Origin of the sequence: Microbacterium sp. Ru50, from assembly GCF_002920555.1 — a bacterium.
Taxonomy (GTDB): domain Bacteria; phylum Actinomycetota; class Actinomycetes; order Actinomycetales; family Microbacteriaceae; genus Microbacterium; species Microbacterium arborescens.
The window spans coordinates 113868-226770 of sequence record NZ_PQSV01000003.1 but is presented as its reverse complement, the minus strand read 5'-3'; the positions used below and the strand labels follow the sequence as shown (position 1 = coordinate 226770).

Below are 112903 nucleotides of genomic sequence, written 5' to 3'. Positions count from 1 at the left end.
GCGAGGGCGGCGGGGTGCGCCCCGACGACGATCAGCAGATCGCCCTCCCTCGCCCGGGCCGGACCACCGCTCAGCGGGGCGTCGACGAGACCGATGCCCCGTTGCGCGAGCGAGACCGCGACATCCGCGACGCCCTCGGTTCCGACGGTGCTCGTGAGGACGACGACCGCCCCCTCCGCGAGAGAGTCGGCGATGCCGGCATCCCCGAACAGGACATCCGCGAGCTGCGCGGAGTCACGCACCGCCACCAGGACGACCTGCGCGCCCGTGGCGGCCTCGGCGGCGGAACCAGCAGGGGCGATCCCGGACTCGGCGGCCAGCCCGAGCCGGGCGGGGGCGATGTCGAAGCCGCGGACGGTGAAGGTCTCTGCGAGACGCTCGGCCATCGGCAGGCCCATCGCCCCCAGTCCCAGGACGGCGACGCTCGGGTTCTCGTTCATTCCTGCGGTTCTCCTCGGTCTCGAGCGGGATGTGCCGGGGTCAGGGAGAGCCGTTCGACCGCGGCGGTCAGCGAACCGTCGTCGCCGACGTTCCCGGCGAAGACGATGTAGGGGATTCCGGATGCCGGGCCGTCGGCGGCCTCCCAGACCGACACGATCCCGGGGAAGAGCGAGCCGCGCACGCGGGCTCGGCGGATCTCGAGCCCCCGCGTGGCCACGTCGGACGAGGTGATGCCGCCCTTCGCGATGACGAAGCGGGGCGTGACCCCCGCGACGACCCCGCGGACGACCTCGACGACGGCTTCCGAGACGCGGCGCGAGATGTCGAGGCTCTCGTCGGGGTCGTCGGTTCGCACGAGGGTCCGGCTCGTATGGAGCACGACGTCGCCGCGCAGCAGAGCCGTCGCGATGGTCGCCCCGGCTCGATCGAGCTCGGCGGCGCGCTGCGCGGGATCGAGCAGCCGCGGCACGTCGAGCTCGACGACGGCTTCGAGGGGACGGTGACGAACGAGGTCCGCGAGCTGACGGCTCGTCAGGCCGACGTGCGACCCCACGACGACCAGCCCGCCGCGCGCCGCGCGATCGACGCCGAGCTCGGCGACATCGACGGGCGGCCGCCGTCGCTGACCGATGCGCGCGCGTACGAACGGCGGCCCCACCCGGTAGACGAACGAGCGGCCCTCCGCCTCGACCGCTTCGAGCCCGAGGGCCAGCTCCACGAGGTCCTCCTCCACGACGGCGTCGACGACGATCGGCGCACCAGCCGGTGCGGCGCGCAGCACGGCGGCGACCGCGGCGACTCCCGCGCGGAGGTGGTCGACGGTCACCTCGACGACATCGGCGGCGGCGATCGCGCCGTCGGTCTTCTCCGCCACCCAGTCCGCAAGCCGCGACGAGCGGAAGCCGAACGTGGAGTCGCGGGCGAACTCCGTCTCGCCGATCGGGGTGAAGCCCTCGTCCGACAGGATGCCGTGCACACCGCGCACCGTGACGCGTCCGGCATCCGGGAAGGCGGGCACCACGACGACGTTCGTCGGCGCAGGCGAGCCCGACCGGGCGATCTCGTGGGCGATCGTGTCCGGTTCGAGAGGGAAATGCCCGCGGAGCGTCGAGTCGCTGCGGCTGACGAAATCGACGCGGACGCCGGCGGTCTCGGCCGCCGCGAGAGCCGCGCGCACGACCTCGCGGTTGATGCGCTCGGCGTCGGCCGGCGCGAGGCTGCGCGAATTGGTCAGCACGTATACCGCGGGCGCCCCCGATGACAGCGCCCAGGCGAGGTCGGCGACATCCCACGCCCCGAGGACGGGCAGATCGGCGACGGACTGCGTCCCGGTCGGGTCGTCGTCGAGGACGACGAAGACGCGCCCGCTCTTGGCCACTCGGGCCGCGAGGAGGCCCAGGTCGGGTCGTGACGCCTCCGGCAGGTCGGGCAGAGGGGCGGTGGGCGCCATGGGATCTCCTCGTCGTCGAGCGAGTCGGGCAGCTGTCAGATGTATGACAGCATGCAGCACCGGCATCCTCGCCGTCAACCGGCACTCGCCGCGTCGCGGGGGTTGCATCCGCGCCCGCCGGAACCGCACGCTGGCATGAGATGGTTGCCCGACCGCAGGAACGAGAGGAGACAGGCATGTCTGAGATCGAGCGCGAGCACGGCCCTGAGGTTCCCGTATCGGATGCCGAGGAGCAGAAGCAGCCGACGACCGACGCCGGCGCGGCGCCGGAGATCCCCGCACCGTCGACCGAGGCCGACGAGGCCGACGTCTGGGAGCAGAGCCACGAGGTACCCCTCGACGACGACGAGCCGGATTCGGCGTGAGCCCGGCTCAGCCGGCCACGTAGCGGCGGAAGTCGTCGAGCGTCTGCTGCAGGTGGTGATCCATCGCCGCCCGTGCGGCATCCGGATCGCGCGTGCGCAACGCGTCGACGATGCCCCGGTGCTCCGCGATCGCGTGCTCCTGGATCTCGGGCACCCGCGACGTCTGCGCGCGTCGCTCGGCGAGCACCTCGGTGAGGGGTGCGAGGAGAACGCCGAGGAACAGGTTGCCCGAGGCGCCGAGGATCCCGGCGTGGAAGCGCAGGTCGGCGTCGACGAAGCGATCGACGTCTCCCGCGGCCGCGGCCGCGACCATCTCGTCGACGCACGCCGCGCACTCCCCCAAGGCGGCGTCGTCGATGAGGGGCGCGGCCAGGGCCGCCGCCTCGCATTCGATGACCCGACGCGTCGAGATGAGCTGCTCCGCCACCAGGGTGTCGTCGCCGTGCGCCGCCCGGAACCGGAGCGCGTCGGAAACGGACCGCCACTCCTCGACCGGCGCGACCCGTGACCCCACACCCGAGACCACGCGGACGATGCCGCGAGCCGACAGAGTGCGCAGCGCCTCGCGCACCGTCACCCGGCTGACGTCGAACTCCGCACCGATCTCGGCCTCGGTCGGCAGGGCGCCGCCCGGCTCGAACCGACCGGCGATGATGCCGTCGAGCAGATCGTCGGCCACGGTGTTGACGAGCGACTTGCGGCGACTCATCGCCCCGCTCCACGATGCTCGACACGATGCTCGACGGCCGCCCAGCCGTTCTCGAGCACGGCGAACCCGGCGTCGAGCGTCGCCTCGGGATCGTCGCTCTCGTTGACCATCGTCTGGATCTGGAGCACGAACCTCGCGAACGCCCGGACGTGGGGGTCGGGCCGCTCCTCACCGAGCTCGGCCGCCACCGCCTCGGCGAGCGCATCCTCGTGCCGCAGCCACATACGCGCGGCATAGTCCCGCAGCGCGGGCGTGGCATTGAGGAACTCCATGAAACGGCGGGCCACGTCGTCGCCGTGCTCTGCCGCGCCCGAGCGGATCTCCCGCTCGTAGTAGGCGCGGATGGCGCCGGCGATCGAGGTCCCGGCGGGACGCTCACGCACCGCCGCGACGAGACGCTCGCGCTGCTCGTCGTCCTCGTCGAAGACCAGTGCCTCCTTCTGACTGAAGTGCGCGAAGACGGTCGTCGGCGAGACGTCGGCGGCGTCGGCGATCTCGCGGATGCTGACGTCGTCGAACCCCCGCTCGAGGAACATCACCGTCGCGACATCCGAGATCCGTTTGCGCGTGGCCGCCTTCTTGCGCTCGCGGCGCCCCAGCGGCGCGGTCTCGGTCATGACGTCGATCTTAGGGCGCGTGCGACAAAACCTGTATTGACACCGAACCTGGTATCGGTACAGTTTCGGTATGACTCCAGGTTTTTCGCACTCACGTCTCGCCGGCGCCGACCGCCGCTGGGTGATGCTGATCGTGCTCACTACTCTCACGACGGCGGGCATGACCGTCGTCCTGCCCGTTCTCCCGTTCGTGGTGCTGCGATACGTCTCGGGCGAGGGCGAGCTCGCGCTGTGGGTCGGCGCGCTCGAGGCCGTCAACGGGCTGTGCGCCTTCATCGCGGCGCCCTTCCTCGGGCGCCTCTCCGATCGCTTCGGGCGCCGCCCGGTGATCATCGTCGCGTCGTTCGGGGCCGCTCTGAGCATGGTCCTGTTCGGCGTCGGAGGCGCCCTGTGGGTGCTGCTGCTCGCCCGCGTCATCCAGGGCGCCACGGCCGGCGACCTTCCCGCACTGTTCGCCTACCTCGCCGACATCACCCCGCCCGAGAAGCGCGCCCAGCGATTCGGGCTGCTCGGCGCGCTGTCGGGGATCGGCACGATGGTCGGCCCCGCGCTCGGCGGCCTGCTCGCCGCGATCGACCTCGCCCTTCCGGTCTTCGTCACCGCCGGGATCTCGTTCCTCATCGCGACACTCAGCGTCTTCCTCCTGCCCGAGAGTCTCGACCGCAAGAACCGCATCACCGCGATCGCCGTGTCGGATCTCAACCCGTTCGCCGTGTTCCGCCGCGCCTTCGTCCGCCCGGAGCTGCGCGCGCTGCTCATCGCCTTCGCGCTCCTCGCCCTGCCGTTCGGCTTCTTCGTCAACAACTTCAGCGTTCTCGCGCTCGACTCCATCGGCTGGGGGCCGACGGCGATCGGACTGCTGATCGCCGTCGTCGGGGTGATCGACATCCTCGTCCAGGGCATCCTGCTCGGCTACCTGCTGCCGCGGATGGGTGAACGCGGCGTCATCGTGGCCGGCATCGCCGCTCAGACAGCCGGCCTCATCGCCCTGGCCGTCGTCGCAGCACTCGTCGCCCAGCCGTGGCTGTTCGTCCTGGGCGCGCTCGCGCTCGCTGCCGGACAGGGTGCGGCGCAGGCGACTCTCGACGGCGTCATGTCCAACGCAGTCGGCGCCGACGAGCAGGGCTGGCTCGGCGGGTTCACCCAGTCGCTCACCGCGGCGATGGGCACGATCGCCCCGATCCTCGCGGGCGTCCTCTACGCGGGCGTCGCGCACGCGGCCCCGTACGCTCTCGGCGCCGCGCTCATGGTCATCGCCGCGGTGACCGTACGGCGCGCGCGGATCGTCGACGCCGCGGCGCACCGCGCCTCACCCGACGGCGACCCGGCCGGCGTCGGGCTCGCAGCCGCGCCCGCGTCTGCGCCTCGCGCTTGAGCGTCGAGACGCGGCCGTCCTCGCCCGCTGACACGCGGCGATCGTCCGCCACTGTTGCCGCGATTCACCACGCCGATATCGCTCGCGTCGCTGCAATTGTGCGGGCCCGCGTCGAGACCGAGCATTACGCCTCTCCCCCGCGCGCGTCCAGCCCTTTTGCTCGGAGATTCGGAACCGACAGTGTGGGACCGTGCGATTGACAGACGAGCTCGGCGCCTGGGCGGCGCGACAGCGGTGGTATGCCGGCAAGAGCCACCGACCGCGATTCCGCATCCTCGACGCGCAGCCCGCATCCGGCGGGGCGACGCGCTACCTCCTGATGGACGACGCCGGCGCGCTGCCGACGCTCTACAACGTGCCGCTCGCCCGGATCTCGGCGCCGGCCGACGGCGACGACGTGGTCGCCTGCGACGGAGACGACTACCTCGTCGACGCGACGCGGGACACCGGGTTCACCGTCGGCACCCTGGCCGAGATGGGCGTCGACGTGACGCGCGTCACCGGATCTCGTGTGCTCACCGGCGAGCAGTCGAACACCTCGATCGTCTACGACGTCGACGGCGAGCCGACGATCATCCTGAAGCTCTTCCGCACGCTCCACCACGGCGAGAACCCCGACGTGACCGTGCAGCGCGTGCTGAGCGACTCCGGCTCACCGTTCGTGCCGCGGTTCTTCGGCAGCCTCGACGCCGAATGGCCCGACATCGGACGCGACTCGGGGGCGGCCCGCGGCACCCTCGGCTTCGCCCAGGAGTTCCTCCGGGGCGTCCGCGACGGGTGGGCCGTGGCCCTCGAGGCGGCTCGTGAGAACCGCGACTTCACCGACGCTGCCCGTGATCTCGGCATCGCCGTCGCCGGTGTGCACGGTGCGCTCGGCGCCGCCCTCGACACGACGGAGGCAGCGGCCGAGCAGGTCGAGGCGACGGGGGCGGCGTGGCGCCGCCGGCTGTCGATCGCGGCGAACGAGGTGCCTGCCGTGGCCGACCGCGTCGAGGCCATCGGGGCGCTGTACGACGCGGCGCTCGCGCGCCCATGGCCGCACCTCCAGCGCATCCACGGCGACCTGCACCTCGGTCAGGTGCTGGCTGTGCCCGCCGGAGGATGGCGCATCGTCGACTTCGAGGGCGAGCCGCTGCGGCCGATGGCCGAGCGCGCCATCCCCGACCTGCCTCCGCGCGACGTCGCCGGGATGCTGCGTTCGTTCGACTACGCCGGCGCGGTGGGCGACGGCCCTGACCCGATGGGATGGGCGTCGGCCTGCCGCGACGCCTTCGTCGAGTCGTACGCCGTCGCCCCCGGCGCGATCGATCTCGACCCGGTGCTGCTGCGGGCCCTCGTGCTCGACAAGGCCGTGTACGAGTCCATCTACGAAGCACGCAATCGCCCGGACTGGCTGCCCGTGCCTCTCGCCGGCATCGACGCCGCCCTGGCCTGAACCCGAGCTCCGGCCCGGCGCCCGGCGCCCCGAGCCCGCGCCGAGTGCTCGTTGCCGATACATTCGTCGGACGGGCGATGCCGGTGTCCACCGGACGCGCCGCCAAGACGACACCAGCACCGCCGGTCCGACAGATGTATCGCGGCCTCAGTCCTCGAGAGGCTCGGGCGCGCGCAGCACCAGGAACGTCGCCCCGTAGCCCGGCAGCGAGACGCTGAAGCTCTGCAGGTCGTCGACGCGCCCGATCGTCTCCCCCGACGCGGCGTCGTAGACCTCGCTGCGGGGGACGAGCTGCTCAGAGCGCACGGTGCCCTCCGTCGGCTCGGGCGAGAAGTTCAGCACCGTCACCTGCATGGCGGCGTCCGCGTGGGGGTCACCCTCGTCGAGCCGGTGCACGAGCACGAGCATCCCGGCATGGGCGACCTCGGGGATGTCGACCTGCGAGGCCGTCGCGATGCCGTACTCGCGGCGCAGATCGAGGATGCCCGACAGCCGCGAGGCGAACGACTCCGGGTCGTCGAGCTGCGCGGGCAGCGCGCCGTACAGAGCCCGGCCACGCGGCATCCCCGAGGCCGAGCGCGTCGCGGTGGGGTCGGCATCGAGCAGATCGTGCGCGCCCCGTTCGATCCAGCGGGTGTCCCCCGCGCCCAGCAGGTCGGCGACCTCGTCGGCGGGAACCGTCAGCATGCCGACGAGATCCCAGCCCGACAGAGCGAAGACCCCGGGCTGCCAGGCGTTGTAGGCGCACAGCAGCAGGTGGGCGTCACGGATGCCGGGAACGTCGGCGTCGGTGATGTCGTCGAGGCGCGCGATGCCGCGGGATGCCGCGATGAGCGAGGTCGTCGTGCACGCGATGCCGTTCTGCGTGAAGACGCGGTTGTAGTCGGCCGTCCCCGTGAGGTGCTCGGTGAGATCGGCTCGGATCTCCTCCGCGAGCTCGCTGCCCGTGATGTCGCGCCCGCGGAAGCGGTACTCGTCGTCGCCGTGCCGCGTCGCCCAGTGCACGAGCTCGTAGGTGAGCTCGTCGTGGTTCTGCATCCCGTGCACGAGCTGCACCGGCGCGACGCCGAGCTCGAGCGACGAGGTCAGCGCGAGACGGAGGAATTCGGTCTGCCCGGTCGCCAGGGCGTGGTGGTAGCCCGGGCGTCCGATGAAGTCGTAGGAGAGGTCGGCGCCGACCGCCCCCGTGTCGCGGATGTCCTCGATCGTCAGGTTCAGCTCCTGGAAGGTGAAGCCGCCGACCTTGCGGACCATGCCCGCGATGATGTGGTTCGCGGCGTGCGAGAGGGGATGCCCCTCCGACCAGGCGGGGAGACCCTCCGCGCTCTTCTCGACCCCGAGGAAGCCGTTGGCGTCGAGGCGCAGCGCGCTGGTGCCGAGCTCGCCGAGCGAGTGCAGCGCGTCGCCGATCACCAGGCGCATCCCCGCGAACGTCGGGTCGAGCCAGTTGATCGACGGCTGGCCCTGCTTGAAGTAGTGCAGGTAGACCCAGCGCCGCGTCGCACCGTCGGGACCGATGACGGGCGCCGTGGCGCTCCAGTTCGTCTCCTTCACCCCGGGGGTGTAGAAGATGACGCGCTGCATGGCCCCGATGATGTAGCCGCGCTCGGCGAGCTCGTGCTCGTTCGCGGGATCGAGGTTGACGCTGTCGTATCCCTCGGGGACATCGGGCAGCAGGTGCCAGTCCTCCGGCGGGATCTCGACCATGTGGTAGATCCCCGGGTAGTCCTTGAAGCCCATCTCGGCCAGGCGGAAGTCCGCCCCCTTGCCCGTGTGGCCGGGAACGATGTCGTCGATCACGCTGCCGCCGTGCGCGTCGGCGACGTCGCACAGCGTCCGGAACTCCTCCTCGGTGCCGAAGGCCGGGTCGATCGACGTGCTGATGCGGTCGAAGTGACCGTCGACGCTGGGCGTCTCGCGCCAGTCGGTGATGCCGCCGGCGCGCTTGACCGGCCCGGTGTGGATCGCGGTGATGCCGATGCGTTCGAACACCGACCACAGGGCGTCGTCGCCAAGGGCGGCGAGGAACGACTGCCCGGGGCGCGTGATGAGCGAGATCGGGTACGCCGTGAACCAGACGTCCGTCGTCGAGATCGCGCGGCGCGCGTCGGGGCGGGCGTACGGATTGCGCCACATCGCTGGCTGTCCCGACAGCTGGCGCGCGAGCACGTCGGCGTCCTTGAGCATCGACTGCCGCACGAGCCACTCGACGTACGAGGGATTGCTGCCGTTCGCCGTCCGCGGGTCGGTCATGTTGCGGCGGACGCTGCCGCCGCGGAACTGGTCGCGCGGACGCAGCCGCCGCGGGCGGGCCGGGTAGCGCTGCTCGTCGTAACTGATCTCGGGCACCTCGAGATCTGTCTCGTCGCCGTCGGTGCCCGCCGCCCCCGGAAGGGTGATCGGGGCGGTGTACAGGTCCTCCGGCTGTTCGTCGTCGCGCGCCATGCCTCAACGCTAGGGGCGGCGCGGATCCGGCGGAAAGGGCTGGTGCCCGGGCAGGGGAACCATTATGGGGACGGTGCAGCTTCTGGTAAACCGTCGTGGGTTCTCTCCGCGACGGCATCCGTGCGCCGGCAACACACCGAAGCGAGAAGCAGACCCCGATCATGACGACGAGCACGCCGACCTCGCCGCCTGGGCGCGCATCTCACACGGACGCCGCAAGATCGCGGACTGGAAACCCCTCGACCGGGTCGTCCTTCACGCCTCTCCGGGGCTGCACGCGGGTGGGACGACCACCGCGTCCGCGGGCACGACGCGTGAGGATCAACCGGCGCATCCCCGCTCCTCAAGCCAAGCGCGCGCTTCATCGTGGGCAATGGATGCCGCCACCGGCTGATCCGGATCGATGCTCTGCTCGTCGTAGTTGCGTCCCGTCCGGTCGACGTACGCACTCTCGGTGAGCACGAGCGTGGCGCCGTCGTAGAGCGTGGCACTCACGTTCGCGGAGCTGTATCCCGCGCTCGGCACTCCGAACGTGCGGACGCCGTCGAGCCCGCGGAACGATGCGAGCACGGCTTCGCCGCTGGATGCCGTTCTTTCGTCCTGCAGAACAGCGAGCGGCGCGCCCGTCAGCTTCGCACGGTCGCCGACGTCCACGAAGACGCTCTCGCCGAGCGCGGCCCCGTTCGGTCGCACCGAGACGACGGCGTCACCGCCATGACGGTCGCGGAACGATAGTGCCGGCCCATCGGGAATCAGCGAGGCCACCCCCGAGAGCATCGGATACATGTTGCCGCCGACATTGCCGCGCAGATCGACGATCCACCCGCACGTGTCCGCTGCCGCATGATCGATCCCGTCGGCGACGGTCGTCGCGTATGCGTCCTGGTCGCTCGCATCCGGGGAGATCATCTCGGGGAGCACAACCGTGGTGATGCCGCCCTGCGAGCTCACCGTCGGCACAGGTGCGGACGCGACCTCGTCGGCTGACGACGCGTCGCCCGGGGGGATGAAGCGCGAGTGCGGCCCGCCGGCGACCGCGACTGCTTCCCCGAGAGCGGGATAGAGGTCGGCGTAGGTCGAGGCATGGGCTCCGGCCTCGAGGAGGGCGGCACGGGCCGCTGGCCACTCGGCACTATCGGTGTGATAACCGCGATCGAGCCGCTCGACGGCGATCTCCGCGTATTTCTGCACCGAGGGCGGAACCAGGTAGACGCCGAATCGGGGGCCGTAGACATCGATCGCGACGACACCGACGGCTGTCACAGCCGCAATCGCCCCCACCGCGACGGTCGCCCCGATCACGCGCCGCCTCCGACGACGAGTCTTCTCATGGGGGCTTGCTGCTGTCGTGGTTCGCGATCGTGGCACCCTTCGATCTTCTCGAGGCGCACCCGGCACGCACATCACTACGGCGATGTAGTTGCCCGGGCGAGGGTCATCCTCGAGAGGGACATGTCAGTCGGTGACGGCCAGCACCACCTCGGCGACGGCATACGCAAGGCCGACGGCGCTCGCCCATACAGCGAGCGCGAGCGCGCTCACGATCAGCAGCCCACGCACGATGTCCACGACGTCTCGGGGATGCTCATCGCGGGTGTCGGCTGGGTGCTGCGGGGAGAAGGAGTCGAGCTGCGTCATGGGTGCGCCTGTTCGTCGGTGAGTGATCGTCACCCACGAGACGCTGCGTCACGCGTTTCATGACGTGATCCCGCCGGTCGGATCGGGCAGGTCGGCTCCTCGGTTCGACCGTCAGCCGAGGCGAAGGGATGACCGGCAGGTCCTGGCTGCGCTCGCCGCCGACCGGTAGAACGGATGCCGCACCCTGCGACCCCGGAAGGCGGACGCCACATGATCGATCGAGACACACTCGCCGCGTTCCTGAGGATGCGGCGCGAGGCGCTGCAGCCCGCGGACGTCGGACTGCTGCGCGGCCAGCGTCGCCGGACTCCGGGGCTGCGACGCGAGGAGGTCGCCGCGCTCTGCAACATGTCGACGGACTACTACGCCCGACTCGAGCGCGGTACCGGCCCCCGCCCGTCGGAACAGATGCTCGCCGCGATCGCGCAGGGGCTGCACCTGACACTCGGCGAGCGCGACCACCTCTTCCGCCTCGCCGGGCACGCGCCGCCCGCTCGCGGTCCCGCCAGCGATCACGTCAGCCCCGGGCTGCTGCGCATCCTCGACCGGTTGCACGACACCCCCGCCGAGATCGTCACGGAACTCGGCGAGACCCTGAGGCAGACGCCGCTGAGCGTGGCACTCGTCGGTGACGCGACCCGCTACACCGGAGATGCCCGCAGCCTCGGCTACCGCTGGTTCACCGACCCGTCCGCACGCGCGACGTACGACGAGGCCGAGCACGCGGTCCTGTCTCGGGTGTACGCGGCCGGTCTTCGCGAGATCGTGGCGCTGCGCGGCCCGTCGTCACGCGCGGCCGCGCTGGCGGCGTCGCTCAGAGAACGCAGCGCGGAGTTCCGCGCTCTGTGGGACGCGCAGCAGGTCGGTATCGCTCCGCCCGAGGTCAAGCGGTTCCACCATCCGGAAGTCGGCGCGCTCGAGCTGCAGTGCCAGACCCTCCTCGACCCCGACCAGTCGCACCGCCTGCTCGTCTACACGGCGGTGCCGGGGAGCGAAAGCCACGACAAGCTTCAACTGCTGTCCGTCATCGGCGCCGAAGCCGGCCGAGGGGTGACCTGACGATCAGTGGATGAGTCGGCTCTGGCTGCCGCCGGGCACCGCGATCAGCATGGGACGAGCGGGCCACCCCGGTTCGCGTGAACGATGGAGGAACCATGACCCGCGGCACCGCTCCCCTCTCCGACCTGCGTGAACGCCTCGCCGTCGTCACCGGCGCGACCGACGGCATCGGCCGGGTGATCGCGACGCGACTGGCGGCCGCGGGGGCGACGGTCGTCCTGCCGGCACGGTCGCCCGCGAAAGCCGAGGCCGCCCTCGACGGCATCCGCCGCGCCGTGCCCGGCGCCCACGTCACGACGCGGCCGCTCGATCTCGCCTCGCTCGACTCGGTCGCCGCGTTCACCCGGGACCTCGTCGCCGAGGACCGCCCCGTGAACCTGCTCATCAACAACGCCGGCGTCATGAACCCGGGCTCACGCCAACCGACGACCGAGGGCTTCGAACTGCAATGGGGCGTCAACCACCTCGGGCACATGGCGCTCACCCTGGGGCTGCTGCCGTTGCTGCGCGCCGGCGAAGGACGCGTGACGCACCAGACGAGCGTCGCGGCCCGCTCGGGCGGACTGAACTGGGACGACCTCGACTGGCGGCACGGGTACGACGACATGGCCGCGTACCGGCAGTCGAAGATCGCCGTCGCCCTCTTCGCCCGCGAGCTCGACGCGCGCAGTCGAGCCGCCGGATTGGGCGTGTCGAGCAACATCGCCCACCCCGGCGTCAGCCCGACCAACCTGCTCGCGGCGCAGCCCGGGATGGGCCGGGCGAAGGCGTCTCCGGGCCGGGCGCTGATCGTCGCGCTCTCGCGCGTCGGGCTCGCCGGAACCGTGCCGACCGCCGCCGAGCCCGCCCTTCTCGCGGCCGCCGGCCCCGACTCCCGCGGCGACGAGTTCTACGGCCCGCGTCGCGTCATCGCGGGTGCCCCGCGTCGCCAGGAGTTCTGGGCGCCGTTCCGCGACCTCACGGACGGACCGCGCCTCTGGGACGCCTCCCTCGAGATGATCGGCGACCGCTTCACGGTGTGAGCGGACGGGCACAGCACGCACGCGGACCCGGCGCAGTACTCAAAGCGCCACCGGCGATGCGCAGGTCGGACGCCCGGGCCGGGATGAGCGGGGAGTGCTCTGAGGATCATGTCTACGGGCGCCGCCCGGGTGCCCGTAGAGATCCGTGCGAGGAGAGGGCGAGCGACGCGATGCGTAGGAGGAACATCCGGCAGCTGACCCCCGCGCGTCACCGGTGGTCTCTCGCCGTGACACGGGTCGCCGTCGTCGCGATCGGCACACTCGGGGTCGGGCTCGCCACACCGGCGCAGGCCGCCGCTGATACCGCACCTCTTCCCGGCTCGACCCTCTCGCATCTCGCCTCCACGACTCTCGCCTCCACGACGCCCGATGAAGCGGTTTCGGATCTGACCGCGCCGAGCGCCCCCTCATCGTTCTGGGTCGTTCCGTCGTTGCTCTCGGCCGTCGTGATCATCGTCGGCTTGATCTTCCGGCAGCGCGAACGCGCTCGCGACCGCACCCGCGACGGCTGACCCCTGACACCGGCCCGGGCGGAGTCAGGGCAGCCGGTCGACGAGCCGGACGGTCGGCACGACGCTGACTGAAGCCGGCAGAGACGGCCGCACCGTCAGGGTCGCAGGCTCGGATGCTGTCGAGCCGTAGGCGTTCGCGAACACGATCCGGTACTCGGTCCGGTCCATGCCCAGCGTGGTGGGCCCGGTCGAGTACTCGGGCTGCGTCGCACCCGGGATATCGACCCACTCCCCGTCCGCGACCCGCTGCTGCCACTGCTGCGTGCGGTTCGGTGAGACCGCGGGGGTGCTCGCCCGGAACACCGCATCGTGGCCGACGAGCGTCCGCACGTCGGCGGGATGGGAATCGATGACCGGCGCCGCGGCAACGGTGAGCAGAGCCGGGTCGCTGACAGCGCGGCCCAGGTGGTTCTCGGCCACGGCTCGAAACCGGAGACCGTCCATGTCCGCGGTGACGCCCAACAGCACGAAAAAGAGACCACCGGACCCCATGGTGTTGCTTGGCTCGTATGATTCCCAGCTCAACCCGTCGCGGGACACCTCCCACGACACGCGCAGGCCCGAAGCAAGGGTCGTGTTCACACCCGGACCCTGCTGCGCGTCCGAGACGACATTGACAGCGCCTCCCGGCTGCGCGGGGGAGGAGATGATCCGTGGCGCGCCACCGAGAAAGTACGGGGCCGTTCGGACGTGGAGCCACGCGGCGTGGGTCGCGACGGATCCCGCGGCGTTCGTGTGCACCGCACGGAACCTCTGGTTGGACATCTCCGGCGTCGTCGTCTCGAACCGCAGCGTCGCGCTGGTCGCGCCATCGATGTCAGACCAGGTCGGCACACTGCCCGGAACGGTGCTGCGTTCAGTGGATACCTGCCACTGGGTCTGCACCCCCTCACCGGATGCAGCCGTCGTGAACTCCACTGCGCTCCCGACGTCGACGATAACGCCGCGGGGGTGCTGATCCACGATCGGCGGCTCGACAATCGGCGGGTCGAGCACGGTCACCGTGAAGGTGCTGGCGGCGAGCGGTTCCCCGTTCGGCGACAGCATCCGCATCGCCCCGCCCTGCAGGACGCCTCCGGGCGGCGCGTCCCCCGACAGGCGCATCTGCATGAAGACACCACCCGGCATCGACACTGCCGACGAGGTGGAACGCGCCGTGCGACCACCGTCATGAAGGGTGTATTCGAGCTGCCCCTGAGACTGATCCTGCATGCCCACGATCTCGACATGGTCGGGGACGGTGAATTCGAAGCGCCCGGTGATGGTCGGCAAGCCCCAGCGATGGGCGAGGATGTGGAATCGCTCCCCCGGCGCCACGCCCGCATGCTCTGAGGTCAGAATTTCCTCCACAGCGCGCGGGCTCGCCGCTTCAGAGCGCACCGATCCCGCGGCGGTCGGCGCAGCGTGCGCGGGTACGGTGACGCCGATCAGCGCGACTGTGGACACCGCGGCCACCGCCGTCAGGTATCGAGCCCTGAGCCATCTCATGGTGCTTCCCCTTTTTTCTCGCCCAGGCACGAGATTAGGAGTGGCCCACCGCACCTAGCAGGCTCGCTGTCGGGATGTGAGTGCCCGATTGCCGGGAGTGAGTGCCGGGTCGCGAGGCGGTAGTGGGCCCGGGCGGATCGCCGGCGGAGGGCCACAGGAGGCGAGATCGCGTAGCGAGCGATCAGCCGATCCCGGCTACTCCGCCGACAGCTCCCCGTCACCGCAGGCAGAGATGCCCAGCAGGGAGGCGGCCGTACAGCCATCCAGATCGATCACCTGAACGTCGGGGAGAATGCCGCTGGAGTGCCGGAATGCGATGGCGGGCACTGATACCTCGATCATCTCGAACTGCATCGAACGAAGCCGGAGGGTGGAAGCGGGCGGCGACTCAGCTCCAGTCGCTAGGGGCCTCGTAGGTCGCCCCCATCGCTTCACGCCCCCGACCCTTCAACCCCTCACCGCTGCTCGAGAACCAGCTTCCGCGCCCCCAAACCGTGACCAGCTGCCGGTCATACGCCGCCCACGAGACGCCCAGCGGTGTCCGCTGCGTGACCGGACGGTGGGCACAGGTGGGGCAGCGACCAGCGCCAGCTGGTGCGACTCGCTGCCCGGGAGAGCGAATCGAGGCGGTGGGCACCCCGTGACCCGACGCTGGACCAGGCACGCCCACCTGCCGGTCACCACATGCTCGCACCACGCCTGCGGGACGCGGGTGGGCCGGTCGCTGGCCCCGCGGCGGACACGGCTGGCGCAACCGAGGGTCACAGCCGAAACTAGCCCGGGACCAGAAGCAGCGTCATCCCAGGCGCTCGCCTGTCATGGCGCAATGAAGCAGTGACGGCGCTTCACTCGTTCGGCGGATCGCCATCGCCGCATGGAGCGAGACCGAGAAGGTCCACGACGATGTCTCCTTCGGTCCCGAGTACCTTGACGTCGAGGACAGCCCCGCTGGCGTGATTGAAGGCCACGGCTGGGGACTTGATGTCCACCGTCTCGGCGATCACGTAATCAGAACCAAGGCGGCCGGGGAGCGCGTCGACGAATGCTTCGCCGTCGAAACCCGGCTGTGGCGTGACTGCCCAACGGTTGATGGAGTAGTACCCGCCGCCGTCGCAAGCCAGGTAAGCCGAGTCGGGAGTTCGTACCTCGACGACACCTCCGGGGATCTCGTCCGCGATTCGTTGCATCGCTGCCTCAGTATCCGTCCGCGCCTGTTCGAGCGTCGGCTTTCCTGCCATCGCACACCCCACCATCGTCATGCCTGCCAGCGTCAGAACTGCAGTGACCGACACTGCACGAGACCGCTTCATTGATTCGCCAGTTCCATAAAGATGCGCTCCAGGTGGAGATGCGTCTGGAGGTTCACGGACGGATCCGCAGATCGGGCTCCACCGCCGCCACCTGCCGCTGGAAAGCATCGTGAGCTTCGCCCGACCACGACGAACCGGATGCAGCCTCCGCTGCGGAACGAACGCTCGTTTGCGAGGAGCGGATACTCTCCGCCCGCTCGCCCCAGTCGTCGGCCATGGCAGCCATCGCGGAAGGGTCGCCGGCGCCAGGGTCATTCCGGTCGACCATCAGTACGCCATGACTCCGTCGAGATGAGTGAACTCGTTCGCCGACGCCTCCGGGCGCCGACCAACGGTCACCAACGTCTCGCTCGCGACCTCTGCGCGGATGCTGTGCTCGGTCGCGACATCCTGCAGAACAGACGCGACCTCGTTCGACCCGATCATGCTCTCGCTGACGTATCCGAGCTCGCCGGAGTTCCTCACAGCGCGGCCCGCCGCACCGATCGTGGTTGCCGACGAGCGAAGCGTGTCGAAATCCACGGAACGTCGGTCATGCCACCCCCAAAAGCATCACCAGCCTATGAGCGCAGTCGAAGAAGCGAATCACCCAAACGGATGAGAATTCCTCGGCCAAGGCTCGCCAGCGCGAAAGCAGAAGCCCCGGTCGCAGCTGGTGCTGCGCGCGTACCTGACCCTAGCCAGATCGGTTCAGCCTCCCGCAGGCGGCTCGTCGCGAGTTTGGCGTCGGTGCAGGGAGAAAAAGATCACGAAGAGAACCACCCCTCCCCCGACGCCGCCGATCAGCCCTGACCAGACCTCCTGCCCCAGAGCAATCGCCCAGATCATACGAACAAGTCCGAGCACCACGACCAGCAGGGATGCCGCTATCAGAAGCTGGAAACGCCAGCCCGGCTTTGACGCGCGTGCCCGCGAATCAGCTGCGTCAGGCGAGTTCAAGCCTCGCAGTCGTCGCGCCTCGTCCTCTAGCTCCAGGGTTCCCAGCGTGTTGAGCGCGTCCACAGTGGGATGCTGCAGCAACAGGCCCTCTCGAGCGCGCCGCCGGAGCTCGTCGTCGATCTCGCCAAGCCGCTCGGCCACCTGCTCAGGTGAATCCGAGTTGTCGGCTGCGCCACCCTCGGGGGTCGTCACGTCGCCATCCTAGAAGCACTACTCCGGGACGTCAGCGACCCGAAGGCAGCAAACGCCCCCTAGACGAGCATTCCGACGGTCAGCGCCGCGCCGGCCGCCAAGCCTATTCCCACGGTTGCGGCCCTACCCCGATGATGGGTTCGGAGGCGCATCGCACTATGGAAACACCTCAGCCGCCGACGGATCCTGCGGCTCGTCGGCGAAACCACCAGCTCATGGTCGCGGGCGTTCTCTGCTACCCCGTGGCGGGACTGCTGTTGCTGCATGCGCTGGACGAGCCCGGCGCCCCGTTGCGCTGGGTACTCCTGGGACTGTGGGTAGCTCTCGCAGGTGCTGCGAACGTGTTCGCCTGGAAGCGTTACTACAAGCGATACCCGCCGCAGCCATGGCCGGGCTCGCCGCAGAGACGGCCAGACGCTACCGGGCACAGCGTCCCACCTTCTGCGCCAGATCGCACCATCCCTCATCGGCCACAGAGCCGCGGTTGACAGCACGACCCAGATCCGCACTAGGAACGCACCATATATGCAGAAAACCCCCGGATAACCGGCGGTTTTCATTGGCGGTGACGGTGGGATTTGAACCCTTATCGGGGGTTTGACACCATGGTCGCCGAGGTCTGGAACCGCGCGATCTCGCGGAAGTTGGACACATCTCGGAGCAGCTGAGAACAGGTGCTCACAGGTGTTGTGTTACCAGGATGTTCCCGCGGCGAGGCGAGGTTATCGACGCTCAGCGCTCGTCGCACGCAGCCTGTGCCCGGCCTCGATGCCAATGCGTCCACGGGTCGATTGCCGCTGGACCTGACTCGCCTTGGCTACGGAGCCAACCTCGGCGCTATTCAGATCAACGACAGATCCGCTCAGCGACTTCCTCGATCCGCGCCAGCTCGTCGTTATCCTCAGAACATCATGAGCCAGCCGAAATTGAAGCCGATCGAAGCGGGCGAGGTCCAGCTCGGCAAACTCTTCACTGCAGAGTTCGACTTCGCCATCCCCGACTACCAACGCCCCTACTCATGGGGCAGCGATGAGACCCTCCAACTGCTGGACGACCTGCAGGGCTCGCTTGACAGAGATACAGACGAGCCGTACTTCCTTGGCTCGATCGTCCTGGTCAAGGAGAAGGGCCAGCCCGCCGCGGAGGTGATTGACGGGCAGCAGCGCTTGACCACGCTCACGATCGTTCTCGCTGTGCTCCGGGACCTGGCGACCGACGTCAACCTCCGCAACGACATCCACCGGTTCATAGAGGAACCGGAAGTGCTCTGGGACAATCGTCCAGCCAAGGCCCGCCTTCGGTTGCGCGAGCGCGATGCCAAGTTCTTCCGCGAACACATCCAGACCAGCGGACGAATCGAGAAACTCGTCGCGCTGAGCGACAACCAGACAACGACCGACGCACAGCGGGCCATCCGCGACAATGCCGCCGCCGTGCACAGTCGACTCTCGACACTGAGCGAGGCTGAGCGAACGAAGCTGTTCGTCATGATGGCGTCCCGTACTTTCATCGTCGTCGTCAGCACGCCTGACCTCAACAGCGCATATCGGATCTTCAGCGTGATGAACGCGCGCGGACTGCCGCTGACGCCTCCAGATATCTTTAAGTCGCAGATCATCGGTGCGATCGCCGAAACCGACCGCGCCGCCTACGCCGACCTCTGGGAAGACCTTGAAGAAGAGCTTGGCCGAGATGAGTTCGGCGACCTGTTCCTCTACATCCGCACGATCGTCTCCAAGGCGCGAGCCGTGCGCGGCCTGCTCACGGAGTTTCCAGAGCAGGTCCTCAATACGTACCTTCCGACAAACGGCAAGGGATTTGTGGACAACGTCCTGGAGCCATACGCGCTCGCCGATCAACGGCTTGTGAACCATGACTTTGACGCCGGGGGCGTCTGGGACAACGTGAACGACTGGCTCAAACGACTCAGCCAGCTCGACAACGACGACTGGCGCCCCGTCGCGCTCTGGGCACTCAAGAACCACAGAGACGATGGACCGTTCCTCGATGAATTCTTGCGCCGGCTCGAACGATTGGCCGCGAGCTTTCTTCTCCGGCGCGTGTACACGACACCACGTGTGCAGCGCTATCTCGATCTACTGAAGCAGCTCGACGATGGCGAGGGACTGGCATCCCCCGCGTTCGAGCTCTCCGAGGAAGAAAAGGAAGAGACGAAGGCGCGACTGGGTGGCGAGATCTACCTCGTCAACCCCGTCCGCAAGTACGTTCTGCTGAGGCTCGACTCCCTGATTGCGGCGAACCCGGGCGCAACGTACTCGCACAAGGTGATCACCGTTGAACACGTGCTGCCGCAGAACCCCAAGGCCGACAGCCAATGGGTGCGTGACTTCACTGAGGAACAGCGACTCGACTGGACACACCGGCTCGGCAACCTCGTCCTTCTCAACCGGACGAAGAACAGCGAGGCGCAGAACTACGACTTCGGAGTCAAGAAGGCCAAGTACTTCACGAGCACCAAGGGCGCCGCACTGTTCGCCCTCACGACGCAGGTTCTCGGCTACGAGGCATGGACGCCCGAAGTCGTGGAGACTCGACATGCAGAGCTCTTGCAAAGATTGATCGAAGAATGGGACCTGGACTGACCGCGGTCCGCGCGGCGAGGCACATCGCGGTTGAGGTGGTAGGTAGCGAACAGGAAGTGGTTGGAGAAACCGTCCGTGCCCGCCGAGGACATCGCCTCCTGGATGGCGCGAATGCGCCCGTGGGCGGCGAGCCCGTTCTCCTCGTCCAGCACAGACTGGAGCTGTCGCTCCGCCTGGCCGACCGTGATGGGGCCGATGGGCGGGGCGTCCGCGGACGGGTAGTGAATCCAGACCCCGTCGGGTGAGACCGCGGCGACGATGAATCCCAGTGGAGCCCGTGTGCCCCGCGTCCGCCACAGTTCGTCGAGCAGGCCCTTCGTCGGCCGCGACGGGATGCTGGCAACGCCAACCTGAACCGCGCCCACGCCGGCATCGTCTTGCCCAAGGAGGACATACGCGTTGCCCGCCCCCTCGGGGACGTCACCCCACGCAACGGTGCTGGATCCTCGCAACTGCAATGCTGACATTCGCTCTACCTTCGTCACGTTCGGGCCACAACGACAGAGGTGAGTCCGTCTTCGGCCAGTCGATCAGACTATTGCGAACCGCGGACATTCGGCCATCACATTCCAACCATTCGGCGCGGCAGTGCACTCCCGCCGCTCACGCAAGGCCACATCACTCCGTCCCGCAGCTGCAGCCGAACCGAGAGGCGACGCGGGTAAGGGGAGCGATGGGGGAACCCCTGGGCCCGGTCCCCAAGGTGTTCCCACGGTGTTACCACGACCCTCCTGCGAACACGACGAAACCCCCGCGATCCCAGTGTTTCCAAGGGTTCTGCGGGGGTTTCGGGTGGCGGTGACGGTGGGATTTGAACCCACGGTAGGGGGTTACCCTACACAACTTTTCGAGAGTTGCACCTTCGGCCGCTCGGACACGTCACCGCCGACCAGCTTACGACATCTCGAGCCATCCCGCGAACCACGGTGTCCGAGTCGGGCGTAGCGTGTGTTCGTGACGCGATCATCGGCCCCGCAGACAGCTCTCATCGTCGCGATCGCGTCGCTCGCGTCATCCGTGGCTTTCCTCGACAGCACGATCGTGAACGTCGCACTCCCGGCGATCGAGCGCGAGCTCGGCGGCGGACTCGCGACGCAGCAATGGGCGGTCGACGCGTATCTGCTGACGCTGTCGTCCCTCATCCTGCTCGCGGGCTCGGTGAGCGACGCCTACGGGCGCCTCCTCGTGCTCCGCATCGGACTGATCGGCTTCGGTGTCGCCTCGGTGGCGGTAGGTCTCGCGCAAGACCCGGTCTTCCTCATCGCCGCGCGCGCCGTCCAAGGCGCGGCAGGCGCGTTCCTCGTGCCGAGTTCACTCGCCCTCATCACCTCGCTCCTCCAGGGCCACGAGCGCTCTCGCGCCATCGGCCTGTGGACGGCCTTCACGACGGGCGCCTCGCTCGTCGGGCCGCTGCTCGGCGGCCTCTTCGTCGACCTGCTCTCCTGGCGCTACGCATTCCTCATCAACGTGCTGCCGGTGGCCGTCACGCTGTGGCTCGTCGCGCGGCTCCCCGTCCACGACGAGCGCCGGGCCGACGCCGGCATCGACTGGCTCGGCGCCGCCCTGTGCACGGCCGGCCTCGGCGGCATGGTCTTCGCCCTCATCGAGCAGCCGAACCTCGGCTGGAGCTCCCCCGCGATCTGGATGCCGCTGGCCGGCGGCGCCGTGATGTTCGCGGCCTTCCTGCTGCGGCAGCGAACGTCGCGGCATCCGATCCTGCCCCTCGGACTGTTCCGCGCGCGCAACTACTGGACCGGCAACCTCGCGACCCTGTTCGTGTACGCGGCCCTCTCGCTGAACGGCTTCGTCGTCGGCGTCTACCTGCAGGAGGGCGCCGGCCTCAGCGCGACGCTGGCGGGCCTGGCGAGCCTGCCGACCACGGTACTGCTGATCGCGCTGAGCCCGTGGGCCGGCTCGCTCGCGGAACGCCTCGGCGGGCGCCTGTTCATGACCGTCGGCCCCCTCGTCATGGCCGGCGGCGCACTGATGCTGCTGCTCGTCGGCGAGCGCTTCGACTACTGGTGGCAGGTGCTCCCCGGCCTCATCGTGTTCGGACTCGGGCTCGGCGCGACGGTCTCGCCGCTGACCTCCACGATCCTCGGCGCGATCGACTCCGAGCGCTCGGGCATCGCCTCGGCGGTCAACAACGCCGTCGCGCGGGTCGCGGGTCTCGTGGTCATCGCCTTCTTGGCGCCCATCGTGGGCGGCACGCTCGACCTCGCCGGCTTCCACCGGGCGGCGATCGTCACTGCCGCACTCATGGCCGCAGGCGGGCTCATCGCCTTCGCCGGCATCCGGAACAGCGCGCCCTCAGCCACCGCCCCGGCAGCGGCGGGCTAGCGCGCGCCCGGCGAGCGCTCCGCCGCGAGCGGGCCGAGCACCGACAGCATCCGCAGCTTCTCCGCCGCCTCCGACCCGGGCTCGGGGGTGAGGGTGAGGAGCGCCTGCGAACGGTCCTCCGTGAAGAGCACCTGGCAGTCGACCCCGATCTCGCCGACGGCGGGATGCACGACCACCTTGTGATCTGCGAACCGCTCGGCGACCTCCTCGAGATCCCAGAGCCGGGCGAACTCGGCGCTCCGCTCGCGCAGGTCGTCGACGAGACGCGCGGCCCGCGACCCTGCACCACCCCGGCCCGCGACGGCGCGGAGATTCGCCACGATGGCCCGGCTCTGCCGGTCATGATCGGATGCCGGATACACCGCCCGCTCGCTGACAGGATGCACGAACCAGCACCAGGCGCCGCTGCGTTCGCGACCGGTGCGTCGTTCGCGCGCACCGAAGAGAGCCCGCGCGAGGTCGTTCTGGGCGAGAGTCTCGTCGAGCTCGGTGATCACGAGCGCCGGGATGTCGTCGAGCCGATTGAGCACCCGCTGAAGCGCCGGAGCGACGTGGTCGGCGGCGCCGGAGCGCTCGGGCGGCGTATGCCCCCCGAGGCGATGCAGGTGGTCGCGCTCCGAGCGCGAGAGGCGCAGGGCCCGCGTGAGCGACGCGAGCATCTGCAGGCTCGGCTGCGGCCCGCGCTCCTGCTCGAGACGCGTGTAGTAGTCGGCGCTCATGAGAGCGAGTTGCGCGACCTCTTCGCGACGGAGTCCCGGCACCCGGCGGCGCTCCCCCGACGGCAGTCCGACGTCCTCCGGACGCAGCCGCTCGCGACGTGCGCGGAGGAATCGGGCGAGTGCGGCGCGGTCCACGCATCCATTGTGACCGCGGAGACCCGCTCGAGCCAGGGACCGCCGCTCCCCCGTTCGCGTGTGCCTGGATGCGTGGGGATGCCGCGACGAGAGTCGTCGCATGGACATCACCGGACGCACCATCTTCATCCCCGGCGCGACGAGCGGCATCGGCCGCGCCCTCGCCATCGCCCTCGCCCTCGCCGAGCGCGGCAACACGGTCATCGTCGGTGGCCGCCGGCGCGAGCTCATCGACGACCTCCGCTCGTCGCACCCGGGCATCGACGGCGTCGAGATCGACACGTCGGATGCCGCATCCATCGAACGCGCCGCCGCCGAGGTTCTGGAACGGCATCCCGGCCTCGACGTGCTCGTGACGATGGCGGGCATCATGAATGCGGAGGACTGGACCTCTCCCGCGGGATTCGTCGACAGCGCGGAACGCACCGTCACGACGAACCTGATGGGGCCCATCCGGCTGATCGGCGCATTCATCGAGCACCTGCTGACCCGCCCCGCCGCGACGATCATGACGGTCTCGTCGGGGCTGGCCTTCGCCCCGCTCGCTGCGACGCCCAGCTACAACGCCACGAAGGCGGCGGTCCACATGCTGAGCGAATCGCTGCGCCTGCAGTACGCCGGCTCCCCCGTCGAGATCGTGGAGCTCGTGCCGCCGGCGGTGCAGACCGACCTCATGCCCGGTCACGCCGACAACCCGCAAGCGCAGCCGCTCGACGAGTTCGTCGACGAGGTGATGGCGATCCTCGAGCGGGATGCCGATGTGCGTGAAGTGCTCGTCGAGCGCGTGAAGTTCCTGCGCCATGGTGAAGCGCGCGGCGACTACGCAGATGTCGTGCGCACACTCAACTCCTCCGACCCCCACGCAGGTCGGGGAGGGGCCCGGTAGCGACTCTCATACGCCCCTGCCAGACTGAGATCATGAGCGCGATCGAGAACTCCAAACTCACCGTCGTCGGCGCGGGCGCCGTCGGATCCAGCGTCGCCTACGCGGCCCTCATCCGCGGCTCGGCGCGTCACGTGGCCCTCTACGACATCGCCACCGAGAAGACCGAGGCCGAGGTGCTCGACCTCGCACACGGCGCTCAGTTCACCGGCTCGAGCGACATCATCGGCGGGTCCGACATCTCCGTCGCAGAGGGCTCGCACGTCGTGGTCATCACCGCCGGCGCCAAGCAGAAGCCCGGACAGACGCGCACGGAGCTCGCGGGCGTGAATGCCGGCATCATCGCCTCGATGATGCCGCAGCTGCTCGAGGTCGCCCCCAATGCGACCTTCGTCATCGTGACCAACCCGTGCGACGTGCTCACCGTTCTCGCGCAGGAGGCCACCGACCTGCCGCCCGAGCGCATCTTCGCCTCCGGCACCGTTCTCGACACCTCGCGTCTGCGCTGGAAGATCGCCCGTCGCGCCGGTGTCTCGATCTCGAGCGTGCACGCCTACATCGTCGGCGAGCACGGTGACACCGAGTTCCCGCTGTGGTCGCATGCCACCATCGGCACGGTGCCCATCCTCGACTGGGTGCCCCTCGACGGTCAGCCCAAGTTCACCGCCGAGGAGCTGGACCAGATCGCCGTCGACGTCCGCGACGCCGCATACAAGGTGATCCAGGGCAAGGGCGCGACGAACTACGCCATCGGCCTCTCGAGCGCGCGCATCGTCGAGGCGATCCTGCGCGACGAGGATGCCGTACTGCCCGTCTCCACGGTGCTGCGCGACTTTCACGGTGTCGACGGCATGGCGTTGTCCGTGCCGTCGGTCGTCAACCGCCGGGGCGCGTTCCCTGTGCGCGAGATCGAGTTCTCGGGGCGCGAGCTCGAGCTGTTCCAGCACTCGGCGGCGGCCCTCAGCGACGTCGCCACCTCCCTGCGCGGCTGACCTCGCGCGCGCCCGGCGCGCGGTGTCGCGCGGGGTGCTGATACATACGTCGGACCAGCGGTGCTGGTGTCGTCCCGGAGGCCCGGGTGTGCGACATCCGCACCACCGGTCCGACGTATGTATCGCCCGAACCGGCGCCGGCGCTGACAGACGAGGGGATGTCGGGGGTCGCGCCTACCCTGGACGCATGGCCTCTCGACGTCCCGCCCCCACCACGGCCTTCAAGTGCACGGAATGCGGGTGGACGACGGCGAAGTGGGTCGGCCGCTGCGGGGAGTGCCAGCAGTGGGGCACCGTCGTCGAGGCGGCGACGCAGACCGGCATCACGTCGACCGTGACGGCGGTGAGTCCAGGCGCTGCGCGCGCCGCTCGTCCGATCACCGAGATCGACACGACCGAGGCACCACGGCGGTCGAGCGGTGTCGGCGAGTTCGACCGCGTGCTCGGCGGCGGCGTCGTCCCCGGCGCGGCGATCCTGCTGTCGGGTGAGCCCGGCGTCGGCAAGTCGACTCTGCTGCTCGAGGTGGCCGCCCAGTCGGCTCGCTCGGGGCGTCGCGTGCTCTACGCGAGTGCCGAGGAGTCGCTCGGTCAGGTCCGGCTCCGTGCCGAGCGGACCGGCGCGCTGCACGACGCCCTCTACCTCGCGAGCGAGACCGACCTCGCCACGGTGCTCGGCCACGTCGACGAGGTGCGTCCCGATCTGCTCATCGTCGACTCGGTGCAGACGGTGTCGTCATCGCTCTCCGACGGAGTGGCCGGCCAGCCGAGCCAGGTGCGCGAAGTGGCGTCGACGCTGATCCGTGTCGCGAAAGAGCGCGACCTCCCCGTCCTCATCGTCGGACACGTCACGAAAGACGGGTCGATCGCCGGCCCCCGCGTCCTGGAACACCTCGTCGACGTCGTCTGCCAGTTCGAGGGAGACCGGCAGACCTCGCTCCGGTTCGTCCGAGCACTGAAGAACCGTTTCGGGCCGACGGATGAGGTCGGATGCTTCGACATGACCGGCGACGGCATCGCAGAGGTGCCCGATCCGAGCGCGCTGTTCCTGGGCCACGGCGACCCCGTCCCCGGAACCTGCGTGACGATCGCGCTCGAGGGTCGACGCGCGCTGCCCGTCGAAGTCCAGGCACTGACGCTCAAGACCGGGGCGCCGAACCCCCGCCGTGTCGTCAGCGGCGTCGACAGCGCTCGCGTCGCGATGATCCTCGCCGTGCTCGAGAAGCGGGGAGTCGCAGTCACGAGTGACCAGGATGTCTACGTCTCGACCGTGGGCGGCGTGCGCCTCGTCGAGCCCGCCGCCGACCTCGCCATCGCCATCGCCATCGCCGGCGCCGTCGGCGGCAAGGCCGTGTCGCGACAGGTGGCGGCCTTCGGTGAGCTCAGCCTCGCGGGCGAGATCCGCCCGGTCACCCAGTCGAGCCAGCGGCAGTCCGAAGCGAAGCGCATGGGCTATACCGCGGTGGTGGATGCCTCATCCCGGACCATCGGGGGAGCGATGCGCGACCTGCAGGTGCGCCAGCCCGCGGCATCCGCCACCGACACCGGCTTCTGACCCGCTCACGCCCTTCGCCCCGCCTCACCTGGCAGCTCACGCCCCCACCCGAGGGATGACGGGGCACCAACTGCCAACCCAGCGAACAGCACCCCAACACACCCCGCCTCACCTGGCAGCTCGCGCCCCCACCCACGCGTCGATAGGGCACCAAGTGCCAACCCAGCGACCAGCCCCCAACACACCCCGCCTCACCTGGCAGCTCACGCCCCCACCCGAGGAATGGCGGGGCACCAACTGCCAACCCAGCGACCAGCACCCCAACCCACCCCGACTCACCTGGCAGCTCGCGCCCCCACCCGAGGGATGACGGGGCACCAACTGCCAGCCCAAACCTCGAGCCCCAACACACCCCGTCCACCTGGCAGCTCACGCCCGCACTCAGCGCTCGAGCGGGCGCGAAGCGCCAACCCAAACCACGAGCCCCAAACCCCAAACCCCGAGCCCAAACCCGAACCCGAGACCGTACGATCACGCGTCGAGGGCGGCGATCACGTCCTGCGGGGCGGCCTGCATCGGGTGCGGGCCCGCGATGTCGAAGAACACCGTGGTGATCTCCGACTCGTGAACCCCGAGGAACGCGCGCAGACCGCCGGGCGACTGCAGCGCGACATGGGCCGGGAGCGCCTCGGGCTTGTGGGCCGCATCGCTGAACAGGAGCAGCGCGACATCCCCCGTGTTCGGATCCCGATAGGTCCAGATCTCCCCGACGTCGCGCGGATCATCCCGGTTCCCCGGCCGCATGAGCGGCACGACGGTCGGGCCGTGCCGCAGGGCGAACGCGAGGGCCGCCATGTCCTGCGTCTGCAGAGCGTCGGCGAGCTGCGGGTTGCGGAACTCGGGCAGCGGCTTCTTCGCGCCCCGCTTCTTTCCAGCCATCACCTCAGCCTAGAGAGAGAAGGGGCCCTCTCGAACTCTTCATTGGGGACTGAGGAAATCGAGAGGGCCCATCGCTCGCCCGAGGTGGGGATCCGTCGTCGCGATTCTGGGGGGTTACGCGACTACTCGCTGCTGGGGACAGCGGGGGTTCCTCGGGGAACTGCATCCAGGTTACGACCGGTCCCGACCCCTGTCTGCCTCTAGCCGGTGAGAAAAGTCTCACCCACGCGACGGCTTCAGCGCAGGACGAACTGACGTTCCTGCTGACCCGCCAGCCCGCCGATCTCGACCGCCAGATTGAAGTAGCCCGCGGGCGCTGCCGGCCGCTCCCCGTCGCAGCTGTCCACCGACGACCGCGTGCGATCCCAGGTGATCGGCGTCACGCTCGAGACCGTCTGTCCGGGATCGATCTGCACGACCTGGTCGCTCGACTCGCTCTGACAGTCGGTCGAGCGCCACCAGACGTCGGGGCCGCTCGAAACCGTCAGCTTCTGCGTCGCCGTGCCGACGTTGAGCAGGCACGGTTCCGCGCCCGAGTTCGTCAGCGAGATCGACAGCTGCGGCAGCTCGCCGGCGCCGTAGGCGTCCTTATCGGTGACCGCGGAGACCTGGACCGATCGCGCAGAGCATGCCTCGACCTCGGCCGGCGTGGCGTCCGAAGACGGCTGAGGCGCGCTCGGGGATGCCGCGGGCGCGGGCTGGTCGGCCGGAGGAGACGCCGACGCCTCGCCGGCATCCGACGACACGGTCGGAGCGGGCGCGCTGCCCGCGGTCGAGCCCTCCCACGGGCGCCAGAACGCGAGCACGACGGCCGCGATGACGAGGAGCACGACGAGGAGCAGCACGAGACGTCGCCGACGGTAGACCGCGGGCGAATGACGGCGGCGAGGCGGCGTGTCGGTCATGAAGCCAGGGTAGGACGCGGGCCGGATGCCGCCGAGGCGGCACGCCTAGAGGTGCTTGAGCATCCGGGTGTTGCCCAGGGTGTTCGGCTTGACGTGCGCGAGGTCGAGGAACTCCGCGATGCCCTCGTCGGGGCTCCGCAGCAGCTGGGAGTACACGTCGGCATCGACGATCTGCTCGCCGATCGCCTCGAAGCCGCGACGCGCGAAGAAGTCGACCTCGAACGTGAGGCAGAACAGGCGCGACAGGCCGAGCTCCCGAGCGCCCTGTTCGAGCCGGTCGACGATCGCGCCGCCCACCCCGCGGTGCAGCCACTCGTCGACGACGATGAGGGTGCGCACCTCGCCCAGGTCTTCCCACATGACATGGAGGGCGCCGCATCCGATCAGCTGCCCGTCGGCCTCGGCGACGACGAACTCCTGCACCGACTCGTAGAGCACCACGAGGTCCTTGCCGAGCAGGATTCGTCGCTGCACCCAGGGCTCGAGCATCTCGCGGATGCCGCGGACGTCGCTCGCCCGTGCGGGGCGGACGACGAAGGCCGGGTCGTCGGAGCTCACACCTCAACGATAGTCCGCGCCGGTAAGGTTGCCTCAGCCCGAGATCCCTCCCGCTTTGGAGTGCCGACGTGAGCGTGCTCCGTGACTACGCAGCCGCAGTGTCCCAGCCGACACTGCCGCTGTCGTCGCTTCCCCACGGACCTGCAGACCTGTCACGCTACGACGAGGTGGTCGACGCCGACGGCGGCCTCCGCCCGGCCTGGCAGTCTCTCGCGGGCCTCGCGCTGGCCCTGACGCCGTCCGAGCTCGGCCGCGTCGAAGGCGAGATCACCCGTTTTCTCGCCGATGACGGCGTGACCTACGTCCGGCCCGACAGCGGCGCCCAGCCCTGGCAGCTCGACCCCGTTCCGCTCGTCGTCGACGCCGCCAGCTGGGCCCCGCTCGAGACGGGCCTCGCACAGCGCGCCGAGCTGCTGAACGCCGTCCTCGCCGACCTGTACGGACCGCAGACCCTGCTGTCATCGGGGGTCGTCCCCGCCGCCGCGGTGCTCGGCCACTCGGGATTCCTCCGCCCCCTCGCGCGGGCGACCGCGGCAGACCGGCATCCGCTGCTGCTGTCGGGCACCGACCTCGGTCGTGACGCCGACGGCGAATGGCGCGTGCTCGCCGACCGCGTGCAGGCCCCGTCCGGCCTCGGGTTCGCGATGGAGAACCGCCGCGTCATCTCGCAGGTGCTCCCCGATCTATACCAGCAGAGCGACCCGCACCGCATGGAACCCTACTTCTCGGCGCTGCACGCGACGCTCGCCGCATCGGCGCCGGAGGGCGTCACCGAGCCCCGCGTCGTCGTCCTGACGCCGGGGCCGCACTCCGAGACCGCGTTCGACCAGGCCTTCCTCGCGCGGGGCCTGGGCCTGTCGCTCGTGCAGGGCAGCGACCTCGTCGTGCGCGGCGGCCGGGTGTGGATGAAGCCCACCGGCTGGCCCCGCCGGGAACCGACCGAGCAGGTCGACGTCATCCTGCGCCGCGTCGACGCGGAATGGTGCGACCCGCTCGAGCTGCGCTCCGACTCGCGCCTGGGCGTGGCCGGCCTCACCGAGGCGGTGCGGCGCGGAACCGTGCGCCTGGTCAACGGCCTCGGAGCGGGCGTCCTCGAGAACCCGGCGCTCCTGCCATACCTGCCCGCCGCATGCGAGGCGCTGCTCGGCGAACAGCTGCGCCTGCCCGCCGTCCCGACGTGGTGGTGCGGTGACGACGAAGCGTGCGCCACCGTCATCGAGCGCGTGCGCGCGCAGGACCCGACGTTGCTCGTCCGGACGATCGACGGGTCGCGCCGCGATCTCGCGGGACGGGATGCCTCGGCCGTCGCCGACCGCATCGAGGCGAACCCGCACCGATACGTCGGTCAGGAGCTGCTGCCCCTCTCGCAGGCCCCCGTCTGGACCGGCGAGGGGGCACGCGCCCGGGCTCTGATCTTCCGCGCATTCACTCTGCGCCACGGCTCGGCCTACCGCCCGCTCCTCGGCGGGCTCGCCACGGTCCGCGAGAGTCCCGACTCGGCCCCCACCACGAAGGACGTGTGGGTGCTGAAGGCCGCCGAAGGTGACGCCGACCAGGGCCTCATCGAGATCGGCCCGCTCCCGGGCGGCCGCAGCGCGCCGAGCATCGCTCCGCGCGCCCTCGACGACATGTTCTGGTCGGGTCGCTACGCCGAGCGCGCCGAAGACCTGCTGCGGCTCGTGCTCACGGCGCAGCAGCAGCTCGACCTCGCCGGAGCCGGCCGCGCCAGCCACACGAGCGCCCGCGTGCTGCGCGACGCCGTCCACCGGCTCGCCGGGCCGGGACCGGATGCCGCCGACGCCGACTTCCGGTCGCTCCTGCTCGACCCCGCGCGGGTGGGCTCGGCCGCCCATGCGCTCAGCCGACTGCGCGAGGCGCTCGACGGAGTCCGCGACCAGCTGTCGGGCGACACCTGGCGCGTCTTCGCGGGCATCGAACGCGCCTCTCGTGCGCTCCGGGCCTCATCGCACGCGCACCGCACGGCCGAGTCGGCGGGACGCATGCTCACCGTCGTGCTGTCGTTGCAGGGCGTGACGGCCAACATGATGCGCGACACCGGATGGCACTTCATCGAGGCGGGACGCTTCCTCGAGCGCGCACTGCAGGTGTGCCACGTGCTGCGGGTCGTCGTCGACCGCCGCGACGCGCGCACCGAACGGGCCGTCCTCGAGGCGCTGCTCACCGCGTCGGAGAGCATCGTCACCCACCGCCGCCGATTCCGCGGGTCGGTGCGCCTCGACGACGTGCTCGACCTGCTGCTGCGCGATCCCGACAACCCCCGCTCTCTCGCGTTCTGCCTCGCCGAACTGCGGACGCATCTCGCGGCGGCTCCCGCATCGACGGGGTCGACCCGTCCGGAGCGCCTGGTCGACGACCTCGAGAACCTCGTCGACGCGATCGACACGGATGCGCTGGGGGATGCCGTCGACGGCATCCGATCGCCGCTCTCCGCGCTGCTCGACGACCTCATGGCGCAGCTCGAACAGCTCGGCGACGCGATCGACGAGCTGCACTTCGAGAGCGGCCCGCCCCCGGTCGCCCTGTCGTCGCTCGCCCTCATCGAGGAACTGATGGAGGCTCGCGCGTGAAGCAGTACCGCGTCTGGCATCGCACCGCCTACACCTACAGCGCCCCCGTCGAGGACAGCGTCGGGCAGTTCCACCTGATCCCGCGCGAGCTGCCCGGGCAACGGGTGCGCGAGGCGGATGTCGTCGTCTCCCCCGCCCCGGGCGACATGCGTCGCGAATCCGACTACTTCGGCAACTGGTCGACCTACTTCCACGTCACCGACGCGCATGAGGCGCTGTCGATCGAGGCGTCGAGCGAGGTCGTGGTCTCCGCGCCGGAGTACGACCCGGCAGCACTCGACCTGCCCTGGGAGTCGGCGCGACCGCTGCGGCATCCCGACCAGGAGGGGGCGTGGCGCGCCGCGGAGTTCGCGATGCCGTCTCCCCGCGTCGCGCAGTCGGACGCCACCGCCGCCTACGGCGCGGTCTCGCTCACCCCGGGGCGCCCGATCGGCGAAGCGGCGACCGACCTGATGCACCGCATCTACACCGACTTCGACTACGACAGCACCGCGACGACCGTCACGAGCACCGTCGCCGATGCGCTGGAGAAGCGCGCCGGCGTCTGCCAGGACTTCGCTCACGTCGCCCTCGCGTGCCTGCGCTCGCACGGCGTCGCGGCACGCTACGTCTCGGGCTACCTCGCGACCCAGCCACCGCCCGGCAAGGAGCGGGTCTTCGGCGCCGATGCCTCGCACGCGTGGCTCGCGGTCTGGCTGCCCGGCACCGATCAGTGGCTCGCGATCGACCCGACGAACGACCAGTGGGCCAACGACCGCTACGTCACGGTCGCGTGGGGCCGGGACTACGGCGACGTCTCGCCCGTCAAGGGCATCATCTTCACCGAGGCGAAGACCTCGACTCTGCGCGTCTCGGTCGACGTCGCCCCGCTCGAGCCCTGACGCGCCGGGGGTGCCGCTCGCGTTCCGCCGTGCGCGGATGCAAGGGATCCGCGCCGACACCCCGGGGCGGGGCATCCATCTCCGGGGTGTCGGGCACGAATGCTTGCATCGCGGCACGTAAGCGCGTGCCGACCGGCCACGGATGCCGGCGGGCTCAGCGGCCCGCTGCGTACTCCGTCGCTGCGGCGACGAGGCCGAGGAAGAGCCGGCGGTCGGCGGCATCCTCCTCGGGATGCCACTGCACCGCCACGAGGAAATCCGACCCGGGAGACTCGATCGCCTGCGGCAGCCCCTCGCCGCTGCGCGCCGAGACCACGAGATCGTCGCCGAGGCGGTCGATGCCCTGGTGGTGATAGCTGCTCACGGTGAGGGCGCCCGTTCCGACGAGCTCGGACAGCATCGTCCCGGCCGACACCGCGACCTCGTTCCGCGCGAAGACACCGTCGCCGAGCTGGTAGCGATCGGTGCCCAGCACGTCCGGGAGATGCTGATGGAGCGTGCCGCCCGCGGCGACGTTGATGAGCTGCAATCCGCGGCAGATGCCGAGAACCGGGATGCCGCGCTCGCGGGCGCCTCGCAGCAGCGCCAGCTCCCAGTCGTCGCGGTCGGACCGGGCCGGATCCGTGAGGGGGTGCCGCTCGGCGCCGTACAGCTCGGGCTGCACGTCGAGGCCGCCCGTGAGCACGAGGCCGTCGATCCGGTCGAGCACGACATCCGCGGCGGCCCGGGGCGACGGCTGCGGCGGCAGCAGCAGCGCGGCACCGCCCGATGACGTCACCCCGTCGAAGTACTGCTGCGGCAGGAAGCTCGCCCGCACGTCCCACACCCCCTGTTGCGCACGCTCGAGGTAGGTCGTCAGGCCGATGACGGGTCGGGGCGCCGTCGTGGCGTCGTCGCTGCTCACGCGCCGATCGTAGAACCGCTGTGTTTCGCGCCGATCACACGCGGCACACCGCCCTCCGGGATGCGGGCGGCAGACCGCGGGCAACGCGCCGAGGTCCATGCGACGCGTCCCGTCGACCGGCTCCGGGCGCACACGGCGACCGAGACACCGCACGCCACCGCGCTCAGCCTGTTGGCGACACCGGGAAGCGAAACGGAGCGCGGAGATGAGCGGAGGGCGACGAGCTTGAGGTCAGCGCAGCGCTCGGCGCAGGCAGATCAGTCGCGCGCGCGATTCCCACGACGGCTCGATGGTGAAACCCTGAGACCGATAGAGGGCGAGCGCGTCGGCGCGCCAGTCCCAGACGGACAGCCGCAGCCCCTCCGCATCCGCTCGCTCGGCGTGCTCGCGCGCGTATGCCATGAGAGCCGCCGCTACCCCGCGCCGGCGTCCGGCCGGCGCGACCCACAGCCGCTTCACCTCGACGTCGCGTCCGGAGCGCTGCAACGCCACCATGCCGACGACCCCGTCGTGCCCCTCGGCGACGACGACCACCGCTCCCGCGAACGCCGACGCCGGGTCGTCGATCTCGGCCTGGTATCGCGCCGGGAGCTCAGCACCGGCGAGCCGGTCCACCGCCCCGTGCTGGGCCTTCTCGTGTTCCGTCTGCAGGTGGTAATCGCGAAGGAGGCCCGAGACGGCAGCCCGATCCGCATCCATCCTGTCGACGGCACGAACGACGACGGTGTTCGACTGCATCCCGCCATTCTCGGGCACCGGCGGCCGTCCGAGCCATGCCCTCGCCCTCCGAGCCAGCGCACGACCCACCCGCGCCGGAAACGCCGGAGGGGCGGATGCCGCAGCATCCGCCCCTCAGTGCAGCTGGTCGCTCTCGCGAACCCGGTCAGTCGCCGCTCGCAGCGATGTCGGGGGTCGCGGCGATCTCGCCGGCCGCGCCGACGCCGACCGCGACCTTGCCCTCGCGCGGAGCCGTCTCGAAGACGAACTTTCCGCCCTCGGTGTCGACCTTGACGTGGTCGCCCGCGTTGAGCTCACCGTGCAGGATCTTCTCGCTGAGCTGGTCCTCGACCTCGCGCTGCATCGCACGACGCAGCGGCCGGGCACCGAGCGCCGGGTCGAAGCCGATCTCGATGAGGCGGTCCTTCGCGGCATCCGACAGCTCCACCGTCATGTCGCGGTCGAGCAGACGGTCGCTCAGTCGCTTCGTGAACAGGTCGACGATCTGACGGAGCTCGGCCTTGTTCAGCTGCGGGAAGACGATGACGTCGTCGACGCGGTTGAGGAACTCGGGCTTGAAGTGCCGCTTGAGCTCCTCGTCGACCTTGCCCTTCATCCGCTCGTAGCTGGTCTGCGCGTTGCCCTCGACCTGGAAGCCGACCGGACCACCGGCGATCGCCGACGAACCGAGGTTCGTCGTCATGATGATCACGGTGTTCTTGAAGTCGACGATGCGGCCCTGACCGTCGGTCAGACGACCCTCTTCGAGGATCTGCAGCAGCGAGTTGAAGATGTCGGGGTGGGCCTTCTCGATCTCGTCGAAGAGCACGACCGAGAACGGCTTGCGGCGCACCTTCTCGGTGAGCTGGCCGCCCTCTTCGAATCCGACGAATCCGGGAGGGGCACCGAACAGACGCGAGACGGTGTGCTTCTCGCCGAACTCCGACATGTCGAGGGAGATCAGCGCACCCTCGTCGTCGAACAGGAACTCGGCGAGCGCCTTGGCCAGCTCGGTCTTTCCGACGCCGGTGGGACCGGCGAAGATGAACGAGCCCGAGGGACGCTTGGGGTCCTTCAGACCAGCACGCTGACGACGGATCGTGCGCGAGAGCGCCGCGATGGCCTCTTCCTGGCCGACGACGCGCTGGTGCAGCGCCTTCTCCATGAAGACGAGACGGCTGGTCTCCTCCTCGGTGAGCTTGAACACCGGGATGCCGGTGGCCTGGGCGAGCACTTCGGCGATAAGGCCTTCGTCGACCACCGCGTGCGACGCGACGTCACCCGAACGCCACTGCTTCTCGAGACGCAGGCGCTCGGCGAGCAGCGACTTCTCCTCGTCGCGGAGCGCCGCGGCCTTCTCGAAGTCCTGCTCCTCGCTCGCGCGCTCCTTGTCCTCACGGACCTTGGCGATCTTCTCGTCGAACTCGCGCAGCTCGGGCGGCGACGACAGGATCGACAGGCGCAGGCGGGCGCCGGCCTCATCGATCAGGTCGATGGCCTTGTCGGGCAGGAAGCGATCGCTGACGTACCGGTCGGCGAGGTTGGCCGCGGCGACCAGTGCACCGTCGGTGATCTGCACCTTGTGGTGCGCCTCGTAGCGGTCGCGCAGGCCCTTCAGGATGTTGATCGCGTGAGGGATGCTGGGCTCGCCGACCTGGATCGGCTGGAACCGGCGCTCGAGGGCGGCATCCTTCTCGAAGTGCTTGCGGTACTCGTCGAGAGTCGTGGCACCGATCGTCTGGAGCTCGCCGCGGGCGAGCAGCGGCTTGAGGATCGACGCCGCGTCGATCGCGCCTTCGGCCGCACCGGCACCGACGAGCGAGTGGATCTCGTCGATGAAGACGATGATGTCGCCGCGGGTGCGGATCTCCTTCGTGACCTTCTTCAGGCGCTCCTCGAAGTCGCCGCGGTAGCGGGAACCGGCGATGAGCGATCCGAGGTCGAGCGAGTAGACCTGCTTGTCCTTGAGCGTCTCGGGCACATCTCCCTTGACGATCGCCTGGGCGAGGCCCTCGACGACGGCGGTCTTGCCGACGCCGGGCTCGCCGATCAGGACGGGGTTGTTCTTGGAGCGACGCGAGAGGATCTGCATGACCCGCTCGATCTCCTTCTCGCGGCCGATCACCGGGTCGAGCTTGTTGTCGCGCGCGGCCTGCGTGAGGTTGCGCCCGAACTGGTCGAGCACGGCCGAGCCGCCCTGCGGCGCCTGGGTCTGCTCGCCCGCGCCGACGGTCGCGCCGGCGGGCTCCTTGCCCTGGTAGCCGCTGAGCAGCTGGATGACCTGCTGGCGCACCTTGTTCAGGTCGGCGCCGAGCTTGACGAGCACCTGAGCGGCGACGCCCTCGCCCTCGCGGATGAGGCCGAGGAGGATGTGCTCGGTGCCGATGTAGTTGTGTCCGAGCTGCAGCGCTTCGCGCAGCGACAGCTCGAGGACCTTCTTCGCGCGCGGCGTGAACGGGATGTGACCGGTCGGCTGCTGCTGCCCCTGACCGATGATGTCCTGCACCTGCTCGCGCACGGCGTCGAGCGAGATGCCCAGGCTCTCGAGGGCCTTGGCCGCGACGCCTTCACCCTCGTGGATCAGACCCAGGAGGATGTGCTCGGTCCCGATGTAGTTGTGGTTGAGCATCTTCGCCTCTTCTTGGGCGAGCACGACCACGCGACGGGCACGATCCGTGAATCTCTCGAACATCGTCAGCCTCCTTCGAGCGCCGGGACTCCGGGCGCTTACGAAAGAGAGTAACCAGGCACGGATACGGGTATGCCCGTGTTCGCCGTCGGCATAGCGTTACGCGGGGTTGCGCTCGGCAGGGTCAGGCCATAACGTTTGTCGATAACAACGACTATCGATATGGAGCGTCCAGAGAATGCTGGTCTTGTGGAACATCGGCCCGATCCTGGTGATCGCGGTGGTGATCGTCGTCGCGGCCACCGTGTTCGGTGTCGCTGCAGCACGCGCACGCCGTCGCGGCGAACCTTCTCCCGTCGTGAGCGTCGCACTGACTCTGTCCGCGCTGTGGGCGGCCTTCGGCCTGCTCGGCGCGGCCATCTCCGTGGTTCAGAACCTCGCCGCCGACGCGCCGCGCATGAGCGTTCCGGTCGCGACATTCTGGCCCGAGCTCCTTCCGGGAGTCACGATCGATGCGGGCCCGACGGCCGAGGTCGTCGGCGGCGGCTTCACGGTCGCCGAGGTAGATGCGGCAGGCATCAGCCCTCTCGCGCGCGGGCTTTGGACCGCCGGGCAGGCGCTGTGGTCGCTGATACCCGCCGCGATCGCAGCGCTCATCGCCGTGGCCTGCTTCCAGCTCCTGGCCGGACGCGCCTTCACCCGCATCATCGTGCGCATGACGATGGCGACCGCTGTCATCGTCGCTGCCGGCGGAACCGCCGCTCAGGTGCTCTCGGACATCGCCGGGACCATGGCCTCGCAGGAGCTCTTCGCCCGGGAAAGCGCGGGGTGGAGCGAGATCCCCGGAATCGACGACCCGCTCGCCTGGTGGCCGGAAGCGACTCTCAACATCACCCTGCCGTTCTGGCCGATCGCCGCGGGCCTCGGGCTCGCCGCCCTCGCCGCGGTGTTCCGGTACGGCTCACGACTTCAGCGCGACACGGAAGGACTGGTGTGATGACCCTCACCCGTGGACCCCGGTCGGATGCCGCCGACGCGATCACCGTCCTCCTCCTCGGCATCGGCGCCGCGATCACCGTCGTGCTGACGGTCATCGCGCGTTTCGTGGACGTCTTCCGCGAGGCGGGCGTCGCGTGGAGGATCGACATCGACGACGAACCGTTCTCGGCATCCGTCGGATCCGGCACGGGATACGTCGACGGCATCGTGCAGAACGCCCTCGTCATCGCGCCGGAGGTCGATGGCGGAACGGCGGCCGCGCTCGCCGGCTCGATCATCGCGTGGGGCGTCGCATCGCTCCTCGTGATCCTCGCGGTGATGTACGTGGCGCGCAGCTTCTTGCGCGGTCGGTTCTTCGTCCCGGCGACCGCTCGCGCCTTCGACATCATCGGGTGGGCGCTCGTCGGAGGAGGATTCGTCGTGCTCGTCCTCGAGAACATCGGGCGTAACGGCATCCTCACCGCCCTGGGTGTCGACGAGGTCGAACCGCTGCACTTCCTCGACTTCTGGCAATGGGCGCCGGTATGGGCGGTCGGTGTGACCGTCGGCCTCATCGCGGTCGCCTTCCGACGTGGCGTGCGCCTGCAGCGCGACACCGAGGGCCTCGTGTGAGCCCGGCAGACGACGACGGCCCAAGCGGGGTCCATTGCCGCCTCGACGAGTTGCTCGCCGAGCGCGGGATGACCCTCACGCGCCTGTCCGAGATGGTCGGCGTCTCGGTCGTGAACCTCTCGGTGCTCAAGAACGATCGCGCCCGCGCCATCCGCTATTCGACGCTCTCCGCGATCTGTCGGGCGCTCGACTGCGAGATCGGCGACCTGCTGGTCCGCGCGGACTGACGAACCGGGCCGGGGTGCGGCGAATGACACCCCGACCCGGACGCGCCCCGGATTACCGCGTGCTGCTGAGGTCGTGGATGAGCTCTCGCTCGTCCTTCTCCGACAGCGACGTCTGCACGACGGTGCCGTTGTAGCCGGCGAGCGCCGACGCGAACTTGTCCGTCGTGATCTTGGTCGCATAGAGCACGACCGCCGACTTCCCGGCGGAGACGGCGGACTTCACGCGGTCGCGGAACTCGGCATCCAGATTGGTCTTGTCGAGGCCCGCGAACAGCGCCCCGAACAGTCCGCCGAAGACGAGCCCGGCGATGGGCACGAAGAACAGGATGCCGATCAGCGCCCCGAACAGCGCTCCGCCCGCGGCGCCGGCTCCCACCTTCCCGACGACGCCGGGGTATTCGACCTTCGTCTTCCCCTCGTCGTCGACCTTGACCAGGGCGAGGCCGGCGAGTTCGACGACCAGGTCGTTCTGGAGAGCCTGAATCTCGTTGTAGGCGGCTTCGGCATCCGCCTCGGTGTCAAAAGCGATCACGATCAAATCGGCCATGAAATCCTCATTCCGTGTGGTTCGTCCCCTCGGGGGCGACGGTATCTCCGCGTCGGAACAGCAACAAGGGGGGTCGGGGGCGCCCCCGGAGCGTCGCCCTCCGCTTTCGGCCCGCACTCAGAACGCGACGAGCGGCACTCAGCCGCACCGCGATGAGCACGCAATCCGAACCGGGCGTCCGCCGCCAGACAGAGACGCCTGCGAGCATCTGACCGGAGCGCCGCAGCGGATCCGGCGCGTCCATGGGGGCGTGCCGCACGACGCTGACCGATGCGCTCTCGTACAGGAGAGGAGCGCACCGTGCCACACAGAGAACGACGTCCGCGACGAGCCCCGAGGCCGAAGGCGAACGCGGCTCCGGAGCGACGCTCCGGACAGCTCCTCCACCGGATCGGCTTCGCCACGGCAGCCCTTCTCGGGCTGACGTTCACCGCCGGCGCTCCCGCCAGCGCGACCCAGGACGAGGGCCGTACCGATCCGCCCGGCCTCGTCCTCGAGGGATCGCCGCTGATCCACTCCTTCGACACGGCCCGCCCCGGCGACAGTGTGGAGGCTCGCTGGACGCTGACCGCGCACCGGGAGGCGGACTACAGCTTCGAGGGCGTCTTCGTCACCGTGGGCGACGTGAGCGCGCCGCTCGCCGAAGCCCTCGCGATCGAGTACGGCATCGGCGGTGAGGACGGGACGGCGACGCGCTGGCTGCCCGCGGGAACCCTGGCCGATCCCGTCCCCTACTCCACGGTGACGGGCGCCTCCACCATGGTGGGCCCCGGCTCGACGAGCATCCCGGTCCGAGTGACGCTCGGCGACGCCTCCGATCTACCGTCGGGTCAGACGCAGAGGGTGACGGCGAACTTCGAGCTGTCGTACATCGCGGGCACGCCGAGCGACGCCCCCGGCCATGGGAACGGGCTGGCGGCCTCGGGCGCCCCGTCGTCGATCTGGCTGGTGCCCTCGCTCCTGGCCGCGCTCGCCATGGTCGTCGGCCTCCTCTTGCGCCGGCGGGAGCAGCATCACGACGCACCCGGCACCTAGGTGTGCGTGCGCCCACCCGGGGCACGCACCTAGGTGGGCACTCGTCGTCACTCACCTGACCCGGCTTCGCGGCTGAGGGATCCCGCGCGATTCCTAACCTCTGATTAGCCGCGCAGCAACGGCGACCCGGGCAGAACATCCCGGTCGGGTGCGGTTTCCCATACGAAACGAGTGGAGATGACGATGGAGAAGACGATGGAGAAGACGCAGTCGAACAAGAACCGGAAGAAGCTGCTGGCCGTGATCGCGGCGGGAGCCCTCGGCGTCGGGATGGTCGGCGTCGGAGCGAACTGGGACCACGTGACGTCCATCGTGGACAACCGGTTCTCGGCGACGGCTCCCGGAAGCGACATCGACGACATCGGAGGCGCGCTCCTCACGGTCGCCGGCGCCCCGATCGACCACGTCTTCGACACCACGAAGTACAACCAGTTCGTCGACGCGACCTGGACCGTCACCAACAAGGGCGGTGACGCGGCGCAGTACGCGGCCAGCTTCGAGACGCGCGGCGACATCTCGCCGAACCTCGCGCAGAACCTGCAGGTCCGCTACGGCGTCACCGACGCCTCGGGTCAGGTCACGAGCTGGGTCGCGGCCGGAACGCTGGCCGAGCCGGTCGAGTTCACGACGGCCCTCGGCCTGGCCTCCGCGATCGAGGGCAACGCCTCGATCCAGGTGCCGGTGCGCATCCTGCTCGAGGACCCGACGGTCCTCGAGGGCGACGCCGGTGACGAGCACCGCGTGACGGCCGACTTCGTCGTCAGCTACATGAACCCGGCGTGATCGGCCTCGGGGGCGGCGCCCTCCCCGCGCCGCCCCCGAGCCTTCCCGGAACGCACCTTGACCCGTGCCCGACCGAAAGGACCGCGCATGATCCGCGCATTCCTCCGCAGCAGCGCGGTGCTCCTCCTCGTCCTGCTGGTGCTCCCCTTCGCATGGACGACGGTGAGCGGCGACCGCTTCGTGACGGTCTCGAGCGGCTCGATGGTGCCGACTTTCCAGGTGGGCGACGTCCTCTCGGTACAGAACCCGACCGGAGACGAGCTCCGGAAAGTGGGAGAGGTCGTCGTCGCCTCGCTCGACCTCGGGTCGGGGCAGAGCCAGTACGTGCACCGCGTCGACTCTCTGACGGAGGACGGCGCCTGGCTTCGCGGAGACGCGAACAGCAGCCGCGACCCGCAGCCGGTCACGCAGGAGCAGGTGCTCGGCACCCCCCGCTTCGCGCTCTCGGGCATCGCAGCTCGAACCTTCGCGTACCTGCAGAGCATCGAAGGGCGTCTGACGGTGTCTGCGCTCGCCCTGACGCTCTTCATCATCCCGGCTCAGCGGCGCCGCCCGCGCCCGGAGGCGGAGCGCGTCGACATGGGGTCGCCTCGTGAGATGCAGCTGCTCAGCTGAGACGGGAGCACGGCGGTCCTGGAAAACTGACAGCGGTCAGTGCCAGATTGTGTGTGGGAGGCACCCGGTTCTCGGTCATCGAGAGCCCTCACCGCCCACGCACCGAAAGGAAGCGCGCTTGTCCGTCAGATCCCATGAGACGCATCGCATCGTCGAACTCCTCCGCCAAGGGACCAGCGTCGAACTCGTCGGGATCCGCTGGTCGGGCAGATCCGAGATCCTCAGCCAGGTGCGGAGCACCCTCGCCGATCTCGACTACATCATCCTCAACGTGGTGGGGACGGCATCCCACTCCCCGCTCGAGGCGCTGCGCGTGGCTCTCCCGCCCGCGTATCGGAGAGCGGTCGCAGAGGAGGGCGGAACGGCCGCCGCGATCAGCGATGCTCTCGCCCGATACCTCTCCAGCGGCGACAGCGTCGTGATGATCGACGATGCAGACCTGCTCGACTCGGCGTCGTGGTCCGCGCTGATCCAGCTGCACCGGCTGCTGCGACGCCCGATCGTCGCGTCGACTCTCCGCCGCGCGCTGACCGACCCGGACGAGCACCTGCTGATCAAGGCCGCCCATCCCGTCGTGCAGATCGCGCTCGAGGGATTGCGGCTCGATGTCCTTCATTCGCTCCTGGACGAGAGGGTCGACGGATCGCTCGCGCCGAGCGTCTCGGCGCGCATCCACATGGATTCGGCGGGAATCCCCGGTCTGGCGGTCGCACTGCTCGACGGGGCGCTCGCTCACGGACTGATCTGGCGCTCGGGGGACCAATGGGTCTCCGGCCCCGCGCTCTGGTCCGACGACGCCCGCGGCGCCTACGAGTCGGTGCTCTACTCCTACCGGCCGGAGATCCGGGATGCCGTGGAGCTACTCGCCACGACGGGAACGGTGGAGGTGACCGCGGCGTGGGCCCTCCTGGGCGCCGACCTGCTCGAGGAGCTGGAGGACAATCAGCTCGTGCGCGTCACCGAGGTCGGTGCCGATCGACGCGCGATGGTCGCCGTGCACCCGCCCGGGCTGGGGGATTACTTCCGCAATCAGCCCGCGACGGCACGGCGCCGGCGCATCCTCAGCCACGCGACCGACAGACTCGCGCACGAGAGCTCGCGTCTCGACACGCAGACTCGCGCCCTGCTGCTCGAGCGGCTCCGCCCCGCCGGTGTTCCGCAGCGGTCGGCGTCACCGACACCGGCTCCGCTGCAGCTGGCAGACGTCCCGGCGGTCTCGCGCATGTTCACCGAGGCCTTCGACGTCCAGGTCGGTGTCGCGCGGGCGCGATGGCAGGAGGAGGGCGACCCCGGCGCTGCCGTGCGCTACCTCGGACTGCTCATGACGGGGCCGAGCGACCCGCGCGAGATCGAGGACGTCATCGGCCGGTGCTCCGAACTGTTCTACGGCACCAGCCGGGATCATGAAGCGGAACTGACACTGCGCCATTTCCACTCGCGCTGGCTTCTATCGCGCGGCGCCGATCTGTCCGACGTCGTGCGCCCTCTCACGGAGAAGGTCCCGACGGGATTCGCCTACGCCGAGGCGCTCGACACCCTCGCCCGCGCTGTCCGCTGGGAGCTCGAGGGAGTCACTCCCGATGACGAGCGAGTGCTCGCCGCGCGGGCCGCCGCGGGCGGGCTCGGCGCCGACATCGCCGGGGTCCTGCTTGCGGCCTGCCACCTCGTCTCCGGACGGATCGCCGACTGCATCACCGTGCTCGACGGCCTCGACGACGAGCTCCGGCCATGGTTGCGCGTCGGAGTCGTGCTGATGCGCGGGCTCGTCCTCTACACGACGGGACGGGTCACCGAACTCGTCGACATCGCCGCGGGGGGCGCGCAGCGGTCGATCTCCGCGCTGGATCGCATCGGGTTCGCGTGCCACTCCTACCTCGGCGCACTCGGTCACCTCGCGCTGGGAAACCTCGACGAAGCGCAGGACGCGCTCGCGATCCTGCTGACGACCGGGATCAGCGCCAAGACCCTCTACTTCTCGCCCGACCGGGCGGTGCTCGTCCTCATGGCGGTCATCTCCACACGCGCCGGACACGAGAGCGCGGCGTCGGGGTATCGGGAGCATGCCGCGCAGATCGCCGGGGCGTCGGACGGCATGGTGCTGAGCGACCTGCGCTGGACGGAGGCGTTCTCGGTCGCCGTCAGCGGGGCGACCGAGGTCGCGGCCGAGATCTTCGCCGAAGTGACACGCGACGCGCGACGCCGCGGGTACGGCCTCGCGGCGGACCTGGCAATGCTCGCCTCCCTCTACATCCACTACGACCCCGAGCTCGCCGCGCAGGTCGCCGACCAACCGCAGCGCTTGGGCGGGCCGATGTACGCGATCTTCCTCGAGGCCCGCGCCGCCGCCCACGCGCAGGACCCGGCCCGAGTCGAGGCTGCCGCCCGCGGGCTGCGCGGCGAGGGGATGGCGACCGAAGCCCTGAAGTACTTCAACCTCGCCGCGCACCTCTATCGAGATCACGGCGACAACGACCGCGCAGCGGCCTGCCGAGAAGCGGCCCGCGAACTGGCCGACACGAACGTCAGACGGACGCGGCGCGACCGCACGGCGATGCTTCTCACACCGCGCGAACGCGAGATCGTCCAGCTCATCGCGGCCGACATGTCCAACGGCGACATCGCCGCCAAGCTGGTCCTGAGCGTTCGCACGGTCGAGAATCACATCCGCAACATCCGCCGGAAGACGGGAGCGTCCACCCGGGGCGAGATCGTCGCCCTCGCCTCGACGAACAAGCGCTGAAGCGCCTCCCCTCAGCCGACCAGGCTGAAGCCGCCGTCGCTCGTGAGCACCTGGCCGACCAGCCACGACCCCGCCGGGCTGCAGAGCCAGCCGATCAGCTCGGCGGGGTCCTGGGGACGCCCGACGCGTCCGAACGCCGTCGTCGCCAGCCAGTCGTCGAAGTCGTCGAGCGAGCGGTCGGTGGTGTCGGGGTCGAGATAGCCCGTGTTCACCGGTCCGGGGTTCACGGTGTTGAGGATGATGCCGAGCTCGAGCAGCTCCGCCGCGACCGTTCCGGTGACGCCTGCGAGGGCGGCTTTGCTGGTCGCATAGGCCACCTCACCGACCATCGGACCGTGGATCTGGCCCGACGTCATCCACACGACGTGCCCGCGGGGTGCGTCGTACGGTTTCGACCCCGAGATCCGGTCGCCGGGCCGGCGGGGCACCGACGGGACGTCGGCGAAGCGGGCGGCGAACGCCGCGGTGAGGAGCAGGGTCGCACGGGTGTTGACGTCCCAGAACGCGTCGAGACGCTGGGGCGTCATATCGAGGATGCTGCCGTCGTCGCCGCTCTTGGCGTGGTTGCAGACGAGGATGTCGAGCGCGCCCGTCACCGCGGCCGCCTCATCGACCAGGTCGGCCGCCGCCGTCGCGACGCTCAGGTCGCCGGCGATGTCGGCGAAGCTCGCGTCGCCCACGAGGTGAGAACGGATGCCGTCGCGCACAGCGTCGAGATCGTCGCCGCCCCACGGCAGGTCGAGGTCATGCGGCCGGTGGTGATGGATGACGACGTTCGCGCCGAGTCCGGCGAGGGTGGTGGCGACGGCGAAGCCGATGCCCCGGCGGCGCGAGACGCCCGTGACCAGGGCGGTCTTTCCGGTCAGCGGCAGAGCGGGCGCAGCAGAAGAAGCGTGCATGGGTGAACCTTTCGATCACGTCGGCGTCGACGCGCGGATGGGGGGTCGGAAGCGAGTTCACCGGCATTGCATGGCGCTCAGCCTAGCGAGCTGCGACGATCACGTCACCCGGAACGCGTCACCCGGCGCCGAGCAAAGGAACGCCGCGGCGGTCGAGGGCCGCCAGGCTGGTGGCCGGAGCCGCGGGATCGACGATGACCCCCGTGACCTCGTCGAACGGCAGCACCGTGAACGGCGACACCGCGCCGATCTTCTCCTCGCTGCCGAGGACGTAGGTCTCGGCAGCGCGCTCGGCGAGCACGCGCTTCATGGCCGCTTCGTCGGCATCGCCCGTCGTCAGGCCCGCGTCGGCGTGGATGCCGGTGACCCCGAGCAGGAAGCGGTCGGCCCGCACCATCCGGGCGGCCTCGACCGCCGCGGCACCGCTCGCGACCGCCGAGTGCTTGAACAGCCGCCCGCCGATGATGATGACCTCGGCCGCGTGGTCGAGCAGCGCCGCGGCCACGGTCGGACTGTGGGTCACGATCGTGCACGTCAGTGCCGGATCGAGCGCTCGAACGGTGGCGAGCGCCGTGGTCCCCCCGTCGACGATCACGGTGCTCCCCGGCTCGACGAGGCCGGCGGCGAAGCGGGCGATGCGCTGCTTGCTCTCGGTTGCGACCGCCTGACGCGACGCGTAATCGGCGACCGCGGGCGACGCCGGAACCGCACCCCCGTAGACGCGAACCGCGAGGCCGGCGGCATCCAGCTCGCGAAGATCGCGGCGGATGCTGTCTTCGGAGACCCCCAGCTCGGCAGCCAGCTCCTTCGCGACGATGCGACCGTCGGCGCGGAGCCGCGCGAGCAGCAGATCTTTTCGCGATGCGGCAAGCATTCCGACTCCTTCACGTTTGTGCATGTTTATGCATACTATCGAGCCATGACCGCACAAGCCACGACCGATTCCCTCATGATCCTCATCGCCGGACCCTATGCGTCGGGCACCGGCGGCGACCCTGCCCTGATGCGGCGCAACCTGGATCGCCTGGAGGAGGCGGCGTGGCCGCTCTTCGAGGCCGGGCACATCCCGATGATCGGCGAGTGGGTCGCCCTGCCCGTGCTCTTCAGTGCAGGAGCCTCGGGTCCCACCGACCCCCTGGCCGAGAAGGTGATGTACCCGGTCGCCCATCGCCTGCTGCAGCGTTGCGACGCGGTCCTCCGCCTGCCCGGCGAGTCGCGCGGCGCAGATCAGGACGTCGCGATCGCCCGAGAGCGGGGCATCCCCGTCTACACGGCCCTTCGCGACGTGCCCGGTGTGGCGTGGCGTGAAGCGTTTCATTGAAGCGGCGGATGAACACTCAGGAGAATCATCAGGATTTCCCAGAAATGGCGGAAAGTGGATAGAGTCGGTCGACGTGAACACTGCTCGTCGACTCCTCGCCCTGCCCGCCGCCGCGCTGACCGTCGCCCTGCTCGCGACCGGTTGCTCCACGCTCAACGCCTTCACCGGTGGCGGAGCGGCCGCCCCGGTCCGTGACGAGTCCGGCGCGATCGCCGAGTCGAACGCGAGCACCGACGTCTTCGCGATCCGCGTCGGCGACTGCATGCTCGACTCCGGCACGGCCGACACCGAGGTCACCGAGACTCCCACCGTCCCGTGCAGCGAGGCCCACGACCTCGAGGCCTACCACGCACAGGACATCGACGCCGACGAGTTCCCCGGCGTCGAGGCGGCCCAGACCGAGGCCGAGCAGGTCTGCTACGACGCGTTCGCCCCCTTCGTCGGCATCTCGTACGAGGAGTCGGTGCTCGGCTTCAACTACTACGTCCCCACCGCAGGCAGCTGGGACGCCGGCGACCGTGAGATCCTCTGCCTCATCGGCGACCCGCAGGGCCAGGTCACCGGCACCCTCGCCGGCGCCGCGCGCTGACGCTTCTTCTCGATCGCCCGCAACGGACACCCGTCCGCTGCGGGCGATCGTCGTTTCGCGGCGCCGTCAGATGAGCTCGTCGACCAGCTGACGGATGCGCTCGCGGATGTCGTCGCGGATGGGGCGGACGGCGTCGATGCCCTGACCCGCGGGGTCGTCGAGCTTCCAGTCCTCGTAGCGCTTGCCGGGGAAGAACGGGCAAGCGTCACCGCATCCCATCGTGATGACGACGTCGGATGCCTGCACGGCCTCGGTCGTGAGCACCTTCGGCTGCTCGGCGGTGATGTCGATGCCGAGCTCGGCCATCGCCTCGACCGCGACCGGGTTGATCCGATCGGCGGGCATGGACCCGGCGGAGCGGACCTCGATGCGGTCGCCGGCGATGTCGCGGAGGAACCCCGCGGCCATCTGCGAGCGACCGGCGTTGTGCACGCAGACGAAGAGAACGGAGGGCTTGGTGTCGGTCATAGTGCCTCTACTTTCGCGCATCTGCGGCGCGACGGCTGCTTTGGGAGGATGAGGACATGCACGACGCCGCCCCCATCGACCTCGACACCTGGCCGCGACGGCGGCACTTCGACCACTACCTGCGCACCGTTCGCTGCACCTACTCGATGACGGTCGAGATCGACGTGACGGACTTCGTCGCGGCGGTGCGCTCCTCCGGGCGCCGCACCTACGTCGCGCAGATCTGGGCGATCGCGTCGATCGTCAACCGCCATCCGGAGTTCCGCATGACGCTCACCGCCGACGGCGCGCCCGCGGTCTGGCCGGAGGTTCAGCCCTCGTTCACCGTCTTCCACCCCGAGACCGAGACGTTCTCGAGCGTCTCGGTGGCCTTCGACCGCGACTTCGCCGCCTTCCACGACGCCGCTGCCCGCGTGATCGCCGATCACGCCGGCAGCACCGAGCTCTTCCCGCAGGGTCCGCCTCCCCCGAACAGCTTCGACGTGTCGAGCCTGCCGTGGACCGACTTCACCGGTTTCAACCTGAACGTCGAGGGCGTCGAGGCTCACCTCGCGCCGATCTTCACGCTCGGGCGCTACGTCGAGCGTGACGGACGGATGCTGCTGCCCATGGCCGTGCAGGTGCACCACGCCGCGGCCGACGGCTTCCACACCGCTCGACTCGTCAACGACCTGCGCGAGCTCTTCGCCGACGTCGCCTGGCTCGCAGCATGAGCGCGCTGCGCGAGTGGCTGCGCTCGCAGGCCTCGCTGACCGGCACCCCTCCGGCGTTCGACACCGACCGGCTCCCCGCATCGCCGGTGACGCTGTTCGAGAAGTGGATCCACCAAGCAGCCGCCGCGGGTGTCGCCGAGCCCCACGCCGCGACCCTCGCGACGGTCGCCGCGGACGGCATCCCCGATGCCCGCACACTGATCGTCAAAGACGTCGACGACCGCGGCTGGGCGTTCGCGAGCACGCGCTCCTCCGCGAAGGGCGGGCAGCTCGCAGCGCAGCCCGCAGCAGCCCTGGCGTTCTGGTGGCAGCCGGTCATGCGCGCCGTGCGCGTGCGCGGGCCGGTCTGTGAGGCGAGCGCGGACGACACCGCAGCCGACCTCGCGGCACGGTCGGAGGCGGCACGCCGGGACGTCGCGGAAGGCGACTGGGCGCTGTGGCGCATCGAGGCGACCCGCGTGGAGTTCTGGCAGGGATCGCTCGACCGTCGCCACACCCGCGTCGTCTACGAGCGCGATGGGGCGGGCTGGCGGCACGCCCTGCTCGGAGACGCAGGATGACGGTGCACTACTCTTTCGCGCCTCCCACGGCCGCCGAGTTCGCGATGCTCTATGGCGAGACGGGCTGGGCCGAGTGGTCGCTCGAGACCTTCGAAAACGCGCTCGCCGGCAGCTGGGTCGTGTGCACGGCGCGTGATGACGACGGTCGCCTGATCGGCCTCGGTCGCCTGATCAGCGACGGCGCCCTGCACGCATTCGTCACGGAGATGATCGTGGCGACGGCAGCGCGTGGCGGCGGCATCGGGAGCGAGATCCTGCGGATGCTGGTCGACGAGTCACGTCAGCGCGGCGTGAACGACATCCAGCTCTTCGCCGCGCGCGGCCGAGCCGCGTTCTACGAGCGCCACGGCTTCGCTCCCCGCACCGCCGAGGGTCCGGGCATGGACATCGTCGCCGAGCGCTGACCCCTCGCCCCGGGCGGTCGGCTCGCCAGGATGTGCGGATGCGCGGGGCGCCGGATCCGCACATCCTGGCGACTCGACGGGCGGTGGCGGCGGCGGGGCTCAGAACTGCGACGCGGCAGCGGCGGAGTGGATGCTGCGGTCGCGGATCTCGTTCCAGGTGAGCGCGACATTCCCGACCGGGCCGGCCGCGGTGCCCGCCACCTCTTCGACGCGGTCGAGCAGACGCCGGGTGTCGGTGCACGAGCTGATGTCGACGACGGCGACATCCACGTAGCGACCGCGCGCCCGTTCGAGATCGGCGTGCAGCCGGGTGGCGAGCGCTGCCGCGGCCGCATGCATCTTGCGTTCGGGGACGCGGTCGGCATGCCGCAGCAGGACGACCAGGTTCCGCAGCGCCGCCAGACCCGACGCGTGGGCGAGGAGGGAGTCGTAACGCTGCTTGAGTTCGATGCGGGAGCGGCGGGCCGTCGGCTCCGCCTCCAGATCCACCGTCCACACCAGGCAGGTGGGCTCGCCCTCGGTGGCGAGGGACGCGATGGCTGCCGCCATCGGTTCGGGTCGGTCACCGGCAACGGCGATGCGGGGATTCACGGGAGCCCTTCGGGTAGCGGTCATCGTCTTGCCGACCAGACTTCCCGGCGCACCTGCTCGGTCTCACGGCCGAACACCCTCACCATATGCCACGGCGCCCGCGCCCCGGCCCGCCCCACCGCGCGTGTCACGCGTCCTCGTCGAGAGCGGCGGTATCGGTGCCGTCGCTGAACCGATGCCCCGAGCTCGCCGCGGCGCGGGCGATGACGATGGCCGCCACCGCCGAGGTGATCAGCTGCAGGAGCACCGCGAGCACGACTTTGACGACGTTGTCCACGGTCGGGACCTGCAGCACCGCGCCGACCGTGATGAACGCGACCCCCAGGCCGGCCGCAGTGGCGACGGCCGAGATGCGCGCGTAGGGGTCGGGGAAGCGCCGCAGGCCGACCGCGGCGACGACGAAGATGAGCGCGCCCAGCAGGGCGATGATCTGACCGATGAGCTCGAGGATCGTCATCGACGCCCTCCCGTCAGCGCGCGGGCCAGCGAGACCGCCGCGAGGAAGGCGACGAGGGTCGCGACCAGCACGAGGTCGAACGTGCCCTCGCGCGCCAGACGTACGCCGACGAGCGCGACGAGCCCGACCAGGCTGAAGGTGAGCAGGTCGGCAGCGATGACACGGTCGGCGGGGGTCGGGCCGCGCAGGATGTGCACGACGGACGCGATCATCGCGATCGCGCATCCCGCCGCGGCGAGGTCCAGCAGATTCATCTCGGTCCTCCCAGTGCGACCGCGCGCGTCATCCGGCGGTCCATGTCGGCGAAGTCGGCCAGCGCCGAATCGGTGTCGCGGTGGTACAGCGAATGCACGATGACGAAACGCGCCCCGGCATCATCTCGCGCCGCGCCGAGGGCCAGCGTGCCGGGAGTCAGCGTGATGAGGACGCTGATCGCGGTGACGTGCAGGTCGCCCGCCGACCCCAGCGGAAGCCGAACGACGCGTGGCGTCGCGGCCAGCCCCGGGCTGAGGATGTCGCCGAGCACTCTCACAGACGTCAGCGTGAGCTGCGCGGCGAACCAGCAGACGAAAGCCGCGAATCGGAAGGGCAGAGTGAGGATGCTGAGGATCACGGCAGCACCGCCCCGACGTAGCCGGTCGTATCGAGCAAGCCGGCGGCCGCGACCTCCGCGAGGGCGAACAGCCCCTGCGCGCCGAGCCCGAGGGCGAGGGTCGCCGCAGCCAGCACGACAGCCGGCACCGCGAGCGCTGCGCGGGTCGTGGGGCGCTGCGCCACCGCGAGCCCGCCGCGCCGGACCGGCCCGACCGGCCCGACCGGCTCACCGCCGCTGACTGTGCGGGCGAACACGGCGTTGAAGATCTTCAGCATCGACAGCAGGGTGATCAGGCTCACCACGATCGCGATGACCGCCGCCGCGACCTGTCCGTCCTCGACCGCCGCGACGAGCAGCATGAGCTTCGCGAAGAAGCCCGAGAACGGCGGGATGCCGGCGAGCGACAGCGCTGCGACCCCGAAGGCGACCATCAGCACGGGTTCACGGCCGACACGACCGCGCAGGTCGTCGAGGCGGTCCGTCCCGAATCGGGTCTCGATGGCGCCCGCAGACAGGAACAGCGATGCCTTCACGATCATGTGGTGAAGCAGGTAGAAGATGCCCGCGGCCAGACCCACGGGGGTGAACAGCGCGACGCCGAGCAGGATGTAGCCGATCTGGCTGACCATGTGGAAGGCGAGGATCGACCGCATCCGGTCTTCGCCGACCGCGCCGAGCACACCGATCAGCATCGTCGCGCTGAAGACGGCCACGCCGATCCAGAGGTAGGTCTGGTCGCCCTCGAAGCCGACGGCGTAGATGCGGTAGATGGCGTAGATCGCGACCTTCGTGTGCAGACCCGAGAACATCGCGGTGATAGCCGGCGTCGTCGACGGGTACGCGCGGGCGAGCCACCCGTGCACGGGGACCACGGCAGCCTTCATGGCGAGCGCGAAGAGGCAGACCCCGAGCGCTGCCGCCACCAGCGGCGACTCCTGAGCAGCGCCGGCAAGCTCGGCGAGGTTCACCGTGCCCGCGACACCGTAGACGAGCGCCACCCCGCCCAGGAAGACCGTGGAGACGAACAGGTTGAAGGTGACGTAGAGCCTCGAGCCGGTCACCGACTCGTCGGTGCCGCGCCCGCGACGCGAGAGCACCAGAAGCCCGTACGAGGGCAGCAGCATGACCTCGATGAAGACGAAGAGGTTGAACAGGTCGGCCGTCAGGAGCGCGCCGTTCACTCCCGCCGTCAGCACGAGGACGAGTGCCGGGAAGAGCCGATTGCGACCGGTGTCCGCGACGATCGCGAAGACGACACAGACGAGGGTGAGCAGGCCCGCCACCGTGAGCATGAGGGCGGAGAAGGCGTCGGCGACGAAGGGGATGGCGATGCCGTTGGGCCATCCGCCGATCCCGTGGGCGACCACCGATCCATCGGCTGTCGCCCACACGAGCCCGGCGGCCGCGATGATGTTCGCCGTCAGGATCGTCAGGAGCAGGACGATCGCCCACCGATGACGATGGCGCGCGAATGCGGCGACACCGCTCGCGAGGAGAGGCACCGCGACGATGAGCGGAAGCAGCGCGTCGTTCATCGTCGTCCTCCTCGGGTCGGGGCCGGGGCCGCGGCCTTCGCATCGTCGGGCCCTGCATCGTCGGCGCCCGCATCGTCGAGCCCGGCGTCTTCGGACGGGCTGCCCGTGACGGCGAGGACGAGCAGGTAGATGGTGATCGCGAAGGCGATGACGATCGCGGTCAGAACGAACGCCTGCGGCAACGGATCGGCCGTGGTCGCCGGGTTCAGCGCCTCGCCGAGCGGCTCGTCGCGCGAATCGATGCCGCCGGCGCTGAACAGCAGCAGATTGACCGCGTGCGAGAGCAGCACGAAGCCGAGGATGACGCGCAGCCGGTCTTCCTGCAGCAGCAGGTAGACCGCTCCGGCGACGAGCACACCGATCGTGAGGGCGAGGATCACCGGACGCTCCTTTCTGACGAACGGTCGGTTCGGACCGCATCGGCGGGAGACAGACCGAGGCGATTGATGGCGGCGAGGATGACCCCGAAGACCGCGAGATACACACCCAGGTCGAAGACGAGGGCCGTGGTGAGGTGCAGGCTGCCGATGTCGAAGTGCAGCGGCCGGAGGAACGAGCCGTCGAGAAGCCCCAGCACACCGGTGCCGACCGCGATGACGATGCCCGCTCCGGCGATCGCGAGGTAGGAGCGCTCGATCCGCGGGATCTCGTCGCTCGGGGCGGCGAGGTAGATCAGCGCGATGGCGGCGGCACCGATGAGCGCTGCGATGAAGCCGCCGCCCGGGGCGTTGTGGCCGCGCAGCAGCGCATAGGCCGACCCCACCACCATCACCGGCGCCACGATGCGTCCCACGGCGGTGAGGAAGACCGCGTTGACGCGGGCGTTCGAAAGCGCGGCAGCGGTTCCCTTCCCCGACGGACGGTCGACTGCTCGGCGCGCCTCGAGAAGCGCCGTGATCGAGACCGCGGCGATCCCCAGGACGACGAGCTCGCCGAGCGTGTCGAGCGCCCGGAAGTCGACCAGGATCGTGTTCACGATGTTGGTGCCGCCGGTCAGCTCCTTCGCCTCGCGGAGGAAGAAGGCGGCGACGTCCGAGAGCTCGCGGTGTCCGGTGAACATGAGCGCGGCGAGCGTCGCGGTCACCCCGGCGGCGAGCGCGGCGATGGCTGCGAGCACGCGTCGTCGCGGGCGCGACGGGCGCAGGCGGCGCGGCATCCGGCGCAGCACGAGCACCATCACCACGACGGTCAGGATCTCGACGAGGAGCTGCGTCACCGCGACATCCGAAGCCCCCAGAACCAGGAACCACAGCACGACGGCGAACCCGGCCACACCCACGCTGATGATCGCGGTCAGGCGGCGGGTGGCGACCGAGACCGCGATCACCCCTGCCGCGACGAGCAGGAGCAGGAGCAGATCGAGCACGAGGAACGGCTCGTCGTAGCGCGGCCAGCCGCGCCACAGCGTGGGCAGCGCCGCCGCGGCGGCCCCGATCAGCAGGATCGGCACGACGAGGTTCGCGGCGGGGGCGTCGGAGCGCGTCAGGTCGCCGACGCGGCGTCCGAGCGCGATGATGCCCCGCTGCGCGTGCTGGACGGCGAGGACGCCCGACCACCGCTGCGGTGCCGGCGGAGCGGGAGCACCGCGCAGCCGGAGGCCGACCAGCGTTCCGAGCACGATCGCCGTCAGCGACAGCAGCAGCGCCGCGTTCACACCGTGCCAGAGGTAGACGCCCGAGACGGATGCCACGTCGACGCCCGCGGCCCCCGCTGCCGCAGGTCGCACGACCGGGTCGAGAAGCGGCGCCCCCGCCCCGAGAGCCAACCCCAGGATCGCCGGGACGGATACCGCGACCGACATCGCTCGGGTGTCGCGCCAGGGGCGTGCCTGCGGCCCGTGCTCACCGGGCCGAGCGGCACCGAGGCGACCGGGCAGCAGGGGAAGCACCAGGCGCACGCTGTACGCCACCGTCAGCACGGCTCCGGCGGCGGCCACGATCGCGAGCGTCCATGACAGCGCAGGCGAAGCCGCCGTGAGGAACGAGTCGAGAAGCAGCTCCTTGCTGATGAACCCGAGCATCGGAGGGATGCCGGCCATGCTGACCGCCGCGAGGATCAGCATCGCGGCATCCCAGCGAAGAATCCGCCATGATCCGCGGAGCTCGGTCAGGATCCGGGTCCCGGTGCGCTTCTCGACCAGTCCGACGCCCATGAAGCCGGCGGACTTGAACAGCGCATGAGCGACCACATGCGCGCTCGCCGCGAGCATCGCCGTCGGCGTGCCGACGCCGATCACCGCGACCAGAAGGCCGAGCTGACTGACGGTCGAGTACGCCAGCAGCTCCTTCATGTCGGCGCGCCGGACCGCGAAGAACGCCCCCATGAGAGCCGTCCAGAGCCCGACCCCCACGAGAAGCGGCGACCAGATCGCCGCCGCAGACGCGGCGGGCGCGAAGAGCATGAGCAGGAAGATCCCCGCTTTCACCATCGCCGCCGCATGCAGATAGGCGCTCACCGGGGCGGGCGCCACCATGGCATCCGGCAGCCAGGCGTGGAACGGGAACTGCGCCGACTTCGTCATGGCCGCGATAGCGACGAGCACCGCGACGATCGTCGCGAATCCCGGGTCTTCGCGCCACAGCGGGTGGGCGAGGACGGTGGTGAGTTCGGTGGTGCCGGTGCGGGCGATCAGGGTCACAACGGCGGCGAGGAGAGCGAGACCGCCGGCGGCGGTGACGAGAAGCGTACGCGTCGCAGGCTCTTTCGCCGCGGGGCCCGAGCGGAGGATCAGCAGATACGAGCACAGGGTCGTCAGCTCCCACGCCACGAAGAGGACGACGAGGTCGTCGGCCAGGACGAGGGTGAGCATCGCGGCCGCGAACGCCGTCATCAGGCCGTAGAAGCCCGGCGATCGAGGCTGGCGCAGGTAGGAGGTGGAGTAGACGAGCACCACCGCGCCGATCGCGAGCACCACGACGGCGAACAGCAGCGCCAGCCCGTTCAGCCGGAGGCGCAGCGCGATGTCGAGTGCGGGGATCCACGGCACTGATTCGCGCACGACCTGCTGCGGGTTCCATGCCGAGAGCACGAGCCCGAGCACCCCGAGCATGCCCCCCGCCAGAGGCCACCCGGCGTACCGCCCCGTCAGGCGTACGAACGCAGGGGCGAGGGCCACTAACAGCCAGGCTGCGGCGACGGCAGCGATGAGAGTCATGCGCGCCGCCGCCCGGTCAGGGCGTTCGCGGGCGCGCGGCAACAGAGGGCAGGCAGGACAGTGAGCACGGATCCTCCGGGTTCGATCGACGACTACGTGCCGACCAGACTTCCCGGCTCACCAGCTGACAGCGTACCGGGGGCCACCTGGGGGAATCAGGTGCGCGCGAACGCTTGACATCGCACACATGAGTGGTTTTTCACGCGACCGGTGCGTGGCGTTCGGTCGCGTCGCCCTCGCACCGGGCACTCCGAGTCGTCATACTGGCGAACATGGATTCGACGGGCATGGATGCCGTGAACGACTGGCTGCTCACGTGGGGCGACCATCTCTGGACCTGGATCGTCCTCCCGGTCGTGGTCCTCCTCGGGCTCTACTTCACCGTCCGATCGGGCGTCGTGCAGTTCCGCCTGATCCCCGAGATGTTCCGCACCCTGACCGACAAGACGCCGCAGACCGCGGACGGCAAGCCGCAGTCGGTCTCCGCCTTCCAGGCCTTCACGATCTCCGCGGCCTCCCGCGTGGGAGTCGGGAACATCGCCGGCGTCGGCACCGCCATCGCGGTGGGCGGCCCGGGTGCGGTGTTCTGGATGTGGGTCATGGCGTTCGTCGGCGGAGCGTCGAGCTTCATCGAATCGTCGCTGGCGCAGCTGTTCAAGACGCGCGACCGCGGCAGTTTCCGCGGCGGCCCGGCGTACTACATGCAGCGCGGTCTGGGCGCCCGGTGGCTCGGCATCCTCTTCGCCGTCATCCTGATCGTCTGCTTCCCCTTCGCGTTCAGCTCGCTGCAGGCCAACACGATCTCGGCGACCATCAGCTCGAGCGTCGGCGGCGACCTGCCCTGGCTGCCGTGGGTCATCGGGGCGGGCATCGCGCTCCTCACCGGGCTCGTCGTGTTCGGCGGGGTGCGCCGCATCGCCTCGGTGACGCAGGTGCTCGTGCCGATCATGGCGCTCGCCTACCTCGTGCTCGGCGTGATCGTCGTCGCGCTGCACCTCGACCGGATCGGGCCGGTGTTCGCCGAGATCTTCACGTCGGCCTGGGGCTTCAACGAGGTCGTCGGGGCTGCGTTCGGCTATATCGTCCTCACCGGCGTCAAGCGCGGCATGTTCTCGAACGAGGCGGGGCTCGGCTCGGCCCCGAACGCCGGCGCGAGCGCCGCCGTGACCCATCCGGTGAAGCAGGGCCTCGTGCAGACCCTCGGCGTCTACTTCGACACGTTCCTCGTGTGCTCGGTGACCGCCTTCATCATCCTCGTCTCCGTCCCCGACCTCGCCGGGGCCTCACGCGGCATCGATCTGACGCAGGGAGCCCTCGTCGACACCCTCGGTGAGTGGTCGAACATCGCCCTGAGCATCATCATCTTCATGCTCGCGTTCTCGTCGATCCTCGGGAACTACTACTACGGCGAATCGAACATCGAGTTCATCTCGACCAACCGCACCGTGCTGACGGGGTACCGCGTGCTCGTCGTCGCCGCCGTCCTCGGCGGATCGGTCGTCGGAGCCGACCTCGTGTGGAACTTCGCCGACGGTGTGATGGGGCTGATGGCGCTGACGAACCTCATCGCGATCGCGCTGCTGTCGGGCATCGCTTTCCGGCTTCTCAAGGACTACACCGAGCAGCGGCGCGCCGGGCTCGACCCCGTATTCACGCGCGAGCGACTGCCCGGTGTCCGCGGCATCGAGTGCTGGGAGGACGAGCTCACCGTCACCGGCCCGATCGACCTGCCCGTGCGCGCACGCCAGGCCGCCAAGCACCGCGACCACCTGCACGACCGCCGATGACCGTCGGCTCGACGGCTCATGACCCGCCGATCGCGACCGAAACGCTTCGCATTGCCGCGCGCGCTCCGCACCATGCGGGGGTTGCCGCCAGGATGAAGAGATGCCGCGCGTGATCCAGACGCCCCGAACCGCCATTCGAGGCCCATACGCCAAGAGCGCGCGCACGCGCACGCTGATCCTCGACGCCGCCTTCTCCGTCTTCGCGGGCGCGGGCTACCGCAAGGGCTCGCTGCGCGAGATCGCCGACCGCGTCGACATGAGCGAGGCTGGGCTGCTGCACCACTTCCGCAACAAAGCCGAGCTGCTGCTGGCGGTGCTGGACCACCGTGACGACCTCGCGCGCAGCAGGTTCTCGTTCGAGGAGCACTCGGGACGCGATGCGCTGGAGGATCTCGTCGCCCTCGCCGACTACAACTCGACGATCCCGGGGGTCATCGAGCTGTTCTGCACCCTGTCGGCGGAGGCGACCTCACCCGACCACCCCGCCCACGACTTCTTCCGGAACCGGTACGAGACCAGCCGGCAGATCGTGGTCGACGCGCTCAGCGTCATCCGGTCGGAGGGCGGCCTGCGGGCGGACGTCGACATCCCCAGCGCCGCCGCGCGGTCGATCGCGGTGTGGGACGGCCTGCAGATCCAGTGGCTCCTCGATCGGACGACGCTCGATATGGCCGACGAACTGCGCGCCTGCTTCGACGAGTTCCTTCTCGAGGACCTCGCCCCCGCCCGTCGCGCCACCCCCTGACCCGGGGCCGACCGTCGACTCGCCAGAGTCTGCGGATGCGGGACGGCCCGGAACGGCATTTCCTGGCGAGTCGAGCGTCGGGGCTCAGGAGAAGCCGATCAGCCACGTGAGGCCGTAGCGGTCGGTGACCTGCCCGTCGTGGTCGCCCCAGGCACGACGCTGCAGCGGGTCGATGATCGTGCCCGCGTCGGCCAGCAGGTCGAACCAGCGGCGTGACGTCTGCTCGTCTCCCGCGCCGAGGAGGGCGAACATCATCCCGGACATCGACGGCCGTGCGGCACCCCCGGGATCATCGGCTCCGAACAGATCCACGTGGCCGCGCAGCTCGCCGTGCGCGATGAGATCTCCACGTCCGTCCCGGCGACCGAAGTCGGCGAAGGTGTGGAGCTGGAGTTCACCGCCGAACACCGACCTGTAGAAGCGGAGAGCTTCGGCGGCGTCGCCGGCGAAGTGGAGGTAGGGAACCGGCGCGGGCATGCCCGAACGCTACGCCCGTCCCCCGGCGCGCGCCCCCGTCGACTCGCCAGAAGATGCGGATGCCGGGCCCCCGTGACCCGCACAACCTGGCGACTCGACGTCAGGAGGACGGGGCCGCAGTCGACTCGCGCCAGACCACGTGCTGGAGGGGACCGGCGGCGGACGGCGGCTGCTCACCCCGCATGAGCGCGATGAGCCGGTCAGCAGTCCGGCGGCCGAGCTCGACGTAGTCCATCGACACACTCGTGAGGGAGGGCGTCTGGAATGCACTCGTCGGCGAGTCGTCCCAGCCCGTCACGCTCACATCCCCCGGCACGGTCCAGCCGCGCTCGAGGGCTCCACGGATGGCGCCGGTCGCGATGAAGTCGTTGGCGGCGATGACGGCCAGCGGGAGCGAACCCTCGTCGAGCGAGCGGATCGCGTCCAGGCCGGACTGCGCGCTCCAGTCCCCTTCGACGACTCCGACGGACTGCACGCCCAGGCGAGCGACCGTCGCCTCGTACGCCCGACGGCGCGCATCCGCCGAGGGATAGCTCCGCGCTCCCGTGATGTGCAGGAACCGGCGGTGCCCGAGCTCCGCGAGCCGCTCGACCATGCTCACGAGCGGGTGCACGTCGAGCATCTCGCCCGAGACGCGCATGTCGTCGTCGAACTCGGCGAGCGTCAGGACCGGGACGTTGGGATCGACGTGCACGAGATCATCGCCCGGCACGGGCGCGTAACACAGGATGCCCTCGAACTGCCGGGAGTCGATCATCTCCAGCAGTCGCGGACGACGCTGGTCCGGGGCGTTGGGGATGCTCTGCACTTCGACGTCGTAGCCGGCGGCCCGCGCGCGCTCGATCGTGCCGGCGATGAGCGGAGCCGAGTGGAACGCGGTGATGGGGAGGACGGCCGCCAGGCGGCCCGTTCGCGTCGTGCGCATCGAGCGGGCGGCGAGGTTCGGCCGGTAGTCGATCTCGCGCGCCGCTTCCAGCACCCGCTCGCGAGTGGCGGCGGAGATGCCGGCGCGCCCGGTGAAGACCTGCGAGACCGTCGATTGCGACACGCCGGCACGCGCTGCGACGTCGCGGCTGGTTGGCCGTTTCCCCATGACTGCCTTTCCTGGCATGTGACTCTACCGACGTTCGTCGACGACGGCCTCTCGCGATTGATACTACGTATCACTGCTACGTACCAGTAATCGCCCTGCCCCGGCTCCGCGGCATCCGTCGACTCGCCACGATGTGCGGATGCGGCGCACCCCAGACCCGCCATTCCTGGCGAGCCGACGGAGGGACAGAGGGACCGGGGGTCAGGGGGGTCAGGGCCCGGGACCACAGGGGGCGGTGGCGGTCGACGAAATCGCGGACGGCGGCCCAGTGGGCGCCGTGCCCTTCGACGAACATCGTCGCCCACGGTTCACGACCCGACCGGTGCGAGGACTCGAGGAGCGCATACATCGCATCGACCCGGTCGCTCATCGCGCGCGGCAGCTGCGCGCGCAGCGCGGCCGATGCGCCGTAGCCGTCGACGAACGAGCCCAGGCGCCCCGCGGCCACCGCCGGCTCCTCCGCGGGGTCGCCGAGAGCGAAGGTCTGCGCGGCGTAAGCGAGGTCCCACAGCCGTGTGCTCGGGGCCGCGGCATCCCAGTCGATGAAGACCCAACGCTCCCCCACGACCAGGTTCCAGGGCGCGAGGTCGTTGTGACACACCAACTCGTCACCCGGCGCCGCGATCGCCGTCTCCCAGATCGCGCCGGCGGGCGCGACGAACGCCGCAGACGCGTCATGGATGTCGCGGACGAGGGCTCCGACGCGTCGCATCTGATCGAGGCCCATCGGGCCCGCGTCGATCGCGAGCGTCCCCTCGACGAACTCGGTGACCTGCCTGCCGGTGCCGTCGCGTCCGCGGGGCTCGGGAGCGTCGATCCCGCGCGCTCGAAGCGCCTCGACGAACGCGATGACACTGGGAGTCGATGCCGTCCATGCCTTGCGAACGGTGTCGCCGATGCGCACCACGCTGCCGCTCGCATTGCCGCCGTCGAGCCGCTCCTCCCCCGCATCCCCCACTTCCCCCACTTCCCCCGCTTCCCCCACGCCCCCGAGCGTAAGCCCCACCCCCCTCTATCCCCGTCGAGTCGCCAGAAACAGCGGGTCCGGGGCCGACCGCATCCGCATTTCGTGGCGACTCGACGGGTCGAGGCGGGGGTCAGGAGGGGAAGGGGATCAGGCGGAGGAGTTGGCCGGGGCGCAGGTCGTCGATGATGCCGCGGTAGGGCGCCGCGACCTCGCCGATGCGAGCCTGACCCGCGTCGAGCGGGCGATCGACGCGCATCAGGTGCACCTCGCCCCGGTACCGCCCGTAGACGTCGAGGTCGGCCTGCAGGCTGCCGCGCTCGCGCGCATCGGCGTTGCGGATGCGCGAAGGACGGATGCCGCCGCGCGTCTCGTCCAGCCGGAAGGATGCCGCCGCCTCCTCGACCCGCAACCGCCAGGGCCGCTCCACCAGCACGGATGCCGCGGCATCGAGCCCCACCACCGGCAGCGTCACCGTGCCCGTCGCCTCGAACTCCGCGATCCAGGCCGCGTGGTCGTCGGCCACCGCGCCCTCGGCGCAGACGACGACCGCCTCGGGAACGAGCCGCCGCAGTTGGAGGTACGAGCGCCAGGCGTTGCGGTGCCGCTGCTCCTCGAGCGTCGGCAGACCGAGGTGCAGCGGTGCACGCAGCTCGCGCTCGCCGGGGATGAACGCGAACACGGGCATCCCCCGGTCGAGGAACAGCCGCGACTGCGCCACGAGGAACGACGTCGTGAGTCCGGTCTCGGGGCGCGGGTAGAAGTTGTGCCACCCGGCGACGGGCAGCCCCGCCAGCTCGTCGAGGAACGCCGCGTCGACGGTGCTCGCGTTGACGGCGATGCGGCACCCCGAGGCCTCGGCGATCCGGCCGATCTCATGCGCGTCGAAGCCGTAGTCGAGTCGCAGCATCGTGATGCCGCGGCGCGCGAGCCAGCCCCACCCCTCTTCGCCGGCCACGACGTGCTCGAGCGCGACGGGCGAGACGTCGGCGCAGAAGGTCAGTCCGTCGTCGTCGTGCGCCGCGCGCAGCACGTCGCCGAACGCATCAAGCTCGCCGGTGTCGACCATGTGCAGCGAGGTGAACAGCATCCGCTCGTCACCGCAGTCGACGGACGCGGCGGGCGCCGCTGAGGTCGACTGCGCCGTCGCGAGCACCTGATCGATGACGGCCCGCCGCGTCTCGGCGGCATCCGTGGGGTAGATCGAGAACAGCATCGGGGCGCTCCCGTCTCAGCCGAGCCGCTCGACCATGTGCTCCTTGAACCCGAAGAACCAGGTCAGCACGAAGCCCATGATGTACGAGATCACGAGGCCGCCGACGTACCAGAGCCACGCGCCGTTCGTGATGACGGCGGTCATGAGCACGCCCGAGAGGCCGAGCGCACCGGCGCCGAATCCTCCTGTGGCCTGGATGCCGAAGGCGACGAACGCACCGCCGAAACCACCGCCGAGGCACGCCGTGATGAGGGGGTAGAACAGCGGGAGCGAGACGCCGTAGATGAGGGGTTCGCCGACCCCGAGCACACCGATCGGCAGCGCCGCGCGGATGATGTTCTTCAGCCGGGTGCTCTTGGTCTTGAGGAAGATCGCGATCGCCATGCCGACCTCGCCCGCCCCGGCCATCGCCAGAACCGGCAGCAGCTCTGTGAAGCCGTGATCGGTGATGAGCTGCGCGTGGATCGGAGTCAGACCCTGGTGGATGCCGAGCATGACCAGGGGCAGGAACAGCGACGACAGCAGGTATCCGCCGACGACGCCGCCGCGCTCGAGGGCGAAGTCGATGAGCAGCCAGTTGATGCCCTGCATGAGCAGGCCTGAGATCGGCATGATCACGAAGATGCAGATGACGGCGCCGATGAGGAGCGTCATGACCGGCACGACGAAGAGGTCGGCCCAGGCGGGAACGCGCTTGCGGATCCACTTCTCGATGACCGTGAACAGCCACGCCGTGACCATGACGCCGATGATGCCGCCGAGCGCGGGCTTGAGCTCGCCGAACAGCGGAAGGACGAGCGGCTGAGCGGGGGTGACCGTGCCGTCGGCGGCCGTCGTCGCGGCGATGCCGGCGAGCGCGGGGAGGTACGAGATCGCACCGGCGATGAGTCCGAGCACCGGGGTGCCGCCGAACTCCTTCGCCGTGTTCAGACCCACGATGAGGTTGAGCGAGGTGACGACGATCGTGCCGAGGGCGGCGAACACCAGGAACCACGGGTTGGCGGTGACACTCGGGTCGATGAGCTTCCAGATGTTTCCGATCGCCACGACGAGTCCGCAGGCGATGAACCCCGGGATGATGGGCACGAAGATGTTCGCGATGTGACGGAACAGCCCGTGCACCCGCGAGGTGTGCCGCGACTTCACCTTCTGCGTGTTCTGCTGCTGCAGCGTGCGCAGGTCGGTCGCCGCGTCGACGGGCTCGCCGCCGCCGGATGCCCGCGCTCCCGCGGCACGGCTCCCCGCCGCAGCCGCGGCGATGTCGGCGACCTCGTCCTCGGGGTCGTCGACGGGAGCCTCGGCCGGAGCATCGACGACCTCGGCGAAGGCGTCGCGCAGGCGCTGTGCGTGTCCGGGACCGACGACGACCTGCAGCTGCGGACCGTCGACGACTCCCATGACGCCGTCCAGGCGCCGCAGCGCCGCGACATCCGCTTTCGACGGGTCGTGCAGATTCAGTCGCAGCCGCGTCATGCAGTTCGTGTACGAGGCGATGTTCTGCGAGCCGCCGACGAGCGGCAGGATCTCCTCGCTGAGTTCGGGGTAATCCACGGTGATTCCTTCCGGCGGACGGGGTTCGGGTGTTGGGTGCTGGGTTCGGGGCTGGTTCGGCTTGCGGCGGCGGGTCAGCCGCGTGCGCGCACGGCCTCGCGGACGAAGCCCGCGCCCGCACTCAGCCGCTCGCGGGCGGTGGCCGCGTCGACGTCGCAGAGGATCGCGACGATCGCGGTCTTGGCGTGACCGTCAGCCTCGTCGAGCGCGCGGCGCGCGGTCGCCGTGTCGCAGTCGGTCGCGGCCTGCACGATCCGGACGGCACGGGCGACGAGCTTCTCGTTGCTCGGGCGCACGTCGACCATGAGGTTGCCGTAGACCTTGCCGAGACGCACCATAGTGGCCGTCGAGATCATGTTGAGCACGAGCTTCTGGCTCGTGCCGGCCTTGAGCCGGGTCGAGCCGGTCAGCACTTCGGGACCGTTGTCGATCTCGATCGCGACGTCGGCGTGGGCGCTGATCTCGGCGTTCGGGCTGCACGAGATCGCCACCGTCGCGGCGCCGATCCGGCGGGCCTCGTCGAGTCCGCCGATGACGTAGGGCGTGCGACCGGATGCCGCGATGCCCACGACGACGTCGCGCTCGGTGAGTCCGATGCCGGAGAGGTCGTCGGCGCCGAGCTCGCGGGAGTCCTCCGCTCCCTCGATCGCGCGGAACATCGCCTCGTGACCGCCGGCGAGCAGGCCGACGACCTGCGCGGGGTCGGTGCCGAAGGTGGGCGGGCACTCGGCCGCGTCGAGGACCCCGAGGCGGCCGCTCGTGCCGGCCCCCTGGTAGACGAGGCGTCCTCCGGCCGCGAGTGCGGCGACAGCGAGGTCGACGGCTCGGGCGATCTCGGGGATGGCCGCGGAGACTGCGCCGGCCACGCCGGCATCCTCGTCATTCATGACGCGGAGGATCTCGTCGACGGACATCGCGTCGAGCTCGCCGGTGAGCGGGTTGGGCGTCTCGGTGGCGGGGGTCGGGTGCGGGGTGGTCACGGGTGCTCCTCGTCGGGATGCTGCGCACGCCGATGGGTGCGTGGCACGTTGTTTCACACAGAGTGCTCTCGGCGGCATGTTTTGTCAAGATCTGTGGAAGACTGAACCGACTTCCCGAGGAGGCACATGGACGGCGACGTCCTCGAAGCGACCCGCGCGATCATCCCCCGCCTGCGCCCGGCTGAGGTGCAGGTGGCTCGCGCGGTGCTCGACGATCCGTCTTTCGCGGTGACCGCGACCGTCACCAGCCTCGCCGAGCGCGCGTCGGTGTCGCAGGCGTCGGTCGTGCGCTTCGCGAAGAGCCTCGGATTCGCGGGCTACCCGTCGTTCCGCGTCGAGCTCGCACAGGAGGTCTCGCGGCGAGCGATCGAGCTCGAGCGCTCGAACATCGCCGAGGGCGAGCTCAACCCCTCCGACTCGCCCGCCGAGATGGTCGCGAAGGTCGCGTTCCATGAGGCGCGCACGATCGAGCAGACCGGCCGGATGCTCGATCTCGAGGCCCTCGAGCGCATCGCCCGGGCGATCGCCGACAGCGATCGCGTCGTCACCTTCGGCGTCGGCGCGTCGGGCCTCGCCGCTGCCGACCTCGCGCAGAAGCTGCAGCGCATCGGGATCATGTGCCTGAGCTCGCACGACACGCACGTGCAGCTCGTGCACGCAGCCCTCGCCGACGCGCGCACCACCGCGATCGCGTTCTCGTTCAGCGGCGGCACGATCGACGTGCTCCGAGCCGTCGAGATCGCCTCCGACGCGGGAGCGTTCACGGTCGCGATCACAAACGACACCGCGTCGCCCCTCGCGGCCGCGGCATCCGCCACCCTGCGCACCCCGGCACGGGAGGCGACCCTGCGCGCCGCCGCGCTCGCGAGCCGGATGGCGCAGCTCGCGGTCGCCGACTTCGTCTTCATCCGGGTAGCGCAGCTGCGCTACCCCGACCTCGACGCGGCGCTCAGCGCCACCCGCGCCGCCGTCAACACCCAGCACCTGAGGTGACCTGCCCGTCGGCTCGCCAGAAAGCGCGGGTGTGGGAGCGGCGGGATCCGCACTACGTGGCGAGTCGACGGAAGAGGGTGGGATCAGGCGAGCGTCAGGAAGAGCTTCTCGAGCTCGGCGACGGTGAGGCGGCCCGGGGACGCCGAGGAGGCGGCATCCGCGCCCGTCGCTGTGTCGGCGTCCGCGATGGGCGCGGATGCCGCAGAACCCGGCTCAGCCTCGGTGATGCACTCGCGCATCGCGGTCGCAATGATGGCGAAGCCCGCCCGGTCGATCGCGCTGCTCACGGCAGCGAGCTGAGTGACGACATCGCGGCAGTCGCCGCCTCCCTCGACCGCGGCGATCACCGCGGCCAGCTGCCCCTGGGCGCGCTTCAGCCGGTTGGCGACCTTGCGCACCGCCTGCGCGTCGTGAAGGGTTCGATTCCGATCCGTCATGTCGTTGCTCCCTGCGTCGTCGAAGTTCCGGCCACCCACGTACGGTATCCGCCATCGAGGTTCCGCACGTCGTGTCCCCGCTGCGCCAGCAGTCTCGCCGCAGTGTGGCCCCGCTGACCGACCATGCAATGCACGATCACGGGCCCGCCCGGAAGCTCACCGTGGCGCTGCCGCAGCTCGTCGAGCGGGATGTTCACCGCGCCGGGAATCGAGCCGGCCGCGTGCTCGGCAGGACTCCTGACGTCGACGAGCGTCGCTCCGTCGCGCAGCGCAACATCGAGCTCATGCCACTGCAACGTCGGGGTCGTGCCGTCGGCGGTGTTCTCCGCGACGTAGCCGAGCATGTTCACCGGGTCCTTTGCCGAACCGTAGGCCGGCGCATACGCGAGCTCGAGCTGCGACAGGGCACTCGCGGTGAGCCCCGCAGCCATCGCGACCGCGAGCACATCGATGCGCTTGTCCACTCCCGCCCCGCCGACGATCTGCGCGCCGAGGATGCGGTCGGTCGCCGCGTCGACGATGAGCTTCATCGCCATCGGCTCGGCACCCGGGTAGTAGGTGGCGTGGGATGCCGGGTGCGTGTGCACGATGCGATGCGGTCGACCGGCTGCGCGCACGCGGCGCTCGTTCCAGCCGACGACGGCGACGGTGGTTCCGAGCAGGCCGATGATCGCGGTGCCGAGGGCCGGAGCGGCATCCCGGACTCCCGCTCGCGCTCGCGCTCGCGCGATGTCGTCGGCGGCAGCGCGGCCGTGCCGATTGGCCAGGCCGGCCATCGTCACGAGGAGCGGCTCACCGTCGATCTGGTCGACCTTCTCGACACCATCGCCGACCGCCCAGATCCGAGGGGCAGACGTGCGGTGCCGCCCGTCGACCCGGATGCCGCCCGTGGGCCCGATCGCGACGCCCGCACTCTGGGCGAGATCACGCTCGGGTCGCACGCCACTCGCTTCGATGACGAGGTCGGTTTCGAGCACGGCGCCGTCGCTGAGGGCGACTCCGCCTCCCTCGCCTCCGGTTACCGTGACCCCCAGCCGCAGGTCGACGCCGGCGTCACGCAGAACCTGAGTCAGCGGTGCCGCCATCTCGGGGTCGAGCGGTGACAGGAGCTGATGTCCCCTCGTCACGAGGGTCACGCGGGCGCCGCGGGCGAGGAGGTTCTCGACCGCCTCGAGCCCGATGAATCCGGCACCGACGACGACGACGCGAGGCATCGGCCCGGCGCCATCCAGCACCGCCATGACACGGTCGACGTCATCGATGCTCCGAAGCGTGTGCGTCGGCACCCCGCCGGCGGTGGGACCGGGCGTCGCCACCGCGCCGGTGGCCAGCACGAGCTCGTCGTAGCGTTCGACGGCTTCGAGGCCGGTCCGCAGATCTCGCACCGTGACCGTCCGACCTTCGGCGTCGATCGCCGTCACCTCGTGCCGCACATGGACCTCGAGTGCGAAGCGCCGCGCGAGCGCCTCCGGCGTCTGCAGCAGGAGCGATGACCGATCGGGAATCACTCCGCCCACGTGGTACGGCAACCCGCAGTTGGCGAACGACACGTGCGGACCACGTTCGTACACGGTGATCCGGCGGGATTCGTCCAGGCGGCGCAGACGCGTCGCGGCGCTCATGCCCGCCGCCACTCCCCCGATGATGATGGTTCTCATGCGACCCATAATACCCCCGGGGGTATAGTCGGTCGCGAGCTCGTCACCGACGAGCCAGGAACAAGGACGGAGAACACACACCATGTGCCGACAGGTCACCTGCAGAACGTGCGGAAAGACGACGTGGGCCGGATGCGGTCAGCCCGTCAACCAGGTCATGCGCGGGGTCCCTCAACGCGACCGGTGCGGCGGCCACGAGTCCGCACCCCGCACCGACGGCTTCTTCGCTCGCCTCTTTGGCCGCTGAGCCCGACCCGCACCCCGTCGACTCGCCACGGCAGGCGGATCGACGGGTGTTGGGATCCGCAGTTCGTGGCGAGTCGACAGGGCGCGCCCGGCGGGGGCGGGGTCAGGGGTGCAGGATGCCGTCGACGCGACGGGGGATGCCCAGGGGGTTGGCGTCCTGCAACGCGGCGGGCAGCAGCGCGTCGGGCACGTTCTGGTACGCGACCGGCCGCAGGAAGCGGGTGATCGCGGCGGTTCCGACCGACGTCGTGCCGACCGCTGTCGTCGCGGGGTACGGTCCCCCGTGCTGCTGCGCCCACGTCACGGAGACGCCGGTCGGCCACTGGTTCCACAGCACCCGTCCGGCTTTCGTCGCGAGCACCGGCAGCAGCTCGGCCGCCACCGCATCGCCCTCCTCGGCGACGATCGTCGCGGTCAGCTGCCCCTCGAGCAGCTTCGCGACCGTCACGAGCTGGGCGTCGTCGTCGTACTCGGCGACGAGAGCCGCCGGCCCGAACATCTCCGATACGAGTGCGTCGGGGTCGGCGATAACCGCGGCGGCGGTCGTCCGCAGCAGCGCCGGCGCGGGCGGCGCGTCGCCGTCCGACAAGGGCGTCCCGGCGAGCACGTCGACCCCGTCATGCCCCGCGGCGCCATCCAGCGCGCGGCGGAAGCCCGAGGCGATCGAGTCGTTGAGCAGCGGCGCGGGCTCCGGCAGCACGGTTGAGGCGAGGGCGTCGACGACGCCCGACCCCGCCGGAACAAGCAGCAGCCCGGGCTTCGTGCACAGCTGCCCCGCGCTGCCGGTGACCGAGGCGACGAACTGCTCGGCGATCTCCGCGCTGCGCCCCGCGGCGGTACCGCGCGTGACGAATGCGGGGTTCACGCTGCCGAGCTCGCCGTAGAACGGGATCGGCTCGGGCCGCGACATCGCGATGTCGAACAGTGCCCGGCCACCGGCGATCGAGCCGGTGAACGCGGCGGCACGGACCTCAGGATGCCGCAGCGCGTGCACCCCGGCATCCGTCCCGTGGATGACCGTGAAGATGCCCGCCGGCGCGCCCGCCGCAGCGAGGGCGGCCGTGACGATCTCGCCGGTGAGCTCAGACAGGTGCGGGTGCCCCGGGTGAGCCTTGAGCACCACGGCGTTCCCCGCCGCGAGCGCGCTGGCGGTGTCGCCGCCGGCGACGGAGAACGCGAACGGGAAGTTGCTCGCGGCGAAGACGAGCACCGTGCCGATGCCCTCGAGCTGACGGCGGATGTCGGGGCGCGGCGCCCCCATCGGATAGTCGGCGACCGCGTGATCGATGCGTGCATCGAGCCAGGACCCCTCGGCGAGCACATCGGCGAACAGGCGCAGCTGGAATGTCGTGCGCTTCAGTTCACCCCGCAGCCGCGCCTCGGCGAGATGCGTCTCGCGGCCGGCGAGAAGCACGAGGTCGTCGGCACGCGCATCCAGGCCCTCGGCCACCGCGCGCAGGGCCTCGCCCCGGACGGCGATCGGGGCGGCACGCCAGGCGGATGACGCGTCGGCGGCGATCCCGACGAACGCGTCGACCTCGGCGATCGGGGTGTCGGCGACGGGCGTCGCCGTGGCGGGGGAGGCGGCGGTGGTCATGAGCGTTCCTTCCGAGGAGAGAGGTCTGCGGGGTCGGGGAGGTCGGCGAGGTCGGCGAGATCTGCGACGCGGAGGGGTGTGCCGATCGGTCGACGGACGAGGGGCTCGACGTCGGCCGCCTGGCGGGGTCGCCCCGTTTCCCGTTCGACGAGGCACGAGAGTGCGAAGCCGCACACCCGCCCCTGGCACATCCCCATGCCGGGGCGCGCGGTCACGCGCACATCCCGCGCGTCGTCGGCGGCGAGGTCGGTCACCGTGTCGCGGACGGCCGAAAGCGGCACCTCCTCGCACCGGCACACGAGGGTGTCGTCGCGGAGCCACGTCGCCCATTGCTCGGGCACGGGGCTCGCCCGGTGCATCCCGACGGCGAAGCTCCGGCCGCGGGCGATCCGCCGTCGCAAGCGCCGCGCCGGGGCCGCCGCAACCGGCAGCCCCGCGTCGACGGCCGCGGCGAGGGCTGCCAACTCGCCCTCGGCGCACGACTGCACCGCGCCGCCGATGCCGGTCGCTTCGCCGGCGGCGTAGAGACCGGGCACGCTCGTGCGCTGGTCGCCGTCGACGACCGCGACGAGCGACCCGTCGACGTCGATGCGGGTCTCGGCCCCGGCACCGACCACGAGCTCGATCTGCGGGGTGAAGCCCCAGCCGAAGGCGACGAGGTCGACGTCGAGGGTGCGTTCGGTTCCCGGACGCACGCGCCCCGCGGCATCCACCCGGGCGATGGTCGCGCCGGTCACGCGCCCCTCCCCCGTGACGGACGTCACGACGGTGCGGGTGCGCAGCGGGATGCGGCCACGGACGAAGGTCGTCGCGTAGCCGACCCCCTCGATGAGCTTGCCCGGCTCCTGCAGCGCCCGCAGCGGGGTCGCGGCCCAGCGCGACAGCGCGTTCGCCTCGCAGACAGCGACGACCTCGACTCCCGCCCGCGCGAGTCCCGCGGCGACCGAGAGGAGGAACGGCCCGGTTCCGGCGACGACGGCGCGACGGCCGGCCGCGACCTGGTTCGCCTTCAGCATCGCCTGCACGCCGCCGGCGGCCATGACGCCGGGCAGCGTCCAGCCCGGCACGGGCAGCTGACGGTCGTAGGCGCCGGGCGCGAGCACCACACGCCCGGCGCGGATCGCGCGATCGACCGGCGCCGCGGCATCCGCCCCGGTCACGGCGGTCGTCCGCAGCAGGAACCCGGCGCCCGCCGCGCGGTCGATCCGCCACACCTGCCGACCGGCGCTGTGGACGACACCTCCAGCCTCGACCTGACGCCGCAGCCGATCGCGCAGCCCGCGATAGTGCTCCCAGTGGTGGTGCCCCGTGTGCTCGGGATCGGCGAAGGCGTCGAGATGCCGTTCGTCGGGATGCCGCCAGTACTGGCCGCCCGTCTGCGTGCCCGCGTCGACGAGGACGACCCGCAGCCCGGCCTCGGCAGCCGTGACGGCGGCCGAGAGACCGGCGGGGCCCGCCCCGACGACGGCGAGGTCGGCACGACTCTCGACGCTCACGATCCAGCCCCTTCCGGCGCGGCTGACGACGGCGCGGGAAGCGCGAGGGGTGCGTCCGGGTCGTCGCTTCGGACGTCCTGGCCGGGACGTGCGGGAGTGACGCAGGCGCGCTGCGAGCGCTGCCCGTCGACGCTCAGCAGGCAGTCGTAGCAGACACCGATCCCACAGAAGAGCCCGCGCGGCTCACCGCTTGCTCGCGAGGCCCGCCACGACACGACGCCGGATGCCGCGAGTGCGGCGCCCACGGTCTGGCCGGGGCGGAACGGCACCGGTGCACCGTCGAAGCGGAAGGTGTCGTCGCCCGCGATCTCCGCGCTCATGCCGCAACCCGCTCGGCGAAGCGTTCGGGCCGGAAGGCGTCGAGCGGCAGGTCGGTGGGCTCGCCGCGAAGCGCCTGCACGATGAGGGCGGCCGTGCCGACGGAGAGTCCGATGCCCGCGCCCTCGTGTCCCGCGGCATGCCAGAGCCCCGGAAGCCGGGCGTCGGGGCCGATGACCGGCAGATGATCGGGGCAGTACGGCCGGAAGCCCGAGTACGTCCGGAGGATCTGCACGTCGGCGAGCACCGGGAACAGCTCGGCGCCCGCGCGCGCGACGCGTCCGACTGCCTCGGCCGAGAACGACGTGTCGAAGCCGACGCGCTCGCGGCTCGCGCCCATGAGGATCGTGCCGCTGGGCGTTCCCTCGACGACCGACGAGACCTGGAGCCCCGCGTCCGACGACGCGACGTTCTGCACGTACTCGGCCGCGTACACCTTGTGCCGCACCGTCACCGGCACCGGCTCGGTCACCAGCACGAAGCCGCGCCGCGGCAGGACGGGCAGCTCGAGCCCGGCGAGCGCGGCGATCTCGCCCGCCCACGGCCCGGCGCAGTTGACGACGACGCCCGCGTCCATCGCGCCCGCCGAGGAGTCGATGCCGATAGCGCGACCGGCGCGGGTGCGGATGCCGGTGACCGTCACACCCGTCAGCAGCCGGGCTCCCCGGTCGCGGGCGAGCCGCAGCAGATGGTGCGCGGCGAGGACGGGCTGAACCTGAGCGTCGTCGGGGTAGTACACCCCGCCGGCCATCGCGGGGTTGAGGTATGGCTCGATGTCGTGCAGCGCCGCGATGTCGGGCACGTCGTCGGCCCGGATGCCGAGCGAGCGCTGGTGCTCGGCGAGCGCGTCGAGGGCCGCCTTGCCGCCCTCGCTCGCCGCGACGACGAGCCCGCCCTTGGCCTCGAACTCCCACCTGGACGCGTGTTCGGCCAGTTCGCCGCGCCAGATGCGCTGCGAGTGGAGCGCGAGTTCGAGCTCGGGCCCGACCTCCTTGTCGGAGACCAGGAGGTTGCCCTCGCACCGGCTCGTCGTGCCGGCAGCGATGGTCCCTCGCTCGACGACGGTCACCGAGAACCCGGCCTCGGCCGCCGCTCGGGCGACCGCGGCGCCGACGATGCCCGCACCGATGATGAGGACGTCGGGGCGCCCGGGGCGATCCGTCACGTGCCGACACCACCGTCCGCGGCATCCGAGCGTGCGGGGGCCTCGCCCGACCAGTCGGTGAGCACGTGCTCGATGTGGCGGTGGACGAGGTCACGGGCGCCCGTGGCGTCGCCCGCCTCGATCGCATCGAGCATGAGGTCGTGCTCGTGGGCCGACGCGACGAGGCGCCCCTGCTCGTGGAGGTTCGCCAGTCCGAACAATCGCGTCTGCGAGCGCAGCCCCGCGACGAGGTCGACGAGCCGGGCGTTGCCGGCGTACTGCAGCAGCGCGAGGTGGAAGTCGCTGTCGGCGGCGAGGTATTCGACCAGGTCGCCCGACTGTGCGCCCGCGACGATGTCGGCGGCCTTGCGCCGGAGGTCCGGCAGCGCCGACGCCGGGATGAGCGGGGTGGCACGCTCGACGGCGGGCGGCTCGAGCATCAGGCGCAGCTCGGTGACCTCGCGGAGGTCGCGCTCGGAGACCTCCGTGATCTGGAACCCGCGGTTGGGGATCGTGACGACGAGCCCCTCGCGGGCGAGGTCGAGCATCGCCTCGCGGATGGGCGTGGCCGAGACGCCGAACTGCTCGCCCAGGCTCGGCGCGGAGTAGACCCGTCCGGGCTGCAGCTCGCCGCTGATGACGGCGGCGCGAAGCGCGCGCGTGACCGTCGAACGGATGCTGGGCTGCTTGTCCAGCCGGACCACGTTGCGGAACTCGGGCGTGCTCATGTCGTCTCCTCCGATGCGGACCCCCGCCGCATGACCTCCATGATCCCCTGCACGACGGCGAGGTCTTCCCAGGCCATGCCGACGCCGGTGTAGACGGCGGGCGCGCCGGGGCGGCGTGACAGGCGGCCCGAGACGAGCTCGACGAGGTTCGCGGGCTCGGCGAGAGGCTCGCCGCCGCGCGTTGCGCCCGCGAGGTTGCCGCTCTCCCGCACGGCCGAGGCGCGGGCTTCGACGACGATGTCGGCCGCCCGAACCAGATCGGACCCGAGCTCACGGTGATCGAGCCCGTGAGCCCCGACGGCGGCGACGACGGCGCCCGGGGCGATGTCGTCCAGGTCGAGGACGGGCGTGCTCGACGACGTCGCCGTGACGACGACATCCGCGTCCCGGGCAGCCGCGAGCGTCGCCGTCCGCGCGTCGATACCGCGGTCGCGGAGGATCGCCACGGCGTCCTCGACCCGCTCGGGCGTGCGCCCGACGATCGTCACCTCGCCGACCGGCAGGATCGCCGCGAGCGTCGTCGCGTGCTCGACCGCCTGCGGGCCCGAGCCGAGCACCGCGAGACGGTCGATTCGCCGCCGGGCGCCGCGTGGGTCGGCGGCGAGCAGGCCGCGGACGGCGACCGCGGTGACCGCCGGCGTCCGCAGCGTCGTCAGTCGCGTGCCGTCGATGATCGCCGCGGGCTGCAGGGTCGCGCGATCGAACACCAGATACCAGGCGCTGATCTTCGGCAGCCCGAGCCGCGTGTTCCCGGGCGCGATCGTGGCCACCTTGATGCCGACGGCATCCGGTGACTCCGACGGCATCAGCAGGAAGTCGCCCGCCGACAGCGGCGCGAAGATGCGCTCGTGGTCGGCCTCGACGTCGAGTCCGGATCGCAGCGCCGCGTCGATCGCCTCGACGGCCGCGGGCGGGGTCATCGCGCGCTCGATGTCGGCCGCCGAGACGACGGGGATACCCGCCGACGCTGCGCTCACAGGACGAACCCCTCGGGGAACGGGTCGCTCGGGTCGAGCATGTACTGCGCCGTGCCGGTGACCCACGCACGGCCCGTGATCGTCGGGATCACCGCGGGGATGCCGGCGACCTCGGTCTGCTCGACGAGGCGGCCCGTGAACGCGGTGCCGATGTACGACTCGTTGACGAAGTCGGTGTGCAGCGCGAGCTCGCCCCGGGCGTGGAGCTGCGCCATGCGCGCGCTCGTGCCGGTGCCGCACGGCGACCGGTCGAACCAGCCGGGATGGATGGCCATCGCGTGCCGCGAGTGCCGAGCGGTCGACCCGGGTGCTTCGAGATAGACGTGATGGCAGCCGCGGATGGTGCCGTCGACCGGATGCACGGGGCTGTCGGCCTCGTCGACGGCGGCCATGATCGCCAGCCCGGCGCGCAGCAGGTCGTCCTTGCGGGCACGCTCGAACGGCAGCCCGAGGTCGTCGAGCCGGACGATCGCGTAGAAGTTGCCGCCGAACGCCAGGTCGTAGGGCACCCGCCCGAACCCCGGAACCTCGACCGAGCGGCCGAGCCCGACGACGAACGAGGGCACGTTGCGGATGGTCACGCGATCGGCGTGACCGTCCGACACCTCCACCTCGGCGACGACGAGCCCCGCGGGGGTGTCGAGCCGGATCGTCGTGACCGGCTCGACGACGGGCACCATGCCGGTCTCGACCAGCACGGTGGCGACCCCGATCGTGCCGTGGCCGCACATCGGCAGGCATCCCGACACCTCGATGTAGAGCACGCCGACATCGGCATCCGGCCGAGTCGGGGGCTGCAGGATCGCCCCGCTCATCGCGCTGTGACCCCGCGGCTCGTTCATGAGCAGGCGTCGCAGCCCGTCGTTCTCGACCATGAACCGCTGCCGCCGCTCCTCCATCGTGGCCCCGGGCAGGGTGCCGACGCCGCCGACGATGACACGGGTGGGCATCCCCTCGGTGTGGGAGTCCACGGCGTGGAAGACGCGCTTCGTGCGCATGAAGGAGCCTTTCGGTCGTCGGCGGCGGGGCGGGTTCAGCGGGGACGGTTGCCGCGGGTCAGCGGTAGCCCTTGCTCAGCACGGCCTCGGTGTCCGCGATGATACGCGCGGCCACCTCGTCGGGCAGGGCGAGGCGCGGCGGACGGGTCGTCGTGCTCGCGAGCACGCCCGCGACCTGCTGCGAGAGCTTGATCGCCTGGACGAACCAGGTCTTGGAGTCCCAGCGCAGCAGCGGGTGCAGGTCGCGGTAGATCTCGCGCGCCCGCACCCAGTCCTGCGGGTCGTCGGAGGTCGAGAGCGTGTAGAGCTCGACCGTCGACGCGGGGATCGCGTTGGGGTAGCCGGCGACCCAGCCCACGGCGCCGTTGAGGCCGAGCTCGAACACGACGTCGTCGGATCCGATCGAGATGTCGAGGCCCGGCGCGAGCTCGCGGATCTCGTAGGCGTGACGGACGTCGCCCGAGAACTCCTTGACCGAGACGATGAGCCCCTCGGCGAACAGCCGCGCGAGCAGGTCGGGACGCAGGTCGACCTTCGTGTCGATGGGGTTGTTGTACGCGAGGATCGGCAGGCCGACCGCAGCGACCCGGCGATAGTGGTCGACGACCTCGTCGTCGCTCGCCCGGTAGGCGTTCGGCGGCAGCAGCATGACGGCCGGAGCGCCGTTCTCGGCGGCGTGCTCGGCGAAGCGCACGCTCTCGAGAGCGCCGTAGGCTCCGACACCCGGGATGACGGCGGCGCCGGGCGCGGCCTCGACGGCGGTGAGGAAGACACGCTTGCGCTCCTCCTCGGTGAGCGTCTGATACTCGCCGAGCGAGCCGTTGGGGATGATGCCGGTCACGCCGTTCTGCGTCGTGAAGCGCACGAGCTCGGCGTAGGCGTCGTAGTCGACGGACAGGTCGTCGCGGAACGGCAGCGTGGTCGCGAGGTTGACGCCGTGCCAGGGCTTGCGGTCGGTCATGAGTCGTTCTCCGATCTGGCGATGTCAGGCGCCGGTGTCAGTGCAATTGCAATGGTATCCAATTCCGGGGCGGGCGGAAGAGTGAGTCGGTGACGCGCCTCTTCGTTGCCTGCCCGATCCGTCGCGGCGAACTCGATCACCTGCTCGCGATCCGTGAGGGCGCGGACGAAGGCTTCCTGGAACGTCGCCCAGAAGGTCCCCTCCCCCGCCCAGCGGATGCCGTCGACACCGGAGACGTCGTCGGTGGCGACGAGCGTGATCTCGACGGCGGCGCCGAGCTGTTTCACCCGCGCCTCGCTCTGCGGGGGCTGGGTGTCGATCGCGAGTTCGCGCCGCACGGTACTCGACCGCCCGTCCCCGTCGATCGCGCGCGCCTCGAGCCGCACGAGGCCCTCGCGATCGACGATGACGGGGCCGTCGGCCGTGCGCCAGGCGCCGTCGTCGATGCGCAGCTCGAGACGCAGCCGGTCGCCGGCCACGCCGGTGGCCCGCACCTCGACGGCGGGAGGGACGGTGAACCACCCCGACGCCGCCGGCGCGGGTGAGACCCCGATGTCGACGGTCGGCGGCATGGCGGCATCCGGGGTCGTGCTGAACGCCCCGACGACGTCCCGCGCGCGACGCGCGGCATCCGCGGTCACGGCCGACTCGGCGCCGATCCCGAGGCCGGCGTCGAGCCCGGCGCCGATGACGGCCCGTGCTTCCGACGCGCTCACGAGCGAGTCCGCCATGCCGCTGCGGCACACCGCGACGAGCCGGTCGAGCAGCTCGGCGTCGTCCTGCGGCGCGGGCTCGACCCACAGGTCGTCGACCAGTGTGGTGCCGTCGGCGCGCCGCCGTGCGGGCACCCCCGTCTCGACGCCGGCGAACCCGATCGTCCGGTCTGCGCCTCGCGAATACAGGTGGTACCGCTCGTCGGAGCCGTTCCAGACCGGTTCGTGGCGAAGCCCGGCGATCGAAACCGCGCCGGTCGCCGCGAGCGCCGCCGAGACATCGTCGACGTCGGCACGGGTCGCACCTCCCGGCATCCGCTGCGTGTTCCATGATCGTTCGATCGTCGTCGTCGACTCGTCGCGCGCGACGAGCACGTGCGGCCCGTAGCGCAGGCTGCGCAGTTCCGGGTCGTCGATCGTCGGCTCGGAGCGGAGCGCAGCGGGAAGCGCCAGCTCGATGCTCTCGTCGCCCTGCCAAGCACGGTCGATCGTGACGGAACCGCCCGGGCGCGCGTCGAGCTCCAACCGGCGTCCGTCGACGGCGACCTCGGCGGCACCGGCCACCCACTCGGGGATGCGCAGGTGGATCGTCAACCGCACCGGGCGGGCCTGGGTCGTCCGCACTCGGAGCGTGACGCGGTCTGCGAAGGGATGCTCCTGGTCGATGTCGACGCGGATCCCTCGCTCATCCCAGCGCAGCTCGGCGGGCGTGTAGCGGGCGACCCACAGCGCGGGCTTCGCGCCGGTCTCGCGGAACAAGATCCCGGCCTGATGACTGACGTGGTTCTCGAGCCCGGTCCCGCCGCAGCACGTGCCGACGTTGTCGTACTCGGGCAGCGCACCGGCGTGCACCGGGAACATGTACGTCACCTCGGGGCTGTCGTCGGAGTCGACCGCGCGCCGCGAGCCGAGAATCTGGTTCTGCCGCGCCCGCTCCGCGTAGTCGAGGAAGCGGGGCTGGAGCGTATGACCGAACAGCGCCTCGGCGAGCTTGACGAGGTTGTAGGTCGCGCAGGTCTCGGCGTTGCGCCGGCCGATGTCGCCCGCGACCGTGCGCGGCGGGCCCCACAGCTCGTTCTCGCCGGTGCCGCCGTGCGCGTACATGCGTCCCGGGACGATCTGGTCGAACACCCCGATCGCGGCGGCGAGGTAGCGGCGCTCGCGGGTGAGCTCGTACTCGCGCACGTAACCGACGAGCTGAGGCAGGTGCTGGTTGGCGTGCATGCCGTCGAGGATGTCGCGCCCCGACGATGCCGCGTCGAGCAGGTCTGCCTGATCGAACGCTCGCGCCGCCGCGAGGAAGCGCGGCTCGCCGGCGACGGCGCTGAGCCGCGCGAGCGTCTCGTTCATGCCGCCGAACTCGCCCGCGATGTAGAGCGACCACATGCGCTGGCGGTGGTCGTGATCGAGCTTCTCGAGGCGGCCCGCGATCCAGTGCGCCATACCCGTGACGACCTCGAGGGCCTGCTCGTTGCCGGCGAGCTCGTAGGCGTCGAGCAGGCCCGCCATGAGCTTGTGGCATGTGTAATACGGCGCCCAGATCTCGCCGTAGGGCGCGAGATGCTCGAGCCGCGCGAACTGCCACTCGCCCGAGGCGAAGAGAAGGCCCGGGTGCGAGTACCGTCTGGTGGCGGCGAGCGCCTGCTGCACCTCGGCGAGCCCGCCCACGAGCTCGTCCACGCGCGATCGCAGCTCGTCGTCGTCCTCGCCCGCAGCAGCCAGCGCGAGCATCGAGAGGAAATGGCCCGTGTAGTGTCCGCGCAGCAGATTCGCCGTCTGCGCGACCTCACGACCGGGATAGTCGTGCTCGCCCCACGACTCCTCCGCCGGATGACCGAAGCCCTCCCACGCGCCCGGCGGCACCGCCGCGCGGGTGTCGAGCCCGGCGCCGGCGCGGAAGACCGCGAGGAGCCGGTCGATCGGGTAGACCCGGGCGAGGCGCAGCATCCGGTCATGGGCGGGGGCGAACGCGCTCGTCGGCTTCACCCGAACGGACCCGTGCGGGAACGGCACGGCGCGGGGTGCGGCATCCGTCATCGCTCGTCCGCCCACTGCGCGCGCGTCCACGCCTCGACTTCGGCGGCGGAGATCGGCAGGGCCGCCGACAGCACCTCCGAGCCCGCGTCGGTGACGAGCACATCGTCTTCGAGGCGCACGCCGATGCCGCGCAACTCGGGCGGAAGGGTCAGGTCGTGGGCGTGGAAGTACAGGCCGGGCTCGACGGTCATGACGACGCCCGGCTCGAGCGCCGCACCCATGTAGTCCTCGTAGTCCGCCTGACTGCAGTCGTGCACGTCGAGCCCGAGGTGATGGCCGATCCCGCAGGCGAGGTATCGGCGGTGCTGCTGCCCCTCGGGTGACAGTGCCTCGTCGACCGAGACCGGCAGCAGCCCCCAGTCGTGCAGCCCCTGCGCGACGACCTCCATCGCGGCGAAGTGGAAGTCGAGATACGCCACGCCCGGCCGGATGCGGTCGAGTCCCGCACGGTGCGCCTTCTCGACGAGATCGTGCACCGCGCGCTGGGTCTGCGAGAACGTTCCGCTCGCGGGAACCGTGCGGGTCACATCGGCGGTGTAGAGCGACCGAGCCTCGACGCCCATGTCGAGCAGCAGCGCGGCATCCGGAACGATCGCGCCGTCGCACCGCACCCAGTGCAGGATCGGCGCGTGCGCGCCCGACCCGACGATCGTGGAGTAGCCCGGTCCGTTCCCGAACGTGCGTGCGTGGCGGTCGAACGTTCCCTGCAGCCACCGCTCGCCGAGGCCGTCGGCGATCGCCCGCGGCACCTCGGCCACGACCGCGCCGAATCCGGCGACCGTCGCGTCGACGGCCTCGCGGAGCTGGCCGATCTCCCATGCGTCCTTCACCATTCGCAGGCGGGCGAGCGCGCGTTCGAGCTCGACCGACACCTCGGCCCCCACCTCGGCGGCGAGCGCGGCTGCAGAGCGCGCGGCGGCGGCACCCCGCAGCTCGCCGTGGCGCCGGTCGAGCGCGGCGAGCGGCTCGACGGTCATGCCCAGCGCGTCGGACCACTCGGGCAGACCGGCCGAGGGGCCGACCCAGAGCTCACCGTGGTTCGCATCCGAGAAGAAGCCGGCGTCACCGGGGCGGAACGGCGGCGGCAGGTACAGCACGGCGTCATGTCCGCCGACTGTGGGCCACAGCACGACCACGGCCCCCTCGACCTGGCACGCCGTCAGCCAGACGAAGCCGCTGTCGGCGCGGAAGCCGTAGTGGGCGTCGTCGTTGCGGACGGGCGCGTGACCGGCCGCCGCGACGACCACCCGCCCGGGAAGCGCGGCGCTCAGGCGGTCGCGATGATCGGATGCCGCGGCCGCGGCGCCCGCGGGCAGCTGCGGGCGGGTCGGTACGTCGGCCCAGTCGCGCGAGACGAAATCGGTGAACGCCGGCACCTGCGCGAGCCGCGGGTACCGCGTGCCGGCGTAGGGCGGACGGGGGGTGTCGGGGGCGGTCATCGCTTCTCTCCTCCGCGGTCTCGGACCAGCTCGCGCAGTCGCGTGAACGTGCGACCCGAGCCGATGCCGTCGTGCTCGAACTCGTTCGTCACCCACGACTGGGCGTTGCCGATGCGCGACAGCGTCTCGAGCTGCAGCCCCGCATCGACGTACATGTCGTCGAAGTACACCGCCGCCGCCAGCGGCACGTCGTTAGCGGCGAGCCGGTCGAGGTCGTACAACGGCGTCCAGGAGTCGCGGGCGGCCAGCGCATGGACGGCCTCCCGGAACCCGCGAAGCAGACGCACCTCGTCGAACATCCAGGGGAAGGCCATCTCGCCCGTGAACAGCAGGGGCCGCCGGTCCTCGTCGAACTCGGGACGACGGTCGCGCTCGGCCTGCGCCGCCCACGCGGTCGGCCCGCTGCTCGGGTCGCCGTAGATCGATTCCTGCAGGGTCCAGAACAGCGGGTTGCCGGCGCTGGAGCTGAGCGACTGCACCTCGGCGAGGAACGCCTCCGACAGCCGCCCGGGCCGGGCGAACGCCTTCTCGACGAGCCAGTGCAGGCGCTCGTGGCCGGGCTTCATCCCGAGGTCGATCCCGAGCGACTGGAAGCGGCGCACGGTCAGCACGTCGCCGTCGGGGAGGGCCACGTCGCCCTCGGCGAGCCGGTCGGCGATGCGCGCGATCGCCTCGGCATCCTCGGGGAATCGCCGGTACAGCTCCGCCGTCTTCGCCGCGACCCGGTCGAAGGTGCGCGCGTAGACCTCGGCGGCCCGCGGCGGGGTGCCGGGGATGCCGCCGCAGACGTAGCAGGCGGTCAATGCCTCGGGCGCCGTCGACAGGTAGGTGAGCGTGAGGAAGCCGCCGTAGCTCTGCCCGAGTGTCGCCCACCGCCGCCCGCCGTAGAGCGTCTCGCGGACGTGCTCGAGGTCGCGGACGATCGAGTCGGCGCGGTGGAGGGACAGCAGGTCCGCGCCGGCCGCGGCGTCGAGCCCGGCCACGTCGACGGCTTCGAGGGGCGTGCTGCCCCCGGTGCCGCGCTGGTCGACGAGCACCACGCGATAATCGCGCAGGGCCTCGTCGATCCAGCCCTCGCGACGCAGCGGCCGTGGGTTCGAACCACCCGGGCCGCCCTGCAGGAACGCGAGCAGCGGCAGCTCATCGCGCGCCCGGTCGGGATCGACGAGCTCGCGCACGAGCAGCTCGATCGTCCCGGCCGCTGCTGTACCGGCGCTCCAGTCGAGCGGGACCTCGATGCGACGCTCCGCGACGCGGATGCCGGGCAGGTGGTATTCGGTCGTCATGACGCCTCCGTCTGGGTGTCGGATGCCGCGGCTGCTGCGCCGGCACGGCGAGCCTTCTCGGCGGCGCGCCGGCGGCGGTCCCACTCGGGGTTGATGCGGGGCACCGCCGCGAGCAGCGTACGGGTGTACTCGTGCTGAGGGCTCTCGAAGACGCGGTCGCGCTCCCCCGTCTCCACGATGGAACCGCGGCTCATCACGGCGATGCGGGTCGCGATCTGGCGGACGACAGCGAGGTCGTGCGCGATGAAGAGGTACGCGAAGCCCTCGTCGCGCTGCAGCGCGGTCAGCAGGTTGATCACCTGCGCCTGCACCGAGACGTCGAGCGCCGACACCGCCTCGTCGCAGATGACCATCTTCGGTCCGACCGCGAGCGCCCGGGCGATGCCGATGCGCTGTGCCTGACCTCCCGAGAACTGCGCCGGATACCGGTCGGAGTGGTCGGGGTTGAGCCCCACCCGGTCCATGAGCGACCGCGTGAACGCGCGCGCCCCGCCCGGGATCTTCCGATTCTGATACCGCAGCGGTGCCGTCACGAGTCGCTCGACGGTGTGCTTGGGGTTGAGCGACGAGTACGGGTCCTGGAAGATCACCTGGACGTCGCTGCGGAAAGCGAGGAGGTCGCGCCCCTGCAGGTGCGTGACATCCCGCCCCTCGAACTCGATCGTCCCCGCCGTGGCGTCCATGAGACGGGCGATCAGCCGCGCGGCGGTCGACTTTCCCGAGCCCGATTCGCCGACGAGGGCGAGAGTCTCGCCGCGCCGGATGTCGAGGTCGACGCCGTCGACTGCGCGGAAGCGGCTGCTACGCGAGAACATCGTCGCACCCGGGCTCGCGAACTCCTTCACGAGGCCCGTCGCACGGCACAGCGGCGCGGTCTGGTCGGTCATGCCGTCTCCTCGATTCCGTCGTCCGGCGTGATCTCGCTGTCCGGCACGATCGCGATATCGGTCGTGCGCAGCTCGCCGATCGCGTCGTCGATGCGGGGAACGGCGTCGAGCAGTCGCCGCGTGTACTCCTCCTGCGGGTCGCTGAAGACCCCTTCGACGCTGCCCCGCTCGACCATGCGACCGGCTCGCATGACGACGATCTGCTCGGTCACCTCGCTGACGACCGCGAGGTCGTGCGTGATGAGGATGAGGCCGGCGCCCGTGTCGCGGCGGATCTCGGCGAGCAGATCGAGGATCTGCGCCTGCACCGTCACGTCGAGGGCCGTGGTCGGCTCATCGGCGATGATCAGCTCGGGCTCCATGCTGAGCGCCATCGCGATCATGATGCGCTGACGCATTCCGCCCGAGAACTGGTGCGGGTAGTGGTCGACGCGCTTCGCGGCATCCCTGATGTGCACCCGCTCCATCGCCTCGATCGCGACCCGCCGGGCCTCACGGCGCGAGACGCCCGACCGGTGCGACCGGTACGCCTCGGCGATCTGCGTACCGACGGTGTAGTACGGATTGAGCGACGAGAGGGGGTCTTGGAAGATCATCGCGATCCGGTCGCCGCGAACCTGCCGCATCTCCCGGCCGGGGAGGGTCAGCAGATCCCGTCCGTCGAAGGTGACCGAGCCCGTGGCGCTGCCGCCCCGGGGCAGCAGTCCCATGATCGCGAGGCTCGTCATCGACTTGCCCGAGCCCGACTCGCCGACGATCCCGAGCGCCCCGCCGCGCGGAATCGCGAAGCTCAGGCCGTCGACGACGCGGGCGGAGCCGCCGGCGGTACGGAACTGCACCGTCAGGTCATCGACGCGCAGGAGGTCGTCCGTCATCGGCATCCTTTCGCCGCTCATGCTTTGGCCGCCGTTCGCACGCGAGGATCGATCGCCGCGTAGAGCAGGTCGACGACGAGGTTGCCGACGATGACGAAGAACGCCGAGAGCAGCGTCACCGCCATGATGACCGGCTGGTCGTTCGACGAGATCGAGTCGGCGGTGAGCTTGCCCACGCCGTTGATGCCGAACACGGTCTCGGTGATCACCGCGCCACCGAGGAGACCGGCGACGTCCATCCCGAAGATCGTGACGATCGGCGTCAGCGCCGGGCGCAGCGCGTGGCGGCGCCACACGAGGCTCGGTCGCAGCCCTTTCGCGTGCGCGGTGCGCACGAAGTTCTCCTGCAGAGTGTCGATGACGTTCGCCCGCGTGAGCCGCGTATAGACGGCGGCGTATCCGACCGCGAGCACGATCCACGGCATGAGGAAGTTCAGGAACCACTGCACCGGATCGTCGGCGAACGGCACCGCCTGCGGGAACGGCAGCCATCCGAGCGAGACGACCAGGACGAACTGCAGGGCGAGGGCCAGGACGTAGTTCGGGATCGACATCGACCCGAGGGTCAGCCCGGCCACGAACCGGTCGGTGAACTTCCCCTCGCGCACGGCGCTGAGGACGCCCCCGACGACGCCGCCGACGAGCCAGAGCACCGCCGCCCCGATCGCGATCGTCGCCGAGATGGGCAGGCGCTGCACGATCATGTCGCCCACGAGCTGCCCGGTCTGGAACGAGTACCCGAGGCACGGGGCGCCGCATGCGACCGTCGCGCCCGCGATCTCGTACTCGCGGCCGACGAACAGACCCGAGAGGTACGTGAAGAACTGCGTGAGGAAGGGCTGGTCGAGCCCGAGGTTCGCACGGATCTGGTCGATGCGCTCGGGCGTGCAGTTCTTGCCGCAGATCTGCACCGCCGGGTCGGGCGAGAGCACGAAGAAGATCACGAACGTGAAGAGCGTCACGAGGAACAGCACCACGACCATGCCGGTCGCGCGCGAGAGGACGAAGCGGGTCACGCGCGCACCTCCGCGCTGCCGACGAGCGCGCGGATGCGGTCGCCCAGGGTCGTGAACGAGAGCACCAGGAGGAAGAGGAAGGCGCCCGGGATGAGGAAGTACATCGGGTCGACCGCATACCAGGGCGCCGCCGAGGCGATCATCTGGCCCCAGCTCGGCGTGGGCGGGACGACCCCGACACCGAGGAACGACAGCCCCGCCTCGGTGCCGACGTATCCCGGCACCGCGAGGGTCGCCATCACGATGATGGTCGAGGAGAGGTTCGGCAGGATCTCGCGGAAGATGATCTGCACGCTCGAGGCACCCGAGGCGCGAGCCGACTCGACGAACTCGCGCTCCTTGAGCGACAGCGTCTGCGAGCGCACGATGCGGGCGAGGTAGGGCCAGCCGAACAGCGAGATCACGACGACGAGCAGCAGCACGCGGTTGTCCGCCGGCAGCGCCGACAGAATCGCGATCATGAAGATGAGCGCGGGGAAGGCCATGAGGAACTCCATGACCCGCGAGATGACCGTGTCGACCCAGCCGCCGAGGTATCCGGCCAGCATCCCGAGGACGACTCCGAGCACCGTGGTCAAGAGGGTGGCCGACAGCGCGACCGTCATCGAGACCTGGGCGCCGTAGACGATCCGGGCGAAGATGTCGCGGCCGTTGCCGGGCTCGACCCCGAACCAGTGCTCGGCGCTGATGCCGCCGAGGGGCCCGATCGGGATCGCGCCCATGTTGGGGTCGATCGCGCTCTGGTCGAACTGGTACGGAGACCAGCCGCTGATCTGGACGATGAGGGGCGCGAAGACCGCCATGAGCAGAACGAGCACGATGTAGGCCAGCGACAGCATCGCGGGCACATCGGTGAGGAAGCCTCGGAGGAGTTTCCGGCCGGACGCCGGACGGGATTCCACCGACTCGTCGAGAGGGGAATCACCGCCCGGCGTGGCCTCGACCTCGAGGGGGGCCGAGCTGAAGGTCATGTCAGCCCTTCGACGGGTCCTTCAGACCGACGATCGTGAGGTCGGTCATGTTGGTGTTGGGGATGTAGCCGGCGATGTTCGACCCCGGCAGGAAGATGCCGTTCTCGAAGACCATCGGCGCGATGGGCGCGAGCTCCATGATCTGCTGGTCGAGCTCGCCCCAGGCCTCGTTGGCGGCATCGACGTCGGTCATCCCACGGATCTCGGCGATCCGCTCGTTGACGGCCGGGTCGTTCAGCTGAGCGAGGTTCTGGTTGCCCTTCTCGGTGATGGCCGCGCCGTCGAACAGCGGCGGGATGAAGGTGCTGGCGCTCGAGGCCCAGTCGGGGCACCACCCGGTGATCGCGGCGTTGTTCTGCTGCGACGGCGTCGCGATGGTCTCGTAGTAGATCGAGGTGTCGATGACGTTGAGCTTCACGGTCGCACCGATGCGCTCGAGGCCCTGCTGCACGGCCTCGGCCTGCGCCTGGGCGACGGGGTTCGAGCGGATGTCGAGGGTGAACTCGAACCCGTCGCCGAGCCCGGCCTCCGCGAGCAGTGCCATGGCCTCGTCGACGTCGCCGGTGTTGCCGTCGGAGGGGTAGAGGTCGTAGTCGAGGTGTCCGCTGACCGCCGGCGGGATGATCGTCGTCGCGACATCCGCCAGCTGGTTTCCGCCCGACGCGTTCTGGATGCTGGCGCGGTCGAGCGCCCAGTTCACCGCCTGACGCACGCGCAGGTCGTCGAAGGGCGGCTTCGTCGTGTTGAGCGACATGTACGTCGTGCAGTACGCCGGAGCGGTGATCGCGCGCTCCTGCAGCTGCGGCGTCTGGATGCGGGGCAGCGTGGCGCCCGCGATCTTGCCCGCGATCGCGTTCTGGTCGGCGCCTTGCCCGGCGATCATGCGCTCGTCGATCGTCGCGCCGTCGATGCCGATGTCGAACTGCCACTGGTCGGGGTAGGCCTTGCGCACCTCGTCGGTCTCGGGCTCCCAGTGCTCGTTGCGCACGAGCTTGATGGTGCTGCCGGGGGTGTAGGAATCGAGCGTGTACGGCCCCGACGCGATGACGTCGTTGATGAACTCGTCGCCGCCGCCGGAACCGATCGGGAAGGGCACGGCGTTGGGCTGGGCGAGCACGTTGTCGAACTCGGGGAAAGGCGCCTTGAGGTGGAAGACGATCGTCTTCGCGTCGGGCGTCTCGATCGTGGGGAGATCCCCCGAGACGTAGGGGCCCTGGTAGTCGGCGGGCGCATCGATGACGGACTTCAGATAGGGCGAGCCGATGCCGATCTGCGGATCCCATGCGCGGGAGATGCCGAACTCCATCTCGGCGGAGGTGATCGGGTCGCCGTTGTCGAAGAAGAGGTCATCCTTGAGCGTGTAGGTCCAGGTGAGTCCGTCGTCAGACACCTCGCCGAGGCCGGTCGCGAGGTCGGGAACGATAGCGTTCGGGTCGTCGGAGTCGCCCGCGGCCTGCATCGTGAGGCCGCGGTAGAGCAGACGGTAGAACGCGTTGACGCCGCCGTCCCAGCCGCGGGCGGGGTCGAGGTACGAGAAGTCGGCGTTCTGGAGCATGTGGACGGTTCCGCCGGTCTGCGGCGTTCCGTCGGTGCCGGTCTGCTGCGGCGAACCGCCGCCACCGGCGCACGCCGTGAGGGCGAGTGCCATGGCCGTTCCCGCGGCGAGGATGCCGGCGAATCTCCTGGTGGTGGTCATTGGTGGACCTTCCCTTTCTCTGCTCCATTGCGTCGAGTGCTGTCCATGAAACAACATCACGGTGCAATGTGCAATTGCACGATCACGCTGCATCCGTTCTACCGAGGTCCGCAGCGCGGGGAGGTCCGCGTGACACGATCGTCACGCGATCCGGCCGTTTCTTCACATCCGCGAAACACAGCGAGCGTCGCCCGGGCGCGCGAGACTCGGAGAATCACGGCGATATCGGCTGCTGCCGAGTCATCGCTCCGAGGTCGGCGACATTCTCCGAAGCTCGCGCTGCGGCGCAGCCCCGTCAGGGAAGCGGGCAGATCGCGACCGACGCGAGGTCGCCGTCCATCTGCTCGGGCGTCCAGGGCAGACCCGCCGGCGGCGCGGTCTCGCCCGAGGCGGCGGGAGCCTTCGACGCGATCGCGGCGAGCTGCCACCCGAGCACGCGGACCGCCTCGGCCGAAGCGCGGGAGTTGTTCAGCACGGCGACGACCGTGAGGCCCGTCTCGCGGTCGGCGAAGGCCACGGTCTGGTAGCCCGGGATCGAGCCGTACTGCCCGATGAGGGTTCCCGCCTGATAGGTGCCGCCGTCGACGGTGTACCAGGTCGGCGACCCCTCGCCCACCGGGATGGGGGCGCCGAACCGCTGGTCGTCGTCGAACGGACGCAGCCCCGTCGCGAGCGCGCGGACATAGCGGCCGAGGTCGGCTGCCGTCGTGACGACGCCCGAGGCCGTGAACCCGGCCGAGGGCGACAGGGCGGTGAGGTCGGCCGCCGTCGCGCAGTCGGGCGTCCCCTCGGGCGTCAGCACGGACTGCGTGCCGTGGAGTCCGATGTCCGCGGTGCGCGAGGGCAGGGATGAGCCTGCCATGCCGAGCGGCTCGAAGACGTAGCGCTGGAACAGTTCCGCGGCGGTGCTGCTCGAGGCGCGCTCCAGCGCCATGCCGAGGAGGACGTACCCGGCATCCGAATCGACGTAGGAGGTGCCGCCCGTCGGGCCCGAGGCCGCCAGACCGTAGGCGAGGAGCTCGTGCGGAGCCCACGGGCGCGCCGGGTTCGCCTCCCACCGGCCCTGCAGACGCGGCTGGTACGAACCGAGGCCGGACGTGCTGTCGCAGAGCTGCTCGAGGGTGACGACCGGGGTCGCGGGGAATCCGACGATCCACTCCGTCACGGGGTCGTCGAGCTCGACCGTGCCGTCGGCTGCCATGCCGTAGAGCACGTCGCACGTCATCGCGCGGGTGACGGGTCCGGCCTTGAAGGAGTCGTCGGCGGTGACCTCGGTCCCGTCGGGGTTGGTGCCGAAGCCCTGCACCCACTCGCCCGACCAGGGCACCCAGACGCCCGCGATCGCACCGGCCGAGCCGGTCATCGCCATCGCACGCTCGACCGCGGCGGTGAGCTGCGCCTGCGTGTCGCCGCCGATCTCACCGTCGGCCTGCGGGGGCACGGCGACGCTGCTGACGCTCGCGGGCGCGCACGCCGAAAGACCGAGCGCGAGCGCGACCGCAACGGCGATCCCCGCGCTTCGACGGCGTCGAGTCGCACGCATTCCTGAGCCACCCCCCGAGATGTATGCCTCCAGTGAATCACACCGCTCCTGAGGATCCCGCGAACCTAGGGTGGACCCATGACACACGTTTTCGACGCCGACGCCATCTCCGGCGTGCTCGGTCACATGAACGACGACCACCGCGACGACAACCTGCTCATCGCGCGCGCGTTCGGCGAACCGGATGCCGCGGCGGCGACGATGACGCACTTCGACGGCGACGGCGGGGATTGGCAGGCGGTGGGGCCCGACGGCGGCATCCGGGAGATCCGCGTGGCGTGGCCCGGCGGCCCGATCACCGAGCGCCGCGAGGTGCGCCGGGAGATCGTCGCGCTGTACGACGAGGCCTGTGCGCGACTCGACGTGGAGCCGCGCCCGCACGACTGAGCGTTACGGATTCGTTAAGAGGTCGGCGAGAAACCTTCAGGTTAGCTGTACCTAAGTGCTATCGTCGGGCCATGCTCGAACCGATCCCCTTCTCGACCGCTCTCCGCGAGCGCTCCAGCTCTGCGCACTCCGGCAGCGAAGGCGCCGGCTTCATGTCCGACCTCATGCGCGGCAAGGGCACCCGCGACGACTACGTCGCCCTGGTCGCGCAGCACTGGTTCATCTACGAGGCGCTCGAAGCCGCGGCATCCCGGATGTCGGCCGACCCGGTGGCCGCCACGTTCATCAGCGACAAGCTCACCCGGCTCCCCGCGCTCGAGGCCGACCTCGAGTTCTTGATCGGCTCAGACTGGCGCGAGCGGATCACGCCGCTGCCGACGACCGAGCGCTACGTCGCCCGCATCGACGAGGTCGGGGCCACCTGGGCCGGCGGTTTCGTCGCGCACCACTACACCCGCTACCTCGGCGACCTGTCGGGAGGCCTGTTCATCGGCAAGCTGATGGCCCGCCAGTTCGGCTTCGAGACCAACGGCATCGGCTTCTACATCTTCGGCGACATCGCCGATCCGGCGGCGTTCAAGGAGCGCTACCGCGAGCAGCTCGACGCCGCTCCCTGGGACGAGGCCGAGCAGCAGCGGGTGATCGACGAGGTGCTGGTCGCCTACCAGTTCAACACCGACCTGTTCACCGATCTCGCCGACGCGAAGGCCGCGCGCGCGGCATCCGTCGTCGCCTGATCCCCGCGACGCGTGACGCCGCCGGTCACATGCCGGCGGCGCGGACGGCGGCCATGAAGCGCCGCACGTCGTGGTCGACCAGGATGTCGCTGGGCCGGAGCGGTCGCGACAGGTAGAGCCCGTCGAGCGAGGTCAGTCGCGAGAGCGCGACGTAGGTCTGCCCCGGCGCGAAGGCGCCCGACCCGAGGTCGACGATCGCACGGTCGTAGGTCTTGCCCTGCGACTTGTGGATCGTCACCGCCCAGGCCAGTCGGAGCGGGAACTGCGTGAACTCCGCGACGATCTCGCGGGTCAGCTTGCGCGAGCCCGGGTCGTACGCGTAACGGAACCGCTCCCAGACGGCGGGCTCGACGTCGTGCTCCTCGCCGTCGAGCTCCACGCGGACCGATGACCCCGCGATGCGGGTGACGGTTCCGATGGAGCCGTTGACCCAGCGCGGGCCGTCACCGGCATAGCCCGCGACGTCGTTGCGGAGGAACATCACCTGCGCGCCGACCTTCAGCTGCAGCTCGGGGTCGGCCGGGTACGACGTCTCCCCCCGCCCGAAGTCGCCGCTGACATCGGCCTTCGCCGTCTGCACCGGGCCCGTGAGGGCGTCGAGATGCCGCTGGTTGATGCGGTTGACGGCATCGTTGCGGGTCGCGAGCGTGATGACGGGCGGCTCGTCACCGGTGGGAGGCGGCGGTGTGCGGGCGCCCGCCGCGTTGAGAGCGGCGGCGATGTCGGCCGTGACGACGCCGTACCGGACGGCGTTGAGCATCTCCTTGAACCCCGCGTCCGCCTGACGATGGATCTCGCCGAGCTCCGCGATGTGCAGCGGAGCGCCGACCCGGCCGAGATCGAGCAGTCCGTCCGAGCGGATCGCGCCGGCATCCGCCTTCGGGCCCGCCCACACCTGCGCGTCGAAGAACCAGAACGAGCGATAGTGATCGCGGATGTACTTCAGCTCGTCGCCGCGCGGCGGCACCGGCGAGAGCTGATACGGGTCGCCGAACATGACGATCTGCACGCCGCCGAACGCCTCGGAGCGCCGACGACGCGCTTGTCGCAACGACCGGTCGATCGCATCCATCACATCGGCGTTGACCATCGAGATCTCGTCGATGACGAGCGTGTCGATCGCGTTGAGGATGCGGCGCGTCGGCTCGGACTGCTCGAGTTCGCTGTCGGCGACGAGTCCGATCGGCAGCCGGAAGAGGGAGTGGATCGTCTGCCCCTCGACGTTGAGCGCAGCGACGCCCGTCGGAGCGCAGATCGCGATCTGCTTGTCGGTGTTCCACGCGAGGTGCTGCAGCAGTGTCGACTTGCCGGTACCGGCTCGCCCGGTGACGAAGACGTGGTCGCGGGTCGTCTCGATCCGGCGGAACAGTGCCTCCTGCTCAGCGGAGAGAGGCGGCAAGGTCACCGATTCATGGTAGCCACAGGTGAGCCTTCCTAGACTTGTGCTGTGCACGAGGCGCAGACGACTCCGGACGCCGCGACCGGCGACGATGAGTCGAGCGCGCCCGAGAGCGCCCGCCGCCCCGGGCAGGGTCGCCGTCGGGGTGCACGCAGCGGTCGCCGGCTCGCCCTCGACCTCACCGCGATCGGGCTGCTGTCGGTGCTCGCCCTCGGGGCTCTGGGCGTCGGCGGAGTCGCGGTGTACCGCACGCTCTACAGTCCCGCCGCGTTCGTCGAGCGCTACCTGTCGCTGCTGAGCAGCGGCAGCGCCGCCGACGCCCTGCGCCTGCCGGGCGTCGCGATGGATTCGGCCGAGCTCGCCGCGGCGGAGCTGCCGTCGACGACATCCGAGGTGCTGCTGCGCCGCGCCGCCCTCGCACCGCTGTCGGACGTCGAGGTGATCGGCGAGCGCGTCCGCGGCGACGTCACCGAGATCACCGTGACCTACCTCGCGAACGGTCACCGCGGCCGCACGCAGTTCGACGTCGAGCAGGACGGCTGGATCGGCGTCGCCCCCGCATGGCGCTTCGCGCACAGCCCGCTGTCGGCGATCGACCTGACCGTGCGGGGAGCCACCCGGTTCCAGGTCAACGGCTTCGAGCTCGACACCCGGCAGGTCGCACCCGAGGGCGTGGATGCCGATCCGCTCGTGCCGGTCTCGATGCTCGTCTTCTCTCCCGGCGCCTACTCGATCTCGGTCGACACCCCGACGGCGCAGACCCCCGGGGTGGCCGTCCTCTCCGACGCTCCGCAGAAGGCGGTCCCCGTCGATCTGCAGGCGCAGCCGACGCCGGAGTTCGTCGACGTCGTGCAGGATCGCGTCGACGAGTTCCTCGCATCGTGCGCGACGCAGCAGGTGCTGCAGCCCACGGGATGCCCGTTCGGATACTTCGTCCGCAACCGCGTCGAAGGCGCACCGCAGTGGTCGATCGCGGAGAACCCGAAGATCGAGGTCGTCCCCGACGGCGCGCAGTGGGCCATCCCGAGCACCCGGGCCGTCGCGCACATCGACGTCGACATCCGCTCGATCTACGACGGGCGACTCAACGAGGTGTCGGAGGACGTCGAGTTCTTCCTGACCGGATCGATCACGATCCTGCCCGACGGCACCGCATCCATCCAGGTGTCGGCCGACCAGGGCTGAGCGGGGTCAGCGGCTCCGCGCGGCGTCGCGGCGCGCGAGCTCGGCGAGGCGCTCGTTGTACTCCTCGAGCTCGGTGTCGCCGGCACGGTCGACCTGACGGTCGCGGCGGCGCTGCATCCGGTCATCCGATCGGCTCCACTGGATCGCCACCGTGATCGCGAGGATCAGGGTGGGGATCTCCCCCACCGACCAGGCGACGCCGCCGCCGATGTACTGGTCCTCGAGCGGCGTCGGCCCCCACGTTCGGCCCATCGATCCGAACCACTCCGCGGCGAACATCCCCGACGACATCATGATCGCGATGCCGAAGAAGGCGTGCATCGCCATGACCGCGATGAGCGTGAGCAGACGGAACGGATACGGCAGGCGGTAGGGCACCGGGTCGATGCCGATGAGCGACAGCACGAACAGGTAGCCCGAGATGAGGAAGTGGACGACCATCCACTCGTGTCCGATGTGGTCGTACAGCGACCAGCGGAACAGATCGGTGTAGTAGAACACCCACAGCGAGCCGATGAACATGATCGACGCGAACGCCGGATGCGTGACGACGCGCGAGAACGGGGTGTGAACGGCCCAGAGGATCCACTCGCGTCCACCGCGCGACCCGTCGTCGCGCTTGCGGATGGCGCGGGCGGCCAGCGTCACGGGCGCCCCCGCCACGAGGCACAGCGGGATCGCCATCGACAGCAGCATGTGCCCGACCATGTGCAGGCTGAAGAGGTAGTCCTGGTAGGCGTTGATGGGCCCGCTCGTGACCCACAGCAGCAGGAGCAGGCCGAAGACCCACAGCGCCGTCCGGTAGATCGGCCAGCGGTCGCCGCGCTTGCGCAGACGCCGGACACCGGCGAGGTAGAAGAACAGGCCGAACCCGACGGCGAAGACCCAGAGCAGATCGACATCCCACATCGTGAACCAGCGGTCGATCGTCAGCTCGGGAGGCAGGACCGTGCCGGTCAGGATCTGGGCCGGGGTCTGCTGCTCGGGGAGGGTCGTGTCGACGGGCGGCGGCGTGCGCGCGAGCGCGGCGGCCGCTCCGCTCGCGATGCCCATGAAGACGATCTCGACGGTGACGAGCAGCCAGAACACCCGCGCCGCGCCCGATGAGGCGAGCTTGGAGATGAGCCGTCCGCGATACGAGGCGCCGAGGATGCCCATCGCGATGAGGGCGACGACCTTCACCAGCAGCAGCGCCCCGTACGGCGAGAACAGGTTGGCCGGCGAGAGGATCGCGACGGCGGCGCGGACCGTTCCCGAGACCGCGACCACGATGAAGGCCACGAGCGCGATGCTCGAGTAGCGCGACACGATCGCGACCATGTCGGCCCGGTCGACGACGGGCCGGATGATGACGAGCAGCAGCAGGCCGCCGAGCCAGACCGCCGCGGCGACGATGTGCAGCGCCAGCGCGGTGACCGCGATGTTGTGGTTGGCCTCTTCGCCCGAGTGGCCCTGCGTCGCCATCGGGATGAGGGATGCCGCCGCGAGGATGCCGACGATGAGCGTCGAGGTCCAGCCGCGGACGGCGAAGGTGAGCACCGTGAGCACGGCGCCGGCGATCGTCGTCAGCAGCCAGGCGCGCCCGGCCTCGGTGTCGACGAGGAATCGGCCGAGCTGCTGACCGAACTCCGCGCTGGCGCTGGGAGCCGCGCCCAACAGGTTGAGGAAGGTGAAGAACGCGGTACCCGCGCTCGCGACGGTGAAGATCGCCGCGGAGATCGAGGCGGCGTCGAGGGCCGTGTCGAACGGGCGCTCGCCCGCGCGCAGGGCGAACAGCGCCACGACGAGGGATCCGACCATGCCCGCCGCCGCGAGGTTGACGACGAGCTTGATGACCGGCAGACCCCACCGGACGAGGGGTCCGGGGTCGAGCAGCTGCAGCGGGGCGGCGCCGCCGCCGGCCGCGAGGCCGATGAGGACGACGATGAGAGCCGACACAGCGAGGATCGCCGGTCCGGCGAGACGCTGCGCTCGGGATTCCACCCCACCAGCCTACGGCGGCCGGGCGCCCCAGGCCTCTCAGCCCCTCAGCCCCTCAGCGGCTGAGCCGCGAGGTCCCATTCGGGCCGGGTATGTCGGCCGGGTTTCCGGCTCAAGTGGGACCTCGAGAAGCGGGGCGGGGCGGGGCGGGGCAGGGCAGGGCAGGGGGACGACGGAGGGGGATGCCGTACGGCATCCCCCTCCGGTGAATCGTCGTCGATTACTTGACGGCGGCCTTCAGCTTCGAGCCGGCGGTCACCTTGACGCGCTTGCCCGCGGCGATCTTGATCTCCTCGCCGGTCTGCGGGTTGCGGCCGGTGCGAGCGGCGGTGTCGACCTGCTCGAAGGCGATCCAGCCCGGGATCGAGACCTTGCTGCCCTTGGCGACGGCCTCGGAGACGGTCGTGAAGAGCGAGTCGAGCACGCCCGAGACGGCGGCCTGGCTCTGACCGGTGGCGCTGGCGATGCTCGCGACGAGCTCGGTCTTGGTGATGGACTTGTCAGCCATAGGGTTGTCCTCCAGACGGCGGACGACGGACGCGCCGCCGACAGCGTGGGTGGTTCCCGGGGACTCGCGTCCCGCGGTTGGTCGTTCGACCGGTCCCGAATATACGCGGATTCCGCGGAATTTCGCGGATTTACCGGCTTCCAGGGGCGCTTTCACCCGGCGTGTCGCCCGTTTTCGGGGCGCATGGGACGAATGTGACGTCCGCGCGGGGTCGCCGGGGTCGGCGCGACGGTCAGATCCGGCGCAGTGCTGAGACGACCTCGGCCTCCCACCGGCGCGCCGCGGGGAGCGCTCCGACGAAGATAGGGGTGTCATGCGTGACCCCGAGGTACCGGGTCGCGCTCGCCTCCACCCCGGCGCGGCGCAGCTTGGCGGCGTAGGCCGCTCCGTCGCTGCGCAGCGGGTCGTACTCCGCCGTCAGGATCACCGCCGGCGGAAGGTCGGCGAGCGAATCGGCACGCATCGGCGAAGCGTAGGACTCGCGCGCCCGCGAGCGGTCGCCGAGATACGTGCGGGCGACCGAGACGAGCTCGCGCACGGCGATGAACGCGGGGATGCCGAGGGCGTAGGTCGCGCGCAGATCGATGAACCTCCCCGTGAGGTCGGTCACCGGCACCTCGAGGATCTGCACGGCGACGGGGAGGCGCGCCCGATCGCGGTTCATGAGCGTCAGGACGGCCGCGATGTTGCCACCCGCCGACGACCCCGAGATGCCCACCCGGTCCGGATCGATGCCGAGCGCCCCCGCCTCGTCGTGGAGCCACCGCCACGCCGCGTACGCCTGCTCGATCTGGGTCGGATAGCGGTGCTCGGGCGCCAGCGAGTAGTCGACCGCGACGAGGACGACACCGGATGCCTCGGCACGGCGCCGGCACGCGGCATCCGCCGTCGGGTAGTCGATGCCGCCGATACGGAAAGCGCCACCGCCGATCACGAGGCACGCGGGGGCCGGCTCGCCCGCAACGAGCGTGGTGGGGCGGTAGACCCGCACACGCACGTCGGGGTAGCCGGGCACCGGGACGACGTGCTCGGACGTGGCGATCTCGGGGCCCGGTGTGCCGACCGTCCGGAGCTCCTGGCGGTCCCAGGCGAGCGCGGCCTTGCGGTGACGCTCGCGCGGCGTGAGCGGGCGCTTGCCCGCGGGCTTCGCGGGGGTGGGCGTGGGGGCCGGGCTGGGGGCTGAGGTGGGGGCGGTTCCCGGTACGCCCTCCGCGGCGGGGGATCGCGGGGTTCGCGGCATCCGATCGGCCACCGCGGACGTGACCGATCGCCAGGCCTGCCGCAGGAGGTAGCGCCGGTGCGTGCGCAGCCGCTCCGCGAAGAAGGGATCCAACGGCATGGTCAGTCTCCGTCCGCGCGCTCGGTGCGTTCGTCGAGCTCGGTGCGTTCATCGAGCTCTCGCAACCGCCGGAGCTTCGACCAGGGCACGAAGACGATCCACATCACCGACGCGATCGCGCCACCCATGATCATCGAGCTGATGTCCATGCTCCGACCGTAGCCGTTGCCGCGCATACCCGTCCCGAGCGCAGGCGGTGGGAACGACGAAGCCCCCGTCCCGACGAATCGGGGCGGGGGCTTCGGCGCTGTGTTGCAGGCCGCTTACCAGCTCGACTTGGTCACACCGGGCAGCTCGCCCTTGTGTGCCATGTCGCGGAAGCGGACGCGCGAGATGCCGAACTTCGAGAGGTGGCCACGGGGGCGACCGTCGATCGCGTCGCGCTTGCGGACGCGAACCGGCGACGCGTTGCGCGGGAGCTTCTGCAGGCCGACGCGGGCGGCCTCGCGGGCCTCGTCGGTCGCGTTCGGGTCGACGAGGGTCTTCTTCAGCTCGGCACGCTTCTCGGCGTAGCGGGCGACGACCTCTTCACGCTGGTTGTTGCGCGCGATCTTGCTCTTCTTAGCCATGAGATCAGCGCTCCTCTCGGAATTCGACGTGCTTGCGGATCACCGGGTCGTACTTCTTCAGCACGATGCGGTCGGGGTTGTTGCGACGGTTCTTGCGCGTCACATAGGTGTACCCCGTACCGGCGGTCGAACGGAGCTTGATGATCGGACGGACGTCCTGAGCCTTCTTCGCCATTAGAGCTTCACACCCTTCGCGATCAGGTCCTTCACGACCGACTCGATGCCGCGGGCGTCGATGACCTTGATGCCCTTAGCCGACACGTTCAGCGTGATCTTGCGACCGAGCGAAGGAACGTAGTAGGTCTTCTTCTGCACGTTCGGGTCGAAGCGGCGCTTCGTCCGGCGGTGCGAGTGCGAGATGTTGTGACCGAAGCCGGGAACTGCTCCGGTCACCTGGCACACTGCTGCCATAGTGATTCTCCTTAGTACCGTGACACCGGACGGTGCCACCCAAGATCCCTTGTCTGCACCCGCGCTCCACCCGGCCGTTTCGGGCCTGTGATGGGGAGTGGGTACGTACTGCGTGCTGGAGTGCGCGCAGACAAACAGTCAGTCTAGCACGCGACGGCGTGTCGCCTTGACCGCGGTCGGGGCCGCCGGCTGCCCGGGATGCCGCGTCGGTGCCGTCTGACATACTGCCGCTATGTCGCCGGAGGCCGATGTTCCCCTCGGGCGATGGCGGTTCGAGGGCCGGCTGCGGCACTACCAGGCTGATGCACTCGAACGCGTGGACGCCTCCGGCCCCGGGCCGCTGCACATCGTCGCGCCGCCGGGCTCGGGCAAGACGCTTCTCGGCCTCCTGCTCGCGATGCGACGCGGGACGCGGACGCTCGTCCTCGCCCCGACGATCACGATTCGCGAGCAATGGGCCGCCGAGGCGCGGCGCCTGGCGCCGGACGCCGCCGATGTCTCGACCGCCGGCGAGGCCCCGAGCGAGCTGACCGCCCTGACCTACCAGTCGCTGAGCGTGCTCGACGGCGAGAATCCCCTCGCCGCGCTGGCGCACGAGCGCTGGCGGCTCGAGCTCGAGAGCGACGGCCGGTCGACGGATGCGGCATCCGCCTGGCTCGACGCTCTCCGCTCGGGCAACCGCCGCGCGTACGCAGCCGGCATCGCGCGGCGTTCCCGCACACTGCGACGCCGCATCGCTCAGGAGGACCCGGATGCGCTGTCGCGCGCGCTGCATCCGAATGCTCGCGCGCTGATCGAGCGCCTCGTCGATCACGGCGTCGACACGGTCGTGCTCGACGAGTGCCATCATCTGCTCGACCATTGGGCGCTCGTGGTCGCGGCGCTCGTGGCACGGCTGCGCGCGGCCGGACGTTCCCCGCTCGTCATCGGCCTGACCGCCACGCTCCCCTCTGCCGACGACGGCGACGCCTACGACAACTACACGTCGCTTCTGGGGAACGTCGACTACGAGGTTCCGATCCCCGCGGTCGTCCGCGAGGGCAACCTCGCCCCCTTCCGCGAGCACGTACGATTCGTCGAGCCGACGTCCGACGAGCTCGCATTCCTGTCGGGAGCAGCGATGGGCCTCGGGCTGCTCCTCCGCTCGACCTTCGCGCACGGCGACGGCGCCGATCACCTCGTGAGGATGCTGCAACCGACGCCGGATGCTGTCGGCGACGCGGCATCCGACGCAGATGACGCAGGCGCGGGCGGCGGCGGCATGGCAGCTGCGCCCCTCGTACCGCCTCCCGCCCCGCCCGCGCGCGGTGCGCGGAACGACCGCGTGGACGTCCGGCTGTCGCGCGCGTTCGCCGACGACTTCGCCGGATCCGAGGCTGCCGCGGCGATGCTCGCGACCGTCCATCCGGATCATCCGCTCGTCGAGCGCCTTCCGGCCGCGGCGCAGCGCACGCCGACGACCGAGGAGTCGCTGCGGCTCCTGGGGCGGTTCGCGCTCGACCGCATCCTCCCCGATCCGGCCGCCCGGGAACGGTGGGAGCGGATCCGGGCGACCCTCGCCGACTTCGGTTTCTCGCTGACCGACCGGGGCCTGCGCCGCACGCGCGATCCGATCGACACGATGCTGGCATCGTCGCTGTCGAAGGACCGAGCAGTCTGCGACATCCTGCGGCTCGAACGAGACCGGGTCGGCTCGCGTCTGCGCGCCCTCGTCGTCTCGGACTTCAGCGAGCACGGCAACCGCCATGGCGGACTGATCGGGCGGGCGGGCGCGGTGCGGACCTTCGACGTCCTCGTGACGGATGCCGCGACCGCCGACCTGCGCTGCGCCCTGGTCACCGGATCGACGACGCGCATCGCGACGCGTCACGTCGAGGCGTTGTCCGCGGCGTGGGCGGCCGCTCTCGCCCCCGAGAGCGGATCGCCGCCGACGATCGCGGTAGTCGCGGTGCCCGACGATCCGGGCGTGTCCGAGATCTCGGCACCGGGTGTCGGCGCCGCGGGTTTCGTCCGCGCCGCCTCGATCCTGTTGGCGCGCGGCGAACTCGACGTCATCGTCGGAACGCGCGGGCTCTTCGGCGAGGGGTGGGACTGCCCGGCCGTCAACACGCTCATCGACCTGTCGTCGGTGGCGACAGCACCCGCGACCCAGCAGTTGCGCGGGCGCGCACTGCGGCTGGATCCGGGCTGGCCGGAGAAGGTCGCGCACATCTGGACCGTGACGGCGATGTTGCCGCCGTCGTCGCCGATCGACGCGTCCCCCGACCTGTCGCGGCTGCGGCGCAAGCACGAGCGCCTCTGGGGTGTGCACCGCGACGATCCTCGTCGCATCATCCGCGGCCTCCCCGGTGTGCTGACGGCCGATCAGCGCCGCCTGCTCGCGTCGGGCCGCCCCGCGGCGCACGACCTCGATGCGCTGACGGTGGTCGAGGCGCGCGAGCGCACGCGCGCGCTGTGGCGCGTCGGCGAGGACTACCTCGACCGGGAGTCGATCGACGCGACCGTCGCGCCGCGCAGGGGCGAGCCGACGTTCCGGACGCGGGGACGAGCGGATGCCGCGCTCGGAGCCGGAACCGCCGCCGCAGGCGTCGTCACCACGGCGTCGCTCGCTCTCATGATCGCGGGCGGCGCGGGCGCGGCGGGCGGCGCGGGCGCGGCGGGATTCGCGGAGCTCGCGGCCGGAGCGGCGGGGCTGGTCACCGCCCTCGCCGTGGGCATGCCGATCGCCCGCGCCTGGTGGCGCTCCCGGCGTGCGCATGCCGAAGCGCCGGAGCTGTACCGCCGCATCGCGGGCGTCGTCGTGGCCGCATTGCAGCGTTCCGGGCGCCTGAGCGAGGCCGCGGCAGCCGAGGTGATCGTCGAGCGACCGGCGGATGCCGGCGGCATCCAGCAGTTCGAGCTGCACCTGCGGAACGCCTCTCTCGCCGAGCAGCACGCCTTCGCCGGAGCGATGGCGGAGCTGCTCGGTCCGGTGCGGACGCCGCGATTCCTGCTGCAGGTGGATGCCGGCGGGCGGACCCCGATCGTGCGATGGCTGCTGAAGCGCGCATCGCGATCGAGCCCGGCTCAGTTCTTGCCGGTGCCCTCGGCGTTCGGCATGTCGGGGCCGCGGATCCGCGCCTTCGCCGACGACTGGCAGCGGGCGGTGGGCCCGTGCGCGCTCCATTTCGTCGACAGTCCGGATGCGCTCGCGACACTCGCGGAGGCGCGCCGCGGCGGAGCCGTCGCCGGCGACCTCGCCGTCGTCGAACGCTGGGACTGACGGCTCCTTCCCCTCCCTGCCCCGCGAACCGACGCGAACGGCGCCGTATCCGGCCCCGACAAGACCATTCGTGTCGGGTCGGCGGGGCGGCGGGGCGGCGGGTCGGCGGGGCGATCGAGTGTCAGCGGCCGCGCAACGCTGCCTCGGCGGCGCCGCGACCCCATCGGAACGGCGAGACCGTCGGGTCACCGGCGATCCAGAACCGCCACGGGAACGCGTCGGTTCCCGCGACTCCCGCGACTCCCACTCGCGGGCCGGTCAGAACGTCGGGCTCCGGGACGTCCCGGAGCAGCAGGCGAGCTACGGCGCCGTCCCGCTCGACCGGCGCGACGGCGTCGATGCCGTCGTGCACCGGATGCCGGAGGCCGAGGGCCTCGCCGAGCCGTCCGGGCCCGCGAGCGAGATCGCGGTGCGTCCGGGCGGCGGCACGCCGCCCGTGGGCGACATCCGCGCCCTCGACGATCTCCGCCGCGCGCAGCAGCACACCACCCGCGACGCCTGACGGACCGCAGACGACATTGACGCAGGAATGGATGCCGTGACTGAGGTAGACGTACAGATGCCCGGGCTCGCCCCACATGGTGGCGTTGCGCGCGGTCTGTCCCATCCGCGCGTGCGATCCGGGGTCGGGCAGGTCGCCCGTGTCACGTCCGTGGTAGGCCTCGACCTCGGTCAGCCGAGCGACGACCCGCGCCCCATCCACCACGACCTCGAGGAGGCCACCCAGCAGCCGGGGGGCAACCTGCACCGGAAGGTGCGCGAGCTCCTCCCTCGTCGCCGGATGGAAACCCGGCGGCACGACGTCATCGCCGGCGCTCATGGCCGCGGCGCGCTCTGGCACCACGAGATGTCGAACCCGCTGAGAGCCGATACCTCCTCGCCGGTGCCGAGGTCGACGATGTGGGTCTGCACGCGTTCGGGCAGCGGCAGCGCATACGCGTCGTACGGGTTCGAGACCGCATCGGGCGCGATGAGGAACGCGGCGTACCGGCTGCTCGGCGACACGCACGTGTGCAGCAGCAGATTCTCCGGGGCGACCGTGAACACGTCACGCGTCGCGCCGTCGGCGCCCACGACCGCAGCCGACGTCGACAGCACCGTGAAGCCGTCGAGCCGCGAGAGCACACGCAGCGTCTCGTCCGCGTTGCCGGGCAGCGCCGTGACCGACTGGGTCTCGCCGGCTGCGGCGTCCGCGGCGCTCAACGGCCGCTCCTCCGCGGTGGCGAGGTCGATCGCGACAAGCCCGGTCGCGCGCTGCACGATGGCTTCCGTCGAGCCACGGGCGATGCCGTCGATCGTGATCGCATTGCCGAGCGAGACGGGCTCGCCCCCGGCCGCCGAGACGAGTGTCAGGGCCCCGTCGAAGCCGAGCAGGAGCACGGCATCCGTCCCCGGCACGAACCGCCAGTCATCGATGCGCGCGTCTCCGCCCCCGAACTGCAGCTGCGCCGGCTCGTCATCGGCGCTGGCTTCGGTGAGCGACGCCGTGAACAACGCGCTCTCGAGACCGCCCCCCGAGCCGATTCCCGCGTCGGTATACGTGTAGCCGATCAGATCGCCGCGATCGGCGGTCTGCAGGTTGGTGACGAAGCCGCGTCCGGGCAGCGCGAGCTCGCGCCGCCCCTGGCCCTCACGGTCCGTGACGACGAGCGTCGACACACCCTCGTCGTCGGCGGTCACGATCGCGAGATGGGTCGATGTCGCCCGGAAGTCCTCGATGTGCGGATCCGCGAACACGGGCACCGCGTCCTCGCCGTCGAGCCCCGTGCGGAAGATGGTGTCCTCGGCGCCACCGCGCTGCAGGATGTAGGTCTCCAGCGCCGGCGTCGAGAACGACTCCTCGATCGTCGCGGCCGGACCCCCGCCCAGACCCTGGACGCCGTCGATCCGAACGGTGTAGTCGGTCGCGTCACGCAGCGGCAGAGTGAACCGGATGCCGATCTGGCGCCCCGACGTGTCGACGGTGAAGTCCGCGGCCGGCTCGATGTGCACCTGCGCCGGATCGATCTCCTCGAGCGACTGCGTCGTCGTCACGATCAGGCGCGATCCCGCCGATTCGATCCCGGCCTGCGGGTCGACGCTCGTCGACGTCGCACGCGGCCCCTGCACCGTCGTCAGCACGGCGCTGGCGCCGCCGACGAGGGCGAGAGCCCCCACGACCGCGACCATCGCGACGACGAACCGTCGCGAACGGCGCATGCGCGTCCGCCCGCGCCGCGAGGTCCGGGCCGTCCCGTCAGTACTCATAGGGGTCCTCGGGCTCGTCGACGGTCTGCACCCCGATGGCCTCGACGACGAGGGTGCCGTCGCGGTCGCGGATCACGCCGGTGACGGTCACCCACTCCCCCGTCGCGGGGATGTCGGAGGCCTCCCCGATCGGGATGCTCGCGGGCTGAGCATCGATGACGCAGTGGGTGATGACGAGCCGGGTCAGTCCGAAGCCCCCCGAGCTCGACGGCGTCACGAAACCGGTCAGGCTGATCTCGTCGCCCTCGAACGCCTCCGGGTTCGTCGCCGTCGCGAAGACGCTCGCCCACTCGCCGACACCGAACGACGACGTGTCGCCGGTCGTCGCAAGGGCGACCGTGTCGGCGCCCTGGAACAGCGGCGGCGTGCCGGTGTCACGCGACATCGCGAGCTCGGCCGACAGAGTCGCCGGTGGCGTCACGAGCGCCACCGCGACGATGCCCGTCGCGAGCAGCCCGCCCGTCCCCGCGGCCGCGGAGCCCAGCACGAGACGCCAATCGGGGCGCGGGCGCACCGGCGCGACGGCGGCACCGGGCGCGGCGGTGTCGCCGGCGAGGGCGGCGGTGTCGCCGGCGAGCGCCGCGGCGCGGGCGTCGCGACGGGAGGTCGGCGCCGGGGTCGGCAGTGCGTCCGAGGGCGTGGCCGGGGCAGCGGGCGCAGGATCGCTATAGGCGTCCTGATGCTCGTGCGGCGCGGCAGCGTGACCATGCCCGTGGCCGTGCCCGTGCAGCTCGCCGTGGTCGTGTCCGTGATCGGCCTCGGCGCCGAGCGGCAGCGCGAAGCTCACGACGGTCCCGATCAGCCCGAGCACCGACATCCCGACGGCGAACCAGGCCGACTCCGGGTTGATGTAGAGCCCGATCCGGCCCGTGACGGCGAGGGTGACGGTGATGGCCGCGAGCGCGGCGGCGAGCCCGACTCCGAACAGGCGGGTCAGCAGGGCCGATGACTTAGGCAAAGAGATTCACCATCCCTCCGACGGCGATCGCGAAGAGCACGACGATCACGACGAGCCCGACGAGCACGCGACTGCGGAACGTCGTGCGCATGAGCGCGAGCATCTTCACGTCGACGAGCGGGCCGACGAGCAGGAACGCCACGATCGACCCGGGGGTGAAGGTCGACGCGAACGACAGAGCGAAGAACGAGTCGACGTTGGAGCAGATCGACACGATCATCGCGAGCAGGATCATCGCGAGGATCGACAGCGCCGGGTTCGACCCGATCGCGAGCAGTGTGTCGCGCGGCACCAGCACCTGCACGGCGCCGGCGATCGCCGAACCGAGGACGAGGGCCGGCATGACGGCTCGCAGCTCGACGACGAACTGCGCGAGGCTGCGGCGCCCCTTGCCGCCCGGATCCTCGGCCGCGAGCTCGCACGCCGCCAGGAAACGATCGGTCAGCAGGCCGTCGGGATCGGGATGCCGCGAGTACAGCCAACCGATCAGGTTCGCGACGACGTACCCGCCGAGCAGCCGGGCGATCAGGATGCCGTCGTCGAACCCGAACGCCTGGTGGGTCGTGATGATGACGATGGGGTTCACGATCGGCGCCGCGATGAGGAAGGTCATCGTCTCGGGCACCGAGAACCCGCGGATCATGAGGCCTCGCGCAAACGGCAGGTTGCCGCACTCGCAGACCGGGATGAGCATCCCCAGCAGCGACAGCACGGCGCGGCGGGCCCAGGCGCGCCGCGGCATCCAGCGTTCGATCACTCCCGGCGGCACCCACACCTGCACGACGATCGACAGCACGACGCCGAGCAGGACGAACGGCAGCGACTCGATGAGCACGCTCAGTCCGAGCGTGACGCCGTCCTGAGCCCGCGTCGGCAGGGACGGCCCGGGGGTGAGCGCGGCTACCGCGACGAGAACGGCGACGACGGCCGCACCGATCCCGAGCGCGACGGCCGAACGCGTCGCGGGAGATGGCGCGAGCCGTGCGGTCTTAGGCCCCGCCACGCTTCTCATCGGCTCGGGCCGCGGAGCACGCGGCGCAGACGCCGAAGATGTCGACGATGTGCTCGGCCTGCGTGAAACCGTTGGCGGCGGCGGTGCGGTGCGCCCACTCCTCGACATCCGAGGCCTGGATCTCGACCGTCAGGCCGCAGGATCGGCAGATCAGATGATGGTGATGCCCGTCGCTCGAGCAGGCGCGGTAGATGGCCTCGCCGTCGGGGCTCTGCAGCTGGTCGGCCTCGCCCGAGGCGGCCAGGGTCGCGAGGGCTCGGTAGACCGTCGCCAACCCGATGCCGGTGTTGTCGTCGCGCAGCGACGCGTGGAGGTCCTGCGCCGAGACGAACCCGCGGGCATCGGACAGCGCCGTGCGCACGCGCTCGCGCTGCCAGGTGTTCCGCTGAGCCATGGCGGCGAGTCTACTCGGCGCGCCTCGGCATCGGCTGGGTGCGCAGGACCCGGCCACGGCGGGCGCCGACGATGCGGCACACCAGGTAGATCGTGAACGAGATCGTGGTGATGTAGGGACTCACCGGCAGCGTTCCGGCAACGGCCAGCAGGATGCCGCCCACCGCCGACACCACGCCGAACAGGGCGGCCAGCAGCGGCACCGCAAGGGGCCCGGTCGCGACCCGCACGGCCGCGGCGGCGGGCGTGACGAGCAGCGCCATCACGAGCAGCGCGCCGATGATGTGCACCGCGACGGCGACGATGAGCCCGAGCAGCAGCATGAACCCGAGCGACACCGCGACGGTGGGCACGCCGCGCGCCGCGGCGGACTGCGGATCGAGCGAGTCGAAGCGCAGGGGGCGCCAGATCAGCAGGAGGGCGATGAGCACGAACGCTCCGATGCCGATCAGCCATCCGAGCTGACCCGACTGCACCGACACGATCTGACCGGTCAGCAGGCTGAAGCGGTTGGCGCTGCGGCCGTCGTAGAGCGAGAGGAAGAGGATGCCGAGGCCGAGGCCGAACGGCATGAGGACGCCGATGATCGAGTTGCGGTCGCGCGCCCGCGAGCCGAGCCACCCGATGAGGGCGGCGGCGATCATCGACCCGACGATGGATCCCGTCACCACATCGACCCCGATCAGCAGCGCGGCGGCGGCGCCCGCGAAGGAGAGCTCGCTGATGCCGTGCACGGCGAAGGCCATGTCGCGCTGCAGCACGAAGACGCCGATGAGCCCGCCCACGAGGCCGAGGACGGCTCCCGCCCACACCGAGTTCTGCACGAGCGCGAGGATGTCGCCGTAGACGGGGAGGCCGCCGAACATCGCATCCCAGACATCGGCCCAGTTCATGCGTGGTCTCCGTGGTCGTGGTGGTGGTGCGAGGCGTCGGCGTCCGGGGCGCCGACGACGACCAGCCGGTCGCCGGCGCGCAGCACGAAGACCGGGGCACCGTACAGGTCGGTGAGGACGGGCGAGGTCAGCACCTCCTTCGGGGTGCCGAGCGTGAAGCGGCCGTTCGCGATGTAGAGGATGCGGTCGACCTTGCCGAGCACCGGGTTGATGTCGTGCGTCACGAGCAGCACCCCGGCACCCGAGCGCCGATGCTGGTCGATGAGCCCGACCACGGCCTGCTGGTTCGCCAGATCGAGACTCGTCAGCGGCTCGTCGCACAGCAACAGCTGCGGATCGTCGGCGAGGGCCTGCCCCACGCGCAGACGCTGCTGCTCCCCACCCGACAGCACGCCCACCGGGCGGTCGGCGAACGCCGTCGCCCCCACACCGTCGAGCAGGCGGTCGACCCGTTCACGGTCGCGCCGGTGCGGCAGCGGAAGGCCGAATCGGTGCCCGTCGACGCCGAGGGCGATGAGGTCGCGGGCGCGCAGCGCGGTGTCGCGTGGCAGTGGGCGCGCCTGCGGCAGGTAGCCGATCGACCGGTTGCCCTTGTGCTTGACCGGTCGGCCGAGCGCCGTGATCGATCCCTCGCTCAACCGCTCGAGCCCGAGGATCGCGCGCAGCAGCGTCGTCTTGCCCGAACCACTCGGGCCGAGGACCGCGATGAGCTCGCCCGGCTCGACGGTGAGGTCGAGCCCGCTCCACAGCTCACGCCCGGAACGCCGCAGTGCGGCACCACGGATCTCGAGCAGGCTCACCGGGTCAGCGTACCCGCCTAACCGATGACGATGAGCGGTCGATAGAGGCATCCAGGAGTCCACGGACGGACTCCGGGAGCCCAGGACGGGCTCCCGCTCATCCCAATCACGGAGGAATGAACCATGGGAATGCAGATCGCCACCAACGTGGGCGCGCTCAACGCGTACCGCAACCTGTCCAGCACGCAGAACGATGTGTCGAAGTCGCTCGAGAAGCTCTCGAGCGGTCTGCGCATCAACCGCGCTGCGGACGACGCCGCCGGCCTCGCGATCTCGGAAGGCCTGAAGTCTCAGGTCAACGGGCTCAACGTGGCTTCGCGCAACGCTCAGGACGGCATCTCGGTCATCCAGACCGCGGAAGGCGCCCTGACGGAGGTCCACTCGATCCTCCAGCGCATGCGCGACCTGGCTGTCCAGGGCGGCAACGGCTCGAACAACGACAACTCGCGCGCCGCCATCACCAAGGAGGCCGGTGAGCTCAGCCTCGAGCTGCGCCGTATCGCCGAGTCGACCAACTTCAACGGCATCGACCTGCTCAAGGGCGGGGAGCTGACGTTCCAGGTCGGCGCAGGCGGCACCGAGAACGACGCGATCACGATCGACCTGGCCGACGTCGCGACCGCCGTCGGCACGCTCGCCTCGGCAGACGGCACCGCCGTCGGCGCCGGCTTCGTGATCACCGACAACGCGGCCGCACGCGGCACGGTCGACACGATCGACACCGCGATCAACGCGATCTCGACCGCCCGGTCGAGCCTCGGTGCATCGCAGAACCGCTTCGAGTCGGCCATCAACAGCCTGAACGTGTCGGCGGAGAACCTGTCGGCGGCCAACAGCCGCATCCGCGACACCGACATGGCCGCCGAGATGGTCAAGTACACCGCGGCGAACATCCTGTCGCAGGCGGGCACCGCCATGCTCGCGCAGGCGAACCAGGCCAACCAGGGCGTGCTCCAGCTGCTCCGGTAAGCCTCGCGACGGTGGGTCCTGCGCCGCCCGACGCAGGACCCATCGCCGTCGCGGGCGCACCGCGGGAACGCGCCTGAGAGAACTGACGAGGAACCCGATGACATTCCCCCGAACCCTGACGCCCGGACTCCCCTTCCTGTGGGAGCGGGCGCGCCGCGTGAACCCGAGCAGCCTCGTCGCCCGCGCACGCCGGGCCGGGCAGCGGCACGGCCGCAGCACGCTCGGGGTCGTCGTCGACATGCTCTGGCAGGCCGGGGTGCGCGGCGTCGGGTTCCAGGACTACATCGACTACGACTTCGCGATGCTCACCCGCGCCGAGCGCGCGACCTACATGACGAGCCCCGTCTCGCACCGCCTCGCGGTGCGGTTCGACGATCCGGCGTACCGGCACCTCTTCCACGACAAGATCGCCTTCAACGACACCTTCGCCCCGTACCTGCAGCGCGAGTGGCTGGTCGTGACCGCCGACAACGCCGACGACGTGCGCGCCTTCGCGCTGCGCCACGGCACGATCGTGACGAAGGAGCCGATGGGACGCGCTGGCCTCGGCGTGCACCGCTACCTCGCCCGCGACGTCACCGACTGGTCGCGGTTCCACCGCGGACTGCTCGAACGCGGCGAGACGCTCATCGAAGAGGTCATCCGCCAACACGACGAGCTCGCAGCCCTCTGCGCCGGCACCGTCAACACCACACGCGTGACGACCTACTTCGACGGCGAGCGAACGCACGTGCTTGCAATGGCCCAGAAGTTCGGCCGCGGAGCCGTCAGCGACCAGAACGCCTTCGGCGGGTTCTACGCGATGCTCGACGAGACCGGGCGCGCCACGGGCGACGGCTACGACTCGAACGACCGCGTGTACCCCACGCATCCCGACAGCGGCATCCGCATCGCCGATTTCCGCCTGCCGATGCTCGACGAGGTGCTCGAGTTCGTCGACCGGCTCGCGCGCGTCGTGCCGCAGGTGCGCTACGTCGGCTGGGACATCGCGGTCTCGCCGACCGGACCGGTGCTCGTCGAGGGCAACTGGGCCGCGGGCGTCTACGAGAACAAGCCCAGCGCGACCGGGATCCGCACGGGCCACAAGCCGCGCTACCTCGCAGCGATCGACGCGGATGCCGCCGTGTCGGCGCCGTCGCTCCCGCACGCCGCCTCGGCGCGCGCGGTGGCCTGAATCCGGCCCGGCCTCAGCTCAACAGCGCACGGACGGGCAGGTCCTGGCCCTCGAGGATGACCTGTGCCGCGACGCCGGTGCGCCGGTTGATCACGACGGGTGCGAGGAGGTTCACGCCGATGCCCTCGTCCGTCATCCGCGCCACCACGAGCACCCGGGCATCGGCCGGCTCGGTCAGCCCCAGGTCGGCGGCGTGCGCGTCGGAGAGCGTGGGCGCGTAGTCGTCGACGACGGCACCCGGATCGACCGCGAACAGCCGCACCCCGGGATCGTCGGCGGCCGTCAGCGTGTAGAGGCCTCCACCACCCGCCACCTCGTCGAGGGCGAAGGTCGTGTGCGGAGACAGTCCGGGCGGCGGCGTCACGAACTCGAGGGCGCTCATCGGAGGAAGTCCATCAGCGTCGGCTGCATCACCCGGGCGGTGACGGCGAGCGCGGACTGGTAGACGAGCTCCTGCGACTTCAGGGCGACGAGCACCTCGACGGTGTCGATGTCCTCGACCGCCGCGCGCTGCGCTTCGAGGGACACCGTCGCGTCGGCCGCCGCGTCTTTGGCTCGCATGATCTGATTCTGCCTCGCCCCCACCGTGCCCTGCACCCCCAGCATCGCGTTCATGCGGTCGTCGATCTGGTCGATGCGGCCCCGCACGTCGGCTCCGCCCCGCAGATCGGCGACGATCGATCCGATCAGGGCGAAGACCGAGCCGTCGCCCGACCCGAACACCTCCGCGCCGCTCGCGTCGACGCGCACCGTCTCGCCGTCGGCGACGCGCCGGCGCACCTCGCTACCCGGCACCCCCGCGAACGTGAAATCGTCGGCGAAGGCGCTGCCCTCGGTGGTGCCGGCGAAGACCGAGCGTCCGAGCAGCGTCGTGTTCGCCTGGGCGAACAGCTCGTCGGCGATGGTCTCGAGCTCGAGCGCGATCGCCTCGCGCGCGTTGGCGTCGAGCGCCCCCGAGTTCGCGCCGCGCAGCGTGAGGTCACGGGCTCGTCCGAGCAGCGATGTCGACGCCGAGATGGCGTTGTCGACCGTGGTGACCCAGGTGAGGCCGTCGCCGATGTTGCGGGCGTACTGGGCGTTGCGGTGCTGGGCCGCGTGGAGGTCGAGCGCGGCCGACGCGGCGGCCGGGTCGTCGGACGGAGCGGCGAAAGCCCGCTGCGAGGTCGCCTGGTTCTGGAGGCGAGAGAGGTCGTTCAGGCCCGACTGCAGGTTCCGCAGGGCGGACTGCGCGAGCGTCTGCGATGTGACTCGGCTGATCATGGCGCTCCGGGTGTCAGCGGCCGACGAGGCCGGTGCGGTTGATGAGGATGTCGAGGGCTTCGTCGACGGCGGTGAGCACGCGCGCCGCCGCCTGGTAGGCGGTCTGATAGGTCAGCAGGCTCATGGTCTCCTCATCGTTGTCGACGCCCGCGACCGACTGCTGCGCGGCCGCTGCGGCGACCGCCGTCGTCTCGGCGCGCGCGGCCCGTCCCGACTCGGCGGCGGTGGCGACCGCGAGCCGCGAGACGACATCGCTCCACAGCGCGTCGGGTCCGTCGGTGCGCTTCCCGATGCCCGACAGCGCATCGGCGTTGCCGCCGTCGAGAGCGCCGGAGCCGGGTGCGGCGATCGCCAGGTCGTCGCGTCCGCGGGGCACGACGCTCAGTCCGAGCGCGGCGGGCGTGTCGGCTGCGAGGGCGAAGAAGTCTCCTCCTGCTGCGCCCGACGCCGTCGCCCCGAGCCGGTGCTGAGCGTTGACGGTGGCGGCGAGGGATGCCGCGAGATCGTTGTACGACGATGCCAGCCCGGCCAGCACTCCCCCCGAGTCGGCGGGCGCGAGCACCGACAGGGTGCCGGCCAGCTCTCCGCTCGAGACCCCGACGGGCGGGGCGCCGGGCTCGCGCCAGGCGAGCACGACCGGCTCGCCCGCGCCGATCGAGCGGGGTCCGGTGACCTCGAGCTCACGGGCTCGCGTGCCCGAGACGAGCGCGTTCCCGTCGACCCGCAGGGTGAGGGTGCCGTCCGCCTCGACCGTCCCCACGGCGCCGGAGAGCCGCGAGACGGTCTGCGCGAGCAGATTGCGGCGGTCGATGAGCTCGTTGGCCGAGCCGCCCGCGACGCCGACCTCGCGGATCCCGGCGTTGAGCTCCGCGATCTCGGCGGCGGCTGCGTTGATCTGATCGACCGTCAGCTCGGCGGCATCGCGCGCCGACGACCACTGCTCGGCGACGGAGCGGTATCCGTCGGCGATGCGCGCCACGAGCGTCTCGCCCCGCGTCACGACCGCGGCGGCCGCAGCGGTGGAGTCGGGAGCGTTCGACAAGTCCTGCCACGCGGTCCACAGCTGCGAGAGCTGGTCGGCCAGACCGTTCTTGCCCGGTTCGGCGAGCGAGGCCTCGGCTCGCACCGCTGCCTGCGCGCGAGCGGACCAGTACCCGGATGCCGCCAGCGTGTCGCGAACGCGCGCGTCGAGCACGGCATCGCCCAATCGCGCGATGCCGTCGACGGAGACGCCCTGGCCGGCGACCGGCCCGAACCGGGTCGCACCCGTGGGCGGCGCGACCGCCGACGTCTCGAGCCGCTGCCGCGTGTAGCCGGGCGTCAGCTGGTTGGCGACGTTCTGTCCCGCGAGATCCATGCCGCGCCGCGCCGCCGCGAGCGCGCTCGCGGCCGTCCCCAACCCGCTGAATGTCGACATCTGCGTCCTCACATCTCCCGGTCGACGATGCGCGCGGTGTCCTCGCGGATCCGCCCGCCGCCCGTGGTGTACTCGCCCGTCCCGGACTCGAGTCCGGCGAGCGTCTCGTCCACTGCGCGGCTCGCTGCGCGCAGGTGCGTCTCGTTCGCCTCTTTGAGCTGCGAGACCTCGGCCATGCGTTCGGTCAGCGCCGCGCGGTGCTCGGCGAAGACGTCGCGCCACGTGCCGGTCGGGGCCGAGTCGAGCAGCTCCGACAGCGTGGCGGCCTCGGGCACGCCCCACTCGCGGGCGACGGCGGCGACCTCGACGTCGCGGCCGAGACCCGACTCGCGCAGCTCCTCCAGGACGCGCTCGATCTCGCGCGATGCGAGATGGATCCAGCGCGTGTTCCCCGCCTCGAGCAGCAGGCGCTGCTCCTCGAGCTTGAAGATCAGCATCTCGAGCAGCTCGCGCTCGCGCCACAGCTGCATCGACAGTTCGTTAGCTCCCAAGGTGTCCCCCTTACCTGAGCAGCCCCCCATGGACCGCATCGAACGACTCGCTCTTCCGACGAACCGTTCTGAAGCGATCATCCTCGTCTATCGGCCGATGAGTCGATCCCGTTACATCTCCTCAGGATTTCGTATGAGATCTTTCTCATTTTGCTTATGATGGCCTCAGCCGGCGTGACGGCTTCCGCGAATTCGGGCCGCGGGAGCGGGTGCACGCCACGAAAGAGGCCCCCTTGCACATCCTCGGTCACGCGGAACGCAATCGACTCATCGAAGAGAACCTGCCCCTCGTGGGCTATCTGGCGCGGGATCTGCACTCGCGGGCGACGCACGTGCCCCTCGAGGAGCTGGCGTCGGTCGGCGCCCTGGCACTCGTGACGGCCGCCGATGCATTCGACCCCGCCCTCGGCGTCCCCTTCGGCGCGTACGCACGCCGACGCATCCTCGGCGCGTTCGCCGACGAGATGCGCTCGATGGACTGGGCCTCGCGCGGCATCCGCAAGCGCATCAAGGAGACCACGGCCGTCCGCGACACCCTGACCGCTCGCCTCGGCCGCGTCGCCGGCGTCGACGAGATCGCCGCCACGATGGGCCTGCCCCGTGCCGCCGTCGTCGAAGCCCTCGACGACGCCGCGCGCACGGTCACGAGCATCGACGATGCGACGGCGCTCGAGGTGCCGAGCCCGATGGTCCTCCCCGACGAGGCCGCCGTGCTGCGCGAGCGCCGCGACGTCCTCGAGCGCGCCGTGGCTGCTCTGCCGGAGCGCATGCGGGCCATCGTCCAGGCCGTCTACATCGACGAGCGTCCCGTCAAGGAGATCGCCGCCGAGCTGGGCGTCTCGCACTCCGCGGTCTCGCAGCAGCGCGCCGAGGCCATCCGGCTGCTCCGCGACGCCCTCGAGCGGTTCGCCGCCGAAGAGCAGGCCGAACCCATCTCGCGGGTCTCGGTCGAGACGCGCGAGGCGTACTTCGCCCGCATCACCGCGATGCTGCCCCGCACCGGCCGCGGCGTGACGCCGGCGGCATCCGTCGCGCTCTGACGCGTCTTGGGCTTACGGTCCTGTCTCCGCGGTCGATAGAGCGAAGGGACGGCGCGCACGCGACCGCACCGACGACCGACAGGACGGGCACATGGCGATCTCGATCGACGGCCTCGCCTCGAATCTCGACACCAAGGCCATCATCGACGCGCTCATGAACGTCGAGCGCCTTCCGCGCACGATCCTCAGCGCGAAGTCCGACGACCGCAAAGCCGTCATCGCCCAGCTGCAGGCACTCAATGCGTCGCTGCAGTCGCTGGTGACGAAGGCGAAGGATGCCGCCGCCCCGACGGCACTCCTGCAGCGCACGGCGACCAGCTCGGACGACAGCGTGACGGTGACGGCATCGGCGGGCGCACCCGTCCTGCGCGCCGATGTCGTCGTCGACCGCGTCGCGACGGCCCAGAGCGTCGTCACGGGGCCGTTCGGCTCCGCGACGGACGACCCGCTCGTCTTCACGGTGCTCGGCGCAGATGGCGAGCCGATCGAGGTCCGACCGACGTCGGGCGCTGCGGCC

General features: G+C 70.6%; 111 protein-coding genes and 1 tRNA gene (2 of these 112 only partly in view). 36 read left to right on the top strand and 76 right to left on the bottom strand.

Annotation, left to right across the window (positions count from 1 at the left end):
- Positions 1-440, bottom strand: partial view of an NAD(P)-dependent oxidoreductase gene (locus C3481_RS13250; RefSeq protein WP_103842757.1) — the start only. It extends 457 nt beyond the left edge of the window; only the first 440 of its 897 coding nucleotides appear in the window; it begins with the start codon at positions 438-440; its stop codon lies off the left edge, out of view.
- Positions 437-1891: a four-carbon acid sugar kinase family protein gene (locus tag C3481_RS13245; protein ID WP_103842755.1), complete on the bottom strand. Its 1455-nt coding sequence runs from the start codon at positions 1889-1891 to the stop codon at positions 437-439. Before C3481_RS13245 ends, C3481_RS13250 begins: the two co-directional genes overlap by 4 nt.
- A gap of 176 nt (positions 1892-2067) precedes the next feature.
- Here C3481_RS13245 and C3481_RS13240 point away from each other — a divergent pair, with 176 nt between their 5' ends.
- Positions 2068-2256, top strand: a complete 189-nt coding sequence (locus C3481_RS13240; RefSeq protein WP_103842752.1) for a hypothetical protein — start codon at positions 2068-2070, stop codon at positions 2254-2256.
- Positions 2257-2263: 7 nt separating this feature from the next.
- On the opposite strand, the gene C3481_RS13235 is transcribed toward C3481_RS13240, so the two are convergent.
- Positions 2264-2965: a FadR/GntR family transcriptional regulator gene (locus tag C3481_RS13235; protein WP_023953865.1), complete on the bottom strand. Its 702-nt coding sequence runs from the start codon at positions 2963-2965 to the stop codon at positions 2264-2266.
- Positions 2962-3582: a TetR/AcrR family transcriptional regulator gene (locus tag C3481_RS13230; RefSeq protein ID WP_064955513.1), complete on the bottom strand. Its 621-nt coding sequence runs from the start codon at positions 3580-3582 to the stop codon at positions 2962-2964. The genes C3481_RS13235 and C3481_RS13230 overlap by 4 nt, the downstream gene beginning before the upstream one ends.
- 70 nt (positions 3583-3652) lie before the next feature.
- Between C3481_RS13230 and C3481_RS13225 the strand changes: the two genes are divergently transcribed.
- On the top strand, positions 3653-4957 hold the full coding sequence (locus C3481_RS13225) for an MFS transporter (protein WP_258039124.1): 1305 nt from the start codon (positions 3653-3655) through the stop codon (positions 4955-4957).
- A gap of 190 nt (positions 4958-5147) precedes the next feature.
- Positions 5148-6392, top strand: coding sequence for a phosphotransferase (locus C3481_RS13220; protein ID WP_103842748.1), 1245 nt, complete (start codon positions 5148-5150; stop codon positions 6390-6392).
- A gap of 147 nt (positions 6393-6539) precedes the next feature.
- Here the strand turns inward: C3481_RS13220 and treS are convergent, their stop codons facing one another.
- From treS to C3481_RS13205, 3 genes are all read right to left on the bottom strand, one after another.
- Complete coding sequence (gene treS, locus C3481_RS13215) at positions 6540-8837, bottom strand: maltose alpha-D-glucosyltransferase (protein ID WP_023953856.1); 2298 nt, start codon at positions 8835-8837, stop codon at positions 6540-6542.
- A 321-nt stretch (positions 8838-9158) separates the two neighbouring features.
- A complete protein-coding gene (locus tag C3481_RS13210) occupies positions 9159-10139 on the bottom strand; it encodes a S41 family peptidase (protein WP_219817668.1) in 981 nt (326 codons plus the stop codon).
- 153 nt (positions 10140-10292) lie between these two features.
- A complete protein-coding gene (locus C3481_RS13205; RefSeq protein ID WP_103842744.1) occupies positions 10293-10475 on the bottom strand; it encodes a hypothetical protein in 183 nt (60 codons plus the stop codon).
- Positions 10476-10685: 210 nt separating this feature from the next.
- On the opposite strand from C3481_RS13205, the gene C3481_RS13200 reads away from it, so the two are divergent.
- The 3 genes from C3481_RS13200 (at position 10686) to C3481_RS13190 (ending at position 13068) form a co-directional block, all read left to right on the top strand.
- A complete protein-coding gene (locus C3481_RS13200; RefSeq protein ID WP_103842742.1) occupies positions 10686-11534 on the top strand; it encodes a helix-turn-helix transcriptional regulator in 849 nt (282 codons plus the stop codon).
- Positions 11535-11629: 95 nt separating this feature from the next.
- Positions 11630-12556, top strand: coding sequence for an SDR family oxidoreductase (locus C3481_RS13195; protein WP_103842740.1), 927 nt, complete (start codon positions 11630-11632; stop codon positions 12554-12556).
- Positions 12557-12783: 227 nt separating this feature from the next.
- Positions 12784-13068 carry a hypothetical protein gene (locus C3481_RS13190; RefSeq protein WP_146053654.1) on the top strand — a complete coding sequence of 95 codons (285 nt, stop codon included), beginning with the start codon at positions 12784-12786 and terminating at the stop codon, positions 13066-13068.
- A gap of 24 nt (positions 13069-13092) precedes the next feature.
- On the opposite strand, the gene C3481_RS13185 is transcribed toward C3481_RS13190, so the two are convergent.
- The 6 genes from C3481_RS13185 to C3481_RS13165 form a co-directional block, all read right to left on the bottom strand.
- Positions 13093-14556 (bottom strand): hypothetical protein, encoded by a 1464-nt coding sequence (locus C3481_RS13185; RefSeq protein WP_146053653.1) that lies wholly within the window; start codon positions 14554-14556, stop codon positions 13093-13095.
- 195 nt (positions 14557-14751) lie between these two features.
- Positions 14752-14910: a hypothetical protein gene (locus tag C3481_RS16550; protein ID WP_181021932.1), complete on the bottom strand. Its 159-nt coding sequence runs from the start codon at positions 14908-14910 to the stop codon at positions 14752-14754.
- Positions 14911-15401: 491 nt separating this feature from the next.
- On the bottom strand, positions 15402-15815 hold the full coding sequence (locus C3481_RS13180) for a hypothetical protein (RefSeq protein WP_146053652.1): 414 nt from the start codon (positions 15813-15815) through the stop codon (positions 15402-15404).
- Positions 15816-15918: 103 nt separating this feature from the next.
- Positions 15919-16092, bottom strand: coding sequence for a WXG100 family type VII secretion target (locus tag C3481_RS13175; RefSeq protein WP_181021931.1), 174 nt, complete (start codon positions 16090-16092; stop codon positions 15919-15921).
- Between the two features lie 41 nt (positions 16093-16133).
- On the bottom strand, positions 16134-16388 hold the full coding sequence (locus tag C3481_RS13170; RefSeq protein WP_103842730.1) for a hypothetical protein: 255 nt from the start codon (positions 16386-16388) through the stop codon (positions 16134-16136).
- A gap of 168 nt (positions 16389-16556) precedes the next feature.
- A complete protein-coding gene (locus C3481_RS13165; protein WP_103842728.1) occupies positions 16557-16997 on the bottom strand; it encodes a hypothetical protein in 441 nt (146 codons plus the stop codon).
- Between the two features lie 911 nt (positions 16998-17908).
- On the opposite strand from C3481_RS13165, the gene C3481_RS13160 reads away from it, so the two are divergent.
- Positions 17909-19600, top strand: a complete 1692-nt coding sequence (locus C3481_RS13160; RefSeq protein ID WP_103842726.1) for a DUF262 domain-containing protein — start codon at positions 17909-17911, stop codon at positions 19598-19600.
- 793 nt (positions 19601-20393) lie between these two features.
- Here the strand turns inward: C3481_RS13160 and C3481_RS13155 are convergent.
- Positions 20394-20484 (bottom strand) — tRNA-Ser (locus tag C3481_RS13155).
- A 70-nt stretch (positions 20485-20554) separates the two neighbouring features.
- Here C3481_RS13155 and C3481_RS13150 point away from each other — a divergent pair.
- A complete protein-coding gene (locus C3481_RS13150; protein WP_103842792.1) occupies positions 20555-21940 on the top strand; it encodes an MFS transporter in 1386 nt (461 codons plus the stop codon).
- Here the strand turns inward: C3481_RS13150 and C3481_RS13145 are convergent.
- A complete protein-coding gene (locus tag C3481_RS13145) occupies positions 21937-22794 on the bottom strand; it encodes a helix-turn-helix transcriptional regulator (RefSeq protein WP_103842723.1) in 858 nt (285 codons plus the stop codon). The genes C3481_RS13150 and C3481_RS13145 overlap by 4 nt on opposite strands.
- A 100-nt stretch (positions 22795-22894) precedes the next feature.
- On the opposite strand from C3481_RS13145, the gene C3481_RS13140 reads away from it, so the two are divergent.
- From C3481_RS13140 to radA, 3 genes are all read left to right on the top strand, one after another.
- Complete coding sequence (locus tag C3481_RS13140) at positions 22895-23680, top strand: SDR family oxidoreductase (RefSeq protein ID WP_103842721.1); 786 nt, start codon at positions 22895-22897, stop codon at positions 23678-23680.
- 32 nt (positions 23681-23712) lie between these two features.
- Complete coding sequence (locus C3481_RS13135) at positions 23713-24669, top strand: L-lactate dehydrogenase (RefSeq protein ID WP_103842719.1); 957 nt, start codon at positions 23713-23715, stop codon at positions 24667-24669.
- 187 nt (positions 24670-24856) lie between these two features.
- A complete protein-coding gene (gene radA / locus C3481_RS13130; protein ID WP_103842716.1) occupies positions 24857-26221 on the top strand; it encodes a DNA repair protein RadA in 1365 nt (454 codons plus the stop codon).
- A gap of 471 nt (positions 26222-26692) precedes the next feature.
- Here the strand turns inward: radA and C3481_RS13125 are convergent, their stop codons facing one another.
- The 3 genes from C3481_RS13125 to C3481_RS13115 all read right to left on the bottom strand — a co-directional run bounded on the left by C3481_RS13125 (position 26693) and on the right by C3481_RS13115 (position 28563).
- Complete coding sequence (locus tag C3481_RS13125; RefSeq protein ID WP_023953832.1) at positions 26693-27100, bottom strand: hypothetical protein; 408 nt, start codon at positions 27098-27100, stop codon at positions 26693-26695.
- 236 nt (positions 27101-27336) lie between these two features.
- Entirely contained in the window at positions 27337-28005 is a 669-nt protein-coding gene (locus C3481_RS13120; protein ID WP_181021930.1) for a hypothetical protein, read from the bottom strand.
- A gap of 45 nt (positions 28006-28050) precedes the next feature.
- Positions 28051-28563, bottom strand: a complete 513-nt coding sequence (locus tag C3481_RS13115) for an amino-acid N-acetyltransferase (RefSeq protein WP_023953828.1) — start codon at positions 28561-28563, stop codon at positions 28051-28053.
- Between the two features lie 68 nt (positions 28564-28631).
- Between C3481_RS13115 and C3481_RS13110 the strand changes: the two genes are divergently transcribed.
- Together C3481_RS13110 and C3481_RS13105 are read left to right on the top strand one after the other, a co-directional pair.
- A complete protein-coding gene (locus C3481_RS13110; protein WP_103842714.1) occupies positions 28632-31151 on the top strand; it encodes a circularly permuted type 2 ATP-grasp protein in 2520 nt (839 codons plus the stop codon).
- On the top strand, positions 31148-32032 hold the full coding sequence (locus C3481_RS13105; protein ID WP_023953824.1) for a transglutaminase family protein: 885 nt from the start codon (positions 31148-31150) through the stop codon (positions 32030-32032). Before C3481_RS13110 ends, C3481_RS13105 begins: the two co-directional genes overlap by 4 nt.
- A gap of 154 nt (positions 32033-32186) precedes the next feature.
- Here the strand turns inward: C3481_RS13105 and C3481_RS13100 are convergent, their stop codons facing one another.
- From C3481_RS13100 to C3481_RS13090, 3 genes are all read right to left on the bottom strand, one after another.
- Positions 32187-32936 (bottom strand): gamma-glutamyl-gamma-aminobutyrate hydrolase family protein, encoded by a 750-nt coding sequence (locus C3481_RS13100; RefSeq protein ID WP_036304759.1) that lies wholly within the window; start codon positions 32934-32936, stop codon positions 32187-32189.
- Positions 32937-33167: 231 nt separating this feature from the next.
- Positions 33168-33674, bottom strand: a complete 507-nt coding sequence (locus C3481_RS13095; protein ID WP_258039123.1) for an N-acetyltransferase — start codon at positions 33672-33674, stop codon at positions 33168-33170.
- Positions 33675-33819: 145 nt separating this feature from the next.
- Positions 33820-36345 (bottom strand): ATP-dependent Clp protease ATP-binding subunit, encoded by a 2526-nt coding sequence (locus C3481_RS13090; RefSeq protein ID WP_023953818.1) that lies wholly within the window; start codon positions 36343-36345, stop codon positions 33820-33822.
- Between the two features lie 175 nt (positions 36346-36520).
- Here C3481_RS13090 and C3481_RS13085 point away from each other — a divergent pair, with 175 nt between their 5' ends.
- From C3481_RS13085 to C3481_RS13075, 3 genes are read left to right on the top strand one after another with little or no spacing between them, the layout of a single operon-like run.
- Complete coding sequence (locus C3481_RS13085) at positions 36521-37279, top strand: hypothetical protein (protein WP_103842711.1); 759 nt, start codon at positions 36521-36523, stop codon at positions 37277-37279.
- A complete protein-coding gene (locus tag C3481_RS13080; RefSeq protein WP_103842709.1) occupies positions 37279-37893 on the top strand; it encodes a hypothetical protein in 615 nt (204 codons plus the stop codon). The genes C3481_RS13085 and C3481_RS13080 overlap by 1 nt, the downstream gene beginning before the upstream one ends.
- Positions 37890-38120 carry a helix-turn-helix transcriptional regulator gene (locus C3481_RS13075; RefSeq protein ID WP_023953812.1) on the top strand — a complete coding sequence of 77 codons (231 nt, stop codon included), beginning with the start codon at positions 37890-37892 and terminating at the stop codon, positions 38118-38120. Before C3481_RS13080 ends, C3481_RS13075 begins: the two co-directional genes overlap by 4 nt.
- A 52-nt stretch (positions 38121-38172) precedes the next feature.
- Here the strand turns inward: C3481_RS13075 and C3481_RS13070 are convergent, their stop codons facing one another.
- Positions 38173-38667: a DUF1269 domain-containing protein gene (locus C3481_RS13070; RefSeq protein ID WP_103842707.1), complete on the bottom strand. Its 495-nt coding sequence runs from the start codon at positions 38665-38667 to the stop codon at positions 38173-38175.
- Between the two features lie 300 nt (positions 38668-38967).
- Between C3481_RS13070 and C3481_RS13065 the strand changes: the two genes are divergently transcribed.
- The 4 genes from C3481_RS13065 to C3481_RS13050 all read left to right on the top strand — a co-directional run bounded on the left by C3481_RS13065 (position 38968) and on the right by C3481_RS13050 (position 43840).
- Positions 38968-39702: a hypothetical protein gene (locus C3481_RS13065; RefSeq protein WP_103842705.1), complete on the top strand. Its 735-nt coding sequence runs from the start codon at positions 38968-38970 to the stop codon at positions 39700-39702.
- A 177-nt stretch (positions 39703-39879) separates the two neighbouring features.
- Complete coding sequence (locus C3481_RS13060) at positions 39880-40485, top strand: hypothetical protein (protein ID WP_137750806.1); 606 nt, start codon at positions 39880-39882, stop codon at positions 40483-40485.
- An 87-nt stretch (positions 40486-40572) separates the two neighbouring features.
- Positions 40573-41100: a S26 family signal peptidase gene (locus C3481_RS13055; protein WP_103842703.1), complete on the top strand. Its 528-nt coding sequence runs from the start codon at positions 40573-40575 to the stop codon at positions 41098-41100.
- Between the two features lie 118 nt (positions 41101-41218).
- On the top strand, positions 41219-43840 hold the full coding sequence (locus C3481_RS13050) for a helix-turn-helix transcriptional regulator (RefSeq protein WP_103842702.1): 2622 nt from the start codon (positions 41219-41221) through the stop codon (positions 43838-43840).
- A gap of 11 nt (positions 43841-43851) precedes the next feature.
- Here the strand turns inward: C3481_RS13050 and C3481_RS13045 are convergent, their stop codons facing one another.
- Both C3481_RS13045 and C3481_RS13040 read right to left on the bottom strand, forming a co-directional pair.
- Entirely contained in the window at positions 43852-44739 is an 888-nt protein-coding gene (locus tag C3481_RS13045; protein WP_103842700.1) for an SDR family oxidoreductase, read from the bottom strand.
- A gap of 118 nt (positions 44740-44857) precedes the next feature.
- Complete coding sequence (locus tag C3481_RS13040) at positions 44858-45613, bottom strand: DeoR/GlpR family DNA-binding transcription regulator (RefSeq protein WP_103842698.1); 756 nt, start codon at positions 45611-45613, stop codon at positions 44858-44860.
- 45 nt (positions 45614-45658) lie between these two features.
- Between C3481_RS13040 and C3481_RS13035 the strand changes: the two genes are divergently transcribed.
- On the top strand, positions 45659-46060 hold the full coding sequence (locus C3481_RS13035; protein WP_023953792.1) for a polyphosphate kinase: 402 nt from the start codon (positions 45659-45661) through the stop codon (positions 46058-46060).
- A 73-nt stretch (positions 46061-46133) separates the two neighbouring features.
- The gene (locus C3481_RS13030; RefSeq protein ID WP_023953790.1) at positions 46134-46649 is read left to right on the top strand and encodes a septum formation family protein; all 516 of its coding nucleotides are present in this window, start codon (positions 46134-46136) and stop codon (positions 46647-46649) included.
- Between the two features lie 66 nt (positions 46650-46715).
- Here the strand turns inward: C3481_RS13030 and C3481_RS13025 are convergent, their stop codons facing one another.
- Positions 46716-47117, bottom strand: coding sequence for an arsenate reductase ArsC (locus tag C3481_RS13025; protein WP_023953788.1), 402 nt, complete (start codon positions 47115-47117; stop codon positions 46716-46718).
- Between the two features lie 56 nt (positions 47118-47173).
- Here C3481_RS13025 and catA point away from each other — a divergent pair, with 56 nt between their 5' ends.
- From catA to C3481_RS13010, 3 genes are read left to right on the top strand one after another with little or no spacing between them, the layout of a single operon-like run.
- Positions 47174-47830 carry a type A chloramphenicol O-acetyltransferase gene (gene catA, locus C3481_RS13020; protein WP_023953786.1) on the top strand — a complete coding sequence of 219 codons (657 nt, stop codon included), beginning with the start codon at positions 47174-47176 and terminating at the stop codon, positions 47828-47830.
- Complete coding sequence (locus C3481_RS13015) at positions 47827-48390, top strand: pyridoxamine 5'-phosphate oxidase family protein (protein ID WP_023953784.1); 564 nt, start codon at positions 47827-47829, stop codon at positions 48388-48390. Before catA ends, C3481_RS13015 begins: the two co-directional genes overlap by 4 nt.
- On the top strand, positions 48387-48794 hold the full coding sequence (locus C3481_RS13010; protein WP_023953782.1) for a GNAT family N-acetyltransferase: 408 nt from the start codon (positions 48387-48389) through the stop codon (positions 48792-48794). Before C3481_RS13015 ends, C3481_RS13010 begins: the two co-directional genes overlap by 4 nt.
- A gap of 99 nt (positions 48795-48893) precedes the next feature.
- Here the strand turns inward: C3481_RS13010 and C3481_RS13005 are convergent, their stop codons facing one another.
- From C3481_RS13005 to mbhE, 7 genes are all read right to left on the bottom strand, one after another.
- A complete protein-coding gene (locus C3481_RS13005) occupies positions 48894-49385 on the bottom strand; it encodes a hypothetical protein (protein WP_103842696.1) in 492 nt (163 codons plus the stop codon).
- 127 nt (positions 49386-49512) lie between these two features.
- Entirely contained in the window at positions 49513-49842 is a 330-nt protein-coding gene (locus tag C3481_RS13000; protein WP_103842694.1) for a monovalent cation/H(+) antiporter subunit G, read from the bottom strand.
- Positions 49839-50096: a monovalent cation/H+ antiporter complex subunit F gene (locus tag C3481_RS12995; protein WP_023953776.1), complete on the bottom strand. Its 258-nt coding sequence runs from the start codon at positions 50094-50096 to the stop codon at positions 49839-49841. The genes C3481_RS13000 and C3481_RS12995 overlap by 4 nt, the downstream gene beginning before the upstream one ends.
- Complete coding sequence (locus tag C3481_RS12990) at positions 50093-50455, bottom strand: Na+/H+ antiporter subunit E (RefSeq protein WP_023953774.1); 363 nt, start codon at positions 50453-50455, stop codon at positions 50093-50095. Before C3481_RS12990 ends, C3481_RS12995 begins: the two co-directional genes overlap by 4 nt.
- Entirely contained in the window at positions 50452-51972 is a 1521-nt protein-coding gene (locus C3481_RS12985; protein ID WP_103842692.1) for a monovalent cation/H+ antiporter subunit D family protein, read from the bottom strand. Before C3481_RS12985 ends, C3481_RS12990 begins: the two co-directional genes overlap by 4 nt.
- Entirely contained in the window at positions 51969-52352 is a 384-nt protein-coding gene (locus C3481_RS12980; protein WP_103842690.1) for a sodium:proton antiporter, read from the bottom strand. Before C3481_RS12980 ends, C3481_RS12985 begins: the two co-directional genes overlap by 4 nt.
- Entirely contained in the window at positions 52349-55126 is a 2778-nt protein-coding gene (mbhE, locus tag C3481_RS12975) for a hydrogen gas-evolving membrane-bound hydrogenase subunit E (RefSeq protein ID WP_103842688.1), read from the bottom strand. The genes C3481_RS12980 and mbhE overlap by 4 nt, the downstream gene beginning before the upstream one ends.
- A 272-nt stretch (positions 55127-55398) precedes the next feature.
- Here mbhE and C3481_RS12970 point away from each other — a divergent pair, with 272 nt between their 5' ends.
- Together C3481_RS12970 and C3481_RS12965 are read left to right on the top strand one after the other, a co-directional pair.
- On the top strand, positions 55399-56913 hold the full coding sequence (locus tag C3481_RS12970; protein ID WP_258039122.1) for a sodium:alanine symporter family protein: 1515 nt from the start codon (positions 55399-55401) through the stop codon (positions 56911-56913).
- A 100-nt stretch (positions 56914-57013) separates the two neighbouring features.
- Positions 57014-57658, top strand: a complete 645-nt coding sequence (locus tag C3481_RS12965; protein ID WP_103842684.1) for a TetR/AcrR family transcriptional regulator — start codon at positions 57014-57016, stop codon at positions 57656-57658.
- A gap of 84 nt (positions 57659-57742) precedes the next feature.
- On the opposite strand, the gene C3481_RS12960 is transcribed toward C3481_RS12965, so the two are convergent.
- From C3481_RS12960 to murQ, 6 genes are all read right to left on the bottom strand, one after another.
- Positions 57743-58135, bottom strand: coding sequence for a VOC family protein (locus tag C3481_RS12960; protein WP_023953762.1), 393 nt, complete (start codon positions 58133-58135; stop codon positions 57743-57745).
- A gap of 100 nt (positions 58136-58235) precedes the next feature.
- The gene (locus tag C3481_RS12955) at positions 58236-59228 is read right to left on the bottom strand and encodes a LacI family DNA-binding transcriptional regulator (RefSeq protein WP_103842682.1); all 993 of its coding nucleotides are present in this window, start codon (positions 59226-59228) and stop codon (positions 58236-58238) included.
- A 76-nt stretch (positions 59229-59304) separates the two neighbouring features.
- Complete coding sequence (locus C3481_RS12950; RefSeq protein ID WP_308457285.1) at positions 59305-60213, bottom strand: phosphotransferase; 909 nt, start codon at positions 60211-60213, stop codon at positions 59305-59307.
- Between the two features lie 112 nt (positions 60214-60325).
- Positions 60326-61408 (bottom strand): MupG family TIM beta-alpha barrel fold protein, encoded by a 1083-nt coding sequence (locus C3481_RS12945; RefSeq protein WP_103842680.1) that lies wholly within the window; start codon positions 61406-61408, stop codon positions 60326-60328.
- A 15-nt stretch (positions 61409-61423) separates the two neighbouring features.
- Positions 61424-62959 (bottom strand): PTS transporter subunit EIIC, encoded by a 1536-nt coding sequence (locus C3481_RS12940; protein WP_103842678.1) that lies wholly within the window; start codon positions 62957-62959, stop codon positions 61424-61426.
- Between the two features lie 74 nt (positions 62960-63033).
- Positions 63034-63939 carry an N-acetylmuramic acid 6-phosphate etherase gene (gene murQ / locus C3481_RS12935; protein WP_258039121.1) on the bottom strand — a complete coding sequence of 302 codons (906 nt, stop codon included), beginning with the start codon at positions 63937-63939 and terminating at the stop codon, positions 63034-63036.
- Between the two features lie 126 nt (positions 63940-64065).
- On the opposite strand from murQ, the gene C3481_RS12930 reads away from it, so the two are divergent.
- Positions 64066-64932, top strand: a complete 867-nt coding sequence (locus C3481_RS12930; protein WP_071918964.1) for a MurR/RpiR family transcriptional regulator — start codon at positions 64066-64068, stop codon at positions 64930-64932.
- Positions 64933-65015: 83 nt separating this feature from the next.
- On the opposite strand, the gene C3481_RS12925 is transcribed toward C3481_RS12930, so the two are convergent.
- The 19 genes from C3481_RS12925 to C3481_RS12835 all read right to left on the bottom strand — a co-directional run bounded on the left by C3481_RS12925 (position 65016) and on the right by C3481_RS12835 (position 87955).
- Positions 65016-65369, bottom strand: a complete 354-nt coding sequence (locus C3481_RS12925) for a metal-sensitive transcriptional regulator (RefSeq protein ID WP_103842784.1) — start codon at positions 65367-65369, stop codon at positions 65016-65018.
- Entirely contained in the window at positions 65366-67027 is a 1662-nt protein-coding gene (locus C3481_RS12920; protein ID WP_103842782.1) for an FAD-dependent oxidoreductase, read from the bottom strand. The genes C3481_RS12925 and C3481_RS12920 overlap by 4 nt, the downstream gene beginning before the upstream one ends.
- A 349-nt stretch (positions 67028-67376) precedes the next feature.
- Positions 67377-68870: an aldehyde dehydrogenase (NADP(+)) gene (locus C3481_RS12915; RefSeq protein ID WP_103842674.1), complete on the bottom strand. Its 1494-nt coding sequence runs from the start codon at positions 68868-68870 to the stop codon at positions 67377-67379.
- Complete coding sequence (locus C3481_RS12910; RefSeq protein WP_023953746.1) at positions 68867-70366, bottom strand: FAD-dependent oxidoreductase; 1500 nt, start codon at positions 70364-70366, stop codon at positions 68867-68869. Before C3481_RS12910 ends, C3481_RS12915 begins: the two co-directional genes overlap by 4 nt.
- The gene (locus C3481_RS12905) at positions 70363-70686 is read right to left on the bottom strand and encodes a (2Fe-2S)-binding protein (protein ID WP_103842672.1); all 324 of its coding nucleotides are present in this window, start codon (positions 70684-70686) and stop codon (positions 70363-70365) included. Before C3481_RS12905 ends, C3481_RS12910 begins: the two co-directional genes overlap by 4 nt.
- Positions 70683-71849: an FAD-binding oxidoreductase gene (locus C3481_RS12900; protein ID WP_023953742.1), complete on the bottom strand. Its 1167-nt coding sequence runs from the start codon at positions 71847-71849 to the stop codon at positions 70683-70685. Before C3481_RS12900 ends, C3481_RS12905 begins: the two co-directional genes overlap by 4 nt.
- A complete protein-coding gene (locus tag C3481_RS12895; protein WP_023953740.1) occupies positions 71846-72556 on the bottom strand; it encodes a GntR family transcriptional regulator in 711 nt (236 codons plus the stop codon). Before C3481_RS12895 ends, C3481_RS12900 begins: the two co-directional genes overlap by 4 nt.
- Positions 72553-73533 (bottom strand): ornithine cyclodeaminase family protein, encoded by a 981-nt coding sequence (locus tag C3481_RS12890; protein ID WP_103842670.1) that lies wholly within the window; start codon positions 73531-73533, stop codon positions 72553-72555. Before C3481_RS12890 ends, C3481_RS12895 begins: the two co-directional genes overlap by 4 nt.
- Positions 73530-74531: a proline racemase family protein gene (locus tag C3481_RS12885; protein ID WP_103842668.1), complete on the bottom strand. Its 1002-nt coding sequence runs from the start codon at positions 74529-74531 to the stop codon at positions 73530-73532. Before C3481_RS12885 ends, C3481_RS12890 begins: the two co-directional genes overlap by 4 nt.
- 58 nt (positions 74532-74589) lie before the next feature.
- Positions 74590-75492, bottom strand: a complete 903-nt coding sequence (locus tag C3481_RS12880) for a dihydrodipicolinate synthase family protein (protein WP_023953734.1) — start codon at positions 75490-75492, stop codon at positions 74590-74592.
- On the bottom strand, positions 75489-78272 hold the full coding sequence (locus C3481_RS12875) for a glycoside hydrolase family 127 protein (protein WP_258039120.1): 2784 nt from the start codon (positions 78270-78272) through the stop codon (positions 75489-75491). Before C3481_RS12875 ends, C3481_RS12880 begins: the two co-directional genes overlap by 4 nt.
- Positions 78239-79681: an aminopeptidase P family protein gene (locus C3481_RS12870; protein ID WP_103842666.1), complete on the bottom strand. Its 1443-nt coding sequence runs from the start codon at positions 79679-79681 to the stop codon at positions 78239-78241. Before C3481_RS12870 ends, C3481_RS12875 begins: the two co-directional genes overlap by 34 nt.
- On the bottom strand, positions 79678-80967 hold the full coding sequence (locus C3481_RS12865; RefSeq protein WP_103842664.1) for an alpha/beta fold hydrolase: 1290 nt from the start codon (positions 80965-80967) through the stop codon (positions 79678-79680). The genes C3481_RS12870 and C3481_RS12865 overlap by 4 nt, the downstream gene beginning before the upstream one ends.
- Positions 80964-81854 (bottom strand): ATP-binding cassette domain-containing protein, encoded by an 891-nt coding sequence (locus C3481_RS12860; RefSeq protein WP_103842662.1) that lies wholly within the window; start codon positions 81852-81854, stop codon positions 80964-80966. Before C3481_RS12860 ends, C3481_RS12865 begins: the two co-directional genes overlap by 4 nt.
- Positions 81851-82729, bottom strand: coding sequence for an ABC transporter ATP-binding protein (locus C3481_RS12855; protein WP_023953723.1), 879 nt, complete (start codon positions 82727-82729; stop codon positions 81851-81853). The genes C3481_RS12860 and C3481_RS12855 overlap by 4 nt, the downstream gene beginning before the upstream one ends.
- Positions 82730-82746: 17 nt before the next feature.
- A complete protein-coding gene (locus C3481_RS12850; protein ID WP_023953721.1) occupies positions 82747-83745 on the bottom strand; it encodes an ABC transporter permease in 999 nt (332 codons plus the stop codon).
- Entirely contained in the window at positions 83742-84716 is a 975-nt protein-coding gene (locus tag C3481_RS12845) for an ABC transporter permease (RefSeq protein ID WP_064955761.1), read from the bottom strand. The genes C3481_RS12850 and C3481_RS12845 overlap by 4 nt, the downstream gene beginning before the upstream one ends.
- A 1-nt stretch (position 84717) precedes the next feature.
- Positions 84718-86412: an ABC transporter substrate-binding protein gene (locus tag C3481_RS12840; RefSeq protein WP_064955760.1), complete on the bottom strand. Its 1695-nt coding sequence runs from the start codon at positions 86410-86412 to the stop codon at positions 84718-84720.
- Between the two features lie 295 nt (positions 86413-86707).
- Positions 86708-87955, bottom strand: coding sequence for a serine hydrolase (locus C3481_RS12835; RefSeq protein WP_103842660.1), 1248 nt, complete (start codon positions 87953-87955; stop codon positions 86708-86710).
- A 78-nt stretch (positions 87956-88033) separates the two neighbouring features.
- Here C3481_RS12835 and C3481_RS12830 point away from each other — a divergent pair, with 78 nt between their 5' ends.
- Together C3481_RS12830 and C3481_RS12825 are read left to right on the top strand one after the other, a co-directional pair.
- A complete protein-coding gene (locus C3481_RS12830) occupies positions 88034-88342 on the top strand; it encodes a DUF2470 domain-containing protein (RefSeq protein ID WP_103842658.1) in 309 nt (102 codons plus the stop codon).
- Positions 88343-88413: 71 nt separating this feature from the next.
- Positions 88414-89079: a heme oxygenase (biliverdin-producing) gene (locus tag C3481_RS12825; RefSeq protein ID WP_103842656.1), complete on the top strand. Its 666-nt coding sequence runs from the start codon at positions 88414-88416 to the stop codon at positions 89077-89079.
- 25 nt (positions 89080-89104) lie between these two features.
- Here the strand turns inward: C3481_RS12825 and C3481_RS12820 are convergent, their stop codons facing one another.
- Positions 89105-90484, bottom strand: a complete 1380-nt coding sequence (locus C3481_RS12820; RefSeq protein WP_036304754.1) for an ATP-dependent RecD-like DNA helicase — start codon at positions 90482-90484, stop codon at positions 89105-89107.
- A gap of 42 nt (positions 90485-90526) precedes the next feature.
- Here C3481_RS12820 and C3481_RS12815 point away from each other — a divergent pair, with 42 nt between their 5' ends.
- Positions 90527-91663 carry a hypothetical protein gene (locus C3481_RS12815; protein WP_258039119.1) on the top strand — a complete coding sequence of 379 codons (1137 nt, stop codon included), beginning with the start codon at positions 90527-90529 and terminating at the stop codon, positions 91661-91663.
- Between the two features lie 6 nt (positions 91664-91669).
- On the opposite strand, the gene C3481_RS12810 is transcribed toward C3481_RS12815, so the two are convergent.
- The 7 genes from C3481_RS12810 to rpmB all read right to left on the bottom strand — a co-directional run bounded on the left by C3481_RS12810 (position 91670) and on the right by rpmB (position 96470).
- Positions 91670-93646, bottom strand: coding sequence for a cytochrome c oxidase assembly protein (locus C3481_RS12810; RefSeq protein WP_064955756.1), 1977 nt, complete (start codon positions 93644-93646; stop codon positions 91670-91672).
- 217 nt (positions 93647-93863) lie between these two features.
- Complete coding sequence (locus C3481_RS12805) at positions 93864-94151, bottom strand: HU family DNA-binding protein (protein WP_036304753.1); 288 nt, start codon at positions 94149-94151, stop codon at positions 93864-93866.
- A gap of 232 nt (positions 94152-94383) precedes the next feature.
- Positions 94384-95490 carry an alpha/beta hydrolase gene (locus tag C3481_RS12800; protein WP_103842654.1) on the bottom strand — a complete coding sequence of 369 codons (1107 nt, stop codon included), beginning with the start codon at positions 95488-95490 and terminating at the stop codon, positions 94384-94386.
- Between the two features lie 2 nt (positions 95491-95492).
- Positions 95493-95639: a hypothetical protein gene (locus C3481_RS16545; RefSeq protein WP_157118127.1), complete on the bottom strand. Its 147-nt coding sequence runs from the start codon at positions 95637-95639 to the stop codon at positions 95493-95495.
- Positions 95640-95753: 114 nt separating this feature from the next.
- Positions 95754-96059 carry a 30S ribosomal protein S14 gene (gene rpsN, locus C3481_RS12795; RefSeq protein ID WP_023953697.1) on the bottom strand — a complete coding sequence of 102 codons (306 nt, stop codon included), beginning with the start codon at positions 96057-96059 and terminating at the stop codon, positions 95754-95756.
- A 4-nt stretch (positions 96060-96063) separates the two neighbouring features.
- The gene (gene rpmG / locus C3481_RS12790; RefSeq protein WP_005051772.1) at positions 96064-96234 is read right to left on the bottom strand and encodes a 50S ribosomal protein L33; all 171 of its coding nucleotides are present in this window, start codon (positions 96232-96234) and stop codon (positions 96064-96066) included.
- Positions 96234-96470: a 50S ribosomal protein L28 gene (rpmB, locus tag C3481_RS12785; protein WP_005051771.1), complete on the bottom strand. Its 237-nt coding sequence runs from the start codon at positions 96468-96470 to the stop codon at positions 96234-96236. Before rpmB ends, rpmG begins: the two co-directional genes overlap by 1 nt.
- 232 nt (positions 96471-96702) lie before the next feature.
- Here rpmB and C3481_RS12780 point away from each other — a divergent pair, with 232 nt between their 5' ends.
- Positions 96703-99732: a DEAD/DEAH box helicase family protein gene (locus C3481_RS12780; protein ID WP_103842652.1), complete on the top strand. Its 3030-nt coding sequence runs from the start codon at positions 96703-96705 to the stop codon at positions 99730-99732.
- Positions 99733-99853: 121 nt separating this feature from the next.
- Here the strand turns inward: C3481_RS12780 and C3481_RS12775 are convergent, their stop codons facing one another.
- The 7 genes from C3481_RS12775 to C3481_RS12745 are packed head-to-tail and all read right to left on the bottom strand — an operon-like array spanning position 99854 to position 106086.
- On the bottom strand, positions 99854-100552 hold the full coding sequence (locus C3481_RS12775) for a DNA-3-methyladenine glycosylase (RefSeq protein WP_064955795.1): 699 nt from the start codon (positions 100550-100552) through the stop codon (positions 99854-99856).
- Entirely contained in the window at positions 100549-101931 is a 1383-nt protein-coding gene (locus tag C3481_RS12770; protein WP_258039118.1) for a hypothetical protein, read from the bottom strand. The genes C3481_RS12775 and C3481_RS12770 overlap by 4 nt, the downstream gene beginning before the upstream one ends.
- 37 nt (positions 101932-101968) lie before the next feature.
- Entirely contained in the window at positions 101969-102937 is a 969-nt protein-coding gene (locus C3481_RS12765) for a DUF1980 domain-containing protein (RefSeq protein WP_103842648.1), read from the bottom strand.
- Positions 102930-103949: a permease gene (locus tag C3481_RS12760; protein ID WP_103842646.1), complete on the bottom strand. Its 1020-nt coding sequence runs from the start codon at positions 103947-103949 to the stop codon at positions 102930-102932. The genes C3481_RS12765 and C3481_RS12760 overlap by 8 nt, the downstream gene beginning before the upstream one ends.
- Entirely contained in the window at positions 103927-104343 is a 417-nt protein-coding gene (locus tag C3481_RS12755; RefSeq protein ID WP_023953689.1) for a Fur family transcriptional regulator, read from the bottom strand. The genes C3481_RS12760 and C3481_RS12755 overlap by 23 nt, the downstream gene beginning before the upstream one ends.
- Before the next feature lie 10 nt (positions 104344-104353).
- Positions 104354-105235, bottom strand: a complete 882-nt coding sequence (locus C3481_RS12750; protein WP_071918947.1) for a metal ABC transporter permease — start codon at positions 105233-105235, stop codon at positions 104354-104356.
- The gene (locus C3481_RS12745; RefSeq protein ID WP_103842776.1) at positions 105232-106086 is read right to left on the bottom strand and encodes a metal ABC transporter ATP-binding protein; all 855 of its coding nucleotides are present in this window, start codon (positions 106084-106086) and stop codon (positions 105232-105234) included. Before C3481_RS12745 ends, C3481_RS12750 begins: the two co-directional genes overlap by 4 nt.
- Positions 106087-106158: 72 nt before the next feature.
- Between C3481_RS12745 and C3481_RS12740 the strand changes: the two genes are divergently transcribed.
- Together C3481_RS12740 and C3481_RS12735 are read left to right on the top strand one after the other, a co-directional pair.
- The gene (locus C3481_RS12740; RefSeq protein WP_023953686.1) at positions 106159-107004 is read left to right on the top strand and encodes a flagellin; all 846 of its coding nucleotides are present in this window, start codon (positions 106159-106161) and stop codon (positions 107002-107004) included.
- A 97-nt stretch (positions 107005-107101) separates the two neighbouring features.
- A complete protein-coding gene (locus tag C3481_RS12735; protein ID WP_103842644.1) occupies positions 107102-108178 on the top strand; it encodes a sugar-transfer associated ATP-grasp domain-containing protein in 1077 nt (358 codons plus the stop codon).
- 13 nt (positions 108179-108191) lie between these two features.
- On the opposite strand, the gene C3481_RS12730 is transcribed toward C3481_RS12735, so the two are convergent.
- The 4 genes from C3481_RS12730 to flgN are packed head-to-tail and all read right to left on the bottom strand — an operon-like array spanning position 108192 to position 111346.
- Complete coding sequence (locus tag C3481_RS12730) at positions 108192-108560, bottom strand: flagellar assembly protein FliW (protein WP_023953684.1); 369 nt, start codon at positions 108558-108560, stop codon at positions 108192-108194.
- The gene (locus C3481_RS12725) at positions 108557-109438 is read right to left on the bottom strand and encodes a flagellin (protein WP_071918945.1); all 882 of its coding nucleotides are present in this window, start codon (positions 109436-109438) and stop codon (positions 108557-108559) included. Before C3481_RS12725 ends, C3481_RS12730 begins: the two co-directional genes overlap by 4 nt.
- A 13-nt stretch (positions 109439-109451) precedes the next feature.
- Entirely contained in the window at positions 109452-110855 is a 1404-nt protein-coding gene (flgK, locus tag C3481_RS12720; RefSeq protein ID WP_088381053.1) for a flagellar hook-associated protein FlgK, read from the bottom strand.
- Between the two features lie 8 nt (positions 110856-110863).
- On the bottom strand, positions 110864-111346 hold the full coding sequence (gene flgN / locus C3481_RS12715) for a flagellar export chaperone FlgN (RefSeq protein WP_103842642.1): 483 nt from the start codon (positions 111344-111346) through the stop codon (positions 110864-110866).
- Between the two features lie 239 nt (positions 111347-111585).
- On the opposite strand from flgN, the gene C3481_RS12710 reads away from it, so the two are divergent.
- Both C3481_RS12710 and fliD read left to right on the top strand, forming a co-directional pair.
- A complete protein-coding gene (locus tag C3481_RS12710; RefSeq protein ID WP_036305568.1) occupies positions 111586-112386 on the top strand; it encodes a sigma-70 family RNA polymerase sigma factor in 801 nt (266 codons plus the stop codon).
- 91 nt (positions 112387-112477) lie between these two features.
- Positions 112478-112903, top strand: the beginning of a protein-coding gene (gene fliD, locus C3481_RS12705) for a flagellar filament capping protein FliD (protein ID WP_064955573.1). The gene runs 954 nt beyond the window's last position; only the first 426 of its 1380 coding nucleotides appear in the window; it begins with the start codon at positions 112478-112480; its stop codon lies off the right edge, out of view.

Coding starts and splice junctions, on each gene's coding strand:
- C3481_RS13245 (WP_103842755.1), bottom strand. CDS start 1,891: ATGGCGCCCACCGCCCCTCTGCCCGACCTGCCGGAGGCGTCACGACCC.
- C3481_RS13240 (WP_103842752.1), top strand. CDS start 2,068: ATGTCTGAGATCGAGCGCGAGCACGGCCCTGAGGTTCCCGTATCGGAT.
- C3481_RS13235 (WP_023953865.1), bottom strand. CDS start 2,965: ATGAGTCGCCGCAAGTCGCTCGTCAACACCGTGGCCGACGATCTGCTC.
- C3481_RS13230 (WP_064955513.1), bottom strand. CDS start 3,582: ATGACCGAGACCGCGCCGCTGGGGCGCCGCGAGCGCAAGAAGGCGGCC.
- C3481_RS13225 (WP_258039124.1), top strand. CDS start 3,653: ATGACTCCAGGTTTTTCGCACTCACGTCTCGCCGGCGCCGACCGCCGC.
- treS (WP_023953856.1), bottom strand. CDS start 8,837: ATGGCGCGCGACGACGAACAGCCGGAGGACCTGTACACCGCCCCGATC.
- C3481_RS13205 (WP_103842744.1), bottom strand. CDS start 10,475: ATGACGCAGCTCGACTCCTTCTCCCCGCAGCACCCAGCCGACACCCGC.
- C3481_RS13200 (WP_103842742.1), top strand. CDS start 10,686: ATGATCGATCGAGACACACTCGCCGCGTTCCTGAGGATGCGGCGCGAG.
- C3481_RS13195 (WP_103842740.1), top strand. CDS start 11,630: ATGACCCGCGGCACCGCTCCCCTCTCCGACCTGCGTGAACGCCTCGCC.
- C3481_RS13185 (WP_146053653.1), bottom strand. CDS start 14,556: ATGAGATGGCTCAGGGCTCGATACCTGACGGCGGTGGCCGCGGTGTCC.
- C3481_RS16550 (WP_181021932.1), bottom strand. CDS start 14,910: ATGCAGTTCGAGATGATCGAGGTATCAGTGCCCGCCATCGCATTCCGG.
- C3481_RS13180 (WP_146053652.1), bottom strand. CDS start 15,815: ATGACGATGGTGGGGTGTGCGATGGCAGGAAAGCCGACGCTCGAACAG.
- C3481_RS13175 (WP_181021931.1), bottom strand. CDS start 16,092: ATGGCTGCCATGGCCGACGACTGGGGCGAGCGGGCGGAGAGTATCCGC.
- C3481_RS13160 (WP_103842726.1), top strand. CDS start 17,909: ATGAGCCAGCCGAAATTGAAGCCGATCGAAGCGGGCGAGGTCCAGCTC.
- C3481_RS13140 (WP_103842721.1), top strand. CDS start 22,895: ATGGACATCACCGGACGCACCATCTTCATCCCCGGCGCGACGAGCGGC.
- C3481_RS13135 (WP_103842719.1), top strand. CDS start 23,713: ATGAGCGCGATCGAGAACTCCAAACTCACCGTCGTCGGCGCGGGCGCC.
- radA (WP_103842716.1), top strand. CDS start 24,857: ATGGCCTCTCGACGTCCCGCCCCCACCACGGCCTTCAAGTGCACGGAA.
- C3481_RS13125 (WP_023953832.1), bottom strand. CDS start 27,100: ATGGCTGGAAAGAAGCGGGGCGCGAAGAAGCCGCTGCCCGAGTTCCGC.
- C3481_RS13120 (WP_181021930.1), bottom strand. CDS start 28,005: ATGACCGACACGCCGCCTCGCCGCCGTCATTCGCCCGCGGTCTACCGT.
- C3481_RS13095 (WP_258039123.1), bottom strand. CDS start 33,674: ATGCAGTCGAACACCGTCGTCGTTCGTGCCGTCGACAGGATGGATGCG.
- C3481_RS13090 (WP_023953818.1), bottom strand. CDS start 36,345: ATGTTCGAGAGATTCACGGATCGTGCCCGTCGCGTGGTCGTGCTCGCC.
- C3481_RS13085 (WP_103842711.1), top strand. CDS start 36,521: ATGCTGGTCTTGTGGAACATCGGCCCGATCCTGGTGATCGCGGTGGTG.
- C3481_RS13080 (WP_103842709.1), top strand. CDS start 37,279: ATGACCCTCACCCGTGGACCCCGGTCGGATGCCGCCGACGCGATCACC.
- C3481_RS13070 (WP_103842707.1), bottom strand. CDS start 38,667: ATGGCCGATTTGATCGTGATCGCTTTTGACACCGAGGCGGATGCCGAA.
- C3481_RS13060 (WP_137750806.1), top strand. CDS start 39,880: ATGACGATGGAGAAGACGATGGAGAAGACGCAGTCGAACAAGAACCGG.
- C3481_RS13055 (WP_103842703.1), top strand. CDS start 40,573: ATGATCCGCGCATTCCTCCGCAGCAGCGCGGTGCTCCTCCTCGTCCTG.
- C3481_RS13045 (WP_103842700.1), bottom strand. CDS start 44,739: ATGCACGCTTCTTCTGCTGCGCCCGCTCTGCCGCTGACCGGAAAGACC.
- C3481_RS13040 (WP_103842698.1), bottom strand. CDS start 45,613: ATGCTTGCCGCATCGCGAAAAGATCTGCTGCTCGCGCGGCTCCGCGCC.
- C3481_RS13035 (WP_023953792.1), top strand. CDS start 45,659: ATGACCGCACAAGCCACGACCGATTCCCTCATGATCCTCATCGCCGGA.
- C3481_RS13025 (WP_023953788.1), bottom strand. CDS start 47,117: ATGACCGACACCAAGCCCTCCGTTCTCTTCGTCTGCGTGCACAACGCC.
- catA (WP_023953786.1), top strand. CDS start 47,174: ATGCACGACGCCGCCCCCATCGACCTCGACACCTGGCCGCGACGGCGG.
- C3481_RS13015 (WP_023953784.1), top strand. CDS start 47,827: ATGAGCGCGCTGCGCGAGTGGCTGCGCTCGCAGGCCTCGCTGACCGGC.
- C3481_RS13010 (WP_023953782.1), top strand. CDS start 48,387: ATGACGGTGCACTACTCTTTCGCGCCTCCCACGGCCGCCGAGTTCGCG.
- C3481_RS13000 (WP_103842694.1), bottom strand. CDS start 49,842: ATGACGATCCTCGAGCTCATCGGTCAGATCATCGCCCTGCTGGGCGCG.
- C3481_RS12995 (WP_023953776.1), bottom strand. CDS start 50,096: ATGAATCTGCTGGACCTCGCCGCGGCGGGATGCGCGATCGCGATGATC.
- C3481_RS12985 (WP_103842692.1), bottom strand. CDS start 51,972: ATGAACGACGCGCTGCTTCCGCTCATCGTCGCGGTGCCTCTCCTCGCG.
- mbhE (WP_103842688.1), bottom strand. CDS start 55,126: ATGACTCTCATCGCTGCCGTCGCCGCAGCCTGGCTGTTAGTGGCCCTC.
- C3481_RS12970 (WP_258039122.1), top strand. CDS start 55,399: ATGGATTCGACGGGCATGGATGCCGTGAACGACTGGCTGCTCACGTGG.
- C3481_RS12965 (WP_103842684.1), top strand. CDS start 57,014: ATGCCGCGCGTGATCCAGACGCCCCGAACCGCCATTCGAGGCCCATAC.
- C3481_RS12960 (WP_023953762.1), bottom strand. CDS start 58,135: ATGCCCGCGCCGGTTCCCTACCTCCACTTCGCCGGCGACGCCGCCGAA.
- C3481_RS12955 (WP_103842682.1), bottom strand. CDS start 59,228: ATGGGGAAACGGCCAACCAGCCGCGACGTCGCAGCGCGTGCCGGCGTG.
- C3481_RS12945 (WP_103842680.1), bottom strand. CDS start 61,408: ATGCTGTTCTCGATCTACCCCACGGATGCCGCCGAGACGCGGCGGGCC.
- C3481_RS12930 (WP_071918964.1), top strand. CDS start 64,066: ATGGACGGCGACGTCCTCGAAGCGACCCGCGCGATCATCCCCCGCCTG.
- C3481_RS12925 (WP_103842784.1), bottom strand. CDS start 65,369: ATGACGGATCGGAATCGAACCCTTCACGACGCGCAGGCGGTGCGCAAG.
- C3481_RS12920 (WP_103842782.1), bottom strand. CDS start 67,027: ATGAGAACCATCATCATCGGGGGAGTGGCGGCGGGCATGAGCGCCGCG.
- C3481_RS12915 (WP_103842674.1), bottom strand. CDS start 68,870: ATGACCACCGCCGCCTCCCCCGCCACGGCGACGCCCGTCGCCGACACC.
- C3481_RS12905 (WP_103842672.1), bottom strand. CDS start 70,686: ATGAGCGCGGAGATCGCGGGCGACGACACCTTCCGCTTCGACGGTGCA.
- C3481_RS12895 (WP_023953740.1), bottom strand. CDS start 72,556: ATGAGCACGCCCGAGTTCCGCAACGTGGTCCGGCTGGACAAGCAGCCC.
- C3481_RS12885 (WP_103842668.1), bottom strand. CDS start 74,531: ATGCGCACGAAGCGCGTCTTCCACGCCGTGGACTCCCACACCGAGGGG.
- C3481_RS12880 (WP_023953734.1), bottom strand. CDS start 75,492: ATGACCGACCGCAAGCCCTGGCACGGCGTCAACCTCGCGACCACGCTG.
- C3481_RS12870 (WP_103842666.1), bottom strand. CDS start 79,681: ATGACCGCCCCCGACACCCCCCGTCCGCCCTACGCCGGCACGCGGTAC.
- C3481_RS12865 (WP_103842664.1), bottom strand. CDS start 80,967: ATGACGACCGAATACCACCTGCCCGGCATCCGCGTCGCGGAGCGTCGC.
- C3481_RS12860 (WP_103842662.1), bottom strand. CDS start 81,854: ATGACCGACCAGACCGCGCCGCTGTGCCGTGCGACGGGCCTCGTGAAG.
- C3481_RS12855 (WP_023953723.1), bottom strand. CDS start 82,729: ATGACGGACGACCTCCTGCGCGTCGATGACCTGACGGTGCAGTTCCGT.
- C3481_RS12845 (WP_064955761.1), bottom strand. CDS start 84,716: ATGACCTTCAGCTCGGCCCCCCTCGAGGTCGAGGCCACGCCGGGCGGT.
- C3481_RS12840 (WP_064955760.1), bottom strand. CDS start 86,412: ATGACCACCACCAGGAGATTCGCCGGCATCCTCGCCGCGGGAACGGCC.
- C3481_RS12835 (WP_103842660.1), bottom strand. CDS start 87,955: ATGCGTGCGACTCGACGCCGTCGAAGCGCGGGGATCGCCGTTGCGGTC.
- C3481_RS12830 (WP_103842658.1), top strand. CDS start 88,034: ATGACACACGTTTTCGACGCCGACGCCATCTCCGGCGTGCTCGGTCAC.
- C3481_RS12825 (WP_103842656.1), top strand. CDS start 88,414: ATGCTCGAACCGATCCCCTTCTCGACCGCTCTCCGCGAGCGCTCCAGC.
- C3481_RS12805 (WP_036304753.1), bottom strand. CDS start 94,151: ATGGCTGACAAGTCCATCACCAAGACCGAGCTCGTCGCGAGCATCGCC.
- C3481_RS12800 (WP_103842654.1), bottom strand. CDS start 95,490: ATGCCGTTGGATCCCTTCTTCGCGGAGCGGCTGCGCACGCACCGGCGC.
- C3481_RS16545 (WP_157118127.1), bottom strand. CDS start 95,639: ATGGACATCAGCTCGATGATCATGGGTGGCGCGATCGCGTCGGTGATG.
- rpsN (WP_023953697.1), bottom strand. CDS start 96,059: ATGGCTAAGAAGAGCAAGATCGCGCGCAACAACCAGCGTGAAGAGGTC.
- rpmG (WP_005051772.1), bottom strand. CDS start 96,234: ATGGCGAAGAAGGCTCAGGACGTCCGTCCGATCATCAAGCTCCGTTCG.
- rpmB (WP_005051771.1), bottom strand. CDS start 96,470: ATGGCAGCAGTGTGCCAGGTGACCGGAGCAGTTCCCGGCTTCGGTCAC.
- C3481_RS12780 (WP_103842652.1), top strand. CDS start 96,703: ATGTCGCCGGAGGCCGATGTTCCCCTCGGGCGATGGCGGTTCGAGGGC.
- C3481_RS12775 (WP_064955795.1), bottom strand. CDS start 100,552: ATGAGCGCCGGCGATGACGTCGTGCCGCCGGGTTTCCATCCGGCGACG.
- C3481_RS12770 (WP_258039118.1), bottom strand. CDS start 101,931: ATGCGCCGTTCGCGACGGTTCGTCGTCGCGATGGTCGCGGTCGTGGGG.
- C3481_RS12760 (WP_103842646.1), bottom strand. CDS start 103,949: ATGAGAAGCGTGGCGGGGCCTAAGACCGCACGGCTCGCGCCATCTCCC.
- C3481_RS12755 (WP_023953689.1), bottom strand. CDS start 104,343: ATGGCTCAGCGGAACACCTGGCAGCGCGAGCGCGTGCGCACGGCGCTG.
- C3481_RS12750 (WP_071918947.1), bottom strand. CDS start 105,235: ATGAACTGGGCCGATGTCTGGGATGCGATGTTCGGCGGCCTCCCCGTC.
- C3481_RS12745 (WP_103842776.1), bottom strand. CDS start 106,086: ATGCCTCTATCGACCGCTCATCGTCATCGGTTAGGCGGGTACGCTGAC.
- C3481_RS12740 (WP_023953686.1), top strand. CDS start 106,159: ATGGGAATGCAGATCGCCACCAACGTGGGCGCGCTCAACGCGTACCGC.
- C3481_RS12735 (WP_103842644.1), top strand. CDS start 107,102: ATGACATTCCCCCGAACCCTGACGCCCGGACTCCCCTTCCTGTGGGAG.
- C3481_RS12730 (WP_023953684.1), bottom strand. CDS start 108,560: ATGAGCGCCCTCGAGTTCGTGACGCCGCCGCCCGGACTGTCTCCGCAC.
- C3481_RS12725 (WP_071918945.1), bottom strand. CDS start 109,438: ATGATCAGCCGAGTCACATCGCAGACGCTCGCGCAGTCCGCCCTGCGG.
- flgK (WP_088381053.1), bottom strand. CDS start 110,855: ATGTCGACATTCAGCGGGTTGGGGACGGCCGCGAGCGCGCTCGCGGCG.